This window comes from Colwellia sp. NW0002-52-1 (assembly GCF_057550865.1).
The window spans coordinates 115,344-211,774 of sequence record NZ_BAAJLU010000006.1 but is presented as its reverse complement, the minus strand read 5'-3'; the positions used below and the strand labels follow the sequence as shown (position 1 = coordinate 211,774).

The following is a 96,431-nucleotide window of genomic DNA, read 5'->3' as shown; positions in this document are numbered from 1 at the left end:
AGTAGTATAAGCACCACTAAAGGTAGAATGGCTAACAATAAAAGATTAGAATAACGCCCGCGTTACGATTTACTTTTATGCAGGTGTTTTTTTGTTATTAATGATCGACAATTACGACTCTTTTACCTTTAATCTAGTGCATTATTTTCAGGCATTAGGGCAAGAGGTTAAGGTATGTCGAAATGATGAAATTAGCTTAGCTGATATTGAATCATTAGCGCCACAATATATTGTGATTTCACCTGGCCCTTGCGATCCAAATGCTGCTGGTTTATCTCTGGAAATTATCGAAAAATTTAAAGGTCGCATCGCCATATTAGGCGTTTGCTTAGGGCATCAATGTATTGCCCAACATTTCGGCGCAAAAGTCATTAAAGCAAATAAAGTAATGCACGGTAAAACCAGTTTGATTAGTCATAATGAGCAAGGTTTGTTTCATGCGTTAAAACAACCATTAACCGTTACCCGATATCATTCGTTAATTGTTGATAAAAATTCTTTACCTAATGACCTCGAAGTAACCGCTTGGATCACAGAAAATGGTCAACAACAAATCATGGCTTTACAGCACAAAACATTAGCTATCGCTAGCGTACAATTTCATCCTGAATCTGTTTTAACAGAGCAAGGGCATCAATTATTACAAAATTTTATTGACCAATACGCCAATCATATAGATGATAATATTTTAACCTCATGAAATATAACAATAGGTCGATAACCTAACTAATGTCTTGTTTATCGATGGTTCACAAATAACTAACAATGAAGTTCTGATGCATATTTTTGAAAATAACAAATTAGTCTTACCTATCTATAATCGCGTGTTAAGTCTTGCGATAAGTAAAGATTTTGCCAATCAAAAAAGCGGCAAAATCAATATGACTAAGCATCAAGACAGTGAACAGTTTAATCGCAGGCGTGAGTTATTAGCGATTGAAGAAGAAGCAAACAAAAATAAAATTATACAAGCACACGGTGAAGAACACTTTAAAACACAAGTTAAAAACAAGTTTTTTAAACGTGTTAATAACCAAGTAAATAAAGTGTTTGATAATAAAGAAAATCTCTATACCAATGTACTAAAAATTGAAGATGCTGCGCCCTCTATTATGGAAATATTAGCGGTAAAAGCAGCTAGTATTAACCGCATTACTCCTTTGGCTAAGTCACTTCCCTGGCTTTGTAATGAACTAATTAATTTAGTTAATAAGCCTCAGTATCGCAAACGTTCAGACATACAGGTAACTGAGCCAAGCTTAGCCTTAAGCTATGTAGGCTTAGATAACCTAAAGTTAGTCATGCCCACATTCATGCTAAAACACTGGTTACCTACAAGTACCTCTCCTTATCCGTTAATGAAGCGAAAATTGTGGAATGATAGTTTATCAATTGCACTGGCATCCCAACGTTTAGCCAAAGAAGAAGGGTTAGACGAATTCACTGCATTTACCGCAGGCATGCTCAGTAATTTAGGACTATTAGCCGTAACTCGCGGCTTTTTAGATGCCTATAGTGAGCTTTACACTAAAGACTTACGTGCCGCATACGACAATAAAGATAAAAAATTACATGATGTATTAGTAACACTTGATTCAGCGCCGGATTTATTACTTGAACAATTACTAGATCGCAGTAGTAAAGTAGCGGCAGATATGGTCGAGCTTATGCGCTTTGATCGCCTACAAATTACAGAGCCTTTATTCGATCTTGCTTATGCTACAGACATAAAACATATGTGCCCAATTGCAAAATTAGTCACTAAAGCCAAAGCTTATGTTGCCTTTAGAAGTTTAGCTAAAGAAGACCTTATTAGTACTGAAGAAGCAAAAATATTATTAATGGCGGGGCGCTTAACTAAAACTGACATTGGCTTGTTAAAGAAGAGTGATATAGATCATATCAAATTAATTTTTAATTAACCTTACTGCTCTATTAGCGCATTATTAAAAGATCTTTTTACCAATAAATAATGTGCTCTATCCCTTATTTTGCGGTTAAATATCAAGAAATCACTCATAAAGTCACTTAAAAAGTATTAATCAGCAAATTATTTTTGATTAATTATGAAATATCATAAGTATTTACAGATCTGCTAAGCTGACATAAAACGCTAATAACTAGCCATATAGTGCAAAAAAAACGCAAATATAGTTATGCAATAAAAATGAATAAAAACGGAGAGGCCTTTATTTTATAAGGGCTTCAGCGCATTCTGACAAGACAACACCTGTTTTTTCTGTCATAATCCGTGCCTATTTTTAATTTGTCGTGCATTTAATAATGCATCACTCATTAATGCATTTAGTTTTGTTAGCATTAGCTATTGCAAAACTATTAAACAATTATTGATTACAATATCCTAAATATATAAGGAATTTACAATGTCTAACCACTTCCCAGTAAATCGTGAGTTATTTGATGATGTTATGGTACCAAACTATTCACCATCTGCTGTTATACCTGTGCGCGGTCAAGGTTCGCGTGTTTGGGATCAACAAGATCGTGAATTTATCGATTTTGCCGGTGGCATTGCCGTTAACTGTTTAGGACATTGTCACCCAGCTTTAGTTGGTGCATTGACTGAACAAGCGAACAAAATTTGGCATTTATCTAACGTTATGACTAACGAGCCAGCATTACGCTTAGCGAAAAAACTAACTGACAACACATTTGCTGACAAAGTTTACTTTGCTAACTCAGGTGCTGAAGCAAACGAAGGCGCATTAAAATTAGCGCGTCGTTGGGCACTAGAAAACTACGGTGCTGAAAAGTCACAAATTATCGCATTTAAGCAAGGTTTCCACGGCCGTACATTCTTTACCGTAACTGTTGGTGGTCAAGCAGCTTATTCTGATGGTTTTGGCCCTAAGCCTGGCGATATTGTACATGCAGAATATAACAACTTAGAAAGTGTAAAAGCATTAATCTCTGATAAAACTTGTGCTGTTGTTATGGAGCCATTACAAGGCGAAGGCGGCATTGTTTCACCTACTGACGAATTTGCTAAAGGCGTACGTGAGCTATGTAACGAGCACAACGCATTATTAGTTTTCGATGAAGTTCAAACTGGTGTTGGCCGCTTAGGTGAGTTATACGCCTACATGGGCTTAGGCGTTACTCCTGACATTTTAACAACGGCAAAAGCACTTGGTGGCGGCTTCCCAATTGGCGCTATGATCACCACAACGGATATAGCTAAACACTTAAAAGTTGGCACACACGGTAGTACATACGGCGGTAACCCGCTAGCTTGTGCTGTAGCCGAAGCCGCTTTTGATACAGTAAATACACCAGAAGTATTAGACGGCGTAAAAGCCAAAGCAAAACTTTATGTAGCAGGCCTTAACGCCATCAACGCAAAATACAATGTATTTAGTGAAATTCGTGGTAAAGGTTTACTTATTGGTGCAGTACTAACCGAAGCATATCAAGGCAGAGCGAAAGACTTTTTAAATGCAGCCATGGAAGAAGGTGTAATGACACTTGTTGCCGGCGCTAACATTATTCGTTTTGCTCCTTCATTAGTTATTCCTGATGAAGACATTGCTGAAGGTTTAGCGCGTTTTGAAAAAGCTGTAGCTAAATTAACTAAGTAAGTTTCCATTATAATAGCGTTCAAATACCTGCAAATAGCCAGGTATTTGAGCGTCTCATTGAGAGTTTTCTATGATTATAATACGCCCTATTCAAAGCAGTGACTATGATGCATTGCATCGTATTGCTGTTGAGTCAGGACATGGTTTTACATCACTGCCAGTAAATGAAGAACTACTAAAAAAACGTATTTCTCACGCTGAAGTGTCTTTTAAAAGCATAGTTTCACAGCCTGGCAATGAAGGCTACCTGTTTGTTATGGAAGATACAGAAACAGGCGCGGTAGTTGGCACAAGTGGCATTGAGTCTGCTGTTGGTCTAGATGATGCATTTTATCATTACCATTTAGGTAAAGTTGTGCACAGCTCTCGTGAGCTTAATATTTACAACACTGTTGAAACATTATCCTTGTGTAATGACTACACTGGTGCCTCTGAAATTTGTACCTTATTTTTGAGCGAAACTCACCGTAAAAACCGTAACGGACGCTTTTTATCACGTTTTCGCTTTCTATTTATGGCAGAGCATACTGAACGTTTCGCAGAAACTGTTATTGCAGAAATGCGCGGTGTTTCAGACGAAAATGGCGAATCTCCTTTTTGGAAATGGTTAGAAGAGCACTTTTTCTCTCTCGATTTCCCTACGGCTGATTACCTTACAGGGATAGGTAAAAAAGAGTTTATTGCTGAATTAATGCCTAAATACCCAATTTACGTCAACTTGTTAAGTAAAGATGCGCAACGCGTGATTAACAAAGTGCACCCGAAAACAGTACCTGCTTTGAGATTACTTGAAGCAGAAGGTTTCTCGCGTCGCGGTTATGTTGATATTTTTGATGCCGGCCCTACGGTTGAAACACAAACAGCATCGGTGAAAACAGTACGTCAAAGCAAAAAGCGCCAAGTTATCATTGGTGACGTTGCAAACGACAATAACTACATCATTTGTAATGACAAAGTTGCTGATTTCAGAGCAACACAAGCGGCAATATTGCTACGAGATACCGCCAAACAGGTCGTGTTATCACAAGCGGTTGCCGATGCATTAATGGTTAAAGAAGGAGACTGGGTACGCCTAGTTTCCAATTAATCAGTCAGATAACTCATTACTAAACTCATGAGCGAAATACGCACAGAGGAAATAAGCATGTCACACAATATACAATTGATTAATGGTCAATGGACAGCAGGTTTAGGCCATGAAATTTTTTCAAAAAACCCAGCTAAAAACGAAGTAGTTTGGCAAGGTAATACAGCTTCTCCAGCACAAGTTGGTGAAGCCGTTATGTCTGCACGCGCTGCTTTTGAAGCTTGGTCAAATACGCCTATTGAAGCGCGTATTGCTATTGCCGTTAAATTCGCAGAATTATTAACTGAGCACAAAGAAGCTTTTGCTACTACTATTGCACTTGAAACCGGCAAACCACTTTGGGAAACCCGTACAGAAGTAGGCGCTATGATAGGCAAAATTGCCATATCTGTGCGCGCTAACGAAGAGCGTACTGGTACCATTGAAAACCCTATGCCAGGTGCAAAAGCCTTTATTCGTCATAAGCCTCATGGTGTTGTAGCGGTATACGGTCCTTATAACTTCCCTGGTCATTTACCAAACGGTCATATTGTACCGGCACTTATTGCGGGTAATACCGTGGTATTTAAGCCGAGTGAATTAACCCCGATGGTTGCTGAAGAAACCTTAAAACTATGGCTAAAAGCAGGCCTTCCTGCTGGCGTTATTAACATGGTACAAGGTGAAGTTGAAACAGGTAAAGCATTAGCAAACCATCCACAAATCGACGGTTTATTCTTTACGGGTAGTTCAACGACTGGTCATTTCTTACATGAGCAGTTTGGTGGTCAACCGGGTAAAATATTAGCGCTTGAAATGGGCGGTAACAACCCATTAGTAGTAAAAGATGTTAGCGATATAGATGCCGTAGTACACGACATTTTACAATCTGCATTTATTACTACTGGTCAACGTTGTACTTGTGCTCGTCGTTTATTTATTGAAGCCGGCCCACAGGGTGATGCTATATTAGCTAAGTTAGTTGCTAGCACTGAAGCAATTAAAATTGGTTATTTTGATGATGAAGAACAACCATTTATCGGCTCAATGATTTCTGAGAAAGCCGCTTTAGGTTTAGTTGCGGCACAACAACAATTACTTGACCTTGGCGCTGAATCAATCGTTATGATGAAGCACCTTGAAACAGGCACAGGCTTCATCTCACCGGGTATTGTTGATGTTACCAACATCACTGAAATGCCGGATGACGAGCACTTTGGTCCATTATTAAAAGTTTACCGTTATACTGATTTCGATGCGGCAATTGATGAAGCAAATAACACATCATTTGGTTTATCTGCGGGCTTATTAAGTGACAGTGAAGACTTATATAATCACTTCTTCCGTCGCATTCGCGCTGGCATTGTAAACTGGAATAAGCCAATTACTGGTGCCAGCAGTGCAGCACCGTTTGGTGGCATTGGTGCTAGTGGTAACCACAGAGCAAGCGCATTTTATGCCGCTGATTACTGTGCCTACCCAGTAGCATCAGTTGAAGCTGAAAAAGTATCATTACCTGCTGCGTTAAGCCCTGGTTTAACTATCAAGTAATCAGTACAAACGCGCCGAAATGAAACATTACTGCCCATTAAAAAAAGCTGGGATCCGTCCCAGCTTTTTTAAAAATATCGACCAAATATAGCCACCCATTCTGAGTGGTTGTTCAACGTTCTTTGCTTAAAATTTCTTCAATGTACTATTGAAAGATTAACTCAATAACCACATATACCACTCAGTAAATTTGAGATATTGACACTAATTTTATTTAAGTATTTAGGAAATTAACATGACACCGGTTAAAGATTTATTTAACAACATATGGCAAAACTATCTGGAAGTTACTCCTTCAGCAGATAAAGTACACCAACTTTTAAGCAACGGTGAAGAACTCATCAATGATCATGTTGCTTACCGCACGTTTAATATTGCGAAAGTTAATATCGAAAAAATTTCAGCACACTTACTTAACTTAGGTTACAAAGAAGGTGGTGAATACCATTTCGAAGCTAAAAAGCTTTATGCAAAACACTTTGAGCATACCGACACTAACCTGCCTAAAGTATTTATTAGTGAATTGTTAGTGGAAGAGTTTTCACCTCGCGTTCAAGAAATTATCGAAAAAATGGTCGCAGGCATAGAAGAAGCTGCCATTAATGCAGAAAGCTTTTTATACTCAGGTACACACTGGCAAGTTAGCCACCAAGAATACTTAGACTTACTTAGCGAAAGCGAATATGCCGCTTGGGTAGCAGCTTGGGGTTACCGTGCCAACCATTTCACAGTAAGCATTAATCACTTAGCCAACTTCGACTCTATAGAAGCTGTAAACGAAGCCGTTAAAGCTGGTGGGTTTAAGCTCAACACCACTGGTGGTGAGATCAAAGGTGATGAAGGCGTAAAATTAGAACAATCTTCTACGATGGCAGATCACGTAATGGTTGAGTTTTCAGATAAAACCGTTGCTATTCCAAGCTGTTTTTACGAATTTGCCAAACGTTACCCAATGGAAAACGGTGAACTCTACACGGGTTTTGTTGCCGCATCTGCTGACAAGATATTTGAAAGTACCAACACTGCTGCATAATGGCTTAATTACCAAGGGCACTTATACTTTCCTAGTAATAGGTGCCAATTTTCATTAACCTATACTGATATATTATTTTTAATGCATAGACATTTTTCAATTTTGTATTAATGAACAACATTAAAGTACCGTAAGAATAAAGCATGAAAGAAACAACAATGATAACCCATACAGATGGTTACATTCATATAATTGAATATTTAACTGCCCATTTAAGCTTATTTGAAAACAGTTCAACTATTAATAATACTGGTGATACAGTGTTAGAAGTTATTGAACAGGAAATGAGCGAACAGATTATGGCTTTATGCAGCCAAAACGAAAGCTTAACTTTTGAACAACGTAATACCATTATTCGAGAAATTGATGTTATAGTTTATGACTTGCAAGAGATTTTGTCTGGTGTGGTCAATAGCCCAGTATCTGCTCAGCAATCAGCTTTTATCAAAGAATTTGCAATTTTAATTAAAAATTTATTTGATACTGAAATTAATCAATAGCATAAACTGTCGACCAATTAACCCCTTTATCATAAGTAACCTATGTTAACTGAATTACCTCAAAACCATTTATGCACCGTAACGTTATTAGGCAACTTAGTAAACAAGCCTGACATTCGCTATCAGGCTAATCCAGTGATTGCTTTCGCTGAGTTCACACTAGCAACACATAGTCGTTGGTTTGATAAAACCAGTAATAAATTCAAGGAATGGACAAGTTATCATACGGTCAAAGTTATAGGTGATATTGTTGAACGTGCACTTATATTTGCCGAAAAAGGTGACATTATTTTAGTACAAGGCTATTTAATTAATAGTAAAAAAAATAATCGTGAAATCATCCACGCGAGTTACGCCCAAACCTTCCCAAAAGGTTACGCTCAATCTATTAACCAAATTCATTACTCAGGTAAAATAACCTCAGAGATAAATGTACTAACCACCGAGCATAACAAAGAGTTAACAGAAATAACTGTTGAGTCTGAGCAGCAAATTTTTTCTCTTATTACTCACAAGTATCACCTGGTTAAAATACAGCGACCGATACACGTTTGGGGTAAACAAGCACTCTACCTTGCCGAGCATGGAAAAATAAATGATCAAATAATAGTTGACGGGAAATTAAGCTATCTTAATAATAAGAATAAAAACCAATTCATAGATGCTCAACAAGCTGTTTTAATAAGCAAAAATTAAACCATAGCTGCCTATGATAAATCATCAAAGGAAGTAATATTTAATGCATAAAGGAAGTTGCTTTAATCGTTGTAAATTAAGATTAGTTTTTATCATACTAACCGTTATTAATTTCACGGTGTATGCTCAAGCTTCAGCAGTAAATGAACTCGAGTTATCTGCAATTGCAAGCCTTGATAATGCGGCATTAGACAACGACCAGTGGCAAACAATATTACCTGTTCTAGGTGACGAAGATCATTACTTTATTGCATCACGAGCTGGAAAAATATATCAATTACATAATAACAAAGTATCTTCCACTGCCTTTTTCGATCTGAAATTAGCACTAAAAAATCCTGATATTATTACGTTAACTGCAATTACCTTAGACCCAAACTTCCATTATCGTGACAAAGACGGTTATCACATTTTTTATACCGCTCATACTGAAAAAATTAATAGTTCATCTCCAAAATTATCCCCTGTTAATACTGAAGTTAAACCACTTTACGATACTGTTGTAACGCGGTGGAAAGTTACAAATCTTCAGCATTCAACTCCTCAAGTAAGTTTACAAAATGAAGTGCTGCGTATTGCAATTATGCAAGTTGATGAGGCCATTCAGCAACTCAGTTTTAATCCGTATATTGAGCCTTGGCATGATGATTTTGGTTTGCTATTTATAGCGCTTGCACGTAACGAGACTTTAAAAAATGAAGCCCTTTATGCTGGTGCTATATTACGCATAAAACCTGAAAAGTATGGTTTACAAAATTATACCATCCCCGTAGATAATCCTTTTACAAAAGTAGCTGATATACAGAATGAAATTATTTTCATTGCCGGACAAAAAACTCAGCATTTCGACTGGATAAAACAAAGTACCTATAGCCTGCTGGTGCAGTATAACCAAACAGATAGTAAGGTGCTTATTGAAGCAAAAATAGGTGATGATTGGCGCGAAGCTGTTCCTGATAATCAAATTAAAAAACGCTTACTTAAGGCAGGTAAAAAGCACAAAACCTTAGTTTACCAAGGCCGAGATTTAAAAAGTTTATGGGGAAAAGTATTACATTTACAAGAGAATGAAAATGAATGGCAACTCAACGCTTTAACCATTAACTCAGTCAACGATGACAGTACACCTAGCAGAAATATTTCGCATAAACTGATCAACCATAATACCAAGGTCCAGTCACAATTTAGTTTACATCAAAAACATAATGGCGAGTTATTATTGCTTGAGCATAGTCAGCAACGTTTATATGCAATTAAAAAACCGACTGCGGTGCTAACTAATGTTATTGAAAAACAAGACTTAACAACCGACTCAACTAAACCTAACTTATTGTGGATAACATTTTGTTTTGTGCTTATTTTAATAGGTATTATTTGGTATTTCAGAAACAAGCAGGCTCAGAAACAAAGCTTTTTTCAGCGTCAATGGGCAAACTTTGAAGTCAATCTGCAAACTCAGTCTGTATCACTTTATAAGCGACACAATAAAACCCCTGAAATAAGTATCAATATATCGTCTCTTGTTGGTAGTGAAATATTATTAAACGATGAAGTTATCTCAACGGTGAGTGCGAATGAAGATCAGCCTTTCTCTAACGAGCTAGAAGATTTAGTCTTAGCCACTTTTGGTAATGAACATCGCATAAAAATGATGAATGACAAGCACAGGAAAATACAGCTGTGCTTGAGCGATGAACATAAGCAAAAGTACATGATCTGCCTTTATTATCGAGTGGGGAATATTCGCCATACTAAGTTAAAATATCAACAAATAATTGATAAAGCTATCGACTGGCAATGGCTTTTTTCAGAACTTAAAAATCCAACTGCAACCACAAAACGAAAAATAAAAGCTAAGCCAGTTATTAAAAAAACAACTACCCCTAATAATAAAGCGACAACTTCAAGTACTCCTGAGCCTGAGTTTTTTGAAGACAACTCAACCATGGTAACTCAAAACAACAATGATTTTATCGAGCCAAGCACCATCAATACAGCAACAGAAACTAGCAACAATGCAATTGATGACAATGAAGCTAGTGATACTAGTGATACCAATAGTTCACTTGTTGCGGATCTAGACAAACTCGTTATGATGAAAAAACAAGGTTATTTAAATGAAGTGGAATTTAATGCAGCGAAGGCCAAAATTTTACAAAAATTTAGCTAATAATTAAACTAGTTTCATTTAGCTGGGCCCAGTAACAATATCTGTTTTAGTTTTGCAATCACGCTAGCCTTAAATAATAAACCTGAACTCTGGATAATGAGTGCTTGAAACTCAAGTGAACCAAAAGCTTAGGTAATAAAGTAAATGCTATAGCCAGGTGAACATCACGAATAGACATCATCAATGCTTCATTTTATGCCATTTTTAAGGCAAAACGTTTATGAATAGCGCGCTATTTATCGACGTTTTAACGCAGAAAATGGCTTAAAAGGGAGCATTGAGCAAGTGCTGCTTATCCAGAGTTCAGGTTAATTAAGTTTGTCTAACATACGACACTATTTACAGCTATAATTTCAGTGTATTTTCCATCACAAATAACCACATTGTATGTGCAGAGTTTTACTGTATTTACGGGTGGGCAACGATATTTAAAATGATTAAGATTACGTGTGATTAATAATAACTCTGCCGCCAAATTAACCTTGTTCGCCACAATTTTGTCTTTATTGTTTGCTATTACTTTAGCGACAATATTTTTAGGTAGTTATGGCGATTATATTCAACAACATTTGAATACCCTCATACCAAAAACCTTATTTGGCGCTTTACTATTTGGCCTATTACTCGCTCCTGCAATAGCGATAGGGCTACCACGTCAAATTGCGGCATTAAGTGCCGGCTTTCTATTTGGCGCTGGCTTTGGTGTGCTATTAGCCACTACATCCGCAATCATAGGCTGCTTAATAACATTATTCTTGGCGCGAAAATTATTTCATAACCTTGTTGAGAAAAACTATCCTCAACCTTTAGCTAAAGTAAGTTATTTTTTTCGTCACAATACTTTTATGAAAGCCCTAATTATTCGACTAGTGCCCGCCGGCTCTAATTTCTTGACCAATGTACTTGCAGGAACCGCTAGAACACCTGTGTCGCCCTATATTTTGGGTTCCGCTCTTGGTTTTATACCGCAAATGACCATATTCTCATTAATGGGAGCAGGATTGCAGGTGAATGGTCAGCAGCAACTGATCAGCAGTGTTATACTTTTTGGCATCGCGCTCTTGCTAAGTGCTTACCTATATCGCAAAAATCACCACAACTTACCTTTGCAATAGTCACTTTGGCTGTTTTATATAAAAGGAAGGTTTAGCCCTGATTAATTGAGAATCTCCTCGCAATTAACTCATCATTATAAACACAGCAAATAGCACTAAGCTTTTAACTTTTAACTTTTAACTTTTAAGTGCTTAGCGATTAGGTGTTTATAATTAGATTTTTATCATTATGTGTTTAGGCAATAAGTGTTCTGGCAATAAAAAAGAGGCCGTAGCCTCTTGTTCATATCACCTGAGTAATCTTATTTATTTTAGCGTTAATAAGTAATTTACTAGGTTAATGTAATCTTGCTCAAAGTTATTGCGGTCTAAGCCTTGTGCATCAACACGGTATTTACCGTTAACAATTACTGCTGGCACGCCTTTTAAAGCACCTTTGCTGGCAAAGTAATTCTGTTGCTTCTTCATAGCTTTCGCTTTACTTACCATACCAAAGCTTTTCATCAACTTATCGAATTTTTCGCCATCGGCACCATTTAGAACGAAAACATTACGAATATCTTTTTCTGATGTAAATACCGCTTTTTGAATATGTATATAATTGAACATTGCGCCAATTACTTTTTTCTCTACACCCATTTGATGCGCAACAACAACAGCTTTAGTTAACATGCCTTGCACTTTAGGAGAAGCAGCACGTAGAAAGTCAACGTGGTTCATTACGAACTTAGTATCTTCTGGAATAGAGGTTTTTAACTTCGCCATAAATGGTTCAAATTGAAAACAATGAGGACAATAAAATGAGAAAAACTCGCGTACTTCTGGCTTAGCGGTAATTTCTTCATTAACTTTAGTGTAATGCTCGCCTTCAGTATAATTTGCTGCGAATGCGAATACTGGTAACAACATTAAAGCGAATACGCTCACTAACTTTTTCATAAAAATATACTTCCTAATCATTAAAAAATAAAAATAACATGGCTAGACTGACTTAATAAGGCAGTAAGCTTAGCGGAGGCTGCTGTAATGCCGACATTTGCTCTTTTAGCATCAAAATTTGTTGTTCCCAATATTTCTCAGTATTAAACCAAGGAAAATTATGAGGAAAAGCAGGGTCTTGCCAACGTTTGCATAGCCAAGCCATATAATTAACTACTCGCATAGTACGCAATGATTCAATTAAAGGCAATTGATTGGTCTCAAAGCTATGAAATTCATCGTAACCTGACAATATAGTATCTAGCTGCAGTAACTGTTGTTGACGGTCACCACTGAGCATCATCCATATATCTTGTACTGCTGGCCCTGTTCTGCAGTCATCAAGATCAACAAAGTGAGGGCCTTTATCTGTCCATAGAATGTTACCCGCATGACAATCACCATGAAGGCGAATTTCTGATGTAGGTTGATATTGCTGGCTCGCAAGCTTGATTACTTGCTCTAAAATAGTAAAGAACGGCAATGTTAGGCTAGGCGAAACAAAATTAGACTTTTCGATGATCAATTGCGCCTGCTGTAACATTTCTTCACTGTTAAATGCAGGTCGTTCAGTGAAATTATTTTTCGCGGCAACAGCATGAATACGTCCGAGAAAACGCCCCATCCATTCTAATTGGTCTAAGTTATCAACCTCAAAAATTCGGCCACCACGACACGGAAATATTGCAAAGTGATAGCCTTCATATGAAAACAAAGACTCACCATTAATTTTCATTGGCGCTACTAGCGGTAATTCATTATCTGCTAGTTCGAAAGAAAACCTATGTTCTTCTCTAATTTGCGCTTCAGTCCAGCGTTGTGGCCGATAAAACTTAGTGACGTACTTTGTTTTATCAATATCGTGAAATTGATAAACACGGTTTTCATAACTATTTAATGCTAATAAACCGCTATCAACAATTAGGCCTGTGCTTTCTAATCCATCAAGAATTAAATCCGGCGATAGCGAGGTAAAATCAAATACTGACATTAGCGCTTATTAAAGAAGCGGCTTTCATGTTCAAGCTTAACCTCATCCGTGTCTGATACTAATTCAACAACAAAACTTATATCTGTCATATAACCCTCTAATTCGTATGGGTCTACTGAAATACTAATAGGTAAAGTAAACACTTTAGCAGCTTTAACAAACACTTCTTGTTCGCCGTGCCATTTAGTATTTTCAATGCCTTTTATTGACAAGCGATAGTGATTATCTGTTTGAGATTTATTCAGTATTTTCAGCGTATATACATTCTCAATATCACCGTTAAAGTTCTCTTTAGCTAACTCGTTTCTATCTCGAATAATGTCTAAAGATACCGGTACTCTGTTAGCCATTTCAATCACCAACAAACTGGTCATTACAATTAAAACAAGCGCATAGCCTATGAGTTTCCCACGTACAAAATGAACCTTTTTACCTTCTAATTCATGTTCGGTCGTGTAGCGTATTAAACCTTTGTCGTAGCGCATACGTTCCATAACATCATCACAGGCATCTACACAGGCACCACAGTTAATGCACTCATATTGCAATCCGTTTCGAATATCAATACCTGTAGGGCAAACCTGAACACATAAATTACAATCGATACAATCGCCTAAACCAACATCTTTTGGTACATCTTTTCGACTACGTGGTCCGCGATTTTCGCCTCGCTTTGCATCATATGAAACCGTTAAAGTATCTTTATCAAACATAGCTGATTGAAAACGTGCATACGGACACATATGTAAACACATAATTTCACGCATCCAACCAGCATTACCATAAGTACAAAAGGCAAAAAACCATACAGTTGCCGCTAAGGCAAACGAGGCGTTAAAGGTGAAGAAATCAACGAATACTTCACGCATTGGCACAAAGTAACCGGCAAAAGTTAAAGCCGTTAAAATAGAGAAAAAGCCCCAACAGAAGTGTTTAAGTGCTTTTCGCCAAAATTTATTTGCATTCATTGCTTGGCTATCAAGCTTTTTTCGCTGGTTGGCAGTACCTTCTATTTTTTCTTCAAACCAAATGAAAATAAAAGTCCATACCGTTTGAGGGCAAAGGTAACCGCACCATACACGGCCCAAAAAGGTTGTCACAAAAAATAGTAGGAATGCGCTAAGAATAAATATCCATGCCAGCAAGGTTAAATCTTGCGGCCAAAGCGTAACGCTCCACAAAGTAAAGCGCTGCTCACTTATATCAAATAAAATGGCTTGATGACCGTTATATTGTAACCAAGGTAAAACGGCAAATAATGCTAAAAAGAAAAAATTCATCTTCTTGCGAAGTTGTTGAAATACGCCTTTTACTTTTCGAACATAGATTTGATCTCGAGGCGCATATGACTCACTTTTAACCGGCTGATGAATTTGAACATTTTTAATTGGAATTTGCTGACTAGCTTGAATGTTTTTATCTTTAGAGTTCAAAACGGTTCCTTTGTAACATTAAGGCTATTTGATTATAACGGATCAGTTAGCATTTCTTATCAAAAAATTAGCAATAAATTGTAAAGAATTGCTTTGTCGGTATAAAATTGAGTACTCTAGCGCTATTCTTATGGCATTTCGTCTAAAAAATCGATAATACTGTGTGTAGTAGCTTCAATAACATCATCTAACAACATGTTATTTGTACGCGCACATGATTATAAGGCAAGGTATGAAAAAATTATTGATCTTGATCGTCGCAGCTGCATTATATTTTCATTATTACCCTAATGAAGAGCTAAATAGCTGGTTATTTAAACAAAAACAAACAGTGCTCAGTTATTTTTCAGATGCAACTGACACAAAAGTTCGTCTAAAATCAGATAAAATTTATCAAGATTTAGCAAAGGATTTTGGCCAATTTAACAGCCAAGAAAAAGCATTTGTTACGGAAATAACCAGTAGCCGTGAAAAAGTAAAAAACTTTAACGAGCAACATTGTAAAACTAAAATGCAAACACCAAAGTTACATCGCGATAATTTTACTAAGGTTTGCTTTACCATTAGTAAATACAGTAATTTATTATAAAAATTAATAGTATGACGATTTGCCTGCTTGCTAATCGTCATACTTTTTTTAATGTTTGCGTTAAGTTCGAATAAAACCACCTAGACTGCACAACTTAGTAATACATCTAAGCGGATAACTAACCAGAAAACTAAGCAGCAAACGAAACAACTAACTAGGCCGATAACTTCGCCAATACCTTTGCAAACCGCTCTGCACTTTCTTGCCCAAGAACATGTTCGGTTTCGCGTATAACCCACTGTCCATTTACCATAACGTCAAGTATCGGGTTGCGTTGACTTGCAAATATTATACTATCGAGTAAATGCTTATCATCGTGGGCAAATAAGCGTAATAGGCTATCATCTAACACTAATAAATCTGCTTGTTTATTTATCGCTAATGCTCCCGTATTGCTATTGGTACTTTGCGCACCTCCGGCAGCAGCTTTTTGCCATAAGTTTAGTCCAACCGACTTCTGCTCGTTATTAGCTAACAATGCGCGCTTTTGTTTACTAAGTCGCTGTGCATATTCAAGCCAACGTAACTCTTCAATAGGATTAACTGAAATATGACTATCAGAACCAATAGCGAAAGTGCCATTTTCTAGCAAAAATTCATCCGTAGGAAATATGCCATCCCCTAAATTAGCTTCCGTGGTTGGGCAAATACCTGCAATAGCTTTACTGGCAATTATACCTTGGCGCTCTTGTTCATCGATATGCGTTGCATGAATTAAACACCAGTTTTTGTCTAATTCAGCATTATTAAGTAACCACTGTACAGGCCTTTGGCCATAATGCGTTAAGCAGTCTTCAACTTCTTTTTGCTGCTCTGCAATGTGGATATGAATAGGTGCTTGTGCATCGAGCATGCGAACATGCTCAACGGCCGCGAGCAATGAGCTTTTGTCTACTGCACGCAAAGAGTGCGGTGCAATGCCGACATTACAGTTGTCTTGTATTTTTGCGAGATTAAAACATTCGCTAACTAAATCGTTAAACTGCTCAACACTATTAATAAAGCGTTTTTGGCCATCAGTAGCAACCTCAGGACCAAAACCGCTAAAGCGATACAACACTGGTAGTAATGTTAAACCTATACCTGACTCTTTGGCAGCATCAAAAATAGCTTTCGCCATAGCGGCTAGGTTTTCATGGTTTTTACCATCAATTTCATGATGAAGGTAATGAAACTCAGCAACTCGGGTATAACCCATTTTCAGCATTTCAATATAAAGCTGACTCGCAATAACCTGCACATCTTTCGCGTTTAATTGCCCCAGAAATTTATACATAATATTGCGCCAAGTCCAAAAGCTGTCATTGCCTTCGCTTCCTTGCTCACTAAATCCTGCAAAAGCCCGTTGAAAAGCATGAGAGTGACAGTTGACCATACCCGGAATAACAACGCCTTTTGCCCGTTCAGCGCCAGCGGCATAGCCAGAGGTAATATCAGTAATAATGCCTTGTTCAATTGTTAAGGTTTTATCATTTGCCCAACCATCAGCTAACAATATTTTTTTGACAAACAGTTTCATTATTTCACCTATTAATCTGTAACAGTTTTGTTTGGCTGTGCTGTTTGGGCAAAAGCAATCATTGCCTTCACTAAGGTCTCAAGCTTAGGTTGTACTTGCTGCGCCAATTTTTCATCGTAAGTCATCGCTTGTTCATTCATATAAGTAAATTGTGACAGCTCTAATTGAAGCGCATGAAAGCCGCTATCAGGTTTACCGAACGCTCGCGTGATATAACCGCCTTTAAATCGGCCATTGCATACCATGCTATAAGGCGCGTAATCTAAGTTAGCTATCGTTGAAATTAATTCAGCAGCACAACTTTTACCGTCAGCATTACCAAAATTAAAGTCAGGTAATTGGCCCTGAAAAAACCTCGGTACATGTGAAAGAATTGAATGAGCTTCAAGTAACAACGCTTGGCCAAACTCAGCTTTGATTTCCTGCATTGTTGTCGCTAAAGCTTGATGATACGGTTGCCAATAGCACTTTACACGTTCCTTTATTTGCGCCGGAGTAGGCTCACAACCCGCTTGATATAAAGGAGATAAATCAAAAGCTGTCGTTGGACAAAGTTCAGTATTATTAGCGCCGGGATATAAATCAACGCCTTCAGGATCACGGTTTAGGTCAACAACGTAACGACTAAACTTAGGAATTAATATGTACGCACCCAATTCTTTAGCAAACGCGTATAAACGATCCATATACCAGTCAGTATCGGCTACTTCACGCCCTTTATCTGTCATCACCTTAGCAATAGCATCTGGTATGGCTTCACCGTTGTGCGGCATACTAATAAGTAAAGGTACAGAGCCTTTAATTAACGTGTAGCTGTTCGACATATAATCCCTCTTAATTTAAATTGTATATACAACTTGTTGGGTATAATTTACCACTTCATAAGCAAAACTGGAAACCATTTCGGCCTTTAAAGGTAAATTCATCTTGGTAATATTTGCCATTAGCATTAATACTGAAGCTGCGTTCAAAACAGAATAATTAATATTAAATATAATTTGCATACATAAAATCGTGTACAACTGAGCTCTAATCGCTTTTATTGATTATTAAGTGCAATATTAATCACTTTATTAATAAGGAGCCATGTTCGATAATAAATGCATGTCGAACAACACTACTATTTTATAAACTATAAACGGAGCCATTATGTTAGAAAATAAAGAGCAACAGAAAGTCCCTAATGTTACATTCACATTAAGAGAGAATGACGAGTGGACAACACGTACTAGTGATGAAATTTTTAACAATAAAACTGTAGTGGTTTTTTCATTGCCTGGTGCTTTTACCCCTACCTGTTCATCTTCACATTTACCTCGATACAACGAATTAGCGCCAACACTATTTAAAAATGGTGTCGATGAAATTATTTGTATGTCTGTTAACGACACCTTCGTTATGAATGCATGGGCTGAAGCTCAAGATGCTGATAACATTAGCTTTATACCAGACGGTAATGGGCAATTTACTGATGCTATGGGCATGCTTGTAGATAAAGCGGATATTGGCTTTGGTAAGCGTAGCTGGCGTTATGCCATGCTAGTTAAAAATGGCGTTATTGAGAAAATGTTCATCGAACCTGACTTACCAGGCGATCCGTTTGAAGTTTCAGACGCTGACACTATGTTAAAGCATATTAATCCTGCGGCATGTCAAGTATCTGCGATTACCGTATTTAGTAAACCAACTTGTCCATACTGTAAAAAAGCAAAAGCATTGTTAACTGAAAAAGGCTTAACATTTGAAGAGTTAGAAGTAGGTAAAGATGTTAATTTAACCATGTTTAAAGCCATAACTAATTCTGATACTGTTCCACAAGTATTTATTGACGGTAAAAACATTGGTGGTAGCGAAGCATTAGAAGCTCACTTTAGTTAATAATTGTGGCAAATGAACATCGTTTTTTTAAACACTGTTTAGCTGAAATATTGTTTAATTAAAATATTATGAAAACGGCGCATTGCGTCGTTTTTTTGTTTTTGCCTTTTAACTATTGAGCCACGCCATGGTAAAGTAGTGTACAAACTCGCTAAGGCCAAAAATATGGATCACCAACCCTATAACCCTTTACATGGGTTAACGTTAAAAACCATTGTCACACAATTAGTTGAACACTTTGGTTTTACATATCTAGGCAAAGAAATAAAAATTCGTTGTTTTACTGACGATCCCAGCATTAACTCCAGCTTAAAGTTTCTTAGAAAAACCCCTTGGGCAAGAGAAAAAGTTGAGGCACTTTATATTCAGCATAAAAGTAAACTCAGCGATGAAAACGAGCCTGCCTAAATCAACCTGAACTCTGGATAAGCAGCACTTGCTCAATGCTCCCTTTTAACCCATTATCTACGTTAAAACGCCAATAAATAGCGCGCTATTCATAAATGTTTTGCCTTGGAAATGGGTTAAAATGAAGCATTGATGGTGTTTATTCGTAATGTTCACCTTGCTATAGCATTTACTTTACCACCTAATCTTTCGATTCAATTGAGTATCAAGCACTCATTATCCAGAGTTCAGGTTAAATTAGCATTAACATATAGCTCAAAAGTATTTATCAATGAGTCAGTAAAATGTAAAACTGCATACATATAACCATAGAATTTTTTCAATATGACAAACACTCACCACTACATTTTAACTTGGCAATGCCCAGATAGATCTGGCGTACTGGCAAAAGTTAGCCAAAGCTTATTCGAACATGGCGCTTTTATTACTGAAACGAGTCAATACAGTGACCCTTATACCGATACATTTTTTTCACGCATTGCTTTTGATGATCGGGAGCTAACGGTAAGTTTTGAAGAGTTTAGCCAAGCCATTGAACTCTTAGCAAAACCACTAAACATGAATTATCAACTGCGCAAAAAAGAAAACTTTCCAAATGTAGTTATTGCAGTTTCAAAAGACGATCATTGTTTAGTGTCGTTATTAACCAAATGGAAAGCCGGCGTATTACCAGTAAATATTGTAGCGATAACCTCAAACCATCAAGACTGCCAGGCGCTAGCACAATGGCACAATGTACCTTTTCATTACTTACCGGTTAATAAAGAAAATAAAGCGCAGCAAGAGCAAGCGTTATTAGACATTTATCAACAATATAATGGTAATTTATTAATACTCGCTCGTTACATGCAAATATTATCCGATGAACTTTGTAATAAGTTACGCGGCCAAGCCATTAATATTCATCATTCATTTCTACCTAGCTTTAAAGGTGCAAAACCTTATCATCAAGCACATAAACGCGGCGTTAAAATCATTGGTGCTACCGCACATTATGTTACCGCTGACCTTGATGAAGGGCCGATTATTGTACAAGAAGTAAAGCCGATTAATCATGCTTTTACTATTGAGCAAATGGTGCATTCAGGGCACGACTTAGAAGCTACGGCACTATGCCATGCGGTAAAAATGCATGCCGAACAACGTATTTGTATCAATAAAGACAAAACCGTTATTTTAAACTAGCTTAAAAAAATAAGAATATTAAATAGTCGCCGCTAACGCTTATTTTCAGGCTGTTTTATTGAAATAACTCTGCTACATTGGAGCACAAATATCTAGTCAACATTTGTGCGCCAATATGATCCAATATCAAATTTCTCCACTTAACCCAAATAGTCACTTATTTGAGGTCTTACTGTCTTTTAAAAGCACGATAAATCAAAGCTACACCCTAACGCTGCCTGCTTGGTTGCCGGGCAGTTATATGATCCGTGATTTTGCCAAAAACATTACCGAAATTGCTGCCGTTAACAGTGTAGGTGAAGTTATTGAATTGACTAAAACTGACAAACAAACATGGTTATTACAGGCAAGTGATGAACAAGTACAAGTGCGTTATCAAGTATTCGCGTTTGATCTATCAGTACGCACCGCCTATTTAGACAGCCAACGTGGTTTTTTCAACGGTAGTTCAACATTTTTACAAGTTGAAGAATTAAGCGCACAACCTTGTCAGCTTAAGATACAACCCTCAGCCTTAGCTGAGCATAATCAGTGGCGTGTAGCTACAGGGTTACCCCGAGAAAAAGGCACAGAAAAGTATCAGTTCGGTAATTATATTGCTGATAACTACCAACATTTAATTGATTGCCCAGTAGCCATTGGGGAGTTCGATAGCACAGAATTTACCGTAGAAGGTGTGGTTCATCACTTAGTATTTACCAGTAAACATTATGGTGACACACAACAATTAGCCGACGATGTTAGTAAGTTATGTCAGCACCATATTAACTTGTTCGGTGAGGCGCCCTTCAAAGAATATTGGTTCATTACCCATTTACTCGCCAACGGATTTGGTGGTTTAGAGCATAAAAACTCAACGATATTACAAGCGAGCCGCTTCGACTTACCCAATGCGCAAAAATCATCAGAGCGTACTGAAAATTACAAAACATTCTTAAGTTTATGCTCGCATGAATATTTCCATGCTTGGAATGTTTGTCGTATAAAACCAAAAGAATTTATTCCTTACAATTTACAACAAGAAAGCTATACCAAACAGTTATGGGCTTTTGAAGGCATAACCTCTTATTACGATGACTTTTCACTTTATCGTACCGGCATCATTACTTTTGAAGAATACTTAGCTATTTTGGCAAAAGGAGCTACACGCATTAGTCGTGGAGTAGGTGAGTTAAAACAAAGCATCACGGCCTCTAGTTTTGATGCCTGGACCAAGTTTTATCAACAAGGCCCAGACGCCGTAAACAACATAGTCAGTTATTACGTTAAAGGAGCGTTCATCGCTTTGTGGTTAGATTTAACAATTCGTGAAAAATCTAATAACCAATACAGCTTAGATACCTTAATGCGAGAATTATGGATCCATTTTGGTCGGACAAATGTTGGTACAAGCGAAGAAGACTTTATCAATATTGCCAACCTACTTTGTGGCGAAGATATTACAGCGGCATTTAAACACCACTTATATAGCACTGAACGTATTGATCTAACAGCCGAGTTAGCTAAAGTTGGCGTTGAACTACAAAAGCATAAGTTTAAAAAACTAAACAGTGAAGAAACAACTTCTGCTACAAGCTTTCATGCTTATTTAGGCGCACAATATAAAGCACAGCCTTTTGGTTTAACAATTACCCAAGTATTAGAGGAATCACCTGCGGCTAAAGCTGGCATTGCGGTTAACGATGTACTTATTGCCGTTGATCATGTCAAAGTTACCGAACAATCAATACAAGCCATATTTGATCATCAAGCTGAAAATAGTGAACTAAACTGCCACTTTTTTAGAGACGATCAACTTTTAAAATCGACAATAACCATTATCGACTCGCCTTTAGCAGGCATAGCTTTTAACGTTGTCGACGAGAGTTTAGCTAAGCTATGGCAAACGATTATTCCTCAAGGCTAAGCTCTTAATAAGTTATTGTAAACTTAAGCGTACGCAAAAACTGACAACTTCTTGCTGCTAAACTGGAATGAAAATTAGGGCGAATTATCGAGTTATGGTAAAAATTAACTTATCCGATATTCGCTCAACTTATAATTTAAGTGCTAACCCTATGATTAATTTAAAACGCTTTCACCACGTGGCTTATCGCTGTAAAGATGCCAAAGAAACTGTCGACTGGTATCAAAAACATTTAAATATGGAACTGACGGTTGCGATTGCAGAAAATGAAGTACCGTCAACCAAGGCCCCTGATCCTTACATGCATATATTTTTAGATGCAGGCATGGGCAATATACTCGCATTTTTTGAAATTCCAAATTCTCCTGACATGGGTCGCGATGAAAATACACCTACATGGGTACAACATATCGCTCTAGAAGTTGAAGATTTAGACGCTTTAATCTCAGCAAAAAACGATTTAGAGTCAAATGGAATAGATATATTAGGCCCGGTAAATCATGGTGTATTTAAATCAATTTACTTCTTCGACCCAAATGGACATCGTTTAGAATTAGCAGCCAATATTGGTACAAAAGAGCAATATGCTGAACTTAAAAGGGTCGCTCCACTGATGGTAGAAGAATGGTCACAAACTAAAAAAGCACCAACACATGCCGCTTGGTTACATGAGTTAAATGACTAAAATTTAACCAGAACATTGCTACAAGCCTTAATAACGAAGAGCTTCGTAAGTAAGGCTTGCAAACAAATTCCCCTTCAAAGTAAGCTTTTTTGTAAGACATTGACCATAAAATAGAAATTAATAAAAAATAAATTACATATTTTAACAATTTTATTACACTTAAAAACAAAGACTTGCTGAGTTTTAGCTTTTTAGTTAGCCAAAAAACGAAAAAAAGCACTTGATGCTTGTCGAAACTCACGTAAAGTATGGGCAGCTACGTAGATAGCAACTAACAAAATGGATAATCACTGCACGGACAGCAAGTAAGCGTTATTTAACGCAGAACAATATTTACAATATGGATGGTTTACTACTGCTTAGGGAAAGCATTGAATATTTTGTCTATATTAGACATAAAGGATAGCCCAAGAAAGTGTCAGGATGACCGATAAAAATAAAATGAAGTGCTACGATAATAATAAAAAATAATATTAGAAATTATTAAACTCACAGGGACTGTAACAAAAGGCTAGGACAGCCACTTAAGAATCGGGATTTATATGTTGGCAATTGCCGCATTTTCTCAAAAAGCGACGTTATTTACGTCGCTTTTTTTCTTTCTATCGCTGTTTAGTGCGGAATGTCGTAAAATAAACCTAATTGTTCATTATTTTAAGTTATTACTATGTCTCGTACGAAAAAATCACGCAAACCGGGCACAGGTTCTATTGGCATCCTAAAAGATGACAAAAAAAAATTAGTCGAACCAAAACCGCGTAGAGCAAAAAAATCTAATGGTAACGAAGCGGGCAACCGTCAAAAAGAAGCCACGAAAAAAGTTACTCAAAGTCAAACTTCTGCTAAGCATAAAGATCCTCGTATTGGCAATAAAACGCCTATCGACTTAGGTAAGCCGAATAGTGCGCCAATAAAAACCAAACCAGCGAAGAAAGTGCAAGATAACTCACCTATCGCAGGCATTCGCGCAGTTGAAACAGGCGAGTCATTAGCAGATCAATTAAGTCGCATTGAGCAAGATCCAAGATTGCTTGAGATTCTTGAAAAACAAGATGATGACATAGCTTTATCATCAGAAGAAATTGACTACTATAATACCCTAATGGAACAACACGAAAAAATCAGTGATGCTTTAGGCATAGATGATGAAGATGACATTGTAGAACAGCCTAAAAAATCAGACTCAGAAGATGATCTATGGGACAAATTTAATAATAGTGATTTAACCAAATTTGAATAGGTAACATCAATGCTATCAAATCCATGGGTTTACCTTGCATTATTGGCTTTTGTTATTATTGCAGTATTAGCCGCCATAGCCGTAAAACTATTGCGCCAGTTAAAACAGCAAACACTGGCACAAAAGCAAAAAGAAATAGCTCAGCAACAAGCTTTGCAACAGCATGACAAAAAAATAATAGCTAGCGTTATTATTATTGTTCGCGCGATGAAAGAAGAGCAATGCGATATCGCAGAAGGCTGTTGGCGCTTAAGCGTTTTACTTGATTCATTAAAATTAAGCCAAGACTTAAATGTGCAGTTTCCAGCAATATTTACATTTTATGAAGCTATAAAGCATATGCCAATTTTAGCCGCGCGTAAAAAGCTTGATAAAAAAACACGCATGAAACTAGATTTTGAGCGCATGAAACTCGAAGCTGAAATGGCAGATGCTATTCGACAAGATATAGCGCTATTACATCAATACGCCAATGAACGAAATAGTATGCTAAGTGAAACAAAAGCGACCATTTAAATAGCAATATTTACTTAAAGCACCTGTTAGTTACTATAGTATAAAAAGCTCAAAATTTAAGTTTGAACGTACTACAATAAGCTATTCATATATTTACACTATGAGTAGCTTTTTTTCTCAAAAAAGCATGCACTATTGCGCTCGATCAATGTTTGAGAAACGAGTTTATTTATAATATCGAAAAATAGATAAACTGGCCCTCTTATGCAAACCCATAACTTTTTCGATAATGCCTTACTAAAAAAATATAACACCAGTGGGCCGCGTTATACCTCGTACCCAACCGCGTTAGAATTTACTGAACAATTCAAATATAGTGATTTAGTTTCAACCATTGAAGCATCCCCAAATCAAGCGTTATCCTTGTATGTTCATATTCCTTTTTGTCATAGCCTTTGCTATTACTGCGGGTGCAATAAAGTCGTTACTCGCCACAGAGATAAAGCTGACACCTATCTAGCATTTCTTGCAAAAGAAATTATCGCAAAAGCACCTTTATTTAAAAACTATACCGTAAAACAACTACATTGGGGTGGAGGTACGCCTAGTTTCTTAAATCACGAACAAATAACCAAATTAGTTGTGTTATTAAAAGAGCAATTTACCTTCTCTGAGCAAGTAGAGATGAGTATTGAAATAGACCCACGTGAAATAGAAATGAACTTAGCCGAACATTTATATAGTTTAGGGTTTAATCGCTTAAGCATTGGTGTACAAGACATCGATGAAAAAGTGCAGCAAACCATTAATAGAGTGCAATCAACCGAATTTATAGAGAAATTTATTGCTCATGCCAAGCACGTTGGCTTCAAGTCGATTAATATTGATTTGATCTATGGTTTACCACATCAAAATATAGCAACATTCACCCGTACACTGAACAAAGCGCATGAGATGGCCGTTGATCGCATTTCACTCTTTAGTTATGCCCATATGCCTTCTCGGTTTGCTGCTCAACGTAAACTTAAAGATGAATGGCTACCAAACATAGATGAGAAGTTTGCGTTAATGAAACTTGCCATAGAAAAGCTTTGTGACTTTGGCTACGACTTTATCGGAATGGATCACTTCGCCAAGCCGGAAGATGAGTTAGCTATCGCTCAAAAAGAAGGGAATTTACACAGAAATTTTCAAGGCTACACCACCAAAGGCGGTGGCGACTTGCTCGGTTTAGGTGTGTCAGCAATAAGCGCTATTGGAAGTAGCTTAAGCCAAAACACCAAAGAACTACCGAACTATTATAAAGCGATTGATGCAAACGCGCATACTCATGAAAAAGGGCTAAAACTCACTCAAGATGACATTATTCGAGGCGAAGTTATTCGTGAATTAATGTGTAATATGTCTATCAACAAAAATAAAATTAATGAAAAGTATTCAATTGATTTTGACCAATACTTCGCTAAAGATCTACCTCTGCTTAAGCCTTTTATTGATGACGGCTTGCTCAGCAATACACAAAATAACATTCGTGTAGATCAAAAAGCTCGATTATTAATACGAAACATTTGCATGAGCTTTGATGCCAACCTAAAGCAAAAAATAAATCAGCAACGCTTTTCTCGGGTGATATAACTTAATCTTCTAGTTGGCCTAAAACAAACCGACAATCGGCGCTGAAAAACACCAACTCAGTGCCCTGTTTTTTTTTATCTTCTTTGGCTAAATCTACCCACTGATAATAAACATTACGATGTACCTTAGCCTTTAAATTTCGCCTAACCGTAACGTATAAAGCACCATCTTCTGCAATATCTAAAGGGTGTTCTGCATTTAATATAAAGCTATCGTCTAAATTAGTAGTGACTTGCATACGGGTTTGTTCTTCATCGAGCCATTGCCATTGCGTTAAAATAAATGGTGCATCAACAACCTTTATACCTATTTTTTCAACCGGCGTTACCAAAAAATATTTTTCATCTTCTTTTTTTAATACCGACGCAAATAACTTAACCAAAGACAAACGCTTAAAAACGCTACCATTATAAAACCAACTACCGTCCGACTTTATTTCTAGGTCTATATCACCACAAAAAGGCGGATCCCATAACTCAACAGGTGGCATTTTCTTAACATTACCCTGCTGAGCGTTTGAAATTTGTGTTGAAATTTTTTCTAATGACATAATGGCTATCTTTTTAAATGGCTATACCTCATATTAGCAAGTTACAGATAAAAGTTGAAATAACTGAATAACGGGTCGCCGAGTAAAAATATTTCAATACTCGACAAAAACTCAAAAAAAATGCTTTAAATGCAATATTTCACTTGTCATATCACTATAAAATGCAATACAATCCTCGCGCCTTATCACTGGGCACTTCAAGTAATATCAGTGGTGGCTATAGCTCAGTTGGTAGAGCCCCGGATTGTGATTCCGGTTGTCGAGGGTTCAAGTCCCTTTAGCCACCCCATTCTTCTCTTTTTAAATAAAATCCTTTAAGCAATTTAATACTATAATCATAAAAATTTTATGATGACTCTTTTGCGTACCCCAAATACTTAAAGCCAATTAAGCTTGTTATCTATATAGCTTCAATAACACTTGGCACTACACTGCTTTAACTCTACTCAGATCTTTTTACAAATATAGAAAAGTTACTTATGAGTTTCTCCCCCGCAATTAAAATTTATAATTTTAAGCTAAAAACTCACCCTAAGCGCCTACACAATTATTAACAATAAATTAAAACTGATTACTTATTTCTCTACATTATCAAACAAATGTTTTTAACCTATTCTTAATACATCGCAATGACTCGCAGTATTAATAAGTGCGTATATTAAAAATATAAAGTTTGATTGCCACTATGGCTCGAACACTTAAATAGTAGGGGAATAGAAAATGAAATATGCAGGTTTTAAAACATTTAATGCCATATCTGAAGGTGGAAAATTAACGGTAACATTCGATTTTGGCCCAGTTAACGTTCAAGGCCAGGAAATGCTAGAAGACCTGAATAGTCTTGCCATGAGATTAGAGCGTGATAGAAAAACAAAGGTTGTTGTATTTCAATCAGCCAATCCTGAAATTTGGGTCTGCCATTACGACACCGAATTATTAAAAGATATGTCTACTGAAGCTGTGGCCCGCGATGATGTAAAACTACTTGATTTGCAAACGGTATGTGAACGAATCAGTAAAGTACCTCAAGCAACCATAGCTAAACTTGAAGGCTTTGCCCGTGGCGGTGGTCATGAATTGGCACTGGCATTAGATATGCGCTTTGCCGCTCGTGGTAAATTTAAGTTCATGCAAATGGAAGTTGGTATGGGGATTCTTCCTTGTGGAGGTGGTGCTTCACGTATGGCACGTCAAACTGGCTTAGGCAGAGCCCTTGAAATTATTTTAAGTGCTCGTGATTTTACTGCCGATGAAGCTGAAGCATACGGCACTATCAATAAAGCATTAGCGCCAGATGAAATTGGTGAATACGTTGATAACCTTGCCAATCGCATTGCGCAATTCCCGGCTGAATCTATTAATGCTTGTAAACAGGCTGTATATGAGTCAATTGATAAGCCGATTGAAGAAGCGCTTAAAGCTGAGGCTTATTGGTTATACCAAGCAACGAGTAAAACCCCTGCCATTAAACGCTTTGCCGCTGCTGATGAACAAGGTTTAGAACATGACATAGAAAACCAACGAAACTGGCCTGAGCTTGTCATGAAAGTTCAAGAAATTAACTAACGATTATGTAATTTCATATTCAGCTCTTTTCTTATTTTTTCGTTCATGGTTATCGAATTTAATATTGATAGGGCTGATTTTTAAACTGACAAATATAGGTATAAGGTGAAACAAATGAAAAAAACAATTTTAATTACGGGCTCAACTGATGGTATTGGTTTAACCACAGCTAAATCGCTGCTTAAATTAGGGCATATTGTTCTACTGCACGGGCGAAGTGAAGAAAAGTTATCAAAAGTGAAACAACAGCTGCTTACACTTGCTAGTTCAGAGCAAATTTTTACCTATAAAGCTGATCTATCTATCATTGCAGAAGTTAAAACCTTAGCTGCGGAAATAGCATATAATCACCAAAAACTAGATGCTGTTATTAATAATGCCGGGGTATTAATTGTTCCAGAAACAATTTCTTCAGACGGGCTTGATGTACGCTTTATGGTTAATACCATTGCGCCTTATTTATTGACCCAACAACTACTACCTTTGCTAGGCGAGCAAAGCCGTGTAATCAACTTGTCTTCAGCGGCACAAGCATCTGTTTTACCTGAAGAGCTAACAAAACCAAGTCCACTTTCAGACAACGCAGTTTACGCTAAGAGCAAGTTAGCGTTAACCATGTGGTCTCGACATATGGCATTGCAACTTGGTGATAATGGACCAAGTATCATTGCTATAAATCCTAAGTCTTTCTTGGGTAGCAAAATGGTAGAACAAGCTTATGGCGTAGCCGGTGGTGACTTACAAATAGGTGCTGACATTCTAGTGAAAGCGGCTTTATCTGATGAGTTTGCTGATAAGTCAGGTTTATATTTTGACAATGATATTAGACAATTCACTGCGCCACACCCAGATGCAACCAACACGAAAAAAATTGCCCAAATTGCTGAAGTTATTGAGCATATTATTCACTAAGCGATAAAAATTCGATCTTATTATTTAACAGGGATTAAATTGCATGAAGAAGATACTCATTAACTTTGCGCATCCAGCAAAGTCACATTCAAATATCAATAAAGCGTTAAGAAAGGCTGTAGAAACATTAGATAACGTAACAGTAAATGACCTTTATGCAAATTACCCTGACTTTATGATTGATATTAAGCGCGAACAAGCTTTATGTGAAGCACATGACATTATCATTTTTCAACACCCTTTTTATTGGTATTCAACCCCAGCTATTATCAAAGAGTGGTTTGATTTAGTGCTAGAACACGGCTGGGCCTATGGCTCAGAAGGCAAAGCATTACAAGATAAAATATGCTTTCAAGCGATCACTACTGGCGGTGATGCCTCAACCTACCAAAAAGATGGTTATAACGAGTTTACTTTAGCTGAATTTACAGCACCCTTTGTGGCTACCGCAAAGCTATGTAATATGATTTGGTTGCCCCCATTCGCCGTATCTGGTGTTCATCAAGGGCTAGAGCAAGAAAAAATTCAGAGTCATGCTGAAAATTACCGACGTACCATCATTGCTTTACGCGACAATTTTTTTGATATTGAGCATGCAAAAAAGCAAGAAACTCTAAATAGCGATATAAATCGTTCGATCGGGAGCGCATAGTATGGAAACGTTTTTACTGCAGTTTTTTATTTTTTTAACGGCCGCGGCTATCTCTGTACCTATTGCTAAAAAATTAGGCTTAGGGTCAGTACTTGGTTACCTTATTGCGGGCATTGTTATTGGGCCCTTTGGCGCAGCTTTAATTCACGATGTTGAAGAAATAATGCACTTTACTGAATTTGGCGTAGTGATGATGCTTTTTTTAGTGGGTTTAGAACTAAAGCCATCGCTGCTATGGCAACTAAAAACACCCATAATTGGTTTTGGCGGTTCACAAGTTGTGATAACAAGCCTTATTATTTCTGCTATTGCTTACTTTTTTCTTCCTTGGCAACAGGCTCTTGCCATTGGCTTGATTTTGTCATTATCGTCTACAGCTATTGTTTTACAAACGCTACAAGAAAAAGGAAAAATGAAAACAGAAGCAGGGCAATCCGTTTTTGCTGTTTTATTATTCCAAGATTTAGCGGTTATTCCAATGCTCGCCATCCTGCCTTTACTCGCAACGCTAGCCGTTTCTGGTACTGGGCATCATGACTCCGTACTTTTCGATATCAGTGTTTTACCTAACTACTTACAAATTTCCATAACCATTGCCGCCATTGTTGCTGTACTTATATTTGGTAAATTTGCCTGTCGACCTATATTTCAAAGCATAGCCAAAACTGGCGTGCGTGAAATATTCGTTGCAGCAGCTTTAGCATTAGTTATAGGTACATCGCTACTTATGATGACCGTGGGTTTATCACCGGCATTAGGGGCATTTTTAGCTGGTGTTGTATTGGCCGACAGTGAATTTAGACATGAGTTAGAGAGTGATATAGAGCCATTTAAAGGCCTGTTATTAGGAATATTTTTTATATCTATTGGCGCTAGTCTTAATTTCTTACTGATTGGAAATAATATTTCTCTAATTTTAGGGCTAACGGCAGGCTTAATTGCAATAAAGTGGCTAGTATTAATTTTAATAGGTTTGGTATTTAAAATCAGCTCAAAAGAGCGATCATTATTTGCAATTGCATTGGCACAAGGTGGCGAGTTTGCTTTTGTTTTATTTCAATTAGCAAAAAGCAGTGGCGTTTTGTCTGTTGAAATTATTGAGCCACTAATATCTGCGGTGGCTATTTCTATGTTTTTAGCGCCTGTCATGTTTGTTGTTCATGAAAAGTTAAGCCAAAAAGCAACATTAGCAAGCGAAGCACAAGAAGATGACACAATTAAAAAAGGGGATCATAAAGTTATTCTTGCTGGCTTTGGTCGTTTAGGCACAGATATAGGTCGATTCCTTTTATCTGCCGGTATCAAGCCTATAATTCTCGATCATAATGCCAGCAATGTTAGCGTGTTAAGAAAGCTTGGTTTTGAAGTGTATTACGGAGATGCAACACGATTAGATTTGTTAGCCTCTGCCGGAGCATCAAGTGCTGAATTACTTATTATTACATTAAGCGATACACATGCTGCTAAACAGTTAGTTGAACTTGCCAACAAACACTACCCGCAGTTAAAAGTTGTTGTTAGTGCCAATGATAGAGAGGCTTCTTTTGACTTTATGGATCTACATATTAGTGAAATTTATCGAGAAACATTTGGTACAGCCTTAAACATGGGGCAAGCGGCGATGAAACAATTAGGTATTGATCCTTATGAAGCACATCGTTTAAAACACATTTTTCAGCAAAAAGATGCTGAAATGGTACCTGAACTATATAAAAAACGTAATGAAGAAGAGGGGTATGTTTCTTTGTATCAAAGCCATCATCAACATTTAGAAGAGTTAATGAGCTTTGATAATTACGATTGTTTGGTTGCCTTAGACAAAGCATGGACAGCTAAAAACCCAGAATTATAGAAAGATTATCAATTCAATAATCTTTTCATAAAGTATGGCGTGTTAAAAAGAAACGCGCCTTACAAATATTAATGAAACTTAGGTATTAAGCATCAGGCTAAATATATGTTGATACTTGTTATCTGAATATTCGTTATAAACATTAACCAGCAACATTAACCAGCAACACTAATTAAATAAGGAATTACTATGTTAGGTGAAGATCATTCTCTAGTGAACGAATTTCCCACTCACAAAGATAAAATTGTAGCACTAACCCAATCAGACACAGCATTTGCCACTCAGGCTAAACGTTATCATTTACTTGATTCTGAAATTAGAAAGTTAGAGCTAAATAATGCACCAATTGATGACGAAGCTTTCCATCAATTAAAGTTTGAACGAGCAGAATTAAAAGATATGTTGTATTTAAAGATAACCAATGCATAAAGGTAAAATTAAGCATGTTGAACTTCTTTCAACATGCTTTAATCAATAATTTTATTTACTTCCTTAATTCCTTAATTCCTTACTTACTTAATACCCAAGGAAATCCCTACTTAGAAAACCACTTTAAATCATTGTTAAATAATATAAAAAACTTAAAGTATTTCTGGCAATTATTTATCTTATCAAAAAATAATTTTATACCTTAGTTTAAAGTCATATTTTTTAAATAAAAAAGCAACACATCATGAATATTATGATGTATTGCTAATATATTAGATTTTAGACCCGCATTATTCATATAGCCTAGAATGGGGCAGTATAGTCTTGTTTTGCTGATGGCACGGTCCAACGCTGTTTTGCATCAACTTTCTGCACTTGGTGATTTTGCAAAGGTATTTGGCCCCGATCACCGTACAACCACAGTACAAAATTAGAACGCTCACCACTGGTTATTGGCAAAGCTGCATGCGCTGCGCTACCGCGATGAATCATTGCGGTACCAGGCTTAAATGATAAGCGGTTTAATTTACCTGTCGCTTTATCGTAAAAGTCGACTTCTGAGCCCGTAAAGGTTTCATCTGGCAAATTTAAGTTAATGTTTAGTGTTGCAGCCGAGGCATCAGTATGAAGACGTAACGATGTATCCATGCCCGCTTGCCACTGAATTGAAAAACCAAACGTTTGCGTGTCATAACCCATAACTTCTGGAAAAAGCATACGCGCAATCGGTCGCATATATGTATTAAGTAATTCGTGATAAAAAGCTTGAAAGCTAGGTGCGCCAAGAAACCCTTCTGAGCGTTTATCAAGCATTGCTCCGCGGCGGTTCAATACTATGCCATAAGGAGGGCGCAACGGAATTTGTGCATCGGCAACCGCATCAAGATATTCGCGTAAATCAGCCAGGCGCTCTGGATCAAAGAACTGGAATTGATAAACATCAGCAGATACTTCTTGTAGTAATGATTTTACAGCCGACTCTTTTGTTGGGTCTTCCCATGCTTGTTCAATAGCATTGCGCAGCTTAGGATCGAGTAATGAAACGTCAGGCTTAATTAAGTTAGCCGTTTCGTTTTCATCCCACTCATGCCATGCATTAAGGAGTAATTGCTGATTATTATCCCAAAACTGTTGCACCGACGGCGCACGTTCAAGCATGGCTTCGCGTGAAGGTAAAGTTAAAGCCCGTGCAAGCTGTAACTGGCTAGGTTGTGTTTGTGTATTATAGGCATCTGTATTTTTCATCTCAATTTCTCCCGATTTTTTACTAGGTAATCACCCTAAAACTTTGAAGAAACGAATTTATTACACATCATAAGCTAAATAAAGAAGCCAAGTGACAATACAGAATTAACATTTTATATATAATAAGATTAAAATATTACGCGATTAACTTTCCCAGTAAGGTGTTTCGCCATAGCATTTAATAAAATAATCAATAAATGCTCTCACTTTCGGCGCTAATAACCTTGAGCTAGGGTAGACCGCCCAAATAGCGGTATCTGACACCAATGGGTAATCTTTTAATACTTGAACAAGCTCTCCTTTTTGTAGCGCTTTATATGCACACCAAATAGAACAAAGCGTTAAGCCAGCACCGCCAACACAAACATCCCTTATTGACTCTCCGTTATCTATTCGAATTGCCCCTTTACTTTTAATCTTCTGTTGACCTTCAGGTGTATCAAAAGTCCAACTGTCAATGCCAATAAGATTAATACATTGGTGATTTAGTAGGTCTTTTGGTGTTTTAGGCTCGCCATATTTTTTAATATAGTCTGGTGACGCACAAATAATGCGATTATCGCGCGCAAGTTTTCGGGCGACTAACGTGGAATCATTTAACGATGCATTGCGAATGGCAATATCAAAGCCACCTTCAACCATATCAACAATACTGTCGCTTTGGCGTAAATCAATTCTCAATTGTGGGTGTGCTTCAGTAAATCCTTTTAAAAATGGCACTATATGCATACGCCCAAATGAAGCAGGCGCTGAAACTCTTATCGTTCCTTGAGGTGTAAAGCTACCTGCCCCAACAGCGGCTTTAGCACTCACTACAGCATTTAAGACTTCTTCGGCGTGAGGTAAGAATTCACGCCCTTCTTCGGTTAAAGAAACTTTTCGAGTGGTGCGGTGTATTAGCTTTACACCGAGCGAGTCTTCTAGTTTGTTGATATGCATACTTGCAACAGGAGGAGACAAGCCCAACTCACTGCCAGCTAAGCTGATGTTATGTGTAGCTGCTATTCGAACAAAAAGTTTCAGATGTTCATTATTCATTAGACAAAACCATTATTAACAAAAAGTAAAAACTGATTAGTCATAAGACTATATTATCAAAAATATATTTTGTAAATATACTTACCTCATCAATCAGAGAGAGGATATAACAATGAAAGCAATGATTATTAATGAGTTCGGCGGTAGTGATGTATTTAAAGCGGCTGAGATAGAAAAGCCAGAAGTTAAAGCGGGCCATGTACTTGTTAAAGTAGCAGCAACAAGTGTTAATACCGTTGATACCATGATCCGACAAATGGGTGCAGACTTAGCGCCTTTATCACCAGCGTTACCGGGTGTTTTAGGTATGGATTTTGCGGGCACTGTAGAAGCGGTTGGCGAAGGTGTGAATAACTTTGCAATAGGCGATGAAGTTTACGGTTGTGCTGGCGGTTTAGCCGATTTACAAGGTGCCTTAGCAGAGTACATGCTTGCCGACGTTAAACTCGTTGCCCACAAGCCTAAAAGTATATCAATGCGCGAAGCAGCAGCAATACCTTTAGTTGGCATTACCGCTTATGAAGGTTTAACTCGTGCTGGTATTAGTGCAGGCCAAAAAGTATTGGTACATGGTGGTGCTGGTGGTGTTGGTCATATTGCACTACAACTTGCACAGTATTTTGGCGCAGAGGTTTATGCAACAGGTGGCGGTGGAACACAATCTATATTGATCGAAAAACTTGGTGCAACAGCAATAAACTATAAAACTGATACTGTAGCCGATTATGTAAACACACATACCCAAGGTGCTGGGTTTGACCTAGTTTATGACTCAATTGGTGGTGCTAATTTACTTAATTCATTTGATGCAGCAGCCCTTAATGGTCAAATCGCCACAACGGTTTCTATGGCGGAAATTGACTTAACACCTGCACACTTTAAAGGCTTGTCTTTGCATGTAGTATTTATGTTAATACCTATGCTACATAACCATAAACGTGAGCAACATGGTGAAATTTTAACTAAACTTGCTGAAATAATTGATGCTGGCAAGCTAACACCCATTGTTGATGAGCCGAACTTTACGTTAGAAGAAATTGGCAAAGCACATGATCGCCTAGCAAGTGGCCAAGCCATGGGTAAAGTTGTCGTTTCAATCTAGCTTTACACTCGTAATTGTTAAAATGAGAGCCTGTTCAGGCTCTCAAATTTACCTGTTATTTCGCCTTCATAAAATGTTTAGTGCCAACCAAACAGCGATATTTAATAGCTCATGAACTTCTTTAAAACCCCACAGTTTAAAGCTTTATATAAACAAACTTGGCCAATGCTACTAGGGTTGTTTGCTATTATGAGCAGCCAACTTATTGATAGTGCCTTTATAGGTCAACTAGGCGCACAACCTTTAGCTGTTGTGGGGTTTTCTATACCTATTTACCAATTAATTATTGGTATTCAAGTTGGGCTTGGCATAGCTACTACCGCATCTATTTCAAACGCTATTGGTGCCAATAAAAAACGTTATGCAAAGTATTTAGGCACACTGGTTTTATGTATTGGTGTGATCATCATTACCTTGCTTTGCTTTTTACTTTGGTATTATCAAGTATTAATTACTGGTTATTTAGGGGCTGGCGAGGCTCTTTTCACGTTACTTAGACAATATTGGCTACCTTGGCTTTTAAGTTGTTGGCTTGGCGCAATGCTGTATTTTGGTTATAGCATTTGTCGTGCCCACGGCGAAACTTTGCTACCAGGTAAAGTGATGGTGCTAACAAGTTTACTAAACATTGTTTTAGACCCTATTTTTATATTTAGTTTTAATATGGGTTTGGCTGGTGCTGCATGGGCAACATGCCTTTCGTTTATTATTGGTTGTTATATTATTTTTAAGGCCGTAATCGACAAAAATTTTGTTGTTGTAATCTGTAATATCAACAGAGCTAAAAAAGGGATAGAATCGATCATTCAGTACACTATTCCGGCTATGTTGAGTCAGTTTATTCCGCCAGTTTCTGCGATATTGGTCACTATTGTAATTGCATCCTACGGAGATTTCGCTGTTGGTGCATGGGGTTTAGCTAACCGTATTGAATATATTGCTATTATTTTAATTCTAGCCCTAACAATGGCTATACCCCCTATGATTGGCAATCTTAAAGGCAGAAATAAAATCCCTGAAATATTCTTCTTAGTAAAAACAGCGATTAATACCCTTTTATGTTTTCAATTAGCGATTGCAGTTATTATATTCGTAATATCTAAACCAATGGCTGACTTGTTTTCAGTAAATAGCGAGATAGAAAACCTGTTAATGCAATACTTATGGATAGTACCTATAAGCTATGGCGCTCTTGGGGTTTGCATGATTTGTGTATCCGCATGTAATGCCATGGGTTTACCTAATTCAGCATTAATTATTTCTATTTTACGCCTGTTTGGCTGCTACCTTCCTTTAATATGGCTAGGTTCAGAAATGTATGGGCTTTTAGGTATATTTATTGGCGCTAGTATTGGTAATTTTTTATCCGGTATCGTCAGTTGGTTTATGTTCCTGAAACAATATAAAAAATTAAGCCGTATTTCCCAGTTTGAAACAGGTGTAAAAATTTAAAAGATCTTGGCAAGCAAATAGACGCTCGTGCATTGGTTTCATAAATTTTAATTTGAGCTATTAAAGCAATATTAAAAAATAATTTTCTCGATTGTTGCTTTTACTTGCTCATATTCAGATGATTCTACAAAGCCTAGTGAAAATCGTTGCGGCGTATCTAGGTATTTATCTTTATTACTGCGACCAAAGCCAAATACTGTCATATCGGGTCTGCTGACGTAATTATCTGGATGTTCATCATCTTGATGGTGCAACATATATAACATTCTCGGGCTTTTTATATCACCAAACGCTATCCATTCTGTGGTTGGCAAGTCAGCCAAATATGGTTCGTTGATGGCATGCGCTTTGTTTTCACTCGCACTAAACCAAAAGTCGGTTTTATCCATTTCTCCATAAGGCACGCCTTCGTATTGTATCCAGTATTTATAACCTGCACTAACTTTGTTCATGGTAAAATCTAAGCGTTCAGGGTAAAAATCCCATTGCCCTTGCCACTTTTTATTTCCCGACGTAAAAGTAATACGAACATGGTTGGCTGATTCAATATTAACTTCAGAGCTTGATCAGTCAGTACCCGCGTTAAGCGCATGAAAATAATTGCCGTCTTGCTTATGAATAGCATTTGGAAAGCCTCGATATTCACCTTTATGACCCGAGCCTTTAGTGTTGTTAAAGCCTAACCAATCAACACCTTCAATATCTTCCATGCTTGATAAACCGCCACCTTGCTTTTCCAAATAATAAGTCGCGTTATTCGTTGTTATTATGTAAGTAGCAACGCCGCCAGCAGATTGGTCAATACCATGCGTTAACACCACGGCAGGTTTTACTTTGCTTACCTTGCTTACTTGGGTGTTAAGCGTTTTATGCTTTGCACTGCAACTAATAGTCGCAATAGAAAAAATGAAGACAATTGCTATTAAGTTAATTTTTGAAAACATTATATTATCTCGTTAATTAAGCGGTTGGCTTAGCGCTTCTTTTCAAGAAAACACCTACCGCTAAAATCACCAAAGCACAGGCGACAAACATGCCTCTACCCCATAATGGATTGGGAATTAACGCCATAAGCGTTACACCACTGCCCATTAACAACACCATAGAACCTAACTTGTCTCTTTGTTTACGGTCGTAATCATCTTGTACGTTATCGGCAATGACTGGGGTTTCAATATCAACAAAGAATTTTTCTCGCTCTTGTTTGTGTTCGTCTTGTTCTGCTTTATAAAAGAAAGTGGTTGAACAGAAAAAGCCTGCGGTAAAAATCAAGTGTGCGGCAATGGTGAGCATTAAGTTCATATCAACCGATTCTCTGCGAGTCAGTTCATTCAAGCCCAACCAATTAGCAAAGACTTGTGGCGTTAATATATTCATCATAAACCACGAGATAAACAAACCTAAAGCAACGGTAACCCAAGGCGCCCAATTAGGCGTTTTCTTAATAAACAAACCAAAAATAAGCGGAATAAGCAGCGGTACTTGGATCATGGTTGATAGCGACATCATTAAGTCAAACAAGCTTAATTCTTTAAGTGACTTAAAAAATAACGCCACCGAGATCACCAAAATACCACAAGCGAAACTAACAACTCGGCTAACCTTTAATAAATGCTTATCATCAATAACTTTATTTTTTCTCGCTAATAATGGTTGGTAAATGCTGCGCACAAATATACCGGCGTTTTTATTTAAAGATGAGTCCATTGATGACATGGTAGCAGCGAAAAGTCCGGCTAATAACAAGCCAACTGTCCCTATGGGCATAGTGTTTCGAGCAAATACCAAGTAAACGGCATCGGCTGCTTTATTGCCAAGCTCAGGGAATGCGGCGGCCGCATCAGGGTACAAAATGGCCGAAACCCAAGGCGGTATAAACCATATAATACTACCAAGCCCCATTAATACCATGGCCAGTAAAGCCGCCTTTCTAGCGTTGTCAGAGTCTTTTGCATTTAGAAAGCGAAAGGAGTCGTTCAAATTCATAATGGTGATCATTTGTTTAGCTAGAAAGAAAACAAAGGTGCCAACTAATAACAAACCGTAGTTCATATCAGGACCCATCATAAAGTCAGACGGAAATTGGGTTACCATTTCAACAGGGCCGCCAACTTGAACTAAGGCGACAATTGCGCAAGCAATAGAAACCACAGCAACCACTAATGTTTGCACAAAGTCTGATGCAACAACTCCCCATGCGCCAGCAAGCACTGAAACAAATAGCACTGTTAAGCCAGTAGCAATAATAGTAAGCGTAATATCAGCATTAAATACAGCGCTAGAGAACACACCCAGCGCATTTAGCCAAACACCAGCATTAATCACACTAAACACAATTAATGCCCATGAAAAAAACGTTTCATTTTGCTGGCCAAAGCGACGTTTTATGCCTTCGGTTGGCGTATCAACACGCATTTGACGAAAACGGTGTGAAAAATATGCCCAACCGCAAAAGTAAGCAAAAGTATTGGCGAAAAACACTAAACTCACGGCAAAACCATCTGTGTATGCTTTACCAGCAGCACCGGTGAAGGTCCAGGCAGAAAACTGCGCCATAAAGGCGGTTGAACCTACCATCCACCACAACATTCTCCCGCCACCGCGAAAGTAGTCACTGGTGGAGTTTTTAGCCATACCTTTAAAAGCAAAGCCTATTCCAACAATTAGCGTAAAATACCCTGCAATTACCAAATAATCATAAAACATGAGCTTACCTTTTCGGCTGAAATTTATTGCAGATGACTTACATCAACCCAAAAGTCATTTTTACGAATTAAATCAATAAGCTGTTGGTATTGACTCCCTGCTTTAAATGTTTGGTAAGGCGCTACAGCTTCACCTTGAATGTCTTGCACTAATTCTCGAATAAGGTAGCGCCAATTTCTTTCGGTATCACCTTCAACATTAGGTACATCTGATGCAATTTCTGCAGGTAATGGTACTTCCTGCCATTCGTTGTTTTCGCCGTAAACATACAGTGGCCCTGCACCATAGTGCCCCTTAATATAAATTGCACCTTTACTACCATAAAACACAATGTGATCTTCATTAAAGCGTGGATGCAGCCCGCCATGTTTAAACATTACAGAAACCGGTTTTTCAGCAAATGGACTTTCTAATTGCGCTAATACGTTATAAGACCACTCAACATTTGACTCGCCCCACTGTAGTGAAGCATCGTTTAAATCTTTGGGAATAAAATCACGTCGAGTTTTAAAGTTGTGTACACCTTCTACAATCGGTGCTTTACCTAAGTCGTCACGTACTTCGCCCATAATAGCTAGAATTTTCTCGCCCACGACCGAAGTAACAATCGACATCATATGCGTAAAGTTATTATTCAGTCGCCCGCCGCCATCTTCTTTTCGATGTGACCAACCGAAGGGAATATCACGCTCTAAATTAAAATGAGAAATACATTCAACTTCTAATGGCTCGCCTATAATCCCTTCAGCAACAAGCTTTTTGGCATGGAGTATTTCAGGCATATACCTAAAACTTGCAGCAAAAGCCGTTTTAACATTTTTAGCTTGCGCTAATTGGTATAGCGCTTTCGACGTTTCACCACTTTGTGTTAATGGCTTATCACAGAAAACATGACAGCCAAATTCAATCGCTTGTTCTATCGGCTCAACATGCGCACCACCCGGAGTAGCAATCGACACAACATCAGGTTTGCAATCTTCTAGCGCTTGCTGCCAATTGGTGCCGGCATAAGGAATATTCATGTCTTTAGCAACTTGCTCAACTACACTTTTGGTTCTGCCAACAATACCCACTACTTCAGCGCCGGCATATCTAAAGGCATCTGTGTGCCCTTGCCCAGCAAAACCAGTGCCATGCACTAATACTTTAATTTTATTACTCATGTATTAATCCTGTTTATATTTTTAATCAAAGCCAACAATGCCAGCGTTTACCAGTTCCACAATGTGCCATCTTCTAACCGACTTACGGGCAAATAAGAGCGTTTATAAGGATATTGACTCGCAACTTCTTCATCAAACTCTATACCTAAGCCCGGTGCTTCACTCATATAAGCCATGCCATTTTTTACGCTATATTCATGCTTAAATATTTGCTTTAATTGCTCATTTCCAAAACCTACAAACTCTTGAATACCAAAATTAGGCGTCCAAATGTTAAGATGCATATGCGCTGCAAAACAAATCGGCGATAAATCAGGTGCGCCATGCGGTGCCGTTTTTACGTTATATATACTGCTAAAATCTGCGATACGTCTTAACGCCGTAATGCCACCAGCATGCGTTGCGGCCACTCGAATATAGTCAATAAGCTGGTTTTGTATCAAATCTTTACAATCCCAAATCGTATTGTAGGTTTCGCCAATAGCCAATGGTGTTGTGGTGTGCTGCCTGATTATGGAAAAATTATCTTGGTTCTCTGCCATTGAAGCATCTTCGAGAAACAATAAATTAAACTCTTCTAATAACTTACCGAGTTTGGCTGATTCAATGGGTGTTAGCCTACTGTGTACATCATGAACAAATTGAATTTCATCACCAAAACGTTCACGTGCAGCACGAAATAGCTCGACCACCGAATTAAAATATTTTAGCGTTGACCACTCTTCTTCTGGCGGTAAAGGGCGATTACCCTGCAATTCGTAATAGTCTTTTTTATCCCCTAAAACGCCATAAGTTACTTTAAGCCCGGGAATTGCCGACTGTAATCTAATAGCCTTAAAGCCTTGTTCAATTAATGCCTGTGTTTTATCAAGTGTGTCGTCAATGCTTTCCCCATTGGCGTGTGCGTATAACGTAACACCTTTACGGCTTTTTCCACCAAGTAACTGATACACAGGTAAACCAGCCACTTTTCCTTTAATATCCCAAAGTGCCATATCAATCGCTGCAATCGCGGCCATATTAATTGGCCCTTTTCGCCAATACACACCTTTGTACAAATATTGCCAAATGTCTTCAATGTTGCTTGGGTCTCTACCTATTAAACAAGGAATTACGTGTTCTTCTAAATAGGTTACAACAGCCATTTCTCGGCCATTTACTGTTGCATCACCTAAACCGTAAACACCAGTATCTGTCATCACTTTTACCGTGACAAAGTTCCTACCAGGGCTACATACAAAGACTTTTATCGCTGCAATTTTCACTTATCTTCCTTACGTTCAATACTAATTCAATACTAAATCAGCAGAGTAACTATGATTTACCGAACAAACTAAATCGTTTTACTAAATCGGTTTAGTTGATTAAATTAGCACACTGTTGCACAATGTCAACACTCGAATATTTAGCGCCTCAAAGAAAAATCCATGGTAAAAATCAAGTTAATCGATGTAGCTGAGAAAGCTGGCGTGTCTAAAAGCACGGTTTCTCAATATTTAAATGGCCGTTTTGATTACATGGCAGAAAAAACCAAACAAAGAATAATGCAAGCGATTGAAGAGCTAGATTATGTACCAAACCCTATTGCCAGAAGCCTGAAAACAGCTAAAACGAAAACCATTGGTGTTATTGTGCGTGACGTTACCGGTTCATACACAGGTAAAGCGATACGAGGTATTGATGATTTTTGTAAAAAAAATGGCTATAACGTTTTAATTTACAACACCGATTTCGACCCAACGATTGAAGCGCAATCTTTACAGGCGTTAAGACAGCTAAATGTTGACGGTATTATTATCGCGTCGTCAGGAAAAAACGCTGAGCTTATCTGCAAATTTATCGACAAAGGTTTACCCGTTGTGCAATTTCAACTGGAGCACGACGGTACCGAAAAGCACATAATATTATCAGATTACCGCCAAGGTGCGTTTGATGCTACTGACTATTTAATTACGTTAGGTCACAAGCGAATTTGCTTTATTACACAACATTTCGACAGTGTTAAATCACGAAACGAACGTTACCAAGGCTATTTAGAAGCGCATCTTAAGCATGGAATGAGTGTTGATAATCAGCTTATTCAATATTGGCATCGTGAAACCGGGTTTGAGTTTTCACCAACAGAATTATTATCTCAGTTGAATCCACCTAGTGCTTTTTTTACTCAACATTTAGCCATAACTACCGCATTGCTTGAAAATTTAGAGCACGGAAATATCACCATTCCTAATGATGTCTCAGTTATTAGTTTTGACGATATACCCATGGCTAAATTCTTTAAAGTGCCTATTACCGTGATTAAACAAGAACCTTACGAAATAGGCACCGAATCTGCTAGCGCGCTACTCAATTTACTTAATGAAAAACAAACCTCAGCCAAGAAAGTGATGGTACCTTGTTCATTAATTAAAAGAGCTTCTTGTAAAGCGCCATAACGTTTAGTTAAAAATCGCAATATAACACTCGACTTAACAATTTTTATTAAAGGCATATAAAATGAAATTTAAGACAATACTAGCGTCAACCATAGTAAGTACCTTCTTCATCACGAGTTGCGGCACTAGCACAGGTAACCAAGAGTCACTCAACGTAATTCCTGCGACTCAGTTTGATTTATCTACATGGAAAATTACGGTACCAACCGATAAAGATAATAACGGCAAAGTTGATCAGGTAAGTCGCATTGATATTCAACACTATAGTCACCCCGATTATTTCTATCTTGATGACAATAATAATTTGGTATTTGCTACACCTAACAAAGCATTTACCACCGCAAATTCAACGAATACTCGTAGCGAGTTGCATCAATTATTAGGTGGTCCTAAAGTTAAAAGTAATGCGCCGGCTAATAATTTTTCCTTAAAATCTCACCCAAATGTAAAAAACCATGCTCAAATTGGCGGTAATTTACAAGCCACAGTAAAAGTAAACCACGTTGCTAAACGAGCGACTTATCCAAACAAAAACCCAGCTTACTCTGTGGTAGTTGGACAAATTCATGCCACTAAAGACAAAGCCATCGTTGCACAAGGTAATGGTTTTGGTTATGGCAATGAACCGATAAAAATTTACTTTAAAAAATGGCCAAATCACCAATATGGTTCAGTGTTTTGGAACTATGAACGCAACTTACCAAAAGCAGATGTTAATCGTGTTGATATTGCCTACCCAGTGTGGGGTGAATTATGGAGTGAAAGCAGTGAACCCGGTGAAAATGGTATAGCGTTAAATGAAGAATTTAGTTACGAAATTAATGTTTACAGCGACATTATGTATTTAACGTTTACTACGGCACGTCATAAAACCGTAAAGTTTCAAATTAACTTAGCAAACAACATTGATGCGAACGGTAAGGTAGACAAATACGATCATCCAAATGGCTATCTTGGTGATGCTTTGTTTTTTAAAGCGGGTGCATATAACCAATGCAGCATTAAAGATGAACCGGGCTTTTGGTATCCTAAATGCCTAGGCACGGGCGACTGGAAAACGGATAAAAAAAATGGCGATTACGCGCAAGTTACATTTACAAAACTAACAACGGGCTCCGCTAAAAAGCCCGAATAGTTTTACTAATAAATAGATTACTTCAACATTTCGGTGCTCAAGAGTAGCAAATATAATCTATTGAAATATTTAGTTAAATTGTTAGCCAAATACCTCTGTAGTGGGTAATTAAACTTAACCACTACAGTGCAAAGCAAATCGTTAACATTAGTTTTCCACAACAAAAACAACTACTTCCCTCAAAAAAACCCGACAACTTAAATGCTCAGTCAAACATGATTTTTTGCGAATTCTTGTTCACTAAATGCGTTAATTCATTACCGTTGTATGCATCTCATTCATACTTAAAGATAACTAAACATCATTTTCATTTAATACTAGCTAGCTTCAACATGATTTCAATCAACAAAGTGCAGAAATTAAATACAACAAGCACGATTTCATTTATCAATGGGGAAGCCAATACATGTTTAAACGTTCACTAGTGAGTATTGCTACACAGGCAGTTATTTATTCAGCTATTGTTATGCCAAGTAGCACCTTTGCAGCTGAAGCACAGCAACAAGATAAAGCAGCAGGTTTAGAGCGCATTACCGTTACATCTCAAAAGCGCGTGCAGTCAATTCAAGATGTTCCAACGTCTATTCAAGCGTTTACAGGCGCTAGTTTAGAGAAAAACAACATAGATAACTTGTTGGGCATGTCTGAGTCTTTACCCAATGTGCACATAACAGAATCTTCAAGTAGTAAGCGCATATTTGTCCGTGGTATTGGCTCAGGCACCAATGCCGGTTTTGAACAATCGGTTGCCATGTACAAAGACGGTATTTACTTAGGTCGCGGGCACCAAGCTAAGTTTCCTTTTTTAGACATGCAGCGTATAGAGCTAATCAAAGGCCCACAAGCCGTCATGTTTGGTAAAAATGCTACCGCCGGTGCTTTTAGCATGGTGACAAATTCGCCTACTGATGAAAATGAAGGTTCTATTTCTGCTGAATATGGCTCTGACAACGAACGCCGTATTAACGCTGTGGCTAATTTTGCAATAAATGATGATTTAGCTATTCGAATTGCGGCTTTTGATGAGTCAATGGACGGCTATATTAACAACATTGCCCGCGATAAAGATGAATCTTCCTCAGAAGCTAGCGGGGTTAGATTTTCTGCTGATTGGCAATTAAGCGACAACGTAAACGCACTATTCAAATGGGAACATGCTAGCTTTGATACTAAAGGCTCCCGTTATCAATATATTGTTGATGAAACGAGTCGTAACGAACAAGTGGCTAGCGATCCGGCTAACCCTGGTAACGTTGGCTATCGCTCATTTTTACTTTCTGATGCTTCAGGCCTTGATTACACCAGTGCGGTATCGGGTGACCAACACCCTGGCGGGCTAGATGAAGGTAATTCTACAACTTCAAATAATGCCGTATTGCAGCTAACTTACGACCATGGTGAATATGAGTTTACCTCGATTACTACTTACAGTGATTACGACTGGGATGCTTTATTCGATGCTGATTATTCTGAAGTTTCTTTGATTAAACAAGATCATATTGAGAACTTTGAGCAATTTACTCAAGAGTTTCGTGTTTCTTCGCCCGCCGGTGAAACCTTTGAGTACGTTGCAGGCGTATTTTACATGAACAGCGAGCTTACCCATCCAAACGATATTTTACTAGCAGCATCAACGCTTATCCCGACTTTACCGCCAGCAACGTCAGTGGGTACTCGGGCGTTATTTGAACAAGACCAAGAAAGCTATTCTGCGTTTGCTTCACTGACTTGGAATGTAAATAACGACTGGCGTGCCAATCTTGGTTTACGTTATCAAAAAGAAGAAAAAGAAGTTACTAGTGAACAAAGTTCATACGCCATGTTTGCTGAAGGCGTTCCTGAACCTGTACAACAGTTTGTTAATACCTTAGTACCCGGCATTGCTGCAGCGTTATCTGGTGCAGGCATGCATGAAATTGAAGCTGATCGCGACGAGTCACATCTATCACCAAGCATTAGTGTGCAGTATCTAGGCTTCGAAGACACCATGCTATTCGCCAGCGCCGGTATTGGTTATAAAGCAGGTGGCTATGACGGCTCAGGTTTAAACAGTTCAAGCGGTAATCAACCTGATCCTGAGTCAGGTTTCGAGTTTGATGATGAAAAAGCCACTAATATTGAGTTTGGTATAAAGTCTGAGCCCATTAAAAATGTTTTAGAAATTAACGCCACCATTTTCCACACCAAATACGAAGACTTGCAAGTATCTGAGTTTAACGGCAATGCTTTTGTGGTAAAAAATGCGGCTGAAACCAAAGTACAAGGTATTGAAATTGATAGCCGCTGGGCAATAAACGACAACTGGACCTTATCAGCCAGTATTGCCTTACTTGATTTTGAATATGAGAGCTACACGGGAGCTTCTCCAACAGTGCGTCAAGCTGAATTACTGGGCCAAGCAACACAAGATTTGAGTGGCAAAACAGGCGCGTTTGCTCCTGACTATTCAGGCAACCTCGCACTTGACTACAATACCGAAATATTTTCAGGCTATCCGCTGTCGGCAAATTTATCGGTTAATTTCAGTGATGATTATTTTCTTGAACAAGATTTAGATCCCATTGCTGTGCAAAAAGCCTATGAAAAAGTAAACTTTAGACTTGAAGTAGCAGACAAAGATGATGCTTGGACAGTAGCATTCTTAGTGAAAAACTTAACCGACGAGCAAACCTTTAGTCAGGCAAACGATGTCCCTGTATTAAGTTATGCGCATCGTTTCTTGTCAGAGCGCCCTCGTAGTTATCACTTGCAAGCGAGTTATAACTTTTAGCATATAAACGTATTAGTGTTATAAAAATTTAGCACGCGCACAAAGCAATGTGCCGTGCTTTTTAATTTTTCACTTAACGCTCTACAGCATGCCTTGCCTTTGATATATATCTATCAGGTATCACTTGATATGCTTTAATACCAACAGCAATAGTTACAATAAGTCTTTGGCAATAACTAACAGTTTTTCTCGCATCCAGCCGTTAATTGGGTCATGTTCAGCTTGTTTATGCCAATACATATGTACCGGTAATACGGGTACGTCAAAAGGCAATGGCACTACCTCCACAGGCATTTTATCCTTCAACAAATTAGCGTAGGCATTTGGCATGGTTAACAGCATGTCGCAACGACTGATCACACTAGTAGCTGCAAAGTAATGCTCGCACTGAAGAACAATATTTCGTGTAGCGCCATGGTTCGCTAATGCCATATCAACCAGATCAACCCGTGAGTCTTTTAAAGCCACTAACGCATGCGAAGCTTTAATATAATTTTCTAAGGTCAGGTTGTTAAGAATGGGGTGATCTTTACGGCAAATTAACGAAAAACTTTCATTACAAATCAACGTACTTCTAATGTCATTACTGGTTGGCGTAAGTACATCAATAACAATATCTAACTCTTGTTGCTCAAGTGCCTTTTCCATTTCAACACGAGATACTTGCCGGCTATTAACGGTAATGTTAGGCGTATTAGTGAGTAAATCGGTGACAAGAGTAGGAAAAAAAATAGACTCAAGAATGTCACGAAAACCAAACTTAATTTCACGTTTGTGCGCGGTTACATCAAACAATTGGTTATCTAACAAGGTGGATTCTAGCGCAGTTAACGAGGTTATAACTTGCGGCATAATTTTTTGACATAACGCCGATGGCACCATTTTTCGGCCATGGCGAATAAACAAGACATCATCAAACTTAGCCCGTAATCTTGATAAGGCATGGCTCACCGCAGGCTGAGTTAAATGCAATTTATTTGCCGCAGCAGTAATAGTGCCTTCTAAATAGACGGTTCTGAGTATTAAAAATAAATTTAAATCAATCTTACTATGCAGCATATTTATATATATCCATTAATTTGCATCACTTCAATTTATTTTAAGACTAATTAGACTTAAGTCAAACAGTCTTTTGGGAATAGCTATGAGTAACGATTTAATTGAGCAAGCAAAAAGTATGACTATAGGTAGTGACAAATTTGCTTTACCTATGCCACCAACTTTTGACAATTTAGCAGCACAACAAACCTACGAGAAACAGCGATTAGCTGCTGGATTTCGTGTTTTTGCTATGCACGGGTTTGATGAAGGCCTAGCAGGGCATATTACCCAGCGTGATTGCATTGACCCAGAAACTTTTTGGGTAAACCCATTAGGTATTCATTTCGCGCATATTAAAGCCTCAGATTTAGTGCGTGTTGATCACAAAGGTAATATTGTTGAAGGTAACTCAGTAATCAATAATGCAGCCTTTGCTATTCATTCGCGTATTCATATGGCTCGCCCTGATGTTGCAGCAGTTGCGCATGCACATACTAAGTTTGGCCGCGCCTTTTCATCACTCGGACAATTACTTAAACCTATTTCGCAAGACGCCTGTGTTTTTTACGAAAACCACAGTGTTTTTGATGTGTTTTCGGGTGTAGTAGCCGACGCAGAAGAAGGCGACATGATTGCAGCTTCACTTGCTGATAAAACCGCGGTGATATTACAAAACCATGGTTTACTCACCGTAGGTAAGTCGCTTGACGCTGCCGTTGCCAACTTTGTTTTAATGGATAGCTGCTGCCAAAGCCAGCTTTTGGCACAAGCGGCTGGCGAATTAAAGCTGATCAGTCACGATATTGCAGTGAAAACCAAACGGACTAATGGCTCAGACATAGTCACTTGGGGCAACTTCCAACCACTCTACCAAGTGGTAAATGCACAAGATAATAGCTTTTTAGATTAAGGCGTTAAACGCACAAAATCACATAATAATAACAGCGCAATAACTCAAAACGCTAAAAGTAACGTCAGGCTGAGGTAGTAATGGTAAACAAAATAGATATCACGACAGTCCAAACAAAATTGGATATGGCAAAAATAGATGTAGCAAGTATCTCCCCAGAACGGCTACCTCATTCTACTTATGAGGCTATTACTGCTTCAGCCCAGCGTTCTCCAGAGCGAATTGCTTTACGTTATATTTTAGATGGCGATTGTATAGCGCCAAACAAAATTCCTTTTGCCAAAAAAGCATTGCATCAAGTGGTTAAGCTCGTTAAAGGCCATGCGTTCGCAGCACCTTATCGCGAAATTAGCTATCGCGAAGTCGCACAACGTGTAACACAAGTGAGTAATGCCTTGCACAGCTTTGGTATAGGAAGAACTGACGTTACCTCCATTATTCTACCTAACTTTCCTGAGATGTATTTTTCATTATGGGGCGCTGAAACAACAGGTATCGCTAACCCAATTAATCCGTTGCTTGAAGCAAATATTATTAAAGAAATTATAACCACCGCAGGCAGTAAAGTGTTAATTGCCTTAGGCCCAGTACCGGGCAGCGATATTTGGCAAAAAACCTTAGCCATAAAAGATCAAATACCTGCGCTAGAAGCGGTGATTTGTTTGTTTGGTGATGACATTCCTGCGTCATCTAACCATAAAGTACCGGTTTATAGTTTTGAAAAATTGATCGCAAAACAACAAGCTGAAAAATTACTGCACGCTACACCTCTACAGTCAGATATTTGTTCATATTTTCATACCGGTGGCACCACAGGTTTACCTAAGTTAGCCAAACACTTGCACTTAAATGAGCTTACCAATGCCGCACAAATGAACCTGATATCGCCGATGGAGCCTAACGATACTGTCTTAATTGGTTTGCCAATTTTCCATGTAAATGCCGCCATCACCGGCTTAGCTTCAATGATGTTAGGCTCAACTATTTTACTTGCCGGTCCTTCAGGTTTCAGAGGCAAGCATGTTATTGCGAATTTACTGACTATTCTTGATAACTTTAATATTGCATTTATGACCGCAGTCCCTACAGTTTATGCGGGTTTACTACAGCATTTATCGGCTGAAAACATTACTCCTAAACGACCAAAAAACATGAAATTAGCCTTGTGTGGTGCAGCGCCATTGTCACCAGATCTGCAAGCAAAATTCATCAACAAAACCGCCATAAATTTGGTTGAAGGCTACGGCTCAACAGAAGGGACTGCAGTAAGTACAATTATGCCGGTAAATTCAGTTGCTACACGCACTGCCGTTGGCTTAACCATACCCGGCATGGTATTGCGTATTGGTGAAATTGATACTGAAGGCAAATTAATTCGCTTGTGTGATATCGATGAAACCGGCGAAATTCTTATTATGGGTAACAATGTATTCCCAGGCTACGTTGATAATCTGCACAACCAAAGCTTATGGATAACGACACCTGCAGGCGAAAAAATGGTGCGCACTGGTGATTTAGGCCGAGTTGATCACAATGGTTATCTCTCACTTTGTGGTCGACAAAAAGAATTAATTATTCGAGGTGGTCATAATATTGATCCCAAAATGATTGAAGATGTTGCCTCAGCACACCCTGAAGTATTGCTTGCCGCTGCTGTGCCACGCCCTGATGCATATTCAGGCGAGCTACCTGTGCTCTACTTAACCCTTGTTGAAAACAGTACTGTAACCAAAGCAGCCTTAGAACAATTTATGAAAGACAATGTGCCAGAGCGTGCAGCGATGCCAAAAATAATCAACATTATTGATGAAATGCCATTAACTGCCGTTGGGAAAATGTTTAAGCCTGAGTTAGTATGTCTTGAGATAAAACAGGTAATTGAATTATCGCTGGCTGAAAGCTTTAGTAGCGATAAATACCAAGTTAATGTTAAACCAGATAAAAAACATGGTATTACCGCAACAATTACTGTTGAAACAGCCACAGACCAAGCCACGATAACCTCTGAAATAAAAGCATTACTCGCTGACTATTCTTTCCATTATCATGTAGTGTGTCGTGATAAAGCATTGTCGGAGTCGATTTAAATGGAAGCATCAATTTTTACCCAAGTATTATTGCCAATTGCCATAGCATTGATCATGTTTGGAATGGGTCTGAGTTTAACCACTCAAGACTTCACTCGGCTTGCCAAAGCACCTAAATCTATTGGTGTGGGATTACTAGGACAAATAATATTGATGCCTTTATTAGCCTTAGGCATTTGCATAATACTCAAATTAGATACACCAATTGCGGTTGGTCTAATGATATTAGCAGCTTGCCCCGGCGGCACTACGTCAAACGTTTTTAGTCAGGTGGCAAAAGCAAACTTAGCACTTTCTGTTAGTTTAACCGCGATATCTACCTTTATATGTGTGTTTTCAACCCCTTTTATTATTCAATATGCAATCAATAATTTCGCCGGTGAGCAAGCGATAGAGTTTTCTTTACTGCAAACCGCTATCGGCTTATTTGTTGTCACTTTAGTGCCAGTTATTATCGGTATTAGTATTCGTCATCGCTTTACTAATGCAGCGCTAAAAGCAGAAGTGTACTTTCGACGTTTCTCGCTGCTATTTTTGGTTGCCATGATTTTAGCTTTAGTGATTAATGAGCGAGAGATGTTAGTAACTTCGTTTGATCAGGTGTTTTTCGCTGCTCTAGCATTAAATATTATCTCTATCGCCATGGGCTTATTACTGTCGAAAATATTTAACTTATCCTTTATCGACGGCATAACCTTAGCAATTGAAGTGGGTATTCAAAATGCCACGCTGGCGATATTAATTGCTATTAGCTTTTTAAATGCTCCCGAATTTGCTGTTTCTGCCGGGGTTTATGGTTTAGCCATGTATATTGGGCCAACTTTGCTAGTGCTGTGGGTAAAGTCAGTGCGCAAAAAACGCGAAGCGTTAACCGCTGCCGAAAATTAAACGCGGTTTTCAATCTCGGACGAATCATCACAGTCAATCATTAGATAAATAGCTGTTGAATTTTGTTTCTCAACCATAATAAGGCATCGTCTTGCTCCGTATTTTGATGCCAATATAAATGGGTCGACACCGATGGTATAAGGTATGGTAGCGGCCTTATCGCTAAGTCATTATCAACAAACTTATCGGCCAATAACGTGGGTAAAGTTAACAAGGCATCTGAAACCTTTAGCAGTTCTTTTGCTGTTTGATAACTCTGACAACGCGCACTCATCGAACGATTAATACCTTGTTGCAATAAAGCAAAATCTTCAACCACGACACCACTTGCTCGGTTAGAAACCGCAATATGTTTCGACAATAAATAATGTTCCGCAGTCATATTATCGACATTTTTGTGTGCTTTATTTAACAACACACAAAACTCATTGCTAGAAAGCTTTAAATGCTTAATCGGCATTTTCAGTGGTAAAGCAATATCAATAGCAACATCAACTTGATTTGTGCTGAGTTGTCGCGCCATATCTTCACGTACTAATTTACTGCTGATCAGTTTCGCATTTGGTGCTTCTTGCATTATAACTTGCTGTATTTTTGGTAAAATTAGTGGTTCTAGCGCGTCATGAATGGCTAACTTAAACGTTTGCGCGGTTTGCGATAAATCAAAATCACCACAGGTTTGTAATATTTGTCGTAGCTTTTCCAAGGTATCTAATAACTGCGGAGCCATGCGCTGACAAACCGCTGTTGGCTGCATAATTTGACCTTGGCGAGTAAAGAGGTCGTCATTAAGCACCAAGCGTAAACGCTTAATAGCATGACTAACTGCTGACGGGCTAATAAATAAAAGTTTAGCGGCCAAGCTCATATTGCGTTCTTGATACAGACATTCGAACACTTTAAGTAAATTAAAATCGAGTTGCTGTACTTTTTTAGCTTCTATCATGCAAACACCCAATGAATTAAATTCATAGTAGGTTAGCAATATATTTCACTTAATTCATTACTGATTTTGCATTATGCTAAATCAACTGCGTAATGTAACACGCCATCTTTTTAGACTAAGTTAGAGATAAAGCCATGAATTTTGAAGCCAGTGCCAAAAGCCAAGACTACCTAGCGCGCTTAAAAGCGTTTATGGACGAGCATGTTTTACCTATCGAACAAGACATTTTTGACGAGAACAGTCGTTTAAACGAATCACCAGACTGGCGCACATGGCAAGTGCCTTCGCAAATTCAGCCATTAAAAGAAAAAGCGCGCCAAGCAGGCTTATGGAATTTATTTTTACCTGACGCCGAGCTAGCTCAGGGTCTTACATGTTTAGAGTACGCACCCCTTGCAGAGCAAACAGGTCGTAGCTTAATTGCGCCAGAAATTTTTAATTGCAACGCCCCAGATACGGGTAATATGGAAGTGCTTTATCATTTTGGTAACGAGGCACAGAAAAAACAATGGTTAACCCCATTACTTAACGGTGAAATTCGCTCAGTATTTGCCATGACTGAGCCTGACGTTGCTTCTTCTGATGCAACCAACATGGAAGCCACTATAGAAGCCAGCGGCGATGAGTTAATACTCAATGGCAAAAAGTGGTGGACTACGGGCTTAGGTCACCCTAACGCTAAAATCGCTATTTTTATGGGTTTATCTAACCCTGAAAACGACAAACACAGCCAGCACTCAATGGTTATTGTGCCACTTGACACGCCAGGTGTATCAATCAAACGTATGTTAACAGCTTGTGGGGAATACGACGCTCCGTATGGTCATGGCGAAATGGAGTTTACGAACGTTAGAGTACCGAAAGAAAATCTTATTATGGGACTTGGTAAAGGCTTTGCTATTGCTCAAGGACGCCTTGGACCTGGACGCATTCATCATTGTATGCGCGCCATTGGTGCAGCTGAACGCTCACTTGAATTAATGATAAAACGTGGCTTGTCACGCACAGCATTTGGTAAGCCATTGATTAAACTCGGTGGTAATTTAGAGCGTGTTGCACAAGCAAGAATGGCGATTGACCAAGCACGTTTACTTACCCTACATGCAGCATGGAAAATTGATACTGCAGGCGTAAAACATGCCATGACCGAAATCTCTAGTATTAAAGTTGTAGTGCCAAATATGCTACAACAAGTATCTGACATGGCGATTCAAATGTTTGGTGGCGCTGGTGTCAGTGGCGACCATCCTGTTGCATCATTTAATGCCATGGGACGCATTTTACGTCTCGCCGATGGCCCAGATGAAGTACATATGGGCATGGTTTCTCGCCTAGAGCTTAGAAAATATTTATAAGAATAAGAGATAGCTATGACCACACGATTATTAATTACTGGCGGCGCTACCGGCTTAGGCAAGTCCATGGCACTCGCTTGGGCGAAAAACCAAAAATCTGAGGTTAATATTTGCGTTGCTGATATTAACCAAAGTCGCGGAGATGCCACCGTTGCCGAGCTGCAAGCTTTAGGCGCAAAAGCTTTTTATCAACATTGTGATATTACCAAGCAAGAAGATATTAAACAGCTGCACACCGCCATTAATGCGCAGTGGCAAGGAGTAGATGTTGTGATTAACAATGCTGGTGTCGCCTCAGGTGGTTCGCTACAAGGTGAAAGCATTGAACAATGGCAATGGATATTAGATATTAACTTGCTCGGCATGGTGCGTGTTAGTCAAACGTTTCTTGCTGATTTTAAAGCACAAGGTCATGGTTATTTTATTAATATTGCTTCGCAAGCAGGCTTAACACCGATTCCGTTTATGAGTAGCTACAATGCTGTAAAAGCTGCCGTGGTAAGCTTGTCAGAAACCATGAAACTTGAGTTAGCACACGATAATATTGACGTTAGCGTAGTTTGCCCAAGCTTTTTCAAAACTAATTTAGATGAGTCAATGCGCACGAGCGCGCCAGCCATGAAAAAAATGATGGATCGCGCTTTTGATAAGTCAGACATCAGTGCAGAGCAAGTCGCGACTCGTATTTATCAAGCAGCACAAAAGCGCAGATTTTTAATTCTGACCCACAAACTTGGCAAACAAGCATTTTTAATGAAAAAATTAATGCCTACTGCGATGTATATTAAAAGTATGCTGAAGAAAACAAAATCCATGCAGCGACTCACTCAAAAGCGTTAGTAACCAGTAAAGAGTTAAAGATTTATGAGCAATACATTATTAGATCAAGCTAAACAAGTGCGCAGCGGTGAAGAACTCGACATTGCTAGTGTGCACTCGTGGTTATCGGCACATGTCGACGGGCTAACGGCACTACCAACAGTTACGCAATACGCCGGCGGTGCATCAAATTGGACATATTGTTTAGATTACCCAAAGCAATCATTGATATTACGCCGAGGCCCAGAAGGCACTAAAGCCAAAGGCGCACACGACATGGGCCGCGAGTATCGTCTGCAAGACGCCTTACGTCCTGTTTATCAATACGTACCAGAAATGAAAGCTTTTTGTGATGATGCCAGCGTCATTAATACTGACTTTTACGTAATGGAAAAGTTAACCGGTATTATTCCGCGTAAAAATTTACCACGCGACTTAGCGGTTACACCCGAACAAACGAAAAAACTGTGTGAGAACGTATTAGACTGTTTAGTTGAACTGCATCAAGTCGATTACCAAAAAGCCAACTTAGCGCACTTAGGTAAAGGTGTGGGTTATACCCAACGACAAATCGAAGGCTGGAGCGAGCGCTTTAGTAAAGCAAAAACCTGGAATGTACCTTCTGGCAAGTTTGTGATGAAATGGTTGGCAGAAAATATGCCTGCAAACGAGCGCATTTGTATTACCCATAACGATTTTAGATTCGACAACGTAGTGCTTGATGCCAATGACTATACCAAAGTGCTGGGTGTGCTAGATTGGGAGTTAGCCACTTTAGGCGACCCTTTAATGGATTTAGGTAACACCTTAGCTTATTGGGTTGAACCCGGTGACGACTTTTTAGCACAGTCGACCCGCCGACAACCAACGCACCTTGAGGGCATGCTAACCCGCAAAGAAGTGGTTGAATACTATTGTAAAAAAATGTCGATCACGGTTGACGATTTTACTTTTTACGAAGTCTACGGTTTATTTAGATTGGCAGGCATAGTGCAGCAAATTTATTATCGTTATCATCATGGCCAAACCAATAATCCCGCTTTTAAAAACTTCTGGATATTTGTTCATTACCTCATGCATCGCTGTAAAAAAGCGATCCGCAATCAAGGTAAATAACATGACAGTGTTTTATTTGGTCAGACATGGCCAAGCCAGTTTCTCTGCTGATAACTATGATAAACTCTCCGATATCGGTATCGAGCAAGCTTTGCTAGTTGGTGGCTATTTGGAAAAAAAAATACCAAAACTAGCTAAAGTGATTACCGGTGAAATGTTACGTCACAAACAAACTGCTGAGCATAGCCTGTTAGCATTTACGTCATCAAAAGATGCTACGCCACCTGCGCAAGAAGTCGATTTGGGTTGGAATGAATATGATCATCAAAATATTTTAGCCGCCTACAATAGCGAATTAGCAACACCAAGTCGTGCAAGAAAATATTTAGCGAAACAAGAAAATCCAACAAGGCATTTTAAAGAGTTATTTATAAATGCTATTAACCAATGGATACAAGCTGACGAAAAAACTCCGCAAGCTAACAACACTGAATATAGCGAGTCTTTTTCAGCTTTTGGTCGCCGCGTGATCAACGCTCTTGAGCAGGCTGCACAACAAAACCCGAACGGGCATGTTGTTATTTATACCTCTGGCGGACCTATTAGTATTATCGTATGTTACTTACTCGGTTTACCTTTATCGCGCTTTATTGATATTAATTGGAGTTTAGTCAATGCGGGTGTTACCAAAGTAGTCACTCGTACCGCTAGCAATAAATTAACGCTTTCAACCTTAAACGAGCATGATATTTTCGAACAACACAGCACAAAAAAATTGATCACGTATACCTAACATTGATAAGTGACAAGCTTGGTATTATGCGTCATTACAACTAAAAAATTACAAAAATTAAGAGATCCCCATGACCCGACAAAACATTTTAATTACTGGCGCCAGCTCAGGGCTTGGCAAAGGAATGGCAATTGAATTTGCTAAACAAGGGCGAAACTTAGCGCTATGCGCACGCCGAGTCGAAAACCTTGAAGAACTTAAAGCTGAGTTAGCACAAATAAACCCTAATATTACTGTCGTTACCAAAGCGCTTGATGTTAACGACCACCCTGCGGTGTTCGAAGTTTTCAAAGCATTTAGAGATGAGTTAGGCAGCTTAGATCGAGTAATAATAAATGCAGGCATGGGAAAAGGCGCCTCTATTGGTACCGGCTATTTTCATGCTAACAAGCAAACGGCAGAAACAAACTTTATTGCCGCTATTGCGCAAGCAGAAGCCGCTATGGAAATATTCAGAGCACAAAATAGTGGTCATCTTGTCACCATATCATCGATTAGTGCAGTACGAGGATTTAGACGCGCAATGACCGTATATGCCGCCACTAAAGCCGCTATTACCTCATTAAGTGAAGGTATACGGGTTGATGTGATGGGAACACCGATTAAAGTCAGTTGTATTCACCCAGGTTTTATTCGAAGTGAAATTAACGAAACAGTAAAAACAGTACCGTTTATTGTTGATTTAGAAACAGGCTGTAAAGCCTTAGTAAAATCAATCAATAAAGAAAAGGCTAATAGCTTTGTGCCAAGTTGGCCTTGGGCATTTTTGCACTGGATCTTGCGTATTGTGCCGGCCAGCACTTTGAGAAAAATGAGTTAATTGCGCGATTAAAAAAGGCAGTAACAAGAAGCAAATTTTTACTCCTTGTTACTGCCTTAACAGCGTTTTAATTATTTACGCTATTTTTAAATATTCTTTAATAATTTCAGCACCAGTATCAGCTTGAATTGGTTTAAATATAAAACCTGAAATACCTTCACTTGCACAGCTTTGTATAAGCGCTTGATCTGTTACCGATGACAACATAACCACAGGAACATTACTACCATTAGCACGAATGTTAGCTAAAGCTGCATCGCCATTCATTTCACCCATAACAACATCCATAAACATAAAGTCAGGTTGTTGCTCTTGCACCATAGTAACAGCTACTGAACCATCGTCAGCTTCAATAACATTGTTATAGCCCAATTGTGCTAAGTAACGTTTTAACGCTTTGCGTATCATGCCGCTGTCATCTACTAACAATATTTTACTCTCTAATGGTAAAACCTTGGTATGCGGATTACTTATGCCTCGACTCGCTTCACGTTTAATGCCGATTGATTGATACTCAACACTACGGATTAATAAGTTGAAGTAATAACGTCCTACGCCTTCAACAGTAATTGGCACAGTAATAACTTCTTTTACGCCTGCCAAATATTTGTCCATATCATTTACATCATGTACAAAGTACGGGCTTGAAAACTTATAATCTAAACTATAGCGACCATGTAAATCAGTTGAACGACCAACAATAGTGTTGCCCCACTCTGCTAATGCATGGCTTAACTCTTCGTTGATTTCAGTAAATTGATATTTTTCTTCAAACATATGCTCACAAACAGAGTTACCAATAGCAATGGCAGTTTCTGGGTAATGATGCATCATAATAACGCCATCTAAACCACCAGTAACTTCAGAGCATACGGCATAGCCTTTAAAGCGAAAGTCATCAACATTATCGACAAAAGCTTCTCCTGCTTCGCCAACCAAATTCGTCATAGCTTTTAAGCTGGCAAGTGACTCATTGATAAATGGGTATAAAATAACTTTATATAGCGCTTCTACTGACATGATTTTTCCTTGTTTATAATTATTTCTACGACAATTTTTCTAGTACAATACTAAGCTCAAACAATAAATACAAATTTAGCTTATTTCACGATAAATTTCATCTGTAAATGAAATGTATTTTATTACTCAAACTAAGTGTATATCTGAGATGAAAGCAAAATAGGTTACCACTTAACTAAGCAAATTTCACTATATCAAGAGTTGCTTATCTATGGGGAAAAATTCACTCGCGGCATTAATTAATGACTGAGCCGTTAGTGTTGTAACACCATAAACATGTGTTTTTACGCCATCGCGTAACATAACTTTTCTGAGCAATAAATCAAAGTCGCCATCACCTGATAGTAATATAACTATATCAACTTCGGGTGCTGCTTCCATAACATCAATCGCAATACCAACATCCCAATCACCTTTTGCTGAACCATCTCTGCGTTGAATAAAAGGTTTAAGCTTCACATCAAAACCTATGTGTTTTAGCGCTTTTTGAAATTTATGCTGTTGGTCGTCACTACGCTGTATTGCATAAGCATTGGCCAGTACTATTTCACCTTGTTGGCTAATTTGCTGCCAGAAAGCGCGATAATTAAATGGCTGTTGAAAAGCATCACGTGTGGTGTAATAGATATTTTGTACATCTACAAATATAGCTATTTTTAATGCCTGCGGGCTATTTTGCATAAGCTTCCTATTGTCTAAATGAAGTAAAACTTGCCAATACTTCAATTATTTCTTTATATTTCATTATAGTACTCTGAATACGTGCTTTTAGCAGTTAATTGTTAGTGTATAAAACTACTCATCGCCAATATCAAAGAAGTACAGGTATAATAGCCAATATAAAATGCAGTTGTGCACTAAGCCAAACGAACTCTACCGAGAAAAAGAGATAGCGTTCAAGCTAAGTGTTACCATAACTAGTCAAATAAAGCTGAGTAAAACATGATGTTAGCCATTCGTAAGTTATTTTATTTATTATTACGTTTACCGATAAAAATATTAGTACGTTGCAAAGTTGTTGCCGACGAAATAATTAATTCAGGTCAATTAAGTCCTGAGCAACCGGTATTTTATGTATTACGTCACCAATCAGCCAGTGATGTGTTATCACTGCGCACCGCTTGTAAGCAAGCGAATTTACCTGACCCGTTAAAGCCAGTTAATGTTGATGGACAAACCTTATCTCGACTACTTTTTTTAGAAAAACCTACCGCGTTATTTAATTGGCGAACACCGAAAAAAACCTCAGCAATAGCACAAGGTTTTGAATTACTTAGTGCTCACGCGAATAATGAAAAACTAGACGCTCAACTTATTCCTGCCAATGTAATTTGGGGCCGCACCCCAACTAAAGAGAAAAACAATACCAACGTTGGCGCATTGTTAGCTGATCAAGAATCTCCAACTTGGCTAAGAAAATTCTTTATCGTGCTTTTTCTAGGTCGTCACACTATGGTGCGTTTTAGTGAAGCGATTTCTTTTCGTCATATGGCAGATAAACATGGTAGTACCGAAGGCAGCGCTCATAAACTAATCCGCATTGCGCGTTTTCATTTTCATCGCCAAACTATTGCAGCTACAGGCCCTAGGCTGATGCATCGCCAACAAATGTTTGCTAATTTAATGGTTAATCCGGCAATTAAACGGGTGATCAATGAAGAAGCAGAAAGTAAAAAAATTACTCAAGCAGAAGCGAAGAAGCAAGCATTAGCCATAATGGACGAAATTGCTGGTGATTATCGAGATGTTACTGTGCGTTTTGGTGAGCGAATTTTAGGGTGGTTATGGAATCGTCTTTATAACGGCATAGAAGTTAGTAAAGCTGAGCGATTAAGAAATCTAGCCCAAGAAGGCCATGAAATTATTTACGTGCCTTGCCATCGTAGCCACATGGACTATTTATTACTCACTTACGTAATATTTCAACAAGGCTTAGTTACACCGCGCATTGCCGCGGGTATCAATTTAAACTTTTGGCCAGCGGGGCCAATTTTCAGAAAAGCCGGTGCCTTTTTTATTCGCCGTAGCTTTAAGGGTAATCGTCTTTACTCCACTATTTTTCGTGAATATTTAAGTCTACTTTTTGAACGCGGATATTCGGTAAAGTATTACTCGGAAGGCGGACGTAGCAGAACGGGTAGATTACTATCACCCAAAACAGGCATGCTCGCCATGACCATTCAAAGTATGCTGCGCGGTATTGATCGCCCATTAACCTTAGTGCCGGTTTATTTAGGTTACGAGCATGTAATGGAAGTAGGCACTTATCATAAAGAGTTAAGTGGCAGTAAAAAGAAAGGTGAGTCCATTTTTGGCGTTATCAAAGCGATTCGAAATTTACGTAACTACGGTAAAGGTTATGTTAATTTTGGCGAGCCGATCAATATTAATCAGTTTTTGAATAATCAGGTACCTGATTGGAAACAAGCAATCGATCCAATAGACCCACAAAAGCCTCAGTGGCTAAACCCTTGCGTTAATGTTTTAGCTCAACAAGTGATGACCTCTATTAACCAATGTACTGCATTAAACGGCGTTGCTTTAGTCTCTCTGATTTTACATGCAACTGAAAACAAAGCACTGACGAAAGCCGAGTTAATCAGCCAGCTTGATTTTTTCATCGAATTACAACGTGCAGCGCCTTATCATGCAGAGTTAACTCTACCGACAGAAACTGGCGCTGAACTTTTAGAGCATGTTATCTCATTAAATAAAGTCACCATTAACCAAGACAGTTTTGGTGACATTATTTCTTTAACGGAAAGTGCAATATTAGAACTACGTTATTACCGCAACAATATTCTGCACACTTTTATACTGCCATCACTAGTTTGCCGTTTATTAGAGCGTAATACTAAAATTACGCCAGAAAATTTACTCGGCCAAACGCAACGTTTAGTCGAGTTACTAAAAACTGATTTATTTTTATGGCAATCACCTGAAGACATCGCCCTGCAAGTAACATCTGTTTGTGATTTCTTAGCAGAAAAAGGTATTGTAAAACAAAGTAAATCTGGAGCATGGTCTTTAAGTAGCGATGACGACGATAGAGCAAGCATTCGTTTAATTGCTGAATGTGTTAACGAAACCATGCAACGTTTCGCAATAATAACATCTCTACTAGGTCAGTTAGCGCCAATTAAAAAGACTGAGCTCAATGATAAAGTTGTTGCAATCGCCCAACGTTTATCGGTATTAAACAACATAAATGCGCCCGAATTTATTGATAAAAAAGCTCAATTAACCTTAATAAATGCCATGAAAGATCAAGGCTATATAGTATTAAATGAAGAGGATAAATTAGTAGACAGTAGCTCGTTAGGGTTATTAAAAAAATCAGTCAGTAACTTGGTCGATATAGAGGTTTTACAAAGTATTGTGCGTTAGCTAGCACAGAAATCAAATAGCCAAACATTAACGTACGATTAAGCCATTGATGAAGCTTGGTTTAGTCATACGTTAATGATGCCCAATATGGCATTAAATCCGTAATGTTAGGTTTGGAAATAAAAATCAGCCTATGTACTCGCATAAAAAACACTTATCTCTTTCAAATAAAATAAGCGTTCAGGTTACTTAAGCTAAAAGTACTCGATTGCTACACCAACAAATACGATCAAACCTACGTAATGGTTATTTAAAAAAGCTTGGAAGCAGCGTTCTCGCTCTCGCCCTGCAATTAAAATTTGTTGATAGCAGAAAAAACCAGCGGCAATAACTAACGACAATTGATAAGGCCAGCCAAAAGCTAAAATATCGCCGACCGTAAATAACAGCGCTAAGGTCATTAACTGCAAAAATAAAATGATACGTTTATCATTTTCACCAAAAATAACCGCGGTAGATTTAACGCCGATCCTTAAATCATCATCACGATCAACCATGGCATACATAGTGTCATAAGCAACGGTCCATAAAACGTTAGCCGTAAACAATAGCCAGGCAACCGTAGGTATTTCACCTTGTTCTTGAGCAAAAGCCATGATCATTCCCCAACTAAAAGCAGCCCCAAGCACCACTTGTGGGAAGTGAGTAATACGCTTCATAAAGGGATAGCTTGCAGCTAAAAAAACCGCCACTACAGACAACATAATAGTGTAATCACTTAAGGTCAGTACTAAAGAAAAAGCCAATAGAATGAAGGTAGAAAATAACTGTAACGCTTCACTGCCTGATAAAGCGCCAGTTACTAGCGGTCTGTTTTGTGTACGTTTAACTTCGCCATCTACTTTACGATCAGCATAATCGTTAATAATACAACCGGCGCTACGCATGAAAAAAACACCTAAACTGAAAATAACCAACATGTGCAACGACGGCCAGCCATCAGAAGCAATCCATAACGCCCAATAAGTTGGCCATAATAACAAGTATGTACCAATAGGCTTATCCATACGGGTAATTTGCTTAATCGCGGTTAACTTTTCTGTAAACTCACTCAATGTAATACCTTTTTATATTGTGTTTTTATAGGCCATGGCGCCGGGTAAAAACACCTCTGCTACCATTAATGGTTTGTTATCTAAAATAAAAATTGAGCGTCGGCCCCAAAGTGTTTCTTGACTAGTATTGAGGGCTAATGTTCCTACAAGCTTAGCAATACTAGAACTCGAGTTAAACTTAGCTACTTCAATTTTTTTACGTTGTAAATCTGGGTGGTTAAACAATACTTGTCCTAAAGACTGCGTACCTAAATGCGCTAACTGCTGTTGCTCACCAGTTAGAGAGCTTAACGGTAATAAGCTGCGCGCAAATACCTGTGCTATTTCATCGCAATACAATAACACCTCTCTAACTAACACAGGTTCGCCACAAACAATGTCTTTATTGGCCTCGGCAGCACTGCAATTTTCAATTTTTTGTCCGAGCACTTCAACACGAAAATTTTGACAATGAGACTTAAGGCGCGCTGTTAAAGAACTAGGGTCAAGTAACCAACTACTTAAGTTAGCATGAAGTATAAAGCATTGTGGAGACTGCCAACGGGCAACCATTTGCACAGGAAATAATGAATGTTCTGTTGTCATACTTTAAAACTGTTTAGCCTCAACACGGATAAATAATAAGTAATTAATAACTTCAGCTAAATACCTTTTAAACTACAGTAACAAATAGCGAATAATTCATTATGGGTTTTATTAGGGTAAAAGTTATTCGACGAAAAATCGACGTATGATAGCGTTTAGCTTAACAAAAATACAGCTTACTGCTTGTTTCTAAAAGCGCTACTTCCTCCTGATTTACCTAAACCAAACTTGGTTATTTTCACGCCAAGGCTATCAAGCGAATAAAAATAGTTAAATAAATCAGCGCATGATCAAAATTCGCGTTATTATTTAATAGTAATCAACCTATTTAACTGCTTAACACAAATAGTTAATTTATTTTTAATTTGAGTTTTAATGTATGAAAACATCTATTTTTTTAATGCTTGTACTACTAAGTTCGGCTGCAACTAAAGCGGCAGATTATGCCTACTTTGGTTTCGAACCTTCTATTGTCACGAATTACGTCGCTGTTAAGAAAAAAATGGGTTATGTTCGCCTAACAGTAGAGTTGATGATCGAAGATGCAAGCAATTATGAAATTGTTGAACATCACTCACCATTATTGCGAGATGCCATTATCAATATTATTGGTCAGCAACCTGAATCAAAAGTGAAATCTATTAATGGTCGCCATGAAATACAGCGTTTGTGTGAAGACAAAGTAAAAGAATTACTAGAAAAAGAAACTGGCAAACCGTTAATTAAAAAGCTTTTATTTACTCAATGGTTAGATAATTAAGCAGTTATTTCAAACGAATTAATAATCTGCTTAGTGCTATATTAGCGAGTTTAAAACACAGCCATCATACTCGGTGACTGTGTTTTTTTGTTTTTAAAACCTGTAAAAAAGCTAAAGCACAGCCGCTGACTAAACCTAATAAATGCGCTGTATTAGCAACATTTATTGGCATTAAACTGGTATAGCCAAGTAATAGCCAGAACAGCATAAAGCCGATAATAGGTTTAGATAATGATAATCCTTTTTCTGGCATTAACCAGCCCATCCACCACACATAGCCGACAAGCGCATATACCACGCCTGATAAGCCACCAAAATTTGGTCCATCAACCATAAACTGACCAACATTCGAAACCAGCGCGGAAACAATTAAAACTGTAAACAAGCTAAACTTACCGATAACTTGTTCTATGGAGCCACCTAACTGCCACCACCACATGGTATTAAAAACAATGTGTAACCATGAGAAGTGAAAAAATGCGGGTCCTAATAATCGGTGCGGTGCTTGTAAAATGGCATCGACACTTAACTGAGGATAAAACTGTAAATGTTGAAATATAGCATTGCCCCAACCGAAATTGCTGCCAAGGAATACCAGCCAACAGACAGCAAAAACAACCAACGTTACAACACCTGCATGTGAGAAAAATTGCTTTTTAAAGCTGCTAGCCAAGGTAGGAAAATTTGAACTCACTTCAGTTACATCACCATTTTGCCACGCAGCTTGTTGGTACTTGGCTTGTTCCGGTTGCTGAATAAACTGTTCAAACTCTTGTTGTACGAAATCAAATTTGTCTTGTTGACAATAAATAACAAAACCATCGGTTTCTTTTTCAACTTGCGTTCGAATTTGTAGTGTTTTTAAGTAATCACAAAAAAGTAACGCAATATTATGTTGCGTTACTTTAACCAGCGGTTGTAATTCAGTGTCTTGCATTAACGGGCTACAACATCCGGGTGCTGTAATTGCCAGTCTGTAAAGCCACCATCCAAAGAGTACACTTCGGTGAAGTCTTGACTGATCAAAAACTGCGCCGCTTGTTGGCTTGAAATACCATGGTAACAACACACTACAACTGGGGCATCAAAATCAGCATCGCGTAAAAAGTCAGGTAAGCTTTCATTACTTAAGTGAATTGCATTCGGTATATGTCCTGATTGAAACGAGGCAGGATCACGAATATCAACCACCACATGAGATTCATCAGCTAATACTTGGTGCAGTTCACTGATCTGCATATGCTTAAAACTTTCTTCGCTACTTGCCATTATTCATTATTCCCAATTTAAGATAACTTTGCCTGATTGTCCTGAACGCATGATATCAAAACCTTGCTGAAAATCATCAATATTAAAGTGATGTGTGATAATTGGTGATAAATCTAGGCCTGATTGGATCAAGCTGGCCATTTTATACCAAGTTTCGAACATTTCGCGACCATAAATACCTTTAATGGTTAAACCTTTAAAAATAATTTTGCTCCAGTCAATCGCCATATCTTCACCAGGAATACCTAGCATGGCTATTTTTCCGCCATTGTTCATATTGGCTAACATATCAGTAAAAGCCATTGGCACACCCGACATTTCCATGCCGACATCGAAACCTTCGGTCATACCTAAATCAGCCATAACGTCAGATAATTTTTCTTTAGTAACATCTACCGCGCGTGTCGCACCCATTTTACGGGCTAAGTCTAAGCGGTATTCATTAACGTCGGTAACAACAACATGACGCGCTCCAACGTGCTTAGCAACCGCCGCAGCCATAATACCTATTGGGCCAGCGCCTGTAATTAATACATCTTCGCCAACTAAATCAAACGATAAAGCGGTATGTACAGCATTGCCAAATGGGTCGAAAATAGCGGCTAAATCGTCAGAAATTTCATCGGGTAATTTAAAAGCATTAAATGCAGGTATAACTAAATATTCTGCGAATGAACCTTCACGGTTAACACCAACACCTACGGTGTTACGGCATAAATGAGTACGACCGCCGCGACAGTTACGACAATGACCACAAGTTATATGACCCTCGCCCGATACGCGATCACCTAATGCAAAACCTTTAACTTCTTGGCCAATGCCAACGACTTCACCCGCATATTCATGGCCAACAACCATAGGTACAGGAATAGTTTTTTGTGACCATTCATCCCAGTTGTAAATATGAATATCAGTACCACAAATGGCGGTTTTTTTAATTTTGATTAACAGATCATTGTGACCTAACTCAGGCTTAGGTGAGTCGGTCATCCAAATGCCCGGTTCTGCTTTTAATTTCGCTAATGATTTCATCTTTAACCCTCAATCACATTCATTTCTTTACCGATACGAATAAAGGCTTCAATGGCTTTGTCTAATTCAGCTTTAGTGTGTGCAGCAGAAATTTGTGTACGAATACGTGCTTGGCCTTTTGGTACCACTGGGAATGAGAAGCCAATAACATAGATACCTTCGGCTAATAAACGATCAGCCATAGCACTTGCCACTTTAGCATCACCTAACATTACTGGAATAATGGCATGGTCAGCGCCAGCACAAGTAAAACCAGCAGCTTCCATTTGGGTTCTAAAATACGCGGCATTATCTTTTAAAGTTTTACGTAGCTCGTCACCTTCCGCTAATAAATCAATGACTTTAATTGACGCATTGACAATAGCAGGCGCTAACGAGTTAGAGAATAAGTACGGACGTGAGCGTTGGCGTAACCATTCAACCACTTCTTTTTTAGCCGAAGTATAACCACCTGAAGCACCACCCATCGCTTTACCTAAAGTACCGGTAATAATATCTACTCGACCCATTACATTGCAATATTCATGGCTACCACGGCCTCGTTCACCCACAAAACCAACGGCATGAGAGTCGTCAACCATTACCATGGCATTGTATTTGTCGGCTAAATCACAAACCGCTTTTAAATTTGCGATAACACCATCCATTGAAAACACACCGTCGGTAGCAATTAACTTAAAGCGTGCGCCAGCTTCATCGGCTTCTATTAAACGCGCTTCAAGCTCTGCGGCATCATTGTTTGCATAACGAAAACGTTTAGCTTTACATAAACGCACACCATCAATAATTGAAGCATGGTTTAAAGAGTCAGAAATAATCGCGTCTTCAGGGCCTAATAAGGTTTCAAACAAACCAGCATTTGCGTCGAAACATGAAGAATATAAAATGGTGTCTTCCATACCTAAAAAGGTACTTAATTTTTGCTCTAAAGTCTTATGGATATCTTGCGTACCACAAATAAAACGTACCGATGCCATACCAAAACCGTGCTCATCTAAGCCTTCTTTAGCCGCAGCAATTAATGAAGGATGGTTCGCTAAACCCAAGTAATTATTGGCACAAAAGTTTATTACATCTTCACCGGTATTTACGGCAATTTGTGGTTGCTGTGCGGTAGTAATTACACGTTCAGCTTTATATAAACCATCTTCTTTTACTTGGTTTATTTGCGAAGTTAAGTGGGCATAAAAGTTATTTGTATCAGCAGAATTGGTCACGGTAATTCCTTAAAAAGTTATTGTCTTTCAATCATCGTATTATCCGCTCAGATGCAATTATTAGCAAAGTGACATTAAGTGATAATTCGACCTTTTTTATAGTTAAATTGACATATAACAATGTCAATGTGTAACATCAGATACTATATTTTGCATTATCAATGCTCAGGAGTCTTAATTGCTAACCGAAAAAGATGAAGAACTGCTCTCAATATTACGACTTAATGCTAGAGCGAGTGTGTCAGACATGGCAAGAGCAACGGGTGTTTCAAGAACGGCGATACAAAATCGACTCAATAAGCTTGAAAATAATAATGTTATTGAAGCTTACAGTGTAGTGCTTGGCAGCGAATACACCAGTGGCTTAATTTCTTCTAATGTTTCTTTAAAAGTGAATCCTAACCTGAGAAAAACCATTTGTTTAGCCTTAAGAAAAGTACATCAAATCAGCCATATTTATTCTATTAGCGGAGAATATGACTTATTGGTAACCATACAAGCCAGCACATTAGAGAAGTTAAGCGAAGTTCTGAATATGGTGTGCTCGCTTGAAGGTGTAGCAAGAACCAATTCTTCTATTATTCTTGATACCATTTTTAAACGTTAATTATTCAACTAGGGTACTCTTTAACCAAATTGCCACACTGTCATTTAGGTAAGTCTGTTTTTTTAATAAGTGAACGCTAGAATCGTTACCCTTAAATGTTTGCAGCACTGAATGGCTATCACCACTCCATTCGAACAACTCCTGAGCATTGAGCATAGCTTCAGTTAAGTATTTTGCACTGAGCAAATAAATAGGCATATCGGCTAAGTGCTTAAATTGCTCTTTATCGTCAACACTAAGTTCGGGCGAGAGCATAACCACACTTTTTAACGCGGTTTTTTGTGCCAAGTAAATCGCTTGATTACTACTGCAACCACTTGTTACTACACTAATACCTTGCTTATTTTTCATCGCACTTTGTAAATGCTGGTAAGCTAAATATACATCGCTTTGCCAATGCAACATCAATGCTGCTAACTGGCCTTGATAACTAACAATATCATCAGCCTTTATTCTAAGACTTTTATCAGAATAGTCTTGATTTTGACTAGCACCAAAGCCGCGTAAATCTAACGCTAAAACAAAAAGATCTTGTTTAACAAGTGCGGAATATAAGCCCTGAAAATCTTTCGATGTATTTTTGCAATCATGAAGTAACAAAACACCACCTGCCGTTGCTGAACCAAGATGCAATTTCGCTGATAGCTTAAACTGATCAACCGCGGTTAACTCAACCATGCTACTGGGACTAGTCGTATCTTTTAACGTAAGCGGTTGCGCTGCAAGTTGCTGAGCTACTACAAAAGTTAATAAGCATAAAGCACGTTTTAGTATTGAAGTTTTCACCTTACTATTTCGATTAATTTGAGACTTATTCATACGTTTTCTAAAACTCCATGCACTACTGACAAACCTTTCTCGGCTCGGTTAGAAAGATAAATAATAATAACAACTTAAGCGCTATGCTCAGCCCTTTTATAGCTTGCTTGATTTTTTTAAGCAAGATTTTAGGTATACTATTGATTATACAATACTGATATTTGAGCTTGTTAAGTGCGTTTTACTGTTGCCTTAGTTTTATACCGTTTATTATTTTTGCTATTAACACCATTGCTTTTAGTCGTATTGTTGTTACGTTCGATTAGCCATAAAGCTTATAGAAATCGTCTTCTTGAGCGCTTCGGGTTACTTGCAAAAAGCCTCAAGCCTCATGGCATCATTGTACATGCGGCCAGTGTGGGTGAAATCATCGCTTTAAAACCTTTTATTTCACAACTGCTAATTTTAAATCCTAACACGCCAATTACAGTCACCACGTTTACGCCAACCGGTTCAGCACAAGTGCAAAAATTATTTGCTGACAAAGTACAGCATTGCTATTTGCCACTCGATAACATTATATCTACAGCATTATTTCTAAAACGCTTACAGCCTAAAGCTATGGTGTTTATGGAAACAGAGTTATGGCCGAACTTAATTGCACAATGTAAACATAAGCAGGTTAAGCTGCTGCTCGTTAATGGTCGCTTATCTGATAAATCTATGCGTAGTTATAAAAAGTTATCATGGCTGATTACACCCGCTATTCAACGTTTTGACAAAATATTAACCCAAAGCCAAGTCAACCAAGATAATTACTTAACCATGGGCGCTAACGAAAATTCATGTAAATTATCGGGTAATCTTAAATTTGATGTTTCACTCAATAGCGAGACTAAAACTAAACAACAAACATTAAAAAAATTATTACCTGCAACTAAAAAAGTGTGGTTAATTGCCAGCACACACCCCGGCGATGAAACGCTTGCGCTAAAAGCCTTTGAAAAAATCAGAAAACAAAGTCCTGAGGCGTTGCTTATTATTGTTCCAAGGCATCCTGAACGCTTTGAACAAGTGGCTAAGTTAGCACGTGATGCTGGAAATAATGTGCTTCAACGCAGCCAAAATATACCCGTTACTCCCGACACTCATGTTTGGGTTATCGATACTTTAGGCGAATTACTTGCCGCCTGCTCTTTAGCTGACGTGGTAACCATGGGGGGAAGCTTTAGCAGTATTGGTGGCCATAACCCATTAGAGCCGGCTTTATTTAAAAAACCTGTAATTGTTGGCCCAAATATGAGTAACTTTATAGAGATTTTAGCGCAACTAAAAACGGCACAGGGCATCATTCAGTTGCTTGAAAATAACAATATGGCGCAAGCTTTATCTGATGAAGTGCTGCGTTTATTTACCGATGAAACCAGTGCTAAAGCACTAGGAAATCATAGTTACCAAGTAGTGTTAGCAAATCAAGGGGCAACCGAGCAATCTTTAGCGGCATTACAAACATTAATTAAAAGATAAGCCTATTCTTTAAAGGCTAACAGCTAAGCACGTTGTTTAACATATAGCCTTACACCTAAAATGGTTAGCGAAATCAACAAAATTAGTCCTAATATACCCAATACCTGGTTAAGTTCTTTATAAGGCGTCCATTGTAAATAATGCACTTGGTAGAGTAAGTTAATTAATTGGGTATCTTGTCCTTGCTGGCTTAAGGTTAGATTTTTCCAATTTAACGTTACTTTTACACCTGTGCTGGTTTTCGCCGTTAAACCATCAGTAGAAACTATGTCACCATACCTTGCCTGATTATGCGTAAAAGCATCGTTCAATAAGGCTTTAAATTCAGATGTTGTTGGCTCAGGCATCGCAAGCAATGAGTTAAGATTTAAGTGCTCACTTTTGTTATTCGCTTGTACTAAAAGGTGATCGCCTAGCACGGTTTTAACAACGCTAAGTTTTTGCCAATTATCTTGAGGAGTAAACGCAATGGGCTGGCTCAGCGGGTATTGTTTAACGGATAACTGCTCGTAAGCACCTTGGTAGCCCGGCTTTATAAAAAACACTAACCCAGTAAAAGTCCAACCCAACATAGGTAACACTAGCATTAGGCCGATAATTTCATGCAGTTTTCTACTTTTTATTGTGCTGTTTTTCATGGTTATTTTTATCTGTAAAATGTGATGTGTATATATTTTTATTAATAGCTATTTTTTAATCAAAATTATTTCAATCGATAGATTATAAAATGCTTTAAAATATTAAATGGTTAAGCTTTAGTGCGGTTTTCAGCAATTTCTTTTATTAATACCGGGGTAGAGAAATCAGCTTGTTGGTCTAGTGCTAACGGAATTAACCAACATAAATTTGGTACAATATTACTCGGTAATTCAGCCAACTTAATAATATGTACTTGCTCTTGCTCAACGGTTTTAGCATTAAAGGCAAGATCAGAATGGCCAAAATACACGTCTACGTCGTAACAATTTTCTCGATATACATTTGCGTAACATGTCCAATCAGCTTGATGGGTGTTCACACCGGTTTCTTCGAAAAATTCTCTCACCATGGCATCGATTGAAGACTCATTAACTTCAACTTTTCCGCCAATACCGTTAAATAACCCGCGCTGCCATTCTGGGTTAATTTTTTCAATGAGTACAACATAACGAGTATCTTTTGAAAACAAAAAACCGGTAACATATTTTTTCATATCTATCCTTGTTTGCTGCTACAACATCTCTGGATAGTTGTCGTGAATAACACGATCAATGGTTTTTTTAACTTCTGCAATGCTAATTTGCATCATTAAATCTTTACCTTTAGCACGCGTACCCCAAGGTAATTGTTCAACACGCTTTTTATATTGCTGTTGTATCGATGCAGCATAAGCACTAACAACATATTGAGGATATAGATATGGGCCAGTACGCATCGGGTTACTATGAGCATATAATCCGACAACGGGTGTTTCTACTGTAACCGCCATATGCGCCGGCCCTGTATCAGGAGCAACCACTAAATGCGCAACTTTTAATATGGCTAACAGTTGTTTTAAACTGGTTTCTCCGACCAAATTTTGTATTTCATTATCACCTTGGCTGAACTTGCTGCGACTAATAATTGCCTCAGCAAGTAGTTTTTCCATGGTAGTTGGGCCACCGCATATAACAACTTTAAAGCCACACGCATGTAAATACTCAGCCGTTTGCGAATAACCTTCTGCATGCCAATTACGTTCTGCTTTACTTGCTGCAGGGCTAATAACGGCAATAGGTTTATTTTCTGGGTTGCCTGCACTGAGTTTCTCGCTAGCCCATAATTGGTCGCTATCTGGCAAGGGCATTTTCCACAAGGGTGCTGCAACCTCTAAGCCTAATGCTGTTGCGAATCCCATAAAGCCATCTAGAACATGTGGTTGGCTTTGTTTAGCTATTTTTTTATTACTAAATAACCATTGCCCTTCTTTTGCACGTTGGCTGTCAAAACCAATTTTAACTTTCGCTGATATACATAAACTGGCAATGCTAGCGCGTAAGGCAACTTGCATATGCAGTAAAACATCAAATTTTTGGCCTTTTAACGCCTTTTTTAAATCTTGATAGCCTTTAAATCCTGCGCGTTTATCGAAAATAACAAATTCAACACCGTGCAAACCCTGTAATAAACTCGCTTCAACCTTACCAATTACCCAAGTAATTTTAGTATTAGGCCACTGTCGCTGAATATTTTGGACCATAGCCACAGCATGACAAACATCACCAATGGCAGATAATCGCAATAAACATAAATTTTTCGGAGCAGATATTTGACCCAGCATAAAGGATTCACCACAATAGGAGCAGAAATATAATATAGGCCTATTATCTTGAACAAGCCCGCAATTGTAAAACCCTGTCATGAAAAAATTTTTCAACAAGACAACATTTATTGCCGATATAACAGCGATGAAATTAACGCTTTTGTCCCTGAAATGCTTAATGGCGACTATTGGCAAGCAAAAAATGCCATCGTTGGTAGTGCCCAAGGTCGTGGTACCACTTGGTTTATCGCGAGTGAAAACTCTGCTGGTATTATGCAGAACTGGGTATTACGACATTACTATCGCGGCGGGCTTATCGGTAAGGTGCTTAACGACCAATACATGTATACAGGGTTAGAAAACACCCGTGCTGCACGCGAGTTTGACTTATTAAAAACCATGCGCGCATTAGGCCTGCCAGCCCCTAAACCTATTGCTTTTCGAGTGAGTAAACACGGTTTAATCTATCGTGCTGATTTATTATCGTCACGCATCGAAAACGCTAACGATTTAGTCGCGATACTGAGTAAACATGAAATTAATGATCAACTTTGGCAAGATATTGGCAAAGTAATAAAGGCTTTTCATCAACAAGGTATTTATCATCACGATTTAAATGCCCATAACATTTTGCTTGATGATAATAATAAGGTTTGGCTAATTGACTTTGATCAAGGTGAAAAAAGAAATAATCAACATAAATGGCCAACAGAAAATATGGCCAGGTTACTCAGATCTTTTCGCAAAGAAAGTAATAAAATAGCTGGCTTTCAATGGCATGAGAAAAATTGGCAAACGTTACTAACAGGTTATCAGTCTACAATTACATAGTTTGTAATAACGAAGAGTAACCCTTGAGCGTTAAGCTACGTCTATGCTATCTTGGCAACGTTGGCGATACATAGCGCGGGCTTCTAAAAACTCACTCTTAGCACTTTCACTAATATAAGGGTGAATAATAACTAAAATTTTCAACACGCCTTGATAGAAAACGGCATCGTTAATTTCATTATCGTTATTTTGAGTTTGATAAAAGCTTAACCAAAAAGTATTAACTAAACGCAATATGCTAACAATATCAGGCAAGTCTTCATCTGAAAAGTCCATCATACCTGCATCACGTAGCGAAAGTAATAACTCACTAACACGCTGTGCGATAAACCCTTGCACTTCAACATATTTATCGTGCAACAAAGGATTTTTAGCTAATAAAACGGGTAAGTTACTGTAGAAAAATCGAAACTTCATCATTGCCTGAAATACAACGTCCATATATAAAAGTATAGCGTCTAATGGTTTAACATCAGGGCTTACTTCCGGCATGGTTTCAATTAATAAGTTACGTGCATACTCCTCATAAATTGAAAGGATAATGTCTTCTTTATTGCGAAAGTGGTAGTAAAGATTACCTGGGCTAATACCAAGATCAGCGGCAATGTGGTTGGTGGTAACATTACGCTCACCCTGTTCATTAAATAATACAATACTCGCTTGAATTATTTTGTCCCTAGTTTTCATCGATACTACTTCTTGTATTTGTGGCTAGATATTTTTCTATCATACTATCAAAAATCATCAAACTTAAAGCATTTCGAGTAAATACTTTAAGTAAAACCAATATTGACACTTGTCAGATTTGATTGCACCTTATGTAACGTGCAATACAAACTGGTTAAAAAGAATAAATATAATGCTTAATAAGTGACTTTCATTGATTAAAAATAATGCAGCTTCTGACATTTCGACTTTACTTGCTGAAGACTTAACCTTATTTTCACCCGTTATGATACACCTATCAAAACTAAGAAGAGGGTAATTACATCGGTTATGCCACCCAATTGCATTAGAACTGCCGATTATTAACATTCACTACAGCCACTAAATAGTATTAACGTTGACCATCTAATATCATTTAGATTAACCATTAATTTTAATAAATAAATCATTATAATTTTAGGAAAGCAGTCTTTAAGGCTAATTTTATAATGGCAACTGTTCCGACAAAGCGGTCATAAGATTCTGTTGAGGTTTACGGCAGCAGCTAGCCAAAAGCTGACATTAGCTTTTGTTAACTTATAAACATATTAGGGAAGATTGTAACCAGTATTCACTAAGTAATTCAGGGATTGGTTTAAGGTCATAGCGGCCAGTTTCTTTCATCTCAGAACTCTAATTTTATTTGTTGTCCACCTCAGGGTGTGTTGTTATCAGCTCATATCTCGTTTAGTTCATGCTTCATTTGAGCACGAAGTTTGAGGTGATAATTCAAAACATCGTTTCCTGCAATTGAGAGTTGTTCCTGTAATGGAACTACTAAACTTTGATCTGCCCAAAACTCATTGGTTGTCATGAATTTGAGCATTTCAGTTGATAAGTCAGTTGCAAGCTTCACTGAAACCTCTAGTGAATCTAATAAATCATCTACCTCTTTTGATGCTATAAGCCTAATACTATTCTGTTCTGTTTTAACCTTGATGTGTTCTTCATTTAACTCGAATACTAAGGATTGAACATTATCATTATATTTAACTGTTGATTGGTGTTTTATTTCTGGATCTTCAGATAAAAAACCTGCGGCAAATTCTGTCATTATTGGCTTAAATTGTTCTAGAAAAACAGAATTACATTTATTATGAAATCCATCTAGTAAAGCGAAATATTTTGAGAACTCAGCTCGTTTTATTTCGTATTGATATTTTCTTTTTTCAATATCTAAAGTATGTTGTTTTTTTATTTCTTCTGTTTCTGCTCGATACTTTGCAATGACTTTTTGTTTTTCATCTTCCAGTTTTTCGACATCTTCTTTTAAGCTAGGTTCTTAGCTTTTACTTTGGTGTATGCAGTTAAATAAATTATGAATGCACCACCTAGAAAACTAAGAACATAATAAATAACATCCATACTAAATTTAATACTCCATTGACGGCTAACGAGGCTGTAGAATTTCTCTTTTAGAAAAAACAGTCTCAAAATTTATTAAAATTTAAACCTCAAATTGCGATGCTACGTGAAATCTGAAGCAATATCGCACTATAAAGTGACTTTTACAGGCTGTATGAACATATAAATTATCCGTCATTTTTCATTATGGAGTAACTCTACAACCTCAACGTCCCATTAAGAGGCAAAAAATAGTTGGTTAAAATAAGCGAGGCACGAGCAAAAACCAACTGTATTTTGTCCTGCTTGAATGGCTTATTTATTATGCGCTACGTAGCCGATACCCACAATTTACACATTCTAGTAATATGTCATGAATTCTTTCTACTTCTTGAACTATAGGAATTAATTCATATTTATTTCCTAATAAAACAAATATACGAGGATTGATATAAAAGCCTTTAAATATGTGAAGGGGTACTTCACCTTCTGGGTATTCTAACCCCACATCTTGCGGTATAAATTCACCTACAAAGTTCGAAGTTAAATAAACATCTAACTTTTCATCAAAATGTTCAATATGATCACGAAGTACTCTACTTTTCAAAGCACTATCCTCACTTATAGAAAGTGACGTTCTAAGTTTTCTGCCTCTTTTTTTATGCAATCCTTTTTCGCCTTTTCGAATAGGCCAAAAGAACTTTGAAATTGATGCTGCATGCTGAATGATTAGTTGTAATTTTTGAAATAATTCTTCTTTTGGAAGATCAAGAGCTTTTGGATTATCTTCAATTACAAATTCAATCCAGTCACCTATTTCTTTTATTGCATCTAAAGCTGAATTTGTGTGCCATAACAAACTTTCAATATAGAAAGCTTCGTATGTAGGATTAATATCGAATTCAGCTTGCATAAACACCTTGCGCATAACAATTTAGGATGCAACTTGCCTCTTATACAGAAAAAAGTTTCCACCTTATTTATTTTATATATTAATAACAAATCTTTGCAGCCAACACCACTTATTACCTACAGATAAAAACAAAAATTTCGCTTATAGACGAAATGAGGCAACATACCTCATTTCTTGACTTGGGGGGAAACAAGTTACAACTCCATTTAAATACTCAGTTATTAACTAAATTAGGAATAGGAAGGTGCAGCGTCAATGTCGGTTTTAGGCTCTTTTGAGCCTTTAGCATATGACTAACTAAAGACAAGAGTTCCGACATTAGCTTTTTGTTGAGGTTTACGGCAGCAGCTAGCCAAAAGCGGACATAAATTTTTTGTGAATCCACGATTAAATACAAGGTTATTCTAACCAAAGTTTACTGTTTGTTTATGGGGCGGGTTTAAGCTCATTGCTGCCATCGACTCTACATCAATATTTGTCAACTTTAAGCTAAAAATGTGCATTCGCCAGATGCATATATGCAAGTAATTTAGACAGTCATTTGATTGGGCAATATAACCAAATTCCTGCGTGTATTTTGACTAATAACGGTCGTATAAATTCTACTATTGAATTTCATCAATATCCTTAGGAAAAGCTTTTAATTACTTTATTCTTGTTTAGGCTCTCTCAGTAACTTATTGTACTTATGAGTCACTTTGTAAGCGATAAGTATATTTAGCATATTAATTAAGTTTAAGTTTTTGAAAATGGAGAATAAAATGAATCCAGAAAAAAAGGAAACAGGATGGAGCTTTTTTAGTAAAACTCTAACTGCTTTGGCAGCCTTAATCACAGCTATTACAGGTTTAATTATAGCTTTGCACACTTTGGGGAGTCTTGAACAAGCAAAACCAAAGCCAGAACCTTCTTTAGCAAGCATATCTGATGACTTTAATTCTTCTATTGACCTTAAGAAAACTACGTCTGTATCACCAGATACTCTTACTCTTGAGCCAGAGGCATCTCGAATAACAAATGGTAAGATTCAAAACGCTGCAATCGTTAAAAAACTAAGTTTGAGCTTAAGACAAAACATAATCAACAACTCAATCATTCCGAGTAAAGGGATTGCAGGAATAGCTATTGGTGATCACGAAACTAACGTTATCAATAGGATTGGGGAACCTAACTTTGACGAAATGATGATTATATATAAAGATGGGGGTCTATCTCATTATTCACTTCAATATGAAGAGCAAGAGTTATTCCTTTCGGTAGGTATTCACCCAGCGAATAAGCTAGTAAAAGGTATTCGTTTCAGAGACGAAAGTTTCAACAAAAATAAATTATTACCGCTAATCAATAATGGTGTAACTATTGGCAGCTCTAGGAAAAGACTTCTCAGAACTTTTGGACCCCCTAATAGTTCTTTCAAAAGCAATGGTTGCCTCCCTTTTCCGCCTGACTATAATCTAACCACTTTCAATTACGATGGTATTCAATTTCATATATGTGATGATAACGATTTAATTTTTATGATAGATATTAATTAGCATTTTATATTTAGTCTTTAAATATATAATTTAATTAAAGGATGTAAAATCCTATCAAAAGCTATGATCGCTATGGTGGCTTAGCTCTCTGTCAGGAACAAGATAGGTGAACACTCCAAACAGCTTAAATATCTATTGATGCTAACGTCTGCTTTCGTATCTTTGCTGACCTTATTACATATAGCTTTTAGTGAATACTTATGTCCGCTTTAGGCTCAAAACGGTCATTAGAACCACTTTACCTACTCTGTCCGTTAAACCCGCTTCAGTCTCACCATTGCCATAAAATAAATAAATAATTACACCTGTTTTTATTAATACTTAAAGTTTTTAGGGTGGAAAACTTAAATGTAAAATGTAATTGGCTGGCACGCTTAGTACAATTAGGGGGCACTGACGGTAGATGTTTTCCAGGTAAGGTGATGGGAAGGATATATTTAACTGCTACCTACCATACTTTTTTAAATGGCACGTTAATATACGACCGTGAGTTTTCATTAGCCATTCAAAAAATAGACATTGACGGTATCGATATGTTCACATGGAATGAAGCAGGTAAAATAACGGAATTTAAGGTCATGAGCCGCCCTTACAAAGCGCTCAATATGATTAATGACCAAATGACGACTATGTTAGATAAATTAAGAAATCACTAGCCACTTACCTTCCAAATGACAGAGTTTCTTATTTTTTTGAAATTACTCGCATCAGCAATTACAATGGTTTTTTTATTCATTTAGTATCATTGAAACTTATGGCAATTAAAGCAATTTACCCCGGTACATTCGATCCGGTTACCAATGGGCATGCCGATTTAATAGAGCGAGCAAGTCGTTTATTTAGTGAAGTTATTGTAGGCATTGCTGCAAGCCCAAGTAAAAAACCACTCTTTGATTTAGACCAGCGAGTGGCGTTGCTTAAAGCGGTTACAGAGCACTTACCCAATGTAACAGTAGTCGGCTTTAGTGGTTTATTAATAGACTTTGCGAAAAACCATGAGGCAAAAGTGCTTATTCGGGGCTTACGTGCTGTTTCTGATTTTGAATATGAGTTTCAATTAGCGAATATGAATCGACGTTTAGCGCCCGACTTAGAATCGGTATTTTTAACACCTGCTGAAAAAAATTCTTTTATCTCGTCAACATTAGTCAAAGAAGTAGCCTTGCACCATGGTGATGTTAGCCAGTTTGTTCATCCTGCGGTAAAAAAAGCACTCGATGCCAGTATGCTTAAAAATCAATAAGGCTTAGAAATAAGCTGTGGCTGATTTACAGAGAAGAATAAGTAATTAAAAGGCTATAATTCACATAATGCTGACGTGATATTACAAGCCTTTTTATCAACTAAGATTGAATGAATCGCCACTTTATTAACTGGTATTATTAGCGTTGCTTACCATTTTTATTTTTCGTATTCGCAATTTTACGCGCTATAGCGAGTAAATCAGGTGAGATATCATCGCTGCCCGACTTAATTAATTTACTGACATCACCCGAAGAAAATAACGAGCCACGTTCAGACTTTACACCTAACGAGCGGACAAAGTCTTTAGTTTGTCCGGTACTTCCCGTTTCAATATACTTAAAAAGAACTTGCTCGTTAAAGTTTTCTGGCGCTGTTTTTAGGGTAGTAATTTCATGGTTAATCGCTTGAATTTCTTGTTCAAGATTAGCAATTAACTCAGCAATATTTTCGTAAGGTTTCATCAACTATTTGACTCTTTTTAGGGGTATAAGGCTAATTACGAGCACTTTACAGATGTTACTCTTGTGCATAATCGTTGCTTTAAAGAATGATTATAACGTGAATAAAACTTTGGCAATAGCTTTTGCGGTAACTACTTTCAAAGCCACATAATATTTAATACTGGCATCAGCACCACTTAATAAAACCATGCATTTATAATGCTTGGTATTAGCAACACCTAGTACGATTTAGTCGTAATTATTATTTGGTTTTTTTAGTTCTTTTTTTAACTGTTTTCTTCACCTGCTTTTTCACAGCTTGTTTAGGTGCTACTTCTACTTGGCAAGTGGGGCAAAAAACAGAGCTGCGATTCGATTGGCGAATCTCTTCTAGTATGGTTTGGCAACCATCACATTTTTCCCCGGCACGTCCGTACACAAAAAGTTTTTGAGCAAAATAACCTGGTTTGCCATCAGCCTGCGTAAAATCTTTTAGCGTTGTACCGCCTTGCTCAATTGCCGCCGCTAACACTTGTTTAATAATGTCTGTTAACTGATTAAATTTTTCTTCGCTAATACTATTAACTAAAGTGGCTGGATGAATACTAGCGATAAATAACGCCTCATTCGCATAAATATTACCAACACCCACAACCACATGATTATCCATTAAAAAGGTTTTAATCGGCACCTTACGGTTACCTGCTTTGGCAAATAAATGTCCATAGGCAAAATCTGCTGTTAAAGGCTCTGGTCCTAACTTGGTTAACAATCCTTGTAAGTCATGATGCTCAGGAAACCACAGCACTGCACCAAAACGTCTTGGGTCATTTAACCTCAGCATTTTGTCGTTATCAAATAGCATTTCAAAATGATCATGCTTAGCCGCTGGCGTATGTTCTTCCAAAATTCGTACCGAGCCCGACATGCCAAGATGTAGCAATAAAGTACCACTAGAAAATCTTAATAGAAGGTATTTTGACCGCCGTTCTATTTTTTCTAATTTTTCACCAACAACATTATGTACTTCATCAGGTATAGGCCAACGTAACTTGGCATTACGCACAATTACTTGGGTAACTTTTTGCTGCGTAATATGTGGCGTTATGCCTAATCGGCACACTTCTACCTCTGGTAATTCAGGCATCTTAAGTTTTTCCTGGTAGTGACGAAGTGTTATTAGCTTCAGTCGTGCTTGATTGTTGTTCGAAAGCCACCATTCGAGTGGCAAAAGCGTTAGCAAATCGCTGCGGTGAACCTTCGTCCATATTAAAATACAATGAAGGTTCGATTAACTCAGCTTCCATTAGCGCAAATGTGTCTTGATGACGAACAAAATCAATCCGGGCATAAAGTAATTCACCATGAAACTTACTAATGGCTTGCATCGTTTTGTTAGCAACTGCAATCAAGCCATCTTCGGGTGTTACTGACAACAAACCTCCACCATGCTCCTCTTGTACTCTAAAATCGCCCTGCGCCGGTGTTTTTAAAATGGCATGGCTATATTCACCATTAAAATAGAACAAGGAAAATTCACCTTCTTGGCAAATACTTTCCATAAAAGGCTGTACCATTAACTCTCGGCTGGCAAATGCTTGCTTTAACTCGGTTATATTATCTTGATAATTAGCTTTTGTAAGCCAAAAGGTATTATCTGAGTTGGCGCTAACTCTGGGTTTTAATACCATTTGCTCGGTTGCAAAATAATCAAAATATTCAGTTAACTTGTCAGCTTCAAAAGCATCGGGCCAAAGTGTTGGCACAATCGTTATTTTCTCAGCAACTAAGCTTTTTAAATAACTTTTGTTAATATTCCATTTAACAACACTCAAACTATTTTCTAGTCGTGCTGTCGATTGCTCAATGCGCGATAATACATCAAGAAAACGCTCCATATCGTCTTGATAATCCCAAGGGCTTCGAATAATAACCGCTTTATAGTCATTCCAGTTCACCTTAGCACAACGCCATGAAACCTCTTCTGTTTGCCATCCTAGATCTAATAGTGGCTGATCGATTAAATAATCATAGACTTCAAAGTCTTCTAAATTGTCCATCGATAAAATTGCACATTTGTTCATTGGGTTACTGCCTTCTAATTCGATAAAATTGAAATAACATCTGCTAACCGGCAAATATTTCTTGTGGAAATAATTGCCCATACATAGCAATCGGCATTGTCAGCCATTGTTTTGAGCGCTGATTAAATATTAATAATTGCTGCTCTGTGGCATAAAAATTTAACGCTAGTGGCTCAGCCTGACCTGCAATATCAAGCTTTACATCCAGTGAAAATTGTCGATCTACTTCCGGGGCCTGAGCCATAGCCTCACCATGACTTTGTTGCCAAGACATCATCATTTGCGCTAAAGCTTGCCCAGATATGTTGCTGGGTGTTGCTCGCCATGTGCGACCGATGCGCTCTATATTTACAATATTATTAATACTTAAAGTTAGTATGACATTTTGCTTACCAACCAGTGCAATTTCCTGTTCACTACTTACATTGTCATCAGCTGAGAATATTTTTTTATTGGTTAAATTGATCACTAAAATAAAGCCCATAACCGCAAAGATGATGACATTATTCCAACCCGTTTTTGTTAGCTTCACCATAATATATTCCCAGGACTGATATTTACTTCATAATACGAAAAAATTGAGCTTATTAGTACATAGCTTTACACTATTAACAAATAATAAAGCATTCTCTTAGTGCTTTCAAAAACCAAGGTTTTCTTATGAAAATAAAACAACTCAGTATAAGCATATTACTGCTCAGTGGCTTATCGTTCACCACTAGCACGTTTGCAAATCAAACAAGTGAAAAATTTCAACAGTTACTCGATGAGCATTGGCAAAATGCAAATAAAGAACAAATATTTTTCAGAAAAGACCCTGATGCCTTTCGAATGAACGGTAAGTTACCTGAAATGTCAGCAAAAGGTCGCGAGCGTCGTGCAACCTATAACCATGAATTATTATCTCGCATCGAAACCATTGACGTTACTCAACTAACATCGGCTGAACAAGTAAGTTATCGTTTATTTAAATATGAACGCGAAGCAGAAGAAAAGAGTTATCAATTTCAAGATCATCTTTATCCGTTAACTTACTATTCTGGTTTTCATAGTTATTTTGCTGGCGCCCCTGCGAATATGTCGTTTTTAACCGAGCAAGACTACCGCAATTATTTGATCAGCCTTGCTGACTATCCACGCTATAACCAAGAGCATATTGTTGATCTTAAACAGGCGGTTGCTTTGGGGCATACTCATTACTGTGAAAGCTTTAAAGGTTATGAAAAATCGATCAGTAAGCATTTAGTCAATAATGTTGAAGAGAGTGTTTTTTATGCGCCTATGTTGAATATGCCAACAGCAATACCTCCAGCGCAACAAAGTACTTATCGTCAGCAAGTAAAAAACTTAATTAAAAACACTGTGCTTCCCGAGTACCAAGCGTTTTATGACTTTTTTACTCAAGAGTATATGACAAACTGTCGAACGACTGCCGGTATTAATAGCGTTAAAGGGGGTGCTGATTACTATCAATACTTAATTGAGTATTACACTACTACAGATCTAACCGCAGATGAAATTCATCAAACAGGGCTAGATGAAGTTAAGCGTATTCGTCAAGAAATGCAGACCATTATAAAAGCAGTTGGCTTTAAAGGGGAGTTCAAAGATTTCATTAAATTCTTACGTACCGACCCACAATTTTATACTGACAATGCAATGGATATGCTTGAAAAAGCCAGCTATATCACACGTAAAATGGCTGCCCAATTACCCAAATGGTTTACCGTACTACCTCGTTCTACCTTTGATATAAAATCTAGCCCTAATGGCGGCGCCTATTATGTTGCCTCAGATGGCAGTGGCACTACATCAGGTACTTATTTTTTAGAAACTAAAAATTTAGAGAGCCAACCATTATATACCTTAGAAGCTTTAACCTTTCATGAGGCCGAGCCCGGTCATCATTTTCAAAGTGCCATTGCACAAGAAGTTGATATGGCGGCGTTTCGTAAAACGTTATACCACGCAGCTTATGGTGAAGGCTGGGGATTATATTCTGAACGCTTAGGCAAAGAAATGGGCTTTTATCAAGACCCTTACAGTGACTTTGGCCGTTTAACTTACGAGGCATGGCGTGCTTGTCGCTTAGTAGTTGATACCGGCATTCATGCTAAAGGTTGGACTCGACAACAAGCCATTAATTATTTAGCTGACAATACAGCGTTAAGCATGGCAGATGTTATTGGCCAAATTGACCGTTACATTACTTGGCCAGCACAGGCATTATCATACAAAATAGGTGAGATAAAAATTCGTCAATTACGTGCTACAGCAGAGGCCGCACTTGGTAATAAGTTCGATGTTAGAGCTTTTCATGACCAAATGTTGAAAAATGGTAGTTTACCTATGGCATTGCTTGAAGAGTTAACTATGGACTGGATTAAACAGCAGCAAATATAACCACAAAGCTTTTACACAAATCTTAATTTAAAAGGAGAAGCCCCAATACGTGGTTTCTCCTTTTTTTATATCAATGTGCTCAATTTATTACACAACTTTTTCATGACTAAACATGAGCAGCTAATCGCATAGCTTTTCAAACTAAAAGAATAAACTCATCTTACTAGCGCATCAAACAACTCACGACTATGTAAAAAATAAGACCCTATCAAGGTGGAAGTTAGCCAAGGTTAATCAGTAGCGCTTAACTGCATACTTTTCTTTAGGCAATAAAAAACCCGGTATAAACCGGGCTTTTAAATAAGCAGTAATCAATTACTTGATTTTAGCTTCTTTATACATAACATGCTGACGAATGCGAGGATCAAACTTTTTGATCTCCATTTTCTCAGGCATAGTTTTTTTGTTTTTGTCTGTAGTGTAAAAATGGCCAGTGCCAGCACTAGAAACTAAACGAATTTTATCGCGCATTGTGCAATTCCTTAAACTTTTTCGCCACGGGCACGGATATCAGTTAAAACTGCATCAATACCTTTTTTATCGATAATACGCATTCCTTTCGGAGTTAAACGTAATTTAACGAAGCTATTTTCACTCTCAACCCAAAAACGGTGAGTTTGAAGGTTAGGTAAAAAACGACGACGAGTCGCGTTTCTTGCGTGCGAACGGTTGTTTCCAACCATTGGCTTTTTGCCTGTTACTTGGCAAACTTTAGACATAATGAGTACTCCAAAATTAATTTCAGGTCGTGCTGTATTTCCCCAAGACCGTCGCCTCGGGATCCTGAAAAAGGTGGCATATTATAGTGAAACTGAAAAATGAATTCCAGTATTAATCGACCTAAAAACAAATACTTTTAAAAAAACTTAAATTTCATAGGGTTAGATGAATAAAACGGTAAAAATGAGGCGATAATTGCAGTAATACCACGCTACTAGAGTAATAATCCTGCAATTTTAGTCTATTTTTGAGTCTAATAATTTGCGTAATTTTTCTTTTTGATCTTTATTACAGAGTTCATCAATTAAAATGCGAATAATATGAGACTTGGCTAGTTGTGTATCAACGGCCAATTCTTGCAACTGCTCTATTGCTGCTTCACTCAAAGTGAAAGTCGCAGGACGAAAACGACGCCCCATTTCATTACTGGTTTGTGTTTTGCGATTTGCATGTTCTTTAGCTGCCAAAATTGCTTCTTGCAATGACATTTCATCATGTTCACGACTGACAATTTTTGGTTGCCCTTTGGCATAATCTTCCGCATCAGCAATAAATTCATCAACCGTGAATTTTTTCTTTTTCTTTGGACCGTCCTTGGATTTTTTTAAATCAATTAAACTCATGGGAATTGTCCGGTTTCATCGCTAATAGCTCTTCAGCTATTGCGATCATTTCTATCGCTGCTTTGCTATCAGGTTCAATTTCCAGCACAGATGAACCCATTTCTTCACTGTCATCATAAACATTACGGTTAAAAGTTACGGCATTTAATACATTAATGCCGAAGGAGCTGCATACTTCTTTAGCTTCTAGAATTCTACCTGCTTGATTAGGTAAAGAAGGACACTGCGTGATAACAAACGATGCTAACATTTTAGGGTTAACCATTTTACATGTGCTTAGCATGTCTTCCATATGGGGTACTGTTTTTAAATCGCGACGTTTCGGTCTCAGTGGTATAACAACATGGTCAGCTACTGACATTGCCGCTCGTAAGGCTAAGTTATCTTGGCCACCACAATCTACAATCACATAATCATAGTGTTGGTTTAGACTTAATAAATCATTTCTAATTTTACCGTACAATTGAATACAATTGATGGCTGGTAGTGACGGATCAGAATTTCTTGCTTGTATCCAATCAGACGTAGTTCTCTGTGGATCACAATCAACCATCAATACAATAGCTTTTTTCTCACGGGCAAAATACACAGCTAAATTCTGCGCTAGGCAACTTTTACCACTACCACCTTTTTCCCCGCCTACTAAAATCATCATCTTGGTAATTCCTTGTTTACTACTTAAAATACAACAACCACATTATTATAGTTCAATAATTCAGGGTTAGCTTAAGCAAGATCTGTCAGCTGCATTGCAACTTCGAACCAGCCATTATCTTGTTTTACACAACGTATAACTTTACCAAACAACTTTTGGCTATTTGGATTTGCTGCTTTAAATATAACGGTTACTTGGGTATTTGCCGCAATTTCGCAGTCACAATCTACTTTTAAGCCGCCACGAGAAAAATCTAAACACACTATTTTTTTGCGTTTTTCATCGCCGTTGTTATCAACCCAAACGATATCAATTATTTCTTTTTCCATATCGAGACGAAAAGATCGTCGGCGTTCGCTTGCTTCGTTTTCGTGTGTATTGTCAATATCACTCATAGAGACTCCTTAATTTACTACGTTTGCATGATAAGTATTCATTGTTCAACCATTCGTCCATGTTCAGCATACGAATAACAATGGCAACCCGCAACTATTATATGATCAAGCACTTTAATATCAATTAAAGCAAGCGCTTGCTCTAGTCTACTGGTAATTTGATTATCGGCAATGCTGGGTTCTGCAATACCAGAAGGGTGATTATGCGCTAGAATAACCGCACCTGCTTGGTGTTTAATTGCCGCTTCAACAACAATGCGTGGATACACAGCTGCAGCATTAATAGTACCTTGAAATAAGCGCTCAAACTTAATAACCTGATGCTGCGTATTCAAAAACAACACCGCAAATATTTCTCGGGTTTCATGGCGTAGCTCTGCTTTTAAAAAATTTTGTGTACGCAGAGAAGATGTTAGCCCTTCGCCTGTTTTCATTTGCTCGGCTAAATAGCGCGTCGACATTTCCAAACATGCTTGTAATTGCACATATTTTGCTACACCTAAACCATGGTGCTGGCAAAAGTCGGTTAAGTCAGCTTGATAAATTTTCGCTATACTGCCAAAATCTCTCAATAAATTTCTCGCTAAATCAACAACATGACAACCTTTAACACCGGTACGTAAAAAAATTGCTAATAATTCTGCATCGCTGAGGCTTTTAGGCCCATGCTGTAAGAGCTTTTCTCTTGGTTTTTCACAATCTGGCCAGTCTTTTAACATAAGTGCATCCTTGCAAAGTGATTTTAAATAAAGCGCGAATAATGCTATCTTATCGCCCATTGTCGTTATTAAGATTAGCAGCTTATGCAGATTCTTCAGGGTAAAAAAATTCTCTTAGGTATTAGTGGTGGTATTGCCGCTTATAAAACGCCTGAACTTGTTCGCCGATTAAAAGAAAAAGGTGCCGATGTTCGCGTGGTTATGACAGAAGGCGCTAAAGCCTTTATCACACCTTTAACCTTGCAAGCGGTTTCAGCTAATGCGGTTTCTGACAGCTTATTGGATACGCAAGCAGAATTAGCTATGGGCCATATTGAGTTGGCAAAATGGGCAGACTTTATTTTAATTGCCCCAGCAACCGCAGATATAATCGCTAAAATTGCTGCAGGCATGGCGAATGATTTATTAACCACACTTTGCTTGGCAACAGCCGCGCCAATCGCGATAGCACCAGCAATGAATCAACAAATGTGGCATAACCAAGCAACCCAAAAAAACATTAATACCTTAACTGCTTGGCAATACACGCTATTCGGCCCTGGAGCAGGCGAACAAGCTTGTGGCGATGTAGGTTTAGGTCGCATGCTAGATGTACCAGAATTAGTAGATCTAACCTGCCAAGCTATTGCAGCGGGTAATAACAATACTTCTGTTGAACAAAAACCTTTAACAGGCCAAAAGTGGGTAATTACTGCTGGACCAACGCGTGAAGCTATTGACCCTGTGCGTTACATTTCTAATCACAGTTCAGGAAAAATGGGTTTTGCTATTGCGGCAGCGGCCCAAGAACTTGGCGCTGAAGTGACTATAATTTCTGGCCCTGTAAATTTAACGACACCGCTAAATTGCAAAAAAATCGCAGTGAACAGCGCCATTGAAATGCATCAACAAGCGCTAACTTATGCTCCAACATCTGATGTTTTTGTTGCATGTGCTGCGGTAGCTGATTACCGCATTGATAATATCGCGAATGAAAAAATTAAAAAGTCGCAAGATACCATGCAACTTAATTTAATCAAAAATCCTGATATTGTTGCTGATGTTGCAGCGCTTGAGAATAAGCCGTTTACCGTAGGTTTTGCTGCTGAAACACAAGATGTAAAACATTACGCACAAGACAAGTTAGCTCGCAAGAATCTTGATATGATAGCCGCTAATAATGTTGCCACAGCTGGGCAAGGATTTAATAGTGACAACAATGCGTTAACGGTTTTTACGCCTAATGATGAAAAAGAGTTATCTTTAATGAATAAAAGTGAACTTGCTAAACAGTTAGTTCAATATATTCATCAAACATTACTGGGTTCTCAATTAAAAAATTAATCTCATTGGATTTATTTTATTATTGAATATCAGCTAACTAACGCTATACAATCACGCTAATCTTTCACTTGCCATATTGAGCCGATACATTTATTAATTCGGTAAAGATGGCAACTGAAAACATAATAAAAATAGAGAATCAGTTTTATGCCGGTGACTCAAAAACCTAATCGTAAACAACAAATTTTAGAATGCCTTGCGCACATGTTACAAACTAGCGCAGGACAAAGAATTACTACGGCAAAACTTGCCGCTGAAGTAGGCGTTTCTGAAGCCGCACTTTATCGCCACTTTCCTTCAAAGGCGCGTATGTTTGAAGGATTAATAGAGTTTATCGAAGAATCGATTTTTTCACGTGTAAATTTAATTTTAACGGATCACAAAGAAGCTCTTGTTCGCTGTCACCATATTCTGCATGTTTTGCTCATTTTTGCAGAGCGTAACCCCGGTATGTGTCGTATTTTAGCGGGTGACGCTTTAATGGGCGAAAACGAGCGTTTACGTGCCCGTGTTAATCAGTTTTTTGAAAAGCTTGAGTCGCAATTTAAACAAGTACTTCGTGAGCGTAAATTGCGCGAGGGCAAAGGTTTTACTATTTCAGAGTTAGCCCTAGCAAATATTTTAATGGCCTTTGCTGAAGGTAAAATTAACCAATATGTTCGTTCAAATTTTGCCAAAAAACCGAGTACTGACTTTAACGAGCAATGGCAATTCTTAATGGCTGATAAATAACTTAACTATTTAACATAGTGTCAGTCACTATGCTTAACACCAAAAAATAAAGGAACTTCATTGAGCACCTTAGCACAACTACAGCCAAAAAAATTATGGCAAATATTTGATACCATTTGTAGCATTCCACACCCTTCAAAACACGAACAAAAAATATCACTTTGGATACAAACTTGGGCGACCGAACAAGGCCTGAGTGTGAAAGAAGATGCTGTAGGAAACTTAATTATTAAGAAACCTGCTACCGCTGGCTTAGAGAATAAAAAAGGCGTTATTTTACAAGCCCACATGGATATGGTGCCACAAAAAAATGCCGATAAAGCACATGACTTTCTCACCGACCCTATTAAACCCTATATTATCACTGAAGCCGATGGCGACTGGGTTACAGCAGAAGGTACTACATTAGGTGCTGATAACGGCATTGGTCTTTCTTCTGCGCTTGCTGTATTGGCTAGCGATGATATTGCCCATGGCCCATTAGAAGTTCTAGTAACCATTGATGAAGAAGCCGGTATGACCGGTGCCTTTGGCCTAGAAGCCGGTTGGCTTGATGGTGAGTTATTGATCAATACTGATTCAGAGCAAGAAGGTGAAATCTATATGGGTTGCGCCGGCGGTATCGATGGCGAAGCTACTTTTGCCGTTAAGTACGACGATGTTGTAGATGAGGTTGAATCATTTAATTTATCTATTTCTGGCTTAAAGGGCGGTCATTCTGGTGTTGATATTCATACCGGGCGTGCAAATGCTAATAAGCTACTTATCAGGTTTTTACTCGACGCTAGCCAAGCATTAGATATACGTTTAACCGAACTCAACGGCGGAAGTTTACGCAACGCGATCCCACGTGAAGCTGATGCTAGTTTCGTTATTGATCGTGCAAAGGTGCCAGCACTAAAAGAAAAGTTATCTGAATACTTAGCCACCATTAATCAGTCTCTTGGTGCTATCGAAACCGATATCGAGATGTTATTAATATCTCCTGAAACTTTTGACGAGTGTTGGACCAGTGCAACTCAACATACTATTTTACGTGCGCTTAATGCTTGTCCAAATGGCGTGCTACGTATGAGCGATGATATTGAAGGTATTGTTGAAACATCTTTAAACTTAGGTGTTATGCGCAGTAAAGGTAATAAGTTTGTTGCCATGTCGCTAATTCGCAGTTTACATGACGATGGCCGACAAGAAGCACAAACCATGGTGCAGTCTGTATTTGAACTAGCAGGCGCAAACATTGCTTTTTCTGGGGCATACCCGGGTTGGAAGCCAGATACAAATTCTGCATTAATGCAAACGGTACGTAATACTTATCAGTCGTTGTTTAATAAAGTACCTGAAATTATGGTTATTCATGCCGGTTTAGAATGTGGTTTATTTAAAACTGCCTATCCAAATTGGGATATGGTGTCATTTGGACCTACAATTAAATTTCCACACTCTCCTGATGAAAAAGTACAGATTGCAACCGTAGAGCAATATTGGCAATTATTAATAGCGGTACTGGCAAATATTCCTGATAAAGCATAGAGGTAACAACATTATATTGATGTCTTAGCTTAATTAGCGCAGCGACTTTTCTGTAACATAGACTATGATTAATACCAGTTTAAATGCTTTTTTAAACTGGTATTATTTTTTTACTAGGCTAAAGTCTAATAAAAAAATAACGGTTATTGGTCTACGATAGGATCGGGGAACTTTTAAGGAAACAATAATATGATTCAGCCAGAAAAAATTATAATAGCTGACGATCACCCACTATTTAGGCAAGCACTACTAGGCACATTAAAATTAAAGCTCACGCAAACCCACTGGCTAGAAGCACAAACCATTGCAGAGCTCGAACAACAACTTAGCGATAATAATGACAGTGATTTATTGTTACTCGATTTACATATTCCCGGCGCTCATGGTTTTAACACTTTGATCCATGTGCGTAATCACTTCCCACAAATACCCGTTGTGGTGGTATCAGCTCATGAAGATCACGATACCATTCATAAATCTATGGGTTACGGAGCTTCAGGTTTTATTCCTAAATCTACGCCCGTAGACGATATTTACAATGCAATTCAACAAGTATTGCTAGGGAATATTTGGACACCGGAAGCGTATAGTCAATCATCACCGATGCAAGACAATAACGATATAGCTGAGCGTGTTGCAAGCCTAACACAACAACAATATCGAATTTTAATGATGTTTGCTCAAGGCATGCTCAATAAACAAATAGCTTATGATTTACATGTTTCTGAAGCGACAATTAAAGCACACGCAACGGCTATATTTCGTAAACTCGATGTGCGTAATCGTACCCAAGCGGTTATTGCGATTGCACAACTTGATATTAACGACGTGCAACTACAAGACTGTTAATTAACCCACATAAAACAATGAATTAATTTATATAAATTAATTCATTGTGCAACGATTATTGTAAATACTTCGCTTGTAGCTTCTTCGTTAACATCGAGCTCATCATCGCCCTAAGCGCTGCAGGTTTGATTAACTTCCGCATAAAGCCAATATCAGCAGCTAAAGTTTTATCTTCTAAGTCGCTATCAGTGGTCGCAGTAATTAAAATGGCAGGCACATAATGTCGACTCATTTTTCTCAATTTAGCAATTAAAGCAATGCCGTTATAGTTAGCGTCAAGTTGATAATCGACTAACAAAATTTCAATATCGTTTTTATGAATATCATACAGTGAAAGCGCCTGCTGATAAGAATCTGCCGCTAATACATTACAATCCCAAGCGGTTAACAGTTCAACCATGCCGTTTAATACATCAGGGTCGTTATCAATACACATGACAGTTACATCTCTCAAGCCTATATTCGCTTTAGGTTTTACCGCTAAAACTTCTTGTTGTTCTTGCGCTCTTTCAACGTTAATAGAGAACTTGCAACCGAAACCCACTTTAGAGATCAAGGCTAAAGGATGGTCTAACAATTGCGCTAAACTTTGCGTAATATTTAAGCCTAAACCAAGCCCGCCAGCAGATGAACTTTGCTGATTTTCTAATTGTGTAAACTGTTCAAAAACTAATGTTTGTTTATCCTCAGGAATACCAGGGCCGTTATCAAGTACTTGAATATCAACGTTACCACCTTTGGATCTTGCTCCTAATAACACTTTACCTGGGCTCGCATATCGAAACGCATTACCGATTAAATTTTGCAGTATCCGACGTAATAAACTTCTGTCTGAGCGTAGCCACAGACTATTATTACAATGCACTCTAAACTCAATATCGAGATCAACAGCACTGGCAGAAAATTCTTTAGCAAGATCATCAAACAAAGATTTTACTGAAAACCTACTGATTTTAGGCTTAATATTACCACTTTCAATACGTGCGATTTCAGCAAGATCTGCCACTAAGTCATTTGCAACTTTGAGTGAATGATCTATGTTATCTACCTGCCGTTGCTGAGTAGCCGTTAAGTTTCCTTGACTCGATAATGCCGAAGTAAATAAACGTGCTGCCTCTAATGGTTGCATTAAATCGTGGCTACATGCTTTTAAATATAAACTTTTTTTAACATGTGCTTGTTCAGCTTTCTCACGTGCTAATGCTAAAGCATCATTGGTTTGTTCTAGTTTTTGTGTCCGCTCAAGTACCCGAGTCTCCAAATCAACATTCGCTTCTTTCAAACCTTTTTCTGCTTGACGATAAGTGGTGATATCAGAGAACAACATAACAAAACCACCACCTGGCAGCGGATTACCTTCAATACGAATAACTCGGCCATCGCTATGTTCGCGTTCAGAGCTATGTGGACTACCATTACGCAAATGCTCAAGGCGTTTATTTACTTGCTCTTCAACTTTACCAACACCGCATAAGCCACGTACCACGTTAAAGCGAATTAAATCACTGATCGGGCTACCTTGGTAAATAAGTTCACTAGGGTAGGAAAATAAATCAATATATTTTTTATTCCAAGCAACAAGATTTAATTCACTATCGACAATAGAAATGCCCTCACTGGCGTTTTCAATAGCACTTTGTAATAAGTCTTGGCTATATTGTTGACGCTGGCTTGATGCTTCTTCTACCAATACGGCTATTTCATCTAAAGCAATATCACGCCCTTCTAATGCCGATGATAAAACTAAACGTGCTGACGAAGCCCCCATAACACTGGCTAACGTGTTTTCTGTGTGCTGCAGTAATTTCTGGTTATAGGCAACATGACTCATTTGGGCTTTGTCTATCGAACGTTGAAATTGCTTAAAACTAGTGATGGTTTTTTTCTCACCAACAAATCGAGAAACTAACAACTCCAACTCTTGATAGTTAATTTGTTTATTACGCTGTAATTGCAAAGCTTTCGGTGCTTGGTATTCCATAAATAACGAAGCTTGCATGCGCTCTTGTACACTCTGACGACTAACATGAGAAAGCAACCACATCGCAATAATATTAACGGAAAGTGACAACAAGCTTGCCATTGAATTGGCGGGTAAAAAGCTGCCTTCAAATGGGTGCGGGTAAACACCAAACTGAGGAATAAAGTTCAGAGTAAGCCATGCAGAAAACCCAATAGCAATACCGCCATAAACGGCGGTTAATGTTGCTCTGCGCCAGTAAAAAGCAGCAACTAAAGCGGGAGTTAATTGCGCAAAAGCACCAAATGCTATTTCACCTAACGAGCTCAAGGTATCTGGCGATGCCATTAAAAATACGCTATAACCTAATAAAATAACAAATAAAACTAAGACTTTACGAATGGTTAATAACCGTAAGCGAAATTTATCATAATCGGAATCATGATTTTTATTTGCGCGATACAGCCAAGGGAAAACAATCTCATTACTGAGCATGGTACTCAAAGCAATAGAAGAAATAATGACCATCGAACTTGCAGCAGAAATCGCACCTAAGAAGGTAAATAGTGTTAACCAAGGTTGTTGTTGGTACCAAGGTAAAAATAATACATAAGCGTCAGACGGAACCGTACCTCCTAATAATAAATCCCCTGCCAAGCCTAACGGTACCGCAAAAATAGCAAAAATTAATAAATAAAGCGGGAAAATACGACGACTCAACCAAGTGTCTTTTTCATCTTTTAGCTCAACCACCATAACTTGAAATTGACGAGGTAAAGATAAAAAGGCCGCCATTGTGATCACTAACATGGCAAACATTGACATTACATTCGGGAAACTCAGTTGTTGATCAAGTTGTAGACTTACCGATGAGCGGCGCCAAAGCTCCATAGGCGAATCAAACAAGACATAAGTGACAAAAATACCGACCGCGATAAAAGCAAATAGCTTCACTAAAGACTCAAAAGCAATGGCGAGCATAACCCCAGGGTGCCGTTCAGTAACATCGATATTTCTCACACCAAAGACAATTGTAAATCCTGCTAAGAGTAAGCTCACCACCAACCCAAAATGCCAATTGGCGAGACTTTGCTCTGCTTGTAATTGTTGAAAGGTATAAACAATCGCTTTTAATTGCAGCGCAATATAAGGCATGGTGCCAATTAACGCTACAATCGTGACTAAAATAGCTAAGTTATGCGACTTACCAAAGCGTGCTGCTAACAAGTCAGCAATGGAGGTGAGATTGAGCTTTAAACTTACCCGTATAATGCGTTGAATAAAGGGCCAGGCAAAAATAAAAAGTAATATTGGCCCTAAATATATTGGTAAATGAGAAATAAAGTTATTAGATGCTTGTCCGGGTGTGCCTAAAAAACTCCAAGACGTACAATACACCCCAAGCGTTAAGGCATAAATTATCGCTTGGCTTTTACGCAATAATTTATGTCGATACTTATCCCCAATATAGGCAATAAAAAACAGCAAACCTATATAAGCAAAACTTAAGCCCGCTAATTGCCAATTTGGAAACATTGAATTTCTCTATAACTTAAACGATGTGTTTTAACATATGATTATATTAATTTATTTACGTCTGTCATTAAACTTATCATTCGAAGGTTAAT

At 38.0% G+C, this 96,431-nt stretch carries 91 protein-coding genes and 1 tRNA gene; 51 read left to right on the top strand and 41 right to left on the bottom strand.

The window, feature by feature from the left end; genetic code table 11:
* Positions 1 to 91 precede the first annotated feature (91 nt).
* The 10 genes from AC27H3_RS08670 to AC27H3_RS08625 all read left to right on the top strand — a co-directional run bounded on the left by AC27H3_RS08670 (position 92) and on the right by AC27H3_RS08625 (position 11,730).
* On the top strand, positions 92 to 700 hold the full coding sequence (locus AC27H3_RS08670; RefSeq protein ID WP_487105376.1) for an anthranilate synthase component II: 609 nt from the start codon (positions 92 to 94) through the stop codon (positions 698 to 700).
* Between the two features lie 76 nt (positions 701 to 776).
* The gene (locus AC27H3_RS08665) at positions 777 to 1,922 is read left to right on the top strand and encodes an HDOD domain-containing protein (protein WP_487105374.1); all 1,146 of its coding nucleotides are present in this window, start codon (positions 777 to 779) and stop codon (positions 1,920 to 1,922) included.
* A gap of 462 nt (positions 1,923 to 2,384) precedes the next feature.
* Entirely contained in the window at positions 2,385 to 3,599 is a 1,215-nt protein-coding gene (locus AC27H3_RS08660; protein WP_487105372.1) for an aspartate aminotransferase family protein, read from the top strand.
* A gap of 70 nt (positions 3,600 to 3,669) precedes the next feature.
* Entirely contained in the window at positions 3,670 to 4,686 is a 1,017-nt protein-coding gene (gene astA / locus AC27H3_RS08655; RefSeq protein WP_487105371.1) for an arginine N-succinyltransferase, read from the top strand.
* A gap of 57 nt (positions 4,687 to 4,743) precedes the next feature.
* Entirely contained in the window at positions 4,744 to 6,216 is a 1,473-nt protein-coding gene (astD, locus tag AC27H3_RS08650) for a succinylglutamate-semialdehyde dehydrogenase (protein WP_487105369.1), read from the top strand.
* 235 nt (positions 6,217 to 6,451) lie between these two features.
* Positions 6,452 to 7,249 carry a 2-oxoadipate dioxygenase/decarboxylase family protein gene (locus tag AC27H3_RS08645; protein ID WP_487105367.1) on the top strand — a complete coding sequence of 266 codons (798 nt, stop codon included), beginning with the start codon at positions 6,452 to 6,454 and terminating at the stop codon, positions 7,247 to 7,249.
* Between the two features lie 143 nt (positions 7,250 to 7,392).
* Complete coding sequence (locus tag AC27H3_RS08640; protein WP_487105365.1) at positions 7,393 to 7,749, top strand: DUF3802 family protein; 357 nt, start codon at positions 7,393 to 7,395, stop codon at positions 7,747 to 7,749.
* A 42-nt stretch (positions 7,750 to 7,791) separates the two neighbouring features.
* A complete protein-coding gene (locus AC27H3_RS08635) occupies positions 7,792 to 8,445 on the top strand; it encodes a single-stranded DNA-binding protein (protein WP_487105364.1) in 654 nt (217 codons plus the stop codon).
* A gap of 43 nt (positions 8,446 to 8,488) precedes the next feature.
* Positions 8,489 to 10,615: a PQQ-dependent sugar dehydrogenase family protein gene (locus tag AC27H3_RS08630; protein WP_487105362.1), complete on the top strand. Its 2,127-nt coding sequence runs from the start codon at positions 8,489 to 8,491 to the stop codon at positions 10,613 to 10,615.
* Between the two features lie 449 nt (positions 10,616 to 11,064).
* Positions 11,065 to 11,730 carry a TVP38/TMEM64 family protein gene (locus tag AC27H3_RS08625; RefSeq protein WP_487105360.1) on the top strand — a complete coding sequence of 222 codons (666 nt, stop codon included), beginning with the start codon at positions 11,065 to 11,067 and terminating at the stop codon, positions 11,728 to 11,730.
* Positions 11,731 to 11,976: 246 nt separating this feature from the next.
* On the opposite strand, the gene AC27H3_RS08620 is transcribed toward AC27H3_RS08625, so the two are convergent.
* From AC27H3_RS08620 to ccoG, 3 genes are read right to left on the bottom strand one after another with little or no spacing between them, the layout of a single operon-like run.
* Entirely contained in the window at positions 11,977 to 12,609 is a 633-nt protein-coding gene (locus tag AC27H3_RS08620; protein WP_085300944.1) for a DsbA family protein, read from the bottom strand.
* A 52-nt stretch (positions 12,610 to 12,661) separates the two neighbouring features.
* Positions 12,662 to 13,639 (bottom strand): serine/threonine protein kinase, encoded by a 978-nt coding sequence (locus AC27H3_RS08615; protein WP_487105357.1) that lies wholly within the window; start codon positions 13,637 to 13,639, stop codon positions 12,662 to 12,664.
* A complete protein-coding gene (gene ccoG / locus AC27H3_RS08610; RefSeq protein ID WP_233131289.1) occupies positions 13,639 to 15,072 on the bottom strand; it encodes a cytochrome c oxidase accessory protein CcoG in 1,434 nt (477 codons plus the stop codon). Before ccoG ends, AC27H3_RS08615 begins: the two co-directional genes overlap by 1 nt.
* A 232-nt stretch (positions 15,073 to 15,304) precedes the next feature.
* On the opposite strand from ccoG, the gene AC27H3_RS08605 reads away from it, so the two are divergent.
* Entirely contained in the window at positions 15,305 to 15,661 is a 357-nt protein-coding gene (locus AC27H3_RS08605) for a hypothetical protein (protein ID WP_487105355.1), read from the top strand.
* A 154-nt stretch (positions 15,662 to 15,815) separates the two neighbouring features.
* Here the strand turns inward: AC27H3_RS08605 and AC27H3_RS08600 are convergent, their stop codons facing one another.
* The gene (locus tag AC27H3_RS08600) at positions 15,816 to 17,180 is read right to left on the bottom strand and encodes a formimidoylglutamate deiminase (RefSeq protein WP_487105353.1); all 1,365 of its coding nucleotides are present in this window, start codon (positions 17,178 to 17,180) and stop codon (positions 15,816 to 15,818) included.
* 11 nt (positions 17,181 to 17,191) lie between these two features.
* Positions 17,192 to 18,004 carry an N-formylglutamate deformylase gene (hutG, locus tag AC27H3_RS08595; RefSeq protein WP_487105351.1) on the bottom strand — a complete coding sequence of 271 codons (813 nt, stop codon included), beginning with the start codon at positions 18,002 to 18,004 and terminating at the stop codon, positions 17,192 to 17,194.
* A gap of 325 nt (positions 18,005 to 18,329) precedes the next feature.
* On the opposite strand from hutG, the gene AC27H3_RS08590 reads away from it, so the two are divergent.
* The 8 genes from AC27H3_RS08590 (at position 18,330) to hemN (ending at position 26,573) form a co-directional block, all read left to right on the top strand.
* A complete protein-coding gene (locus AC27H3_RS08590) occupies positions 18,330 to 19,058 on the top strand; it encodes a glutathione peroxidase (protein ID WP_487105349.1) in 729 nt (242 codons plus the stop codon).
* Between the two features lie 165 nt (positions 19,059 to 19,223).
* Positions 19,224 to 19,466 (top strand): VF530 family protein, encoded by a 243-nt coding sequence (locus AC27H3_RS08585; protein ID WP_487105347.1) that lies wholly within the window; start codon positions 19,224 to 19,226, stop codon positions 19,464 to 19,466.
* Between the two features lie 324 nt (positions 19,467 to 19,790).
* Positions 19,791 to 20,651: a formyltetrahydrofolate deformylase gene (gene purU, locus AC27H3_RS08580; protein WP_487105345.1), complete on the top strand. Its 861-nt coding sequence runs from the start codon at positions 19,791 to 19,793 to the stop codon at positions 20,649 to 20,651.
* A gap of 115 nt (positions 20,652 to 20,766) precedes the next feature.
* Positions 20,767 to 22,557 carry a M61 family metallopeptidase gene (locus tag AC27H3_RS08575; RefSeq protein ID WP_487105343.1) on the top strand — a complete coding sequence of 597 codons (1,791 nt, stop codon included), beginning with the start codon at positions 20,767 to 20,769 and terminating at the stop codon, positions 22,555 to 22,557.
* Positions 22,558 to 22,708: 151 nt separating this feature from the next.
* Positions 22,709 to 23,242, top strand: coding sequence for a VOC family protein (locus tag AC27H3_RS08570; protein WP_487105382.1), 534 nt, complete (start codon positions 22,709 to 22,711; stop codon positions 23,240 to 23,242).
* A 667-nt stretch (positions 23,243 to 23,909) separates the two neighbouring features.
* On the top strand, positions 23,910 to 24,482 hold the full coding sequence (gene yihI, locus AC27H3_RS08565) for a Der GTPase-activating protein YihI (RefSeq protein WP_487105341.1): 573 nt from the start codon (positions 23,910 to 23,912) through the stop codon (positions 24,480 to 24,482).
* Between the two features lie 9 nt (positions 24,483 to 24,491).
* On the top strand, positions 24,492 to 24,998 hold the full coding sequence (locus AC27H3_RS08560; RefSeq protein WP_487105339.1) for a DUF2489 domain-containing protein: 507 nt from the start codon (positions 24,492 to 24,494) through the stop codon (positions 24,996 to 24,998).
* Positions 24,999 to 25,202: 204 nt separating this feature from the next.
* Positions 25,203 to 26,573: an oxygen-independent coproporphyrinogen III oxidase gene (gene hemN, locus AC27H3_RS08555; RefSeq protein WP_487105337.1), complete on the top strand. Its 1,371-nt coding sequence runs from the start codon at positions 25,203 to 25,205 to the stop codon at positions 26,571 to 26,573.
* A 1-nt stretch (position 26,574) separates the two neighbouring features.
* On the opposite strand, the gene AC27H3_RS08550 is transcribed toward hemN, so the two are convergent.
* On the bottom strand, positions 26,575 to 27,123 hold the full coding sequence (locus AC27H3_RS08550) for a DUF1285 domain-containing protein (RefSeq protein WP_487105335.1): 549 nt from the start codon (positions 27,121 to 27,123) through the stop codon (positions 26,575 to 26,577).
* 213 nt (positions 27,124 to 27,336) lie between these two features.
* Here AC27H3_RS08550 and AC27H3_RS08545 point away from each other — a divergent pair.
* The 6 genes from AC27H3_RS08545 (at position 27,337) to AC27H3_RS08520 (ending at position 32,534) form a co-directional block, all read left to right on the top strand.
* Positions 27,337 to 27,412, top strand: a tRNA-His gene (locus tag AC27H3_RS08545).
* Positions 27,413 to 27,843: 431 nt separating this feature from the next.
* A complete protein-coding gene (locus tag AC27H3_RS08540) occupies positions 27,844 to 28,689 on the top strand; it encodes an enoyl-CoA hydratase/isomerase family protein (protein WP_487105333.1) in 846 nt (281 codons plus the stop codon).
* Positions 28,690 to 28,803: 114 nt separating this feature from the next.
* On the top strand, positions 28,804 to 29,601 hold the full coding sequence (locus tag AC27H3_RS08535) for an SDR family NAD(P)-dependent oxidoreductase (RefSeq protein WP_487105331.1): 798 nt from the start codon (positions 28,804 to 28,806) through the stop codon (positions 29,599 to 29,601).
* A 43-nt stretch (positions 29,602 to 29,644) separates the two neighbouring features.
* Positions 29,645 to 30,253 carry an NAD(P)H-dependent oxidoreductase gene (locus AC27H3_RS08530; RefSeq protein ID WP_487105329.1) on the top strand — a complete coding sequence of 203 codons (609 nt, stop codon included), beginning with the start codon at positions 29,645 to 29,647 and terminating at the stop codon, positions 30,251 to 30,253.
* A gap of 1 nt (position 30,254) precedes the next feature.
* Positions 30,255 to 32,105 carry a monovalent cation:proton antiporter-2 (CPA2) family protein gene (locus AC27H3_RS08525; RefSeq protein ID WP_487105328.1) on the top strand — a complete coding sequence of 617 codons (1,851 nt, stop codon included), beginning with the start codon at positions 30,255 to 30,257 and terminating at the stop codon, positions 32,103 to 32,105.
* 189 nt (positions 32,106 to 32,294) lie between these two features.
* A complete protein-coding gene (locus AC27H3_RS08520) occupies positions 32,295 to 32,534 on the top strand; it encodes an HP1242/YdcH family protein (protein WP_487105326.1) in 240 nt (79 codons plus the stop codon).
* Positions 32,535 to 32,837: 303 nt separating this feature from the next.
* Here the strand turns inward: AC27H3_RS08520 and AC27H3_RS08515 are convergent, their stop codons facing one another.
* Both AC27H3_RS08515 and AC27H3_RS08510 read right to left on the bottom strand, forming a co-directional pair.
* The gene (locus AC27H3_RS08515; RefSeq protein ID WP_487105324.1) at positions 32,838 to 33,779 is read right to left on the bottom strand and encodes a 2OG-Fe(II) oxygenase family protein; all 942 of its coding nucleotides are present in this window, start codon (positions 33,777 to 33,779) and stop codon (positions 32,838 to 32,840) included.
* A 144-nt stretch (positions 33,780 to 33,923) separates the two neighbouring features.
* Positions 33,924 to 34,817, bottom strand: a complete 894-nt coding sequence (locus AC27H3_RS08510; protein ID WP_487105322.1) for a LysR family transcriptional regulator — start codon at positions 34,815 to 34,817, stop codon at positions 33,924 to 33,926.
* Between the two features lie 112 nt (positions 34,818 to 34,929).
* Between AC27H3_RS08510 and AC27H3_RS08505 the strand changes: the two genes are divergently transcribed.
* Together AC27H3_RS08505 and AC27H3_RS08500 are read left to right on the top strand one after the other, a co-directional pair.
* Positions 34,930 to 35,919: a zinc-dependent alcohol dehydrogenase family protein gene (locus tag AC27H3_RS08505; RefSeq protein WP_487105320.1), complete on the top strand. Its 990-nt coding sequence runs from the start codon at positions 34,930 to 34,932 to the stop codon at positions 35,917 to 35,919.
* 111 nt (positions 35,920 to 36,030) lie between these two features.
* Positions 36,031 to 37,371 carry an MATE family efflux transporter gene (locus AC27H3_RS08500; protein WP_487105318.1) on the top strand — a complete coding sequence of 447 codons (1,341 nt, stop codon included), beginning with the start codon at positions 36,031 to 36,033 and terminating at the stop codon, positions 37,369 to 37,371.
* Between the two features lie 71 nt (positions 37,372 to 37,442).
* Here the strand turns inward: AC27H3_RS08500 and AC27H3_RS08495 are convergent, their stop codons facing one another.
* The 5 genes from AC27H3_RS08495 to manD all read right to left on the bottom strand — a co-directional run bounded on the left by AC27H3_RS08495 (position 37,443) and on the right by manD (position 42,505).
* Entirely contained in the window at positions 37,443 to 37,823 is a 381-nt protein-coding gene (locus tag AC27H3_RS08495; protein WP_487105316.1) for a hypothetical protein, read from the bottom strand.
* Positions 37,824 to 37,937: 114 nt separating this feature from the next.
* Positions 37,938 to 38,315: a hypothetical protein gene (locus AC27H3_RS08490; RefSeq protein WP_487105314.1), complete on the bottom strand. Its 378-nt coding sequence runs from the start codon at positions 38,313 to 38,315 to the stop codon at positions 37,938 to 37,940.
* 16 nt (positions 38,316 to 38,331) lie between these two features.
* Positions 38,332 to 40,077 carry a sodium:solute symporter family transporter gene (locus AC27H3_RS08485; RefSeq protein ID WP_487105312.1) on the bottom strand — a complete coding sequence of 582 codons (1,746 nt, stop codon included), beginning with the start codon at positions 40,075 to 40,077 and terminating at the stop codon, positions 38,332 to 38,334.
* Positions 40,078 to 40,100: 23 nt separating this feature from the next.
* Complete coding sequence (locus AC27H3_RS08480) at positions 40,101 to 41,240, bottom strand: Gfo/Idh/MocA family protein (RefSeq protein ID WP_487105311.1); 1,140 nt, start codon at positions 41,238 to 41,240, stop codon at positions 40,101 to 40,103.
* 47 nt (positions 41,241 to 41,287) lie between these two features.
* On the bottom strand, positions 41,288 to 42,505 hold the full coding sequence (gene manD / locus AC27H3_RS08475; RefSeq protein ID WP_487105309.1) for a D-mannonate dehydratase ManD: 1,218 nt from the start codon (positions 42,503 to 42,505) through the stop codon (positions 41,288 to 41,290).
* Positions 42,506 to 42,667: 162 nt separating this feature from the next.
* Between manD and AC27H3_RS08470 the strand changes: the two genes are divergently transcribed.
* The 3 genes from AC27H3_RS08470 (at position 42,668) to AC27H3_RS08460 (ending at position 47,580) form a co-directional block, all read left to right on the top strand.
* The gene (locus AC27H3_RS08470; RefSeq protein WP_487105307.1) at positions 42,668 to 43,675 is read left to right on the top strand and encodes a LacI family DNA-binding transcriptional regulator; all 1,008 of its coding nucleotides are present in this window, start codon (positions 42,668 to 42,670) and stop codon (positions 43,673 to 43,675) included.
* Positions 43,676 to 43,736: 61 nt separating this feature from the next.
* Positions 43,737 to 44,810 carry a polysaccharide lyase family 7 protein gene (locus AC27H3_RS08465; protein WP_487105305.1) on the top strand — a complete coding sequence of 358 codons (1,074 nt, stop codon included), beginning with the start codon at positions 43,737 to 43,739 and terminating at the stop codon, positions 44,808 to 44,810.
* Positions 44,811 to 45,216: 406 nt separating this feature from the next.
* Positions 45,217 to 47,580: a TonB-dependent receptor gene (locus AC27H3_RS08460; RefSeq protein ID WP_487105303.1), complete on the top strand. Its 2,364-nt coding sequence runs from the start codon at positions 45,217 to 45,219 to the stop codon at positions 47,578 to 47,580.
* 153 nt (positions 47,581 to 47,733) lie between these two features.
* On the opposite strand, the gene AC27H3_RS08455 is transcribed toward AC27H3_RS08460, so the two are convergent.
* A complete protein-coding gene (locus tag AC27H3_RS08455; protein WP_487105301.1) occupies positions 47,734 to 48,639 on the bottom strand; it encodes a LysR family transcriptional regulator in 906 nt (301 codons plus the stop codon).
* An 85-nt stretch (positions 48,640 to 48,724) separates the two neighbouring features.
* Here AC27H3_RS08455 and AC27H3_RS08450 point away from each other — a divergent pair, with 85 nt between their 5' ends.
* The 3 genes from AC27H3_RS08450 (at position 48,725) to AC27H3_RS08440 (ending at position 52,506) form a co-directional block, all read left to right on the top strand.
* Positions 48,725 to 49,531, top strand: a complete 807-nt coding sequence (locus AC27H3_RS08450) for a class II aldolase/adducin family protein (RefSeq protein ID WP_487105299.1) — start codon at positions 48,725 to 48,727, stop codon at positions 49,529 to 49,531.
* An 80-nt stretch (positions 49,532 to 49,611) separates the two neighbouring features.
* Entirely contained in the window at positions 49,612 to 51,618 is a 2,007-nt protein-coding gene (locus AC27H3_RS08445) for an AMP-binding protein (protein ID WP_487105297.1), read from the top strand.
* Positions 51,619 to 52,506 (top strand): bile acid:sodium symporter family protein, encoded by an 888-nt coding sequence (locus AC27H3_RS08440; RefSeq protein ID WP_487105295.1) that lies wholly within the window; start codon positions 51,619 to 51,621, stop codon positions 52,504 to 52,506.
* Positions 52,507 to 52,546: 40 nt separating this feature from the next.
* Here the strand turns inward: AC27H3_RS08440 and AC27H3_RS08435 are convergent, their stop codons facing one another.
* Positions 52,547 to 53,452, bottom strand: coding sequence for a LysR family transcriptional regulator (locus tag AC27H3_RS08435; RefSeq protein WP_487105293.1), 906 nt, complete (start codon positions 53,450 to 53,452; stop codon positions 52,547 to 52,549).
* A gap of 134 nt (positions 53,453 to 53,586) precedes the next feature.
* On the opposite strand from AC27H3_RS08435, the gene AC27H3_RS08430 reads away from it, so the two are divergent.
* The 5 genes from AC27H3_RS08430 (at position 53,587) to AC27H3_RS08410 (ending at position 58,295) form a co-directional block, all read left to right on the top strand.
* Positions 53,587 to 54,807 (top strand): acyl-CoA dehydrogenase family protein, encoded by a 1,221-nt coding sequence (locus AC27H3_RS08430; protein WP_487105291.1) that lies wholly within the window; start codon positions 53,587 to 53,589, stop codon positions 54,805 to 54,807.
* Between the two features lie 15 nt (positions 54,808 to 54,822).
* The gene (locus AC27H3_RS08425) at positions 54,823 to 55,647 is read left to right on the top strand and encodes an SDR family oxidoreductase (protein WP_487105290.1); all 825 of its coding nucleotides are present in this window, start codon (positions 54,823 to 54,825) and stop codon (positions 55,645 to 55,647) included.
* Positions 55,648 to 55,671: 24 nt separating this feature from the next.
* Positions 55,672 to 56,742, top strand: coding sequence for a phosphotransferase family protein (locus AC27H3_RS08420; RefSeq protein WP_487105289.1), 1,071 nt, complete (start codon positions 55,672 to 55,674; stop codon positions 56,740 to 56,742).
* 1 nt (position 56,743) lies between these two features.
* Complete coding sequence (locus AC27H3_RS08415; protein WP_487105287.1) at positions 56,744 to 57,475, top strand: histidine phosphatase family protein; 732 nt, start codon at positions 56,744 to 56,746, stop codon at positions 57,473 to 57,475.
* A 70-nt stretch (positions 57,476 to 57,545) separates the two neighbouring features.
* Positions 57,546 to 58,295: an SDR family oxidoreductase gene (locus AC27H3_RS08410; RefSeq protein WP_487105286.1), complete on the top strand. Its 750-nt coding sequence runs from the start codon at positions 57,546 to 57,548 to the stop codon at positions 58,293 to 58,295.
* Between the two features lie 75 nt (positions 58,296 to 58,370).
* Here AC27H3_RS08410 and AC27H3_RS08405 read toward each other — a convergent pair whose 3' ends face one another.
* Entirely contained in the window at positions 58,371 to 59,315 is a 945-nt protein-coding gene (locus AC27H3_RS08405) for a response regulator (RefSeq protein WP_487105285.1), read from the bottom strand.
* Between the two features lie 189 nt (positions 59,316 to 59,504).
* Positions 59,505 to 59,996 carry an NYN domain-containing protein gene (locus tag AC27H3_RS08400; protein ID WP_487105284.1) on the bottom strand — a complete coding sequence of 164 codons (492 nt, stop codon included), beginning with the start codon at positions 59,994 to 59,996 and terminating at the stop codon, positions 59,505 to 59,507.
* 261 nt (positions 59,997 to 60,257) lie between these two features.
* Between AC27H3_RS08400 and plsB the strand changes: the two genes are divergently transcribed.
* The gene (plsB, locus tag AC27H3_RS08395) at positions 60,258 to 62,702 is read left to right on the top strand and encodes a glycerol-3-phosphate 1-O-acyltransferase PlsB (RefSeq protein ID WP_487105283.1); all 2,445 of its coding nucleotides are present in this window, start codon (positions 60,258 to 60,260) and stop codon (positions 62,700 to 62,702) included.
* Between the two features lie 194 nt (positions 62,703 to 62,896).
* Here the strand turns inward: plsB and ubiA are convergent, their stop codons facing one another.
* Together ubiA and AC27H3_RS08385 are read right to left on the bottom strand one after the other, a co-directional pair.
* Positions 62,897 to 63,757 (bottom strand): 4-hydroxybenzoate octaprenyltransferase, encoded by an 861-nt coding sequence (gene ubiA, locus AC27H3_RS08390; protein WP_487105281.1) that lies wholly within the window; start codon positions 63,755 to 63,757, stop codon positions 62,897 to 62,899.
* Between the two features lie 12 nt (positions 63,758 to 63,769).
* Positions 63,770 to 64,342 carry a chorismate--pyruvate lyase family protein gene (locus tag AC27H3_RS08385; RefSeq protein WP_487105279.1) on the bottom strand — a complete coding sequence of 191 codons (573 nt, stop codon included), beginning with the start codon at positions 64,340 to 64,342 and terminating at the stop codon, positions 63,770 to 63,772.
* Positions 64,343 to 64,721: 379 nt separating this feature from the next.
* Here AC27H3_RS08385 and AC27H3_RS08380 point away from each other — a divergent pair, with 379 nt between their 5' ends.
* Positions 64,722 to 65,102 carry a flagellar basal body-associated protein FliL gene (locus AC27H3_RS08380; RefSeq protein ID WP_085300895.1) on the top strand — a complete coding sequence of 127 codons (381 nt, stop codon included), beginning with the start codon at positions 64,722 to 64,724 and terminating at the stop codon, positions 65,100 to 65,102.
* A gap of 64 nt (positions 65,103 to 65,166) precedes the next feature.
* Here the strand turns inward: AC27H3_RS08380 and glpG are convergent, their stop codons facing one another.
* Genes glpG through AC27H3_RS08360 form a run of 4 tightly spaced genes read right to left on the bottom strand, consistent with a single transcriptional unit; the run spans position 65,167 to position 68,620 of the window.
* Positions 65,167 to 66,039 carry a rhomboid family intramembrane serine protease GlpG gene (glpG, locus tag AC27H3_RS08375; RefSeq protein WP_487105276.1) on the bottom strand — a complete coding sequence of 291 codons (873 nt, stop codon included), beginning with the start codon at positions 66,037 to 66,039 and terminating at the stop codon, positions 65,167 to 65,169.
* Positions 66,039 to 66,371 (bottom strand): thiosulfate sulfurtransferase GlpE, encoded by a 333-nt coding sequence (gene glpE / locus AC27H3_RS08370; RefSeq protein WP_487105274.1) that lies wholly within the window; start codon positions 66,369 to 66,371, stop codon positions 66,039 to 66,041. The genes glpG and glpE overlap by 1 nt, the downstream gene beginning before the upstream one ends.
* Before the next feature lie 6 nt (positions 66,372 to 66,377).
* Positions 66,378 to 67,403 (bottom strand): L-threonine 3-dehydrogenase, encoded by a 1,026-nt coding sequence (gene tdh / locus AC27H3_RS08365; protein WP_487105273.1) that lies wholly within the window; start codon positions 67,401 to 67,403, stop codon positions 66,378 to 66,380.
* Positions 67,404 to 67,405: 2 nt separating this feature from the next.
* Entirely contained in the window at positions 67,406 to 68,620 is a 1,215-nt protein-coding gene (locus AC27H3_RS08360; protein WP_487105271.1) for a glycine C-acetyltransferase, read from the bottom strand.
* A gap of 178 nt (positions 68,621 to 68,798) precedes the next feature.
* Here AC27H3_RS08360 and AC27H3_RS08355 point away from each other — a divergent pair, with 178 nt between their 5' ends.
* On the top strand, positions 68,799 to 69,227 hold the full coding sequence (locus AC27H3_RS08355) for an Lrp/AsnC family transcriptional regulator (RefSeq protein ID WP_081179719.1): 429 nt from the start codon (positions 68,799 to 68,801) through the stop codon (positions 69,225 to 69,227).
* On the opposite strand, the gene AC27H3_RS08350 is transcribed toward AC27H3_RS08355, so the two are convergent.
* Positions 69,228 to 70,046 carry an alpha/beta fold hydrolase gene (locus AC27H3_RS08350; protein ID WP_487105269.1) on the bottom strand — a complete coding sequence of 273 codons (819 nt, stop codon included), beginning with the start codon at positions 70,044 to 70,046 and terminating at the stop codon, positions 69,228 to 69,230.
* Between the two features lie 174 nt (positions 70,047 to 70,220).
* Here AC27H3_RS08350 and waaA point away from each other — a divergent pair, with 174 nt between their 5' ends.
* The gene (waaA, locus tag AC27H3_RS08345) at positions 70,221 to 71,513 is read left to right on the top strand and encodes a lipid IV(A) 3-deoxy-D-manno-octulosonic acid transferase (protein ID WP_487105267.1); all 1,293 of its coding nucleotides are present in this window, start codon (positions 70,221 to 70,223) and stop codon (positions 71,511 to 71,513) included.
* Between the two features lie 23 nt (positions 71,514 to 71,536).
* On the opposite strand, the gene AC27H3_RS08340 is transcribed toward waaA, so the two are convergent.
* The 3 genes from AC27H3_RS08340 to AC27H3_RS08330 all read right to left on the bottom strand — a co-directional run bounded on the left by AC27H3_RS08340 (position 71,537) and on the right by AC27H3_RS08330 (position 73,812).
* Positions 71,537 to 72,151 carry a PepSY domain-containing protein gene (locus tag AC27H3_RS08340; RefSeq protein ID WP_487105265.1) on the bottom strand — a complete coding sequence of 205 codons (615 nt, stop codon included), beginning with the start codon at positions 72,149 to 72,151 and terminating at the stop codon, positions 71,537 to 71,539.
* 110 nt (positions 72,152 to 72,261) lie between these two features.
* Positions 72,262 to 72,705, bottom strand: coding sequence for an NUDIX domain-containing protein (locus AC27H3_RS08335; protein WP_487105264.1), 444 nt, complete (start codon positions 72,703 to 72,705; stop codon positions 72,262 to 72,264).
* Between the two features lie 18 nt (positions 72,706 to 72,723).
* A complete protein-coding gene (locus AC27H3_RS08330) occupies positions 72,724 to 73,812 on the bottom strand; it encodes a glycosyltransferase family 9 protein (RefSeq protein ID WP_487105262.1) in 1,089 nt (362 codons plus the stop codon).
* 48 nt (positions 73,813 to 73,860) lie between these two features.
* Between AC27H3_RS08330 and AC27H3_RS08325 the strand changes: the two genes are divergently transcribed.
* Complete coding sequence (locus AC27H3_RS08325) at positions 73,861 to 74,625, top strand: 3-deoxy-D-manno-octulosonic acid kinase (RefSeq protein WP_487105260.1); 765 nt, start codon at positions 73,861 to 73,863, stop codon at positions 74,623 to 74,625.
* Between the two features lie 30 nt (positions 74,626 to 74,655).
* Here the strand turns inward: AC27H3_RS08325 and AC27H3_RS08320 are convergent, their stop codons facing one another.
* The 3 genes from AC27H3_RS08320 to AC27H3_RS08310 all read right to left on the bottom strand — a co-directional run bounded on the left by AC27H3_RS08320 (position 74,656) and on the right by AC27H3_RS08310 (position 77,587).
* On the bottom strand, positions 74,656 to 75,312 hold the full coding sequence (locus tag AC27H3_RS08320; RefSeq protein ID WP_487105258.1) for a TetR/AcrR family transcriptional regulator: 657 nt from the start codon (positions 75,310 to 75,312) through the stop codon (positions 74,656 to 74,658).
* Between the two features lie 694 nt (positions 75,313 to 76,006).
* The gene (locus AC27H3_RS08315) at positions 76,007 to 76,384 is read right to left on the bottom strand and encodes a hypothetical protein (protein ID WP_487105256.1); all 378 of its coding nucleotides are present in this window, start codon (positions 76,382 to 76,384) and stop codon (positions 76,007 to 76,009) included.
* A gap of 612 nt (positions 76,385 to 76,996) precedes the next feature.
* Positions 76,997 to 77,587 carry a hypothetical protein gene (locus AC27H3_RS08310; RefSeq protein ID WP_487105255.1) on the bottom strand — a complete coding sequence of 197 codons (591 nt, stop codon included), beginning with the start codon at positions 77,585 to 77,587 and terminating at the stop codon, positions 76,997 to 76,999.
* 761 nt (positions 77,588 to 78,348) lie between these two features.
* Between AC27H3_RS08310 and AC27H3_RS08305 the strand changes: the two genes are divergently transcribed.
* The 3 genes from AC27H3_RS08305 to coaD all read left to right on the top strand — a co-directional run bounded on the left by AC27H3_RS08305 (position 78,349) and on the right by coaD (position 80,365).
* Positions 78,349 to 79,122, top strand: a complete 774-nt coding sequence (locus AC27H3_RS08305) for a hypothetical protein (protein ID WP_487105253.1) — start codon at positions 78,349 to 78,351, stop codon at positions 79,120 to 79,122.
* Positions 79,123 to 79,544: 422 nt separating this feature from the next.
* Complete coding sequence (locus AC27H3_RS08300; protein ID WP_487105251.1) at positions 79,545 to 79,778, top strand: hypothetical protein; 234 nt, start codon at positions 79,545 to 79,547, stop codon at positions 79,776 to 79,778.
* Positions 79,779 to 79,876: 98 nt separating this feature from the next.
* Complete coding sequence (gene coaD, locus AC27H3_RS08295; RefSeq protein WP_487105250.1) at positions 79,877 to 80,365, top strand: pantetheine-phosphate adenylyltransferase; 489 nt, start codon at positions 79,877 to 79,879, stop codon at positions 80,363 to 80,365.
* A 139-nt stretch (positions 80,366 to 80,504) separates the two neighbouring features.
* Here the strand turns inward: coaD and AC27H3_RS08290 are convergent, their stop codons facing one another.
* The 4 genes from AC27H3_RS08290 to AC27H3_RS08275 all read right to left on the bottom strand — a co-directional run bounded on the left by AC27H3_RS08290 (position 80,505) and on the right by AC27H3_RS08275 (position 83,426).
* Positions 80,505 to 80,828: a hypothetical protein gene (locus AC27H3_RS08290; protein ID WP_085300882.1), complete on the bottom strand. Its 324-nt coding sequence runs from the start codon at positions 80,826 to 80,828 to the stop codon at positions 80,505 to 80,507.
* A 241-nt stretch (positions 80,829 to 81,069) separates the two neighbouring features.
* Positions 81,070 to 81,954 carry a bifunctional DNA-formamidopyrimidine glycosylase/DNA-(apurinic or apyrimidinic site) lyase gene (gene mutM, locus AC27H3_RS08285; protein ID WP_487105249.1) on the bottom strand — a complete coding sequence of 295 codons (885 nt, stop codon included), beginning with the start codon at positions 81,952 to 81,954 and terminating at the stop codon, positions 81,070 to 81,072.
* A gap of 1 nt (position 81,955) precedes the next feature.
* Positions 81,956 to 82,891 carry an ATP-grasp domain-containing protein gene (locus tag AC27H3_RS08280; RefSeq protein ID WP_487105247.1) on the bottom strand — a complete coding sequence of 312 codons (936 nt, stop codon included), beginning with the start codon at positions 82,889 to 82,891 and terminating at the stop codon, positions 81,956 to 81,958.
* A 43-nt stretch (positions 82,892 to 82,934) separates the two neighbouring features.
* On the bottom strand, positions 82,935 to 83,426 hold the full coding sequence (locus AC27H3_RS08275) for a hypothetical protein (protein ID WP_487105245.1): 492 nt from the start codon (positions 83,424 to 83,426) through the stop codon (positions 82,935 to 82,937).
* Positions 83,427 to 83,551: 125 nt separating this feature from the next.
* On the opposite strand from AC27H3_RS08275, the gene AC27H3_RS08270 reads away from it, so the two are divergent.
* Positions 83,552 to 85,294 carry a DUF885 domain-containing protein gene (locus AC27H3_RS08270; protein WP_487105243.1) on the top strand — a complete coding sequence of 581 codons (1,743 nt, stop codon included), beginning with the start codon at positions 83,552 to 83,554 and terminating at the stop codon, positions 85,292 to 85,294.
* Positions 85,295 to 85,609: 315 nt separating this feature from the next.
* Here AC27H3_RS08270 and rpmG read toward each other — a convergent pair whose 3' ends face one another.
* The 6 genes from rpmG to radC form a co-directional block, all read right to left on the bottom strand.
* A complete protein-coding gene (gene rpmG / locus AC27H3_RS08265) occupies positions 85,610 to 85,765 on the bottom strand; it encodes a 50S ribosomal protein L33 (protein WP_070375415.1) in 156 nt (51 codons plus the stop codon).
* An 11-nt stretch (positions 85,766 to 85,776) separates the two neighbouring features.
* Positions 85,777 to 86,013 (bottom strand): 50S ribosomal protein L28, encoded by a 237-nt coding sequence (gene rpmB, locus AC27H3_RS08260; protein WP_077284236.1) that lies wholly within the window; start codon positions 86,011 to 86,013, stop codon positions 85,777 to 85,779.
* A gap of 237 nt (positions 86,014 to 86,250) precedes the next feature.
* On the bottom strand, positions 86,251 to 86,637 hold the full coding sequence (locus tag AC27H3_RS08255; RefSeq protein WP_487105240.1) for a hypothetical protein: 387 nt from the start codon (positions 86,635 to 86,637) through the stop codon (positions 86,251 to 86,253).
* On the bottom strand, positions 86,624 to 87,292 hold the full coding sequence (locus AC27H3_RS08250; protein WP_487105238.1) for an AAA family ATPase: 669 nt from the start codon (positions 87,290 to 87,292) through the stop codon (positions 86,624 to 86,626). The genes AC27H3_RS08255 and AC27H3_RS08250 overlap by 14 nt, the downstream gene beginning before the upstream one ends.
* Before the next feature lie 71 nt (positions 87,293 to 87,363).
* Complete coding sequence (locus tag AC27H3_RS08245) at positions 87,364 to 87,687, bottom strand: PilZ domain-containing protein (RefSeq protein ID WP_085300875.1); 324 nt, start codon at positions 87,685 to 87,687, stop codon at positions 87,364 to 87,366.
* Positions 87,688 to 87,725: 38 nt separating this feature from the next.
* Positions 87,726 to 88,406: a RadC family protein gene (gene radC, locus AC27H3_RS08240; RefSeq protein WP_233131284.1), complete on the bottom strand. Its 681-nt coding sequence runs from the start codon at positions 88,404 to 88,406 to the stop codon at positions 87,726 to 87,728.
* Between the two features lie 84 nt (positions 88,407 to 88,490).
* Here radC and coaBC point away from each other — a divergent pair, with 84 nt between their 5' ends.
* The 4 genes from coaBC (at position 88,491) to AC27H3_RS08220 (ending at position 92,843) form a co-directional block, all read left to right on the top strand.
* Positions 88,491 to 89,729 (top strand): bifunctional phosphopantothenoylcysteine decarboxylase/phosphopantothenate--cysteine ligase CoaBC, encoded by a 1,239-nt coding sequence (gene coaBC, locus AC27H3_RS08235; protein WP_487105235.1) that lies wholly within the window; start codon positions 88,491 to 88,493, stop codon positions 89,727 to 89,729.
* Positions 89,730 to 89,876: 147 nt separating this feature from the next.
* Complete coding sequence (gene slmA / locus AC27H3_RS08230) at positions 89,877 to 90,461, top strand: nucleoid occlusion factor SlmA (protein WP_487105234.1); 585 nt, start codon at positions 89,877 to 89,879, stop codon at positions 90,459 to 90,461.
* A 60-nt stretch (positions 90,462 to 90,521) separates the two neighbouring features.
* Complete coding sequence (locus AC27H3_RS08225; protein WP_487105232.1) at positions 90,522 to 91,994, top strand: aminoacyl-histidine dipeptidase; 1,473 nt, start codon at positions 90,522 to 90,524, stop codon at positions 91,992 to 91,994.
* Between the two features lie 189 nt (positions 91,995 to 92,183).
* Positions 92,184 to 92,843 carry a response regulator gene (locus AC27H3_RS08220; protein WP_085300870.1) on the top strand — a complete coding sequence of 220 codons (660 nt, stop codon included), beginning with the start codon at positions 92,184 to 92,186 and terminating at the stop codon, positions 92,841 to 92,843.
* A gap of 55 nt (positions 92,844 to 92,898) precedes the next feature.
* Here the strand turns inward: AC27H3_RS08220 and AC27H3_RS08215 are convergent, their stop codons facing one another.
* The gene (locus AC27H3_RS08215; protein WP_487105230.1) at positions 92,899 to 96,339 is read right to left on the bottom strand and encodes a hybrid sensor histidine kinase/response regulator; all 3,441 of its coding nucleotides are present in this window, start codon (positions 96,337 to 96,339) and stop codon (positions 92,899 to 92,901) included.
* Positions 96,340 to 96,431 lie beyond the last annotated feature (92 nt).

Coding starts and splice junctions, on each gene's coding strand:
- AC27H3_RS08630 (WP_487105362.1), top strand. CDS start 8,489: ATGCATAAAGGAAGTTGCTTTAATCGTTGTAAATTAAGATTAGTTTTT.
- AC27H3_RS08460 (WP_487105303.1), top strand. CDS start 45,217: ATGTTTAAACGTTCACTAGTGAGTATTGCTACACAGGCAGTTATTTAT.
- AC27H3_RS08490 (WP_487105314.1), bottom strand. CDS start 38,315: ATGTTTTCAAAAATTAACTTAATAGCAATTGTCTTCATTTTTTCTATT.
- AC27H3_RS08380 (WP_085300895.1), top strand. CDS start 64,722: ATGAAAACATCTATTTTTTTAATGCTTGTACTACTAAGTTCGGCTGCA.
- AC27H3_RS08410 (WP_487105286.1), top strand. CDS start 57,546: ATGACCCGACAAAACATTTTAATTACTGGCGCCAGCTCAGGGCTTGGC.
- AC27H3_RS08330 (WP_487105262.1), bottom strand. CDS start 73,812: ATGCTGGGTCAAATATCTGCTCCGAAAAATTTATGTTTATTGCGATTA.
- AC27H3_RS08405 (WP_487105285.1), bottom strand. CDS start 59,315: ATGTCAGTAGAAGCGCTATATAAAGTTATTTTATACCCATTTATCAAT.
- AC27H3_RS08400 (WP_487105284.1), bottom strand. CDS start 59,996: ATGCAAAATAGCCCGCAGGCATTAAAAATAGCTATATTTGTAGATGTA.
- AC27H3_RS08530 (WP_487105329.1), top strand. CDS start 29,645: ATGAAGAAGATACTCATTAACTTTGCGCATCCAGCAAAGTCACATTCA.
- AC27H3_RS08310 (WP_487105255.1), bottom strand. CDS start 77,587: ATGCAAGCTGAATTCGATATTAATCCTACATACGAAGCTTTCTATATT.
- AC27H3_RS08660 (WP_487105372.1), top strand. CDS start 2,385: ATGTCTAACCACTTCCCAGTAAATCGTGAGTTATTTGATGATGTTATG.
- AC27H3_RS08220 (WP_085300870.1), top strand. CDS start 92,184: ATGATTCAGCCAGAAAAAATTATAATAGCTGACGATCACCCACTATTT.
- AC27H3_RS08645 (WP_487105367.1), top strand. CDS start 6,452: ATGACACCGGTTAAAGATTTATTTAACAACATATGGCAAAACTATCTG.
- AC27H3_RS08465 (WP_487105305.1), top strand. CDS start 43,737: ATGAAATTTAAGACAATACTAGCGTCAACCATAGTAAGTACCTTCTTC.
- glpE (WP_487105274.1), bottom strand. CDS start 66,371: ATGGCAAGTAGCGAAGAAAGTTTTAAGCATATGCAGATCAGTGAACTG.
- coaBC (WP_487105235.1), top strand. CDS start 88,491: ATGCAGATTCTTCAGGGTAAAAAAATTCTCTTAGGTATTAGTGGTGGT.
- AC27H3_RS08440 (WP_487105295.1), top strand. CDS start 51,619: ATGGAAGCATCAATTTTTACCCAAGTATTATTGCCAATTGCCATAGCA.
- AC27H3_RS08415 (WP_487105287.1), top strand. CDS start 56,744: ATGACAGTGTTTTATTTGGTCAGACATGGCCAAGCCAGTTTCTCTGCT.
- AC27H3_RS08590 (WP_487105349.1), top strand. CDS start 18,330: ATGTTAGAAAATAAAGAGCAACAGAAAGTCCCTAATGTTACATTCACA.
- AC27H3_RS08340 (WP_487105265.1), bottom strand. CDS start 72,151: ATGAAAAACAGCACAATAAAAAGTAGAAAACTGCATGAAATTATCGGC.
- AC27H3_RS08280 (WP_487105247.1), bottom strand. CDS start 82,891: ATGAACAAATGTGCAATTTTATCGATGGACAATTTAGAAGACTTTGAA.
- astA (WP_487105371.1), top strand. CDS start 3,670: ATGATTATAATACGCCCTATTCAAAGCAGTGACTATGATGCATTGCAT.
- AC27H3_RS08270 (WP_487105243.1), top strand. CDS start 83,552: ATGAAAATAAAACAACTCAGTATAAGCATATTACTGCTCAGTGGCTTA.
- AC27H3_RS08245 (WP_085300875.1), bottom strand. CDS start 87,687: ATGAGTGATATTGACAATACACACGAAAACGAAGCAAGCGAACGCCGA.
- AC27H3_RS08535 (WP_487105331.1), top strand. CDS start 28,804: ATGAAAAAAACAATTTTAATTACGGGCTCAACTGATGGTATTGGTTTA.
- AC27H3_RS08250 (WP_487105238.1), bottom strand. CDS start 87,292: ATGATGATTTTAGTAGGCGGGGAAAAAGGTGGTAGTGGTAAAAGTTGC.
- AC27H3_RS08300 (WP_487105251.1), top strand. CDS start 79,545: ATGGGAAGGATATATTTAACTGCTACCTACCATACTTTTTTAAATGGC.
- AC27H3_RS08350 (WP_487105269.1), bottom strand. CDS start 70,046: ATGAATAAGTCTCAAATTAATCGAAATAGTAAGGTGAAAACTTCAATA.
- AC27H3_RS08500 (WP_487105318.1), top strand. CDS start 36,031: ATGAACTTCTTTAAAACCCCACAGTTTAAAGCTTTATATAAACAAACT.
- rpmG (WP_070375415.1), bottom strand. CDS start 85,765: ATGCGCGATAAAATTCGTTTAGTTTCTAGTGCTGGCACTGGCCATTTT.
- AC27H3_RS08215 (WP_487105230.1), bottom strand. CDS start 96,339: ATGTTTCCAAATTGGCAATTAGCGGGCTTAAGTTTTGCTTATATAGGT.
- rpmB (WP_077284236.1), bottom strand. CDS start 86,013: ATGTCTAAAGTTTGCCAAGTAACAGGCAAAAAGCCAATGGTTGGAAAC.
- radC (WP_233131284.1), bottom strand. CDS start 88,406: ATGTTAAAAGACTGGCCAGATTGTGAAAAACCAAGAGAAAAGCTCTTA.
- AC27H3_RS08320 (WP_487105258.1), bottom strand. CDS start 75,312: ATGAAAACTAGGGACAAAATAATTCAAGCGAGTATTGTATTATTTAAT.
- slmA (WP_487105234.1), top strand. CDS start 89,877: ATGCCGGTGACTCAAAAACCTAATCGTAAACAACAAATTTTAGAATGC.
- AC27H3_RS08255 (WP_487105240.1), bottom strand. CDS start 86,637: ATGAGTTTAATTGATTTAAAAAAATCCAAGGACGGTCCAAAGAAAAAG.
- AC27H3_RS08420 (WP_487105289.1), top strand. CDS start 55,672: ATGAGCAATACATTATTAGATCAAGCTAAACAAGTGCGCAGCGGTGAA.
- hutG (WP_487105351.1), bottom strand. CDS start 18,004: ATGTCGAACAGCTACACGTTAATTAAAGGCTCTGTACCTTTACTTATT.
- glpG (WP_487105276.1), bottom strand. CDS start 66,039: ATGCAAGACACTGAATTACAACCGCTGGTTAAAGTAACGCAACATAAT.
- tdh (WP_487105273.1), bottom strand. CDS start 67,403: ATGAAATCATTAGCGAAATTAAAAGCAGAACCGGGCATTTGGATGACC.
- AC27H3_RS08525 (WP_487105328.1), top strand. CDS start 30,255: ATGGAAACGTTTTTACTGCAGTTTTTTATTTTTTTAACGGCCGCGGCT.
- AC27H3_RS08470 (WP_487105307.1), top strand. CDS start 42,668: ATGGTAAAAATCAAGTTAATCGATGTAGCTGAGAAAGCTGGCGTGTCT.
- AC27H3_RS08615 (WP_487105357.1), bottom strand. CDS start 13,639: ATGTCAGTATTTGATTTTACCTCGCTATCGCCGGATTTAATTCTTGAT.
- AC27H3_RS08335 (WP_487105264.1), bottom strand. CDS start 72,705: ATGAAAAAATATGTTACCGGTTTTTTGTTTTCAAAAGATACTCGTTAT.
- AC27H3_RS08445 (WP_487105297.1), top strand. CDS start 49,612: ATGGTAAACAAAATAGATATCACGACAGTCCAAACAAAATTGGATATG.
- AC27H3_RS08290 (WP_085300882.1), bottom strand. CDS start 80,828: ATGAAACCTTACGAAAATATTGCTGAGTTAATTGCTAATCTTGAACAA.
- AC27H3_RS08515 (WP_487105324.1), bottom strand. CDS start 33,779: ATGAAAAATACAGATGCCTATAATACACAAACACAACCTAGCCAGTTA.
- AC27H3_RS08495 (WP_487105316.1), bottom strand. CDS start 37,823: ATGAACAAAGTTAGTGCAGGTTATAAATACTGGATACAATACGAAGGC.
- AC27H3_RS08550 (WP_487105335.1), bottom strand. CDS start 27,123: ATGTCATTAGAAAAAATTTCAACACAAATTTCAAACGCTCAGCAGGGT.
- coaD (WP_487105250.1), top strand. CDS start 79,877: ATGGCAATTAAAGCAATTTACCCCGGTACATTCGATCCGGTTACCAAT.
- hemN (WP_487105337.1), top strand. CDS start 25,203: ATGCAAACCCATAACTTTTTCGATAATGCCTTACTAAAAAAATATAAC.
- AC27H3_RS08605 (WP_487105355.1), top strand. CDS start 15,305: ATGAAAAAATTATTGATCTTGATCGTCGCAGCTGCATTATATTTTCAT.
- astD (WP_487105369.1), top strand. CDS start 4,744: ATGTCACACAATATACAATTGATTAATGGTCAATGGACAGCAGGTTTA.
- AC27H3_RS08385 (WP_487105279.1), bottom strand. CDS start 64,342: ATGACAACAGAACATTCATTATTTCCTGTGCAAATGGTTGCCCGTTGG.
- AC27H3_RS08455 (WP_487105301.1), bottom strand. CDS start 48,639: ATGCTGCATAGTAAGATTGATTTAAATTTATTTTTAATACTCAGAACC.
- AC27H3_RS08620 (WP_085300944.1), bottom strand. CDS start 12,609: ATGAAAAAGTTAGTGAGCGTATTCGCTTTAATGTTGTTACCAGTATTC.
- AC27H3_RS08450 (WP_487105299.1), top strand. CDS start 48,725: ATGAGTAACGATTTAATTGAGCAAGCAAAAAGTATGACTATAGGTAGT.
- AC27H3_RS08430 (WP_487105291.1), top strand. CDS start 53,587: ATGAATTTTGAAGCCAGTGCCAAAAGCCAAGACTACCTAGCGCGCTTA.
- AC27H3_RS08520 (WP_487105326.1), top strand. CDS start 32,295: ATGTTAGGTGAAGATCATTCTCTAGTGAACGAATTTCCCACTCACAAA.
- AC27H3_RS08665 (WP_487105374.1), top strand. CDS start 777: ATGCATATTTTTGAAAATAACAAATTAGTCTTACCTATCTATAATCGC.
- plsB (WP_487105283.1), top strand. CDS start 60,258: ATGATGTTAGCCATTCGTAAGTTATTTTATTTATTATTACGTTTACCG.
- AC27H3_RS08510 (WP_487105322.1), bottom strand. CDS start 34,817: ATGAATAATGAACATCTGAAACTTTTTGTTCGAATAGCAGCTACACAT.
- AC27H3_RS08540 (WP_487105333.1), top strand. CDS start 27,844: ATGAAATATGCAGGTTTTAAAACATTTAATGCCATATCTGAAGGTGGA.
- AC27H3_RS08275 (WP_487105245.1), bottom strand. CDS start 83,426: ATGGTGAAGCTAACAAAAACGGGTTGGAATAATGTCATCATCTTTGCG.
- AC27H3_RS08640 (WP_487105365.1), top strand. CDS start 7,393: ATGAAAGAAACAACAATGATAACCCATACAGATGGTTACATTCATATA.
- AC27H3_RS08485 (WP_487105312.1), bottom strand. CDS start 40,077: ATGTTTTATGATTATTTGGTAATTGCAGGGTATTTTACGCTAATTGTT.
- AC27H3_RS08425 (WP_487105290.1), top strand. CDS start 54,823: ATGACCACACGATTATTAATTACTGGCGGCGCTACCGGCTTAGGCAAG.
- AC27H3_RS08560 (WP_487105339.1), top strand. CDS start 24,492: ATGCTATCAAATCCATGGGTTTACCTTGCATTATTGGCTTTTGTTATT.
- AC27H3_RS08480 (WP_487105311.1), bottom strand. CDS start 41,240: ATGAGTAATAAAATTAAAGTATTAGTGCATGGCACTGGTTTTGCTGGG.
- AC27H3_RS08575 (WP_487105343.1), top strand. CDS start 20,767: ATGATCCAATATCAAATTTCTCCACTTAACCCAAATAGTCACTTATTT.
- yihI (WP_487105341.1), top strand. CDS start 23,910: ATGTCTCGTACGAAAAAATCACGCAAACCGGGCACAGGTTCTATTGGC.
- purU (WP_487105345.1), top strand. CDS start 19,791: ATGACAAACACTCACCACTACATTTTAACTTGGCAATGCCCAGATAGA.
- AC27H3_RS08585 (WP_487105347.1), top strand. CDS start 19,224: ATGGATCACCAACCCTATAACCCTTTACATGGGTTAACGTTAAAAACC.
- AC27H3_RS08315 (WP_487105256.1), bottom strand. CDS start 76,384: ATGACAGAATTTGCCGCAGGTTTTTTATCTGAAGATCCAGAAATAAAA.
- AC27H3_RS08570 (WP_487105382.1), top strand. CDS start 22,709: ATGATTAATTTAAAACGCTTTCACCACGTGGCTTATCGCTGTAAAGAT.
- AC27H3_RS08305 (WP_487105253.1), top strand. CDS start 78,349: ATGAATCCAGAAAAAAAGGAAACAGGATGGAGCTTTTTTAGTAAAACT.
- AC27H3_RS08505 (WP_487105320.1), top strand. CDS start 34,930: ATGAAAGCAATGATTATTAATGAGTTCGGCGGTAGTGATGTATTTAAA.
- AC27H3_RS08435 (WP_487105293.1), bottom strand. CDS start 53,452: ATGATAGAAGCTAAAAAAGTACAGCAACTCGATTTTAATTTACTTAAA.
- mutM (WP_487105249.1), bottom strand. CDS start 81,954: ATGCCTGAATTACCAGAGGTAGAAGTGTGCCGATTAGGCATAACGCCA.
- AC27H3_RS08635 (WP_487105364.1), top strand. CDS start 7,792: ATGTTAACTGAATTACCTCAAAACCATTTATGCACCGTAACGTTATTA.
- AC27H3_RS08600 (WP_487105353.1), bottom strand. CDS start 17,180: ATGAAACTGTTTGTCAAAAAAATATTGTTAGCTGATGGTTGGGCAAAT.